The following is a 115,343-nucleotide window of genomic DNA, read 5'->3' as shown; positions in this document are numbered from 1 at the left end:
TGCAGAGCGGACGCGCGCACGGTAGTTTTACGGTATTGCAGCGCAACATATCCCACGCTATAGTGGAACCGTCTCCTCCAAGCGTTCTCCGAACAATTGGACCTCGCCCGCAGCCTCTGGCCCGCGGGCATTTTTTTTGCCCGCGCCGTAATCCTTGGCATTTTTTTGCCCGCGCCGTACATTCGGCATTTTTTTGCCCGCGCCGTAACCTCGGCATTTTTTGCCCGCGCCGTGTGTTTGTCATTTTTTCCACTGCCACGTAAACAAGCCCACCCCAAGTGCAAGTTCCGGGGTCAGACCCGGCGGGTCTGACCCCAGCAGTTCGCCTTTGGGGTAATTGCAGCGCTACCAACAGGCTAGCGCTCCCAAACAAGCGGCATTACGGTCTTCCCCCGCAATCTGGGAAATGTTTCCTGAAACCGGGGTCTGACCCCGGTTGTGGGAAACATTCGGGGCTCAGCGCAGCCAGCGCCCGAAGAAGTCGCGCAGCCGGCGCCGTACAGCGTCTTCCAGCGCGGCCGGGTCCTTGCTGCAATACAGTTGCGGGTCGGGCTGGATCGGGGTGGCGGGGTTCCGGGCGTTGTAGATGTTCGCCAGCCGGTGCGCGTCGCTGAAATCGCCGTGGCAGGAACCGGCCATCACTTCCAGCTCGCCATGACCCTGGCGGTTCTGCCACAGCGGTTTCATGGTGGGCTCCTCGACGGGTACGCCATTGATCGCGTGCACGCTCTGCAGGATCATGAACGGCTCCGTCCACGGCTGGTCGAGATCGCCGTAAACGGTGCCGTCCAGGTTGACCGCCGCCTTCACCCGCTCGTCCGTGCGCTGCACCTGCAACGCCGTGGCGCCGCCGAACGAGTGCCCGAACGCGCCGATCCGGCCCATGTCCAGCCGGCCGTCCAGCAAGGCGCCGCGCGTGGCGTTCTGCCGCGCCAGCCAGTCCAGCACGCTCTTCTCGTCCGCCATGGTGACGGCGAGCCGCGCATTGGACCGGACCCAGTGCGCCGCCTCGGCCGCTTCCTCGTCTTCCCATTCTTCCGCCACTTCCTCGTAGCGGACGATGCGGCCGTCCGGCAATGGCGTGGGGCCGGAAACAAACGGATGGTTGATCGTCACCACCACGTAGCCATGGCTGGCCAGGTCTTCCGTCAAGCCGGCATACGCTTGCGCGTTGGCGCCCAGCCCCGGCGAAAACAGGAGCACCGGTGCCGCCCGCTCGATGGCCGGCGCCGCCTCGCGCCATGCGTGCCCCTGCGGCCTCAGCGTGGCGGGCCACCAGTCGATACCCGCGTACACTGCTTCGTCCGCGTAGGGCATCCGCACTCCCCCCGACATGCCGGGCGAAACCCGCGCCGATGCCGGATACAGCACGCGCACCTGCAGCGCGCGCCGGTCGCCGGGCGTTTCCGTCATGGGCTCGTCGCGCGCGTCATCGGTCACCAGGTACTCGGCCGCGCCCACGCAATGCGGTCCGGTCGGCGCGGTGCTGCGATACGGTTCGGCGGCACTGTCGGGCAAGCCGCAGCGGCTCGCGTAGGTGACGGGGACAGCGGGCGCGGGCGGGTCGCCCCCGCCGCATGCGGCCAGCAGGCACGCCAGCAAAGCAGGCGGCGTCAAGGCAAGGCTACGGATCGTGTGCACGGCATTCTCCAGGTCATGGGTCATGGCCGCGAGTCTAGGCAGGCAAGGTGAAGATTGGCTAAAGAGCAACAACTCACGCTGTCAAATAAATTAGTTAAACGAATGACCTACTTATATCAATCGTTTTAAATCTGTGATCTAATCGGCAGATGTCAGAAAAACACATCCGCAAACCCCGGTCGGACGGCGAGCAGTCGCGCGAGCGCCTGCTGGGCGCGGCCATGCAGCTGTTCGCCGCGCAAGGTTTCAACGCCACCTCCACGCGAGAGATCGCCCTGGCTGCCGGCGCCAACGTGGCCGCCATCGCCTACTACTTCGGCGACAAGGCCGGCCTGTACCGCGCCGCGCTGACGGACTTCATGCCGCCGCCGGAAAAGAACATCGCCCACTTCGACCAGCCCGGCTTCACGCTGCGCGAGGCGCTGCACGGCTATTACACGCAATTGCTGGCGCCGATGATGGAAGGCGATGCGGCCCAGCTACGGCTGCGCATGTGGCTGCGCGAAGTGCTGGAACCCACCGGCATCTGGCAAAACGAGATCGACAACGGCATCCGCCCCGAGTTCGACGCGCTGGCCGCCGTGCTGGCGCGCCACCTGGAGGTACCGGTGGACGACGAAGTGCGCCGGCTGGTGCATGCCGTTGCCGCGCTGGGCGCGCACCTGATGATCTCGCAGGACATCGTGGCCGCCGTCACGCCGCAGCTGCTGTCGGCCCCGGACGCGCTGCAGGACTGGATTCCCAGGCTGGTCGATTACGCCGAGGCGATCGTCACGGCCGAACGAACGACAAGACAGAAAGGAGCAGCATGAAGCCAGCAGTACCGATCATGAAGTTGACGATGGCGCTCGCGGTCGCGCTGGCACTGGGCGGCTGCGCGCTGTCCGGCCCGCCACCCGCCGTCGATGCGCAAGCCCCCGTCCAGTGGCAGGCGCCGCTGCCGCACGGCGGCACGGTGGACCAGCTGTCCAGCTGGTGGCGCAGCCAGGGCGACCCGCTGCTGGCCAGCCTGGTCGAGGCGGCGCAGGCGGCGAGCCCCACGGTGGCCGCGGCGCGCAGCCGGCTGGCCCAGGCACGCGAGGCGCGCGTGGCCACTGGCGCGGCGCTGGCGCCCACGGTCGACGCGACGCTGACATCGACGCGGGCCAGCCAGCAGAGCGCGGCCCTGCCCAGCAACACCACGTCGCAGGGCTACCTGCAGGTGTCGTGGGAGCTCGATATCTTCGGCGCCAACCGCGCGGCGCGCGACGCGGCACAGGCCCGCTATGAAGGTGCGCAGGCCGGCTGGCACGACGCCCGCGTGTCCGTGGCGGCCGATACCGCGAACACCTATTACCAGTTCCGCGCGTGCGAACGGCTGCTGGACGTGGCGCGGCAGGACGCCGCCTCGCGCGCCGATACCGCGCGGCTGACGGAGCTGAGCGCGCAGGCGGGCTTCGAGGCGCCGGCCAACCTGGCGCTGGCGCGCGCCAGCGCGGCCGACGCGGCCAACCGCGAGATCGCCCAGCGGGCCCAGTGCGAAGTGGACGTGAAGACGCTGGTCGCGCTGTCCGCCATCCCCGAGCCCGAGCTGCGCAGCCGCCTCGCCGGCGGCGCGGCCGAACTGTCGCCGGCGCGCGGCATCGCCATCGATTCGCTGCCGGCGCAAACGCTGGCCCAGCGCCCGGACGTGTTCAATGCCGAGCGCGAAGTGGCCGCCGCCAGCTTCGAAGTGAGCGGTGCCCGCGCCCAGCGCTATCCGCGGCTGAGCATCGCGGGAAGCATCGGCCGCGGCCAGATCCACGCGGCCGGCGACAGCGTGACCGCGGGCACGTGGACCATCGGTCCGGTGCAGATGACGCTGCCGGTATTCGATGCCGGCCGGCGCCGCGCCTCGGTCGAGGCGGCGCAGGAACGCTACGAAGCCGCGGTCACGACCTACCGCGGCAGCGTGCGGCAAGCCGTCAGCGAAGTCGAACAGGCGCTCGTCAACCTGCAGGGCACCGACCTGCGCGCCGTGCAGGCGCAGGCCGCGCTGGATGGCTACCGGGCGTCATTCACGGCGGCCGAAGACCTGTACCGGAACGGCATGGGCAGCCTGCTGCAGCTGGAAGATGCGCGCCGCACCCGCCTCGCCGCCGAGAACGCGATGATCGCCGTGCAGCGCGAACGCAGCGCCGCCTGGATCGCGCTGTACCGCGCCGCCGGCGGCGGCTGGAACCGCGACAACCCGAATACCTCCGTGATATCCACCGCGAGCAACCCATGAAGACAACGAACGACAAGCTGAACGACAAGCTCAAAGGCAAGCTGAAAGACAAGCTGAAGGACCAGCTGAAAACGAAACCGCTCGCGCTGGCCCTGCTGGCCGCCATGATCGTGGGCAGCGGCGGCGTGATGCTGTACAGCCCCTCCTCCAGCGCCGCCGATGAAAAGAAACCGGCGGCCACTCCCGCGCTGACCGTCTCCACCACGCGGCCGGAATCGGCCACGCTGCCGCTGCGGCTCACCGCGAACGGCAACGTGGCGGCGTGGCAGGAAGCCTCGCTGGGCAGCGAATCGAATGGCCTGCGGCTGACCGAGGTGCGCGTCAACGTGGGCGATGTCGTCAAGAAGGGCCAGGTGCTGGCCGTGTTCTCCGCCGACACCGTGAATGCCGACGTGGCGCAGGCGAAGGCCGCGCTGGCCGAGGCGCGCGCCAACGCCGCCGAGGCGCAGGCCAATGCAAAGCGGGCGCGCGCCGTGCAGGCTTCCGGCGCGCTGTCCGAACAGCAGGTCTCGCAGTACCTGACGGCCGAGCAGACCGCCAATGCGCGCATCGAATCGGCGCGCGCCACGCTGGCGGCCCAGCAGCTGCGCCTGAAATACACGCAGGTGGTGGCACCGGACAGCGGCGTGATCTCGGCGCGCACCGCCACGGTGGGCTCGGTGGTGGGCACCGGTACCGAATTGTTCCGGATGATCCGCCAGGGCCGCCTCGAATGGCGCGCCGAGGTGACGGCGGCCGAGCTGAAGAACATCCGCGTGGGCTCCACGGCCACCGTGAAGGCAGCCAACGGCAGCGAACTGCAAGGCAAGGTGCGCATGATCGCGCCCACCATCGACCCGCAGACCCGCTCGGCGCTGGTGTATGTCGACCTGCCGCCGGACACGCGCAGCAATGCGCCGTTCAAGGCCGGCATGTTCGCCAGCGGCCACTTCGACCTGGGCACCTCGGCGGCGCTGACGCTGCCGCAGCCGGCCGTGGTGGTGCGCGACGGCTTCCCGTATGTATTCCGGCTGAACGCCGATTCGCGCGTCAGCCAGCTGAAGGTGCAGACCGGGCGGCGCGTGGGCGAGCGGATCGAGATCCTGTCCGGCGTGAAGGCCGACATGCCGGTGGTGCTGAGCGGCGCCGGCTTCCTGAACGACGGCGATCTGGTGCGCGTGGCCAATGCGGGCCAGGCAACGGCGGCAGCCGCGGCACAGCGCGCCGCGAAGTGAGGCGAAGTCAAATGAAGGACATGCGATGAATTTTTCCGCCCTGTCGATCCGGAATCCGATTCCGGCGATCATGCTGTTCGTGCTGCTCACGCTGGCCGGCCTGATGGCCTACAAGGCCAACCCGGTGCAGGACTTCCCCGATATCGAGCTGCCCATCGTGACCGTCAGCGCCTCGCTGCCCGGCGCCGCGCCGGCCCAGCTGGAAACCGAGGTCGCGCGCAAGATCGAGGATTCGGTCGCCACGCTGCAAGGCGTGAAGAACATCTACACCAAGGTGCTCGATGGCGTGGCCACCATCACCGTCGAGTTCATCCTCGAGAAGAACATCTCGGATGGCGTCAACGAAGTGCGCGACGCGGTCTCGCAGGTGCGTGCCGACATGCCCGCCGAACTGCGCGAGCCGGTGGTCAGCAAGGTCTCCACCGCCGGCCGGGTGATCACGACGTATATCGCGGTGAACAAACCCGGCACCACGCCGGTCGACAATGCCGACCTGTCGTGGTTCGTCGATAACACGGTGGCCAAGCGCCTGCTGACGGTACCCGGTGTCGGTGCCGTCAACCGCGTGGGTGGCGTGGACCGCGAGATCCGCGTGGAGCTGGACGATGCCCAGATGGCCGCCTTGCGCGTCTCCGCGCTGGATGTGTCGCGCCAGCTGCGGCTGGTGCAGCGCGAGGCGCCGGGCGGCCGCGGCGACGTGTCGGGCGCCGAGCAGTCGGTGCGCACCATCGGCACCGTGCAGTCGGCCCAGGAACTGGCGCGCATGGACATCCCGCTCGGCGATGGCCGCCACATCCGCCTCGACCAGATAGCCAAGGTGACCGACACGATCGCCGAACCGCGCGCCATCGCCACGCAGGATGGCAAGCCGGTGGTGGCCTTCGAGGTGTTCCGCACCAAGGGCGCCAGCGAAACGGCGGTGGCCGACGGCGTGAAGGAAGCAGTCGAGCAATTGCGCAAGGATCATCCGAACCTGGAATTGCGCCAGGTGATCGACAATGCCTTCCCCGTCGAGGAAAACTTCGAAGGCTCGATGGAGCTGCTGTACGAAGGCGCGATCCTGGCCGTGATCGTGGTGTTCTGGTTCCTGCGCGACTGGCGCGCCACGCTGGTGGCGGCGGCCGCGCTGCCGCTGTCGGTGCTGCCCGCCTTCCTCGGCATCTACTGGTTCGGCTACACGCTGAACACGGTGACGCTGCTGTCGCTGGCGCTGGTGGTCGGCGTGCTGGTGGACGATGCGATCGTGGAGATCGAGAACATCGAGCGCCACCTTCAGATGGGCAAGACGCCGATGCAGGCCGCGCTGGAGGCGGCCGATGAAATCGGCATGGCGGTGATCGCCACCACGTTCGCGCTGGTGGCGGTGTTCCTGCCCACCGCGTTCATGGGCGGCATCCCCGGCAAGTTCTTCAAGCAGTTCGGCTGGACCGCCGTGCTGGCCGTACTGGCCTCGCTGGTGGTGGCGCGGCTGCTGACGCCGATGATGGCGGCCTACCTGCTCAAGCCGCACAAGCCGAAGCATCCGGGCCACGTCGAGGAAGACGGCCCGATCATGTCGCGCTACATGCGCACCATGAAGTGGTGCCTGAAGCACCGCATGTTCACGGCGCTGGCCTCGGCGATCTTCTTCGTGTGCTCGATCATGCTGGTGGGCCTGCTGCCGACCGGCTTCGTGCCGCCGGCCGACCGCGCGCAGACGCAGGTCAACGCCGAACTGCCGCCCGGATCCACGCTGGCGCAAACGCGCGAAGTGGCCGAGCAGGCACGCCAGGCGGCGATGCGGGTACCTGGCGTAACAGGCGTGTTCAGCTCGATCGGCGGCGGTTCTTCCGGCGATGCGTTCGCGCCCGGCGCCGCCGCCGAAGCGCGCCGCGCGGTGCTGACGATTACCACGGTGCACCGCACGGACCGCGATGAAACGATGCCGGAGATCGATTCACTGCTGCGCCGCCAGCTGGCCGGCATCGCCGGTGCTCGCTTCACCGTGGGCCCGCCCGATACCGGCGTGAAGATGCAGCTGGTGCTGCAGTCGGAAGACCCGGATGCGCTGATCGCCGCCGCCCGCCGCGCCGAGCGCGAACTGCGCACCCTGTCCGGCATCGGCAACGTCACGTCGTCGGCATCGCTGGTGCGGCCGGAGATCATCGTGCGGCCCGACTTCGCCCGCGCCGCCGAACTGGGCGTGACGGCCGCGTCGATCGGCGAAACGGTGCGCGTGGCCACCGCCGGCGACTACGACTTCGACCTGACGAAGATGAACCTGCCGGAGCGGCAGGTGCCGATCCGCGTCAAGCTGCCGGACTATGTGCGCGCCGACCTCGACGCCATCGGCCGCCTGACGGTGCCGGGCCGTAACGGCCCCGTGCTGCTGGCCAGCGTGGCGGCGATCACGATGGAATCCGGCCCGGCCCAGATCGACCGCCTGAACCGCAGCCGCAACGTGACGCTGGACGTGGAACTGGGCAGCCGTTCGCTGGGCGAACTGAACGCCGAGGCGCGCAAGCTGCCGGCGCTGGCCAACCTGCCGCCGAACGTGCGGATCGCCGAACTGGGCGACGCACAGGAAATGGCCGCGCTGTTCGCCAGCTTCGGCATCGCGATGGCGATCGGCGTGCTGTGCATCTATGGCGTGCTGGTGCTGCTGTTCAAGGACTTCATGCAGCCGGTGACGATCCTGGCGGCGCTGCCGCTGTCGATCGGCGGCGCCATCGTGCTGCTGCTCATCACCGGCAACGCGCTGTCGATGCCGTCGATGATCGGCCTGATCATGCTGATGGGGATCGTGACGAAGAACTCGATCCTGCTGGTCGACTACGCGATCCTGGCGCGCCAGGCCGGCATGAGCCGCACCGAGGCGCTGGTGGACGCCTGCCACAAGCGGAGCCGCCCGATCCTGATGACGACCATTGCGATGGGTGCCGGCATGATGCCGCTGGCGCTGGGCCTGGGCGCGGACCCGAGCTTCCGCGCGCCGATGGCGATCACGGTGATCGGCGGTCTGATCACGTCCACGCTACTGAGCCTGCTGGTGGTGCCGGCCGTGTTCACGTATGTGGACGATATCGAGCACTGGATCGCGAAGGTAGCGCGCAAGCTGCGGCACAAGGACCATCCGCACGGCGACCATCCGCATGGCGAAGCCGCCAACCTGCCGCAAGCTGCGGAGCCGGGCAAGGCCGGCGGGCACTGAGCCAGAATCGGTGTGTTAAGCGTTACCCGCACATTGAAGGGGCATGAATTCACCCCAAAAGCGAAGGGCTGGGGTCAGACCCGCCGGGTCTGACCCCGGAGTTTGCACTTGGTTGGGCTCAACTCAACGGCATTAGTGCCTGTCACCGTTTTTCGTATGACCGTTTTGCCAGCTGGCGGCCTGCCGGCAAGCGGCACTGGCCCTGGCTCAGCCCTTCGCCATCTCTTCCGATGCGATATCGGCCAGGTCGATCAGCGCCTGCAATTCCGCGCCGCGCAGCTTGCGCGGTTCACGGTCGATCACGCACAGCGTGCCCAGTGCCAGGCCGGCGGAGTCGCGCAGCGGCACCCCGGCATAGAAGCGGATCTTCGGATCGCCCTGCACCAGCGGATTGTCGCGAAAACGCGGGTCGGCCGCGGCATCTTCCACCACGAACGGTTCGCCGGCCAGCACCGCGTGCGAGCAGAACGCCCACTCGCGCGGCGTTTCCTGCGCCTCGATCCCCACGCGCGCCTTGAACCATTGCCGGGTGGATGTCAGCAACGACACCAGCGCGATGGGTGAACCCGTCACTTGCGCGGCGAGACGCACGATGCGGTCGAAACGCGCTTCGGCCGCCGTGTCGACCAGCCGCGACGTTTCCAGCGCAGCCAGGCGCGCCGCCTCGCCCCGGTCCACGGGATAGCCGGGCGCCTGGTGCGGCTGGAATTCGGCCGGCGAGACAGGCGACAGGGCCGCCTCCACGGCCTGGCCGACAGTGGCGGCCGAGCCGCCGGGCGTGCGTTCGAGCAGCCTGTCGATCGCGGAAAGCCGGGTGCGCCGGTGCCCGCCCGGTGTCTTCCAGGAGGCGATCGCGCCGCTTTCCATCCACATCTGGACGGTACTGGTGGCAACGCCGAGCAGGCGCGCCGCGGCGGTGGTGGTCAGGATGGGATCGTCGGTATCGCTCATGTTCAAAAAAACCTCTGCATGGGCAACAGTATACCGGGTTCGACGGGAATTTAACGAATTTGACGAAAACGCGTCACAATCCATCAAATTCGTCAAATATTGTTGAGTTACGGAAATTAATACCGCATAATCTCGCTCAGTTTCATCAAATCGATTTCCCAACCACTCTTTTATCGGCCCCTGTCATGCACGCCTTCCGTCACGCAAGCATCGCTACCAAGCTGTACTCGGCCTTTGCCCTGGTCCTGCTGTTTACCGTCATCCTTGCCGTCTTCTCGATTGCACGCGTGAACCAGATCGATGCGGCGCTCGACAGCGCCAACGCATTGCGCCGCACCCAGCTCGACCCGCTGCTGGACGCCCGCGAGGCGCTGGCGCAGACCGGCATCGCGGCGCGCAACGCCTTCATCTTCCACGACGCCGCGGCAGCCGCGCGCGAACTGGATATCGTCGATCGGCAAAAGGCGCTGTACCTGGCCGAACTGGACAAGCTGGAGCCGCTGCTGCGCGACCAGGCGCAATTCGCCAAGGTCCGTGAAGGCATGCTGCAGATGGCGCGCGAGCTGGAGCGGCCACGCAAGTACCGCGCGGCGAACGAGATGGAAGCGTACGGGGTGTTCCTCGTCGAGGAATGCAGCCCGCTGCGCCGGCGCATCGTGGCCGACATCGAAGTGCTGATGAGCGAACTGGAACAGCGCAACGAAGTCGCCACCGCTGCCGCCAGCGAACAGGCGGCGTCGGCGCGCTGGTGGATCGGCGCGCTGGCCATCGTCTGCGCCCTGCTGTGCGTGGCCATCGGTACCGCCATCGTGCGCGGCCTGCTGCGCCAGCTGGGCGGTGAACCCGGCTACGCCACCAGCGTGGCGCGCGCCATTGCCCGCGGCGAACTGCACCGCCCGGTGGATACCGGCCGCGCCCACGAGAAAAGCCTGCTGCACGCCATGGGCTCGATGCGCGATGGCCTGGCCGGCATCGTTACCGAGGTGCGCGGCGGAACGGTGGCGATCGCCTCGGCCTCCGCCGAAATCGCTTCGGGCAACGCCGACCTGTCGGCCCGCACCGAAGCACAGGCACAGGCGCTGGTGCGGGTGACGGCGTCGATGGAGCAGCTGGTCGATTCCGTCCGCACCAATGCCGGCTACGCGGAAGAAGCCAGCACCCTGTCGCGCCAGGCCTCGGATGTGTCGCGCCAGGGCGGCGAGGCGGTGGACAGCATCGTCGCCACGATGAACCTGATCGGCGCATCGTCGAAGAAGATCGTCGACATCATCGCCGTGATCGATGGCATCGCCTTCCAGACCAATATCCTGGCCCTGAATGCGGCCGTGGAAGCGGCCCGCGCCGGCGAACAGGGGCGCGGCTTCGCCGTCGTCGCCAGCGAGGTGCGCAACCTGGCGCACCGCTCCGCCGCCGCCGCGAAGGAAGTCAAGCAGCTGATCGAGGATTCGGTCGCCAAGGTCGATACCGGCACGGTGCTGGTCGGCGCCGCGGGCACCACCATGAAGGACGTGGTCGAGGGCATCGCCCGCGTGTCGGCGATCATGGAAAACATCTCGGCCGTGACGCGCACGCAAAGCAGCGACATCGAATCGGTCGGCCAGGCCATCGGCCAGCTGGATGCGATGACGCTGCAGAATGCCGCGCTGGTCGAGCAGGCATCCTCGGCGGCGCAAGCGCTGCGCCTGCAAGCCGACCAGCTGGCCGGCGTGGTCGACACGTTCCAGCTCGAGCCCGCCAATGCGGGCTCCCCCAGGCTGGCGCTGGGCGGCGCCTGAATCCAGGAACCGGTGGCTTTCGTACACCTTGCAAAGTAAATGGTGACTGTCACCGTTTTTGAACCGGTGCTTTCGGACACCTTGCAAATAAATGGTGACTGTCACCGTTTTTGCCCCCGCGGCTTTCGGACACCTTGCAAGATAAATGGTGACTGTCACCATTTTTGAACCAGTGCTTTCGGACACCTTGCAAAAAAATGGTGACTGTCACCGTTTTTAGCCGGTCATCGGTTCTTGCCTGTCACCGGTCCTGTCTGGCGTTCGCTTCCCACTCGCGCCGTAGCAGGCCGTACAGCAACGAATCGCAGACCTCGCCGCCGACGATCCACCGTTCGCGCAGCAAGCCCTCGCGCTGGAAGCCCAGGCGCTCCAGCGCGCCGGTGGACCCGGTGTTGCGCGGGTCGACGTCGGCCTCGAGCCGGTGCATGTCCAGCTCGACGAACGCGAATTCCAGCAGCGCCCGCAGCGCTTCGTTGATATAACCCTTGCCCCAGTGCGCACGGCCCAGCGCGTAGCCCACCTCGCAGCGGCGGTTCGGCCAGTGCGGCCGGACCAGGCCGCAATTGCCGATCTGCCGGCCGGTCTCGTTGAGAACGATGGCGAAGCGGAAGTGTTCGCGTGCCGCGAAGGCTGCGGCATCGCTGGCGATCTGCTGCGCGGGACGTGCGGGATCGGTCCATGCACGCTCGCTGAAGTAGCGCATCACCTCGGGATCGCCATGGATCGCCATCAGGTCGTCTTCATCGCCGGGGCGTGGCGGGCGCAGGGTCAGGCGCGGGGTAGTCAGGGTAATGTGGTAGTCCATGGCTGGGATTTGATTGACGGCCTGACATGTTATCCTACCGGCGATGAAGCCGGTGACGGTATCATCGCACAGTCAGTTCCGGGGTAGTTCAGTGGAAGAATGCCTGGCTTTTACCGGGTGGGCGCCGGTTCGATTCCGGCCCCCGGACCCACATGGAGAGCACATGTCCACTACCCCGCCCGACGAGCCGTCCCGGGCCGCCATCGGTTCCGCGTATCCCGCATTCAAGCTTGCGCAGGCGCTCATCGCCAACGCGCGATCGACGGGTTCTTCCTCCAAGGTTCGTCAATGGATTGCGGTGCTGGAGAATATCTTCGCGGGTACCGTCGATCATGGCTCCCGAACGCCCGTCGACGGCGTGCCGGCATGGGTCACGCTCGAAGTCGTCACAGGTGGATTCGCCACTGGCGCCCTGGCCGCCGGCGGCCTGCTGCAGCCGCATGAACAAGAGCTGCTGGCCACGCTTCCAGAGGCCGCGCCCGACAGCGGACGACTGGCTTTGAATACGCATTTCCTGACCGATGCGGGCTTCGAGACGCTGAACGGCTGGCTCGATGATGGCTGCTACCGGATCTCGGTGCCCGAAGAGTCGGCACTGCTGACCGTCGCCTGGCTGGCACGCCATGACCGCCTCGATGAGGCACTCACCCTGACCGCGCAACTGGCACCGCACTTTTCGCGATTGCGGTTCTATCCGGCGCCTTCCAGCCACCCTCCGCATCCGTCAGGATCGGTCCATCTCCAGACCGCTGGCGAAGCCCTCGCCAGGATCGCTGCCATCGAACCCGATCGCCGCGTCCTGGCGCAGCGTGCCGCCGTCGACATCTGGGCGCCGATCCATGACCGCGTGGTCGGGATGTTCCTCGAGATAATCGAGGATGGCTGGCCAGGACGGCCCTGTCCCGAGGGCTGGCGCGACCGGGCTGCCCGATTGATCGACGAGATGCATGCCACGGCCGCCGCGCATGGATGCCGTGGCAAGGCGGCAAGGCCGAACGGGCATCAGGCACAGTTACGCCACCTGCTGGAAACCTGCGTCGCGGCGCCACATGCGTTGACCGCGCATGACATCGCCCGCGTCCGGCACATCGTGCAATGCTGCGTCGCCAAGCGCGGCGCACCTGGCTCGGCCGCGTGCATGGAAGCCCGCGCCCGGGCTCGGGCCGACGTATGCGGGCCGCTGCATGCGGACATTGCAGCGCTGGTGGCGCAACGCCTGCGGGCATATCCGGCCGACGCGGGAATCGAAGATCCCGAGCCGCTGGGACAACCAGTCAGCGGATCCGAGGCCACGGCGAGCGTGCCGGCAGCCACGCCGATTCCGTCATCGATACGGCGCAAGGCGCGGCGCTGCCGGAGCGACACGCCGGAGCGCCTGATTGCTGCTGGCCTGATCACCTCCGGCGACAAGCTTGCCGAAGTACTGCCACAGCTGACGGCCACGCTGCACTCGGCTTATTTCACCGAACCCGCGCTGGGCATGCTGTACGCGGAGACCTATCGCGCATTCCGGCGGCGGCGCTCGCTGCTTCTGCTGAACATGCAGAAACAGGTACAGTTCCATGAACTGCCGTGGGTCGCCGCGATGGAAGGCATGCGTGCGCCCGCCTCCTCGACAGTGGCAACCTCCCGCCAGCATCTGGTCGATATTGCCAGCCTCGCGCTGAGGTCCTTTCCACAAGCGCTGATCCCCAACAAGCTGCTGCAGGAGCTTCGCGCTCTCGCAGCGGACGCACAGCCCGGCATGCCGCTCGTCGAAGAACTGGCCGCCGATATCTTCGCTGGCGCATTCTCCGAAAAATTCGTCGCCGCCGCACAGCGCGCGGCCGGGTTTCTGGACGGCTCCCTGTACGCCCGTTACTACAGGATCGACTACAGCGAGATTGCCGGCCTTGCCGCGGTGCCCGCGTCGAAGGATATTCGCCAGCGGAATGCCCTGTCGACAAGCGCCGAGGCATTTGCCGCCATCTGCAGCAGGCGTGCCAATGCGACCGGAAAATTCAGTTCAGTCGCAAGCAATGGCATGCTCATCGAGCAGCAGCAGATCCTGACAACCCAGAACCTGGCCGTCTTGTGGCACGACCTGGAGCTCCATCGCACACTGTCGGCCGATCTCGCGAACATGTGCAGGCATTGCTTCCGATGGATGTGCGGTCGGCTGGCCGGTGCGGCGCCCGACCGGCACGCCGACCTCATTCGCGTGAAGAACAGCGCATATGCCTGGCGACAGATGGTCTTCTTCCTGACGATGATGGACCGCCCCGGCGTGGACGCCTTCCTGGCGTGGGCCGGAGAGCACCTTGGCCGGCATGCGGCAGTGCTGCCGGCGGGCCTGCCGCATGTGCTGCAAGGACTGATCGCGACGGCACATGGAACAGCACGTGAAAACCGGCGCGCCATCGATCCATTTACCGGGTGGACCGAGTACGAGCATCCACTGGCCGGGCGGCATACAGCCTACTGACCAGGCGCGGTCCACCCTCCCCCCATCGCCCGGTACAGGTCCACCGACGCGGCCAGCAGCCGCGCGCGCAGTTGCAGGCGCGCCACGTCCGCCGCATACAGGCTGCGCTGCGCATCGAGTTCCTCCAGGTAGGCCGCATAGCCGTTGGCGTAGCGGTTGTGGGCAATGCGCAGCGTTTCGGCGGCGGTGGCGCGGCGCGCGTCGTTCTGCACCACCTGCTCGCGCAGCCGCGTGATGGCATCGAGGCCGTTTTCCGTCTCGGCGAACGCCTGCCGCACCGTATTCTCGTAAGCGATGAGCGCCTGGTTGCGCTGCACGGCGGCGGAATCGGTGGCGGCCTGCACCCGGCCCCCGTCGTACAGCGGCGCCACCAGCGTGCCGGCGAGGCGCCACAGGCGGGTGGGCCCGTGCAGCAGGTCGGACAGATCGGTGGACTGGATGCCGCCGGCGGCCGTGAGGCGGAAAGTGGGCAGCAACTGGTCGCGCGTGGCGGCCAGCTGGGCGCTGGCGGCCGCGATGGCCTGTTCGGCGCGCGCGATGTCGGGCCGGCGGCGCAGCAGGTCCGACGGCAAGCCGGCCGGCACCGGCGGCGGCACCAGTTCGGCCAGCGCCTTGCCCCGCGCGATCGGGCCCGGCGAAGCACCCGCCAGCAGCGACAGCGCGTTTTCCTGCTCGAAGATCTGCCGCTGCAGTTGCGGGACCTGTTCGGCCGCCGTGTCGTATTCGGCCTGCGCCTGCAGCCATTCCAGGCGCGAGCTGTAGCCCACCTCGAACTGGCGGCGCGCCAGGTCGCGCGAACGCTCGCGCAGTTGCAGGGTGGCCCGGGCCAGTTCCAGCTGCGCATCGAGCCCGCGCAGGTTCAGGTAGCCGGTGGCCACGTTGGCGGCGATCGACAGCGCCACGGCATCCAGGCTGGCCTGCTCGCCGCGCAGCGTGGCCGCGGCGGCCTCGGTGGCGTTGGCCAGCCGGCCCCACACATCGATCTCGTAGGCGGCCTGGAACTCGGCCTGGAATGCATTGGCCACGTAGGGCCGTCCCGTCGCGGGCGACAGCGCCCGTGCCCGCGCGGGCGAGGTGTCGAACGACAGCGTGGGCTGCTGCGCGGCGGCCGCGGCGCGCACGCGCGCCCGGTAATCCTCGATCCGCTCGCGCGCCAGGCGCAGGTCGCCGTTGTTCGCCAGCGCCGCGGTCACCAGCGCCGCCAGCGCCGGATCGCCGAACCCCTGCCACCATTGCGCATCCACGGGCAACGCCGTGGCACCCTCCGGGATCGGCGCCCGCCACTGCGCCGGCACCTGGAGGCGTGACGCCGGCGGCGCGCCGACCTTCGCGGCACAACCGGCGAGCGCCGCTGCGACCATCCCCGCCACGAGCACCGGCACCACAGTCTTCATTGCCGCGCCTCCGCGTCATTGAGCTCGGCCGACGTATCGATGCTGACGATGACGGACATGCCGGGCCGCAGCCGGTCGGCCAGCTTCTGGCCCGGATCGATGCGGATCCGCACCGGAATGCGCTGGGCGATCTTCACATAGTTGCCGGTAGCGTTATCGGCGGGCAGCACGGAAAACTCCGAGCCGGTGGCCGGCGAAATGCGTTCGACCTGGCCGGTCAGCATCGCGCCATCGAGCGCGTCGACCTTGAACGTGGCGCTCTGGCCGACACGCACGCCATTCATCTGGGTTTCCTTCAGGTTGGCGATCACCCACATCTGGCGCGGCACGAGCCCCATCAGCTGCGCGCCCGAGTTGACGAACGCGCCGCGCCGTACGCCCACCTGGCCCAGCTGGCCATCCGACGGCGCCTGGATGCGGGTGTTGTCCAGGTCTACCTTCGCCGCCTTCAGCGCCGCCGCCGCATTGGCCACCGCCGCCTCCAGCGCGGCGCGGTTGACGGTCACCGATTGCGACTGCTGCCGCGAGATTTCCACGTTGGCCTGCGCCTGCGCGACGGCCGCCTGGGCCTGGGCGTGGGCGGCCCGCTGCGCATCGCGCTCGCGCTGCGACAGCGAACCGTCCTGCACCAGCTCCTCGACACGCGCCAGGTCGGCCTTCGCGCGGGTGGCCTGCGCCCGCGCATTGGCCAGCGCCGCTTCCTGCAGGGCGATGGTGGCGGCGGCGCTGCGGCGCGACTGGCCCCAGTTTTCCAGCGCCGCCCGCTGCGCCGCCAGTTGCGCCTCGGCCTGCTGGTAACGCTGCTCGTAGACGCGGCGGTCGATCTCCACCAGCAGGTCGCCCTGCTTCACATGCTGGAAATCCTGCACGTGCACCTGCGTGACATAGCCGGACAACTGGGTACCGATCACGGTCACCTGCCCGCGCACCAGCGCGTTCTCGGTCGACACGATCGGGCTGGTGAACGGCGGCAGCCGCCACGCGTACAGCACGATCAGCACGCCCACCAGCGCGACCAGCGAAAAGCCGACGATGGCCAGCCACTGGTGCGGCCGGTCGGGCTGGCCCGGCGCCGCGGCCGGCGGCGCGGCAGCCGGTGCGGGTGCGGGTGCGGGTGCAGGTGCGGCGGCTGGAGTTGGGGGTGTCGTATCGTTTGCGCTCATGTCGATCCGGAATTGTCGAGGGAAACCTTGGCCATGCCCGTCTGGGCATTCTGCACCGGCGCGGCGGGACGGCACGCGGTGCACATCTGCCACAGGTAGTGCGCCAGCATCCACGCCAGCGTGGCCACGGCGACGATGCTGATCAGCAGGAAGACATCGTTATAGGCGAGGATGTTGGCCTCGCGGGTGGCCGCCGCGCCGAGCGAGGCGATGCCCTGCGCGCTGCGCAGCGCCGGATCGGCCAGCGTGCCGGCCAGCGCGGCGCCGCTGCCCTGCACGCGGCTGGCCACCAGCGGATCGATCAGGGTCAGGTGCTCGACCAGCTGGCTGGAATGGTATTTCTCGCGCAGCACCTGCACCGTGCCCACCAGCGCGGAACCCAGCAGGCCGCCCAGGTTCTGCGTCATGGAAAACATCAGTGAAAAGCTGATCAGGTTCTTCGGCTGGGCGATGATCGCGCCGAAGCCGGAGACGAACACGGGGCCGATGAAGAACACGCCGGCGAACGCCAGCAAGGCCTGGCTGATGTACATCTGCGCCGGCCGCGTCAGGTTGGTGGCGTGCGCGTCCATCCAGGCGCCCAGCGCCATCAGCAGCAGGGCGAACATCAGCGATGTCTGTACCCGGCTCGGCGCGATCGTCAGCGCGCTGGCCACCATGCCGGCGATGCTGGCGGCCAGCGTGACGAGCCACAGCTCGCGCATCTGGTCGTTCTGCAGGCCCAGCGCCTGCAGGAAGCCGACCGTGCCGGTGGCTTCCGATTGCACGATGCGGATCAGCACCACGGACAGGGCCAGGCGCAGCATGCTGGCGGTGGTCAGCCAGCGGATATTCAACAGCGGATTGGCGCGATTGTGCTCGATCGTCACGGCGGCGGTGACCAGCACGATCGACCCGGCCAGGCACCAGCCCAGCCAGGGCGCCTCGAACCACCACACGGTGCGCCCCAGGCCCAGCACGGCGCACAGCAGCGCCACGCCGGGCGCGAACAGCGCGAAGGTGAGGAAATCGAGTTTCTCGAACGCGCGGATGCGGTCGCCCGGCGGCAGCTTCAGCAGCAGCACGCAGCCCAGCGACAGCAGGCACATGCCCAGCTCGAAGAAATACAGGCCGCGCCATTCGGCGATCTCCAATAGTTCGGTGGAGAAGATCCGCGCGATCGGCAGCGCCAGCTGCGAGAAGCCCACGCCCAGCACCACGCCCTTCAGCCGGTGCTGCGCCGGGAACCCTTGCAGCGTGTAGTACAGGCCCAGCGTGGTGAGCGCGGCACCCGACATGCCGCTGGCCGCGCGCACCAGGATCGCCGAGCCGAGGCCGTGCACGAACAGGTGGGCCAGCGTGGCCAGCGCGTACAGCACCAGGAACAGTTCGGTGAACAGCCGCAGGCCGAACTGCTGGCGGAATTTCACCAGCAGCAGGTTCATCGACACGCTGGCCATCACGTACACGGCGGGCAGCCACTGGATCTCGGCCGAGTAGACGCCCAGCGAACCTTGCGCATAGACGAGGTTGACGGTGACCAGCGCATTGCCCAGGCCGCCCGTCAGCGCGACGATGAAGCCGACCAGCAGGTAGGCCATGCGGCGGGGAGTCGAATGGAGCGGCGACGACGGCGACCCCGGCAACATCGGCCGTTCGTGGGGCTTCCAGGTTTGCGGGGCGTAGACGTCCATGCGGTCTAGAAAAAATGCAAAAAAACGGAAGCAGTACGAAAGGGTTGGATCAAATGATAAAGCCCGGCTGCCGCGCGTGGCGCATGCAACCGGGCCGGGCCTCACCTATGGCAGAGCTGAGGCCCTGGTGGTGGGCAGGCTTACACGGCCGGCGGATCGCTTTCGCGCACCCACACGCGGTGCTGCGCCAGCGCTTCCTTGAACGCGGCCAGCGCGGCGGCGGCATCGACCGGCTGGGCGCCGATGATGCCCGGGTCGGGCGAACCGTCGCGCAGCGCGGCGGGGATGCCGGCCTTGGCCAGCAGCTGCGCGCCGGCATCGACCACCATGATCGGCTTGCAGTGGCGGTACTGCTGCCGCAGGAAGTCGAGCGCGTTCGCATCGGCCGCCAGGGTTTGCGCGCACTGTTCGCCGGCCGGCACCACGACGGCGTCGTAGATCACGGCCGGCCCGGCTTCCAGCGTGATTTCCACGTCCAGCGTGGCGCTGTCGGCACCCGTGACCTGCCCCAGCCGCGAGGACACGACCCGCGGCACCGCGCCATCGGCGAGCAGCGATTCGTAGATGGTGCGCACACCGGCCACGTCCACGCCGTCGGCGACCAGGATCGCGACGCGGCGCGTGTGGATGCCCACCTGCCCCGGCCGCGCCAGCAGCGACAGCCCGGCCGACGTGCGGTAGGCCGGCAGCGGCCGCGTGGTGGCCATCGGCTGTGGATCGGGTACCGGCATGCCGAGGCCGGAGGCGACGGCATTGACCAGCGACGCATCCACGTTGGCCAGCATCGACAGCGTGCGCTTGCGGATCGCCGGCACCGTCACGCGCGTGAGCTCGAAGCGGAATGCGCCGATGATGTGCGAGCGCTCGACCGGTGTCTGGCTCTGCCAGAACAGGCGGGCCTGCGAATAATGGTCGGCGAACAGCTCGGGCTTGCCGCGCACCTTGTCCTCCACGAAGGTCTGCTGCGGGAAGCTCGTGAAGCCCATGCGGCCGCCCTGGAACGGGCAGCCGCCGCCCAGCGAGTTGGGTTCATAGGACACGCGGCCGCGGTTGATCGTCTGGCGGTGCATGCCGTCGCGCTGGTTGTTGTGTACCTGCGTGACCGGCGCGTTGATCGGGATCTCGTGGAAGTTCGGCCCGCCCAGGCGCGACAGCTGCGTATCCACATAGGAGTGGATGCGGCCGTGCAACAGCGGATCGTTGGTGAAGTCGATGCCGGGAATGACATGGGCCGTGCAGAAGGCCACCTGCTCGGTCTCGGCGAAGAAGTTGTCGGGGTTACGGTTCAGCACCATGCGGCCCACCGGCTTCACCGGCACCAGCTCTTCCGGCACCAGCTTGGTGGCATCGAGCACGTCGAACTCGAAGCTGTCGGCCTGTTCCTCGGTGAAGACCTGCAGGCCCAGTTCCCATTCGGGGAATTCGCCCGCCTCGATGGCTTCCCACAGGTCGCGGCGGTGGAAGTCGGGATCGGCGCCGCTGATCTTGACCGCTTCGTCCCACACCAGCGAATGCGTGCCCTGCAGCGGCGTCCAGTGGAACTTGACGAACACCGATTCGCCGGCCGCGTTCACCAGGCGGAAGGTATGCACGCCGAAGCCCTGCATCATGCGGTAGCTGCGCGGGATCGCGCGGTCCGACATGGCCCACATCAGCATGTGCATCGACTCGGGCATCAGCGAAACGAAGTCCCAGAAGGTGTCGTGCGCGCTGGCCGCCTGGGGCATCGCATTGTGCGGCTCGGGCTTCAGCGCATGCACCAGGTCGGGGAACTTCATCGCGTCCTGGATGAAGAACACGGGGATGTTGTTGCCCACCAGGTCCCAGTTACCCTCGTCCGTATAGAACTTGACGGCGAAGCCGCGCACGTCGCGCGCGGTATCGGTGGAGCCCCGTTCGCCGGCCACGGTGGAGAAGCGCACGAAGACCGGGGTCTTCTTGCCGGCCTGGGCGAACGGCGCCGCGCGCGTGATGGCCGACAGGTCCTCGTAGCTTTCGAAATAACCGTGCGCCGCCGAGCCGCGGGCGTGCACGATGCGCTCGGGGATGCGCTCATGGTCGAAGTGCGTGATCTTTTCGCGCAGGATGAAGTCTTCCATCAGCGTGGGGCCGCGCAGGCCCGCCTTCAGCGAATCCTGGTTGTTCGCCACCGGCACGCCCTGGTTGGTGGTCAGCACCTGGCCGCTCGAATCGGCGCGCACGCGGTCCAGCGGCGCATTGGTGTTGTTGACGCCGATCGGCGGCTGGCCACCGCCGGTCTTCGGCGAGGCGATGCCTTCCGCGGCGGTGCTGGCGGTGGCGAGATCGGTCGACGGCTTGGCGGTCTGCCCGGCTTGCGGCGTGCGCGCGGCATCGCCGTACTCGCCGGGCTTGTTGGCGTTATGCGTGGTTTGCGCGGCCAGGTCCATGCCACCGGCCTGCTTTTCCAGCAGCACGTCGCCCTGCGGATTGTTGTTGCCCAGCGATTGCGGCGGCGCCGCGCTGGAAGGACCTGAAACAGTGGAGAGGATGGAGCCGGCACCGTCGACGCCGGAGGACTGCCTGGTGGGAGGGGTGGTCATTGGGTCCTTGAAAATGATCGGAATACAGTGTGTTGCCGTGATCGGCGATGCTTGGGCACAAAGACGCCCGGCCGTGCACGATCACATGCAGGGCCGGGCGTGGCCCTCCGCAAGCCATCACGGAAGGCAAATCAGCTGCGAGCGGCGCGGCCGAAGCCGCACCGTCATGGCGCTCAATGGCGGCGCGAACCCAGCAGCTTCGAGACGGCGTAGCCGGCGGCCAGCGCCACCAGCACGGACGTGCCCGGGCTGTTGCGCACATAGCTGCGGCCCGTTTCGGCCAGGCGGCCGTAAGCGACGTTCAGGTCGGCGGCTTTCTGGCTCAGCTTTTCGGAAACGACGCTGGCCTTGCTGGAGACTTTTTCCACGGTGTCGTGGGCCTTGCCGACCAGGCGGTCGGTGGTCGCCGGCACTTTCTCGGCCAGCTTCTCGACCGTGCTGTGCACTTTCTCGGCGGCGGCGGGCACCTTGTCGGCGATCTTGTCGACGGCGCTGTGCGCGGCGGTAGCGGCCTTGTCGGCGGCGGGCTGCACCTTGTCGGCAGCCTTGTCGATGGTGTTATGCGTGTCGGTACGGTTGGTGGTATTGCCGATCGGCGTCACGGTGCCGGTCGCATTGATGGTCGATTTTTCGTTGTCCATGATCGGTATCCTCTTGGTTGGTGTGTTTGCAGGGTCAACGATAGGCCGTTCAGGGGCGCCGCACAGTGCGGTGCATAACAAAGCGGCAATGCCGTCATGCCCGGTGCGCCGCCCGCGCGGCCTTTGTGGCAAGCTTGGCCCGTTCCAGCAACGGAGGTGCGTCATGTTTCCTGTCTCTGCAGTGACCGAACCGTCCGGCATGGCCACCCTGTTCGGCACGGCCGGCGTGGGTGCCGCCCCCGCGCAGGACGACGTGGCGCCCAGCTCCGACGTCGACGTATCGTCGCTGGGCCAGTTCATGGGCACGCTGGCGCTGGCGCAGAAACGGCTGGGCGAGCTGGCCGCCGCGAGCGGTGGCCGCATCACGGACGCCGAGCTGGAACAGCTGGGCACCGCCGCGGGCGAACTGGTGGAAGCCTTCAACGTGGGCCGCGCCATCGACACGCTGGCGCCGCCATCGGGCGAACCGTTGCCACCCAACGCCCTGGCTGGCCGCCTGGCGCAAGCCTTCGACGAGCAGCGCGCCGGGCTGGCACGGCTGGGCATCGATCTCGCCCCTTCCCTGCTGGGCGACGACGGCGACATGCTGGCCGTCGACGAAGGCCGGCTGCTGGCCGCGTTCCAGGCCGACCGCCAGGGCACGCTGGACGCGCTGGCACGCGCCGCCGGCAGCTTCGACGAGGCGGCCAGCGCGCTGGCGCAGGAGCGCGATGCCATCGGCCCGGACGGCAATTCGCTGCAGCCGCCCGCCACCACCAACCTGCCGCCGAGCGAGATCAGCGACGCCGCGTTCCGCAACGCGCTGCGCGATACCGCCGTGCAGCCCAACCAGCAGAATGCCGCGCCCGACGCGCCCGACGCCTCCAACAAGGCGGAACAAGGCGGACAGGCGCGCCAGCCCGAGGCACCGCAGATCGCCGGTTCCGGGACGCCCGCGGCCATGCTGAACAACCAGGCCGCCGAGCTGACGGCCGCGCAGGCCCGCGACAGCGCCAGCGGTGCGCTTGGCCCGGCCAATGCGCAGGCACCGCAGAGACCGGAGCAGCAGGCGCCTGCGCAGCAAGCCCTGGCACAGCAAGGGCCCACGACACAAGGCCCGGGGCAGCAAGGGCCGACGGAGCAAGGGGCGACGCCCCAGGTAGCCGGGCCGCAGGTACCCACGCAGCAGGTCCCCGTGCAGCAAACCCCGACGCAACAAGCTCCGACGCTGCAAGTCCCCACGCAGCAAGTTCCCAACTATGCGCAACCGGCGGCGGCCATCCCGTTGCCGGCCGCCGCCAACCGCACGCCGACGACCCCGGCCGAGACGGCTGCCGCCCAGCAGGCGGTGCGCGATACCGTGCAGCCGCCGCCCACGCGCGTGACCGGTGCCACCGGCGAGGCGCAAGCCAATCCGGTGCAGACGCCGCCGGCAGCGACGACGTCGCCCGACCAGGCCAACGCCGAAGCCCTGGCCCGGCAACTGGCGGCCGAACGCTTTGCCGCCGAGCGGGCGGCCGTGGCGGAAAATGCGCAAGCGCGGCGCGAGCAGGTACAACGCGACGACGCGGCACGGCTCGAGCGCGACCGCGCCGCACTGGTGCAGCAGGATCGCGCGGCCGCGGACCGTGTTGCCGCCGACCGTCTTGCCGCGAACCGCCTCGCTGCAGCGCGGGCGGGGGCGGACGATGCGGAACTGCGGCGCCAGCAGGCGCAGCGCGACGACACCGCGCGGCTCGACCGCGCCACGCTGACGCAGCAGGAACGCGCGGCTGCAGACCGCCTGGCACTGGCGCGGCAGACGGCGAACGAGGCGCTGGCCGAACAGGAAGGCATCGTCACGCAGGACCAGCGGCTGCAGGAAGTGCGCGCCGCGGCGCTGCGCCAGCTGACGACCACGCGCGATGAGGACGTCGCCGCGCAGCAGCTTGCCGACCGGCTGGATGACGCAGCCCGGCAGGAGGTTCGCCAGGATACGCTGGCGCAGACCGACCGGCTGGCGCAGGACCGCCTGCTGGAGGCACGCCGGGCGGCGGCCGGGCTGGCGCAGGGCACGCGGGAAGATGCGCTGGTCGAACAGCAGCTCGCGCAGGTCCGCCTGGCGGCCACGCGGCAGGCCGAGGATGCGCGCCAGGCTGCCGCACTGACCGATGCCGAGAACGCGCGCCAGCGCGATGCGCTGCGGGTCCTGCAGGAACAGGGGGCGGAACGTGCGCAAAACATTCTCGATCAGGAACGGCTGGCCCTGCGCACCCAGCAGGCCGCCGGCGCGGCTGGCAGGGGAACCGCTGCCGGTGCCACGGCATTGACCGGCATGGCCAACGAGCAGGCCGCGGCCGGCGCCGCTGCGGATGCGCAGATCGCCGCCGATGCGGCAGCCGCGGCGACCGCCGGTGCCGCCGCCACGGCCCAGGCGGCGGCCGACGCGGCGGCTGCGGCGCAGGCTTCGCTAGGCACGCCGGCCAATCCGGCGGAGGGCACCACGGCCGGCGGCACGCCGACGGCAACAGGTGCCCCGGCCGGCACGGTTCCGGGAGGCGCGGGAACGCCGGGCGCGAACGCCGCGGGCACGGCTGCCGCCAACGCGGGGGCCAACAATGCCCCGCGGGCGCCGAACGCGGCCGATCCATCCACGGCCGCGGGGATCGCCGCGCAATACCTCGCCGGCGGCATCGGCGGCGGCCCGAACGCGAATTCCGCACCGCCACCGCGCAACGAGATCAACCCGGCAGTCCGGCCGGTTACCCGTACGGGCACGGTGCCGCCGGTGTGAACGGCGGCCCTGCCGGCGCGTGGCAGGGCATGGGGCATCGGCATGGACATGTGACAAAGCTTGCTCCCGTCGCGAGAACGTGGATAATTCACGCTACTCAAGAATAACGACGGGAGATCCGATGAGACACACGCACTTGGCCGGCGCGCTCGCGCTGGCGGCAATGTCGGCAATGGCGGCCGGCGCCGCCGCGCAGGAAACCGTGGTTCGCATCGGCCATAGCGGGCCGCTGTCAGGCGCGCAGGCTTTCTCCGGCAAGGACAATGAAAACGGCGCGCGGCTGGCGGTCGAGGAGCTGAACGCGAAGCCGGTCACCATCGGCGGCAAGAAGCTTCGCTTCGAGCTGGTCTCCGAGGATGACCAGGGCGATCCGAAGGCCGGCGTCAACGTCGCGCAAAAGCTGGCCGATGGCGGCGTGCGCTACGTGGTCGGCCCCTACAACTCGGGTGTGGCGATCCCCGCATCGCGCGTATATGCGAATGCCGGCGTGGTCGTGGCCAGCGTCGCCTCGAATCCGAAACTCACGCAGCAAGGCTACAAGAACCTGTTCCGCGTGAACGCCAGCGATACGCAGCTCGGTTCGCGCATGGCGCTGTACGCGGCGAAGGAACTGAAGATCAAGACAGTGGCGGTGATCGACGACCGCACCGCCTTCGGCCAGGGCCTGGCCGAGGAATTCAAGCGCGCCGCCCGCGCCGCCGGCATGACGGTGGCCGGCCATGAATACACCACCGACAAGGCGGTCGATTTCACTTCCATCCTGACCAAGCTGCGGCCGAAGAACGTGGAAGCGATCTTCTTCGGCGGCTATGCGCCACAGGGCGGCCCGATGGCGCGCCAGATCCGGCAGCTGGGCATCAAGGCGAAGCTGCTGGGGGGCGACACGATCTGCACCGCCGAGATGGGCAAGCTGGGCGGCGATGCCGTGGGTGCCAACGTGCTGTGCTCGCAGGGCGGCGCCCTGCTCGACAAGGCCGCCAGCGGCCCCGGTTTCAAGGCGAAATTCAAGAAGCGCTTCAATGCCGAGCCGGACGTGTACGCCGCCTCGTACTACGACGCCGTCCACCTGTTCGCCCAGGCCATGCAGCAGACGAGTTCCGTCGAACCCGCGAAGGTGGGCGCCGCGATTTCCGCCGGTTCCTACCAGGGCGTGGCGGGCACCTACGCCTTCGACGCAAAGGGCGACATGAAGGCCTCGCCGGTAACCATCTACACCTTCAAGGGCGGGCAGCCAAGCGCGTTGACCAGCTACTGATCCTCACGGCCGAGCTCGTGTCATGGGGGCATTGCAGGTGTTTCAAGGAGCACCGCTCCTTGCCTGCAATGCGGCGATGCCTTGCAAGGCATCGCTCCCTCCGGGCACGCTGACACGAACTCAGCCGTGAACTATTGCTCAGGCCGTGTCAGGGGGTCAGGCACGCTGACACGAACTCAGCCGTGAACTATTGCTCAGGCCGTGTCAAGGGGTCAGGCACGCTGACACGAACTCAGCCGTGAACTATTGCTCAGGCCGTGTCAAGGGGTCAGGCACGCTGACACGAACTCAGCCGTGAACTATTGCTCAGGCCGTGTCAGGGGGTCAGGCACGCTGACACGGGCTCAGCCGTGAACTATTGCTCAGGCCGTAAGCGCTTGCTCAGGTCCTGTCATGGGGCATTGCAGGGGGAGGCGCAGGGGTTTCGCAGAGCACTGTTCTGCGCCTGCGGAACGGCGCAGCCATGGAAGGCTGCACCTTCGAGGAGCACCGCTCTTGCCTGCAATGCGGCGATGCCTTGCAAGGCACAGCTCCTCCCAGGCACGCTGACACGCACTCAGCGCACTGGAGCAATGACGTCATCAACACGCTGTCGTGCGCGTCATCCTGCTGACAGTTCTCGTGGAAATGCCGAAATACCGAGCGATCTGGTCGCGGGAATAGCCGCCGCATGCCCATGCGGCGGCTACCGCCATGCTCCTGTCCAGATGCAAGCGCGCGAACTGTTCAAGCGTCGGAATCGAGGGTATTTCGTGAATCCGTTCGATCACTTCCGGCCGGGCGTAATATCGCCGCTTACTCAACGGAATGCGGGCATCGACGAACACGCGATATGCCAGCTTTTTCGCCAACATGGTTGCGCCTGAAAACTGATCGAGTGCCCAGTCCACGTTCAGCCATGGAGGCGCCTCGTGAAATCCGCTCAGATAAACGTGGGAGCTCCACGGCCATTCGTCCGGATGCTCGACCAGTGCGGCACGAACGGGGTTGAGCACGATGTAACGCAGCAGTTCGAGCAGATGTTCCTGCCGAACGACATGGGTGTCACCGAATCGTCCCTGGAACAGGTGGCCGGTAAGCCCATGCCGCCAGTTGAACTTGTGCGCATATTTACCGTTCAGGTATTGCATCGCCGAGGAGAGATTCGCATCCGGCGTTTCAAAAAGCAGATGAAAATGGTTGGGCATCAGGCACACGCCATATACCACCAGTTGGAAGCGGCTCGCGGTTTCGCAAAGTATGCGGTACCAGATCTGCTTGTCGATATCGTCGGCAAATATGTGTGCCCGACGATTGCCACGCGTAGTGATGTGGTAAATCGCCCCAGCGAATTGATGTCGTGTCGGTCGGCCCATCTACCTACGTTAGCATCGCACCGATCGCCAGCGATGAGGTCGGTCAGCCAGCAGGATGCAACTTTCACCAAGCACCTATGGGCTAGGGCCGTGACAGGGGGGCAGGCACCATGACACGAGCTGATGCATGGATCAATGACGAGCCCGTGTCACGGGGTCAGGCACCATGACACAAGCTGATGCATGGATCAATGACGAGCCCGTGTCAGGGGGCCAGGCACCATGACACGAGCTGATGCATGGATAAATGACGAGCCCGTGTCACGGGGTCAGGCACCATGACACGGGCTGATGCAGGGGTGAATAGGCTTCAGCCGACCGCCCGGCTGGCCACGTGCAGGCCGGGCCGGCCGTAGAATTCCAGCGCCTTGACGGTGTTGCGGCCGTCGCGCTTGGCGGCGTACAGCAGCTGGTCGGCCAGCTCGATCACGGCTTCCTGCGGGAAGCGGGCGGCGACGTTGGCGAAGTTGACCGACGTGACACCGAAGCTGGCCGTCACGCCGACCGACTTGCCGGGCGTGGTCTCGGTGGTCATGGTGGACAGCGCGGCGCGCATCCGCTCGGCCAGGTGCACCGCGCCGGCCAGGTCGGTTTCGGGCAGCACCAGCAGGAATTCCTCGCCGCCGAAGCGGATCAGGTTATCCACGTTCTCCCGGATCATCCCGCGCAGCAGCGTGGCGAATGCCACCAGTACCCGGTCGCCCGCCGCGTGGCCATAGGTGTCGTTGACGGACTTGAAGTAGTCGATGTCGCAGGCGATCACGGCGACGCTGAGGCGGAAGCGGCGCGCCCGCGACAGCTCCATGTTCAGCAGCTCCTGCTGCAGGTAGCGCCGGTTGTGGCAGCCCGTCAGCGGATCGCGCTCGGACAGGTTCTTAAGCACCGACTGCACGCGGAACTCCTCGCGCCGGATGATGTTGTAGCGGCGCGCGGCGATGAAGCCGAAGCAGTTCGCCAGCGACAGCAGCATGACCATCGTCAGCTGTTCCTGCCCGGTCAGGCGGCCCGTGACCAGCGCGACGGCGATGAACACGAGCGTGGAGATCACGCCGATGGCCAGCGCGTACAGCAGCCGGTTCGGAATGTACAGGTACACCACGAGCACCATCAGCCCCATCGACATCGCGTGCCAGGATAGCTCGGCCGGCCTTGCCAGCACGATCGGCGCGAAGGCCAGCATGCCGACGATCTCGGTGACGCTTGCCGTCAGGTAGACCCGGCCGACCGAATGCGGATGCAGGTGATTGGTGACGCAACTGGCGACCGCCACCACGGCGACCGCGGCACGGCAGCCGAACAGCATCAGCGACAGCGGCGAAAGTCCCAGCGCCAGCACGTCGGTGATTGCAAAGACAAGGTAAACGGCGGCACAGAACAGCAGCGTGGTGCGCAGCTGTTCCTTGGTCTGCGGCAGCAGGTGATGGCTGAAATGCGCTTCGATCGTCCTGTCGGTGAATTCTGCCGAGAGGCGGGAGATCGCGAACGCCGCGTCATGAACCGGGGGTGACACGTCTCCTCCTGATACTGATGAGCCCGCCAAGCGGGTAAACGGGGGATATTGTAAACGTATCCCTACAGACATTTCTCACTAATAGTCACCCACGGCAGATATTTGTAATGAAATTACGACAGCTTCGACGACGCCGGGCAGGAATGGGCAAAGGTAATCTCACCAATTTGCATTTTAGCAAAAATCATGCCGCAAGAGAAATTTATTATTTTGATAACGATACAATAATAGTTGCAAAATTGCACTACTTCCCCTGGCGTATTGCCGGGCGGCGCACAAACCCGTACCAGGAATGGATGTGACAGCGTTCGGGAAGGGAACTTTGCGCGGACCGCGCCCAAAAAAAATGACCGCGGCTGCGGGGCCGCGGTCGAAGATTGACTGCAATGGGGCGCCGGCGCCGCCGCAGGTTCAGCGCCTGCGGTCGTCCCGGTCTACGCCGATGCCGGCACCAGCCGCGCCGCCATGTCGGCGATACCGCTCCGGGCGGACCTGCGGCGCATGCTCGACATGGCGAACTGTCAGTACCTGATGGCGCGGCGTGCCCCTGCACAGGCAGCGGCGTAGCTCACTTCTGCATCCGCGCAACAGGCGCGACCGGTTCCAGCACCGGTACCGGCTGCTCCTCGCCGAATGCCGCGCCGCGATCGAGAACGGCCCTGGCCTGCCGCATGTCGATGGCCTTCTCCCAGCGCGCCACCACCACCGTGGCGACGCCGTTGCCCACCAGGTTCGTCACCGCGCGGGCTTCGTTCAGGAACCGGTCGACACCGAGCAGCAGCACCAGCCCTTCGACCGGAATCTTGTGCATCGAGGCCAGCGTGGCCGCCAGTGCGACGAAGCCGGCACCGGCGACACCGGCCGAGCCTTTCGAGGTGAACAGCAGCACGCCGAGCAGCACCAGCTGGTCCCACAGCGTCAGGTCGATGTTCATGGCCTGGGCGATGAAGATCGATGCCATCGTCAGGTAGATCGCCGTGCCATCGGCATTGAAGGCATAGCCGGTCGGCAGTACCAGCCCCACGACCGGCTTGGGAATGCCCAGCTTTTCCAGCTTGACGAGCATTTGCGGCAGCACCGCTTCGGTCGACGCGGTGCCGAGCGTGACCAGCAGCTCGTCCTTGATGTAGCGCATGAACTTGAACAGCGACAGGCCGCACGCACGCATGACGATGCCCAGCCCCACCACGATGAAGACGGCGGAGGTCAGGTACAGGCACAGGATCAGCTGGCCGAAGGACGCCAGCGTGCCGATACCGTATTTGCCCACGGTGAAGGCCATGCCGCCGAAGGCCCCCAGCGGCGCGACAACCATGGCGATGCGCACGACGCCGAACATCCCCTGCAGGAACTGGTCGAGCATGTCGACGAACGGTTCGACCGGCTTGCCGGCGCGGGCCAGCGCGATGGCGAACAGCAGCGAGAAGAAGATGATCGGCAGCATTTCGCCGGCGGCGAACGCCCCCACCACGCTATTCGGCACCATGTTCAGGATGAAATCGAATGCGCCGCCCTGCTGTTCCGCCCGCTTGGCGTAGGTCTCGACCGATGAACCGTCGATGTGCGCGGGGTCGATATTCATCCCGACACCGGGCTGGAAGACGTTGACGACGACCAGCCCGATGGCCAGCGCGAGCGTGGAGGCAACCTCGAAATACAGTACCGCCTTGATGCCGACGCGGCCCGCTTCGTGCACATTGTTCATGCGGGCGATGCCGACCACGATGGAGGCGAAGATGATCGGCGCCAGCAGCATCTTGATCAGCTTGATGAAGAGGTCGCCCAGGGGTTTCAGCTGGGCCCCGAGGTCGGGCATGAAGTGGCCCAGCGCGATGCCGGCCACGATGGCAATCAGGACCTGGACGTAGAGCTTGGAAAGGGACTTTCCGATGAAGGTGGATCGCATGGCTGTCTCCTGTTGCGAATTGTCGTACTGCCTTCCGGACTACCAATGGACGAGCGGGACCGCCGCAGGCGCGCATTGGCGGCTGCGATGGTCACTGTCCTGGATTCATTGCTGGCGGACCGCGCCTCTCTGCGGAGGCGTTGCCGGTCGCCTGGCGCGCGGGAACCTACGCCGACAGCTTCCGCATTTCGGCGAACAGGTCCGCCTTGCCTTCGAAGCCGATGCCAGGCAGGTCCGGCATGGTGATGTAGCCGTTGTCGACCGCCACGCCGTCGGGGAAGCCGCCGAACGGCTGGAACAGGTCCGGGTAGGATTCGTTGCCGCCCAGGCCCAGGCCGGCCGCGATGTTCAGCGACATCTGGTGGCCGCCGTGCGGGATGCAGCGGCTCGGCGACCAGCCGTGCTCGCGCAGCATGTCGAGCGTGCGCAGGTATTCCACCAGGCCGTACGACAGCGCGCAATCGAACTGCAGCCAGTCGCGGTCGGCGCGCATGCCGCCGTAGCGGATCAGGTTGCGCGCATCCTGCATCGAGAACAGGTCTTCGCCGGTGGCCATCGGGTTCTTGTAGTAGTTGCGCAGGGTGGCCTGCAGCTCGAAGTCCAGCGGGTCGCCCGGCTCCTCGTACCAGAACAGGTCGTATTGCGACAGCGCCTTGGCATACTGGATGGCCGTATCGAGGTCGAAGCGGCCGTTGGCGTCCACCGCCAGTTTCTGGCCATCGCCCAGCACGGACAGGATCGAATCGATGCGGCGCAGGTCTTCGTCCAGCGAGGCGCCGCCGATCTTTTTCTTGACCACCGTGTAGCCGCGGTCGATGTAGCTGCGCATCTCGTCCTTCAGCTTCTGGTGGTCCTGGCCCGGGTAGTAATAGCCGCCAGCCGCGTACACGAAGATCTTGCGGTCCGGCTTGCCGTTGCCGTAGCGGTCGGCCAGCAGCTGGAACAGCGGCTTGCCTTCGATCTTGGCCACCGCGTCCCACACCGCCATGTCGATGGTACCGATCGCCACCGACCGCTCGCCGTGGCCGCCCGGCTTCTCGTTGGTGAACATGCAGTTCCAGATCTTGTGCGGGTCGAGGTTGGTGCCGGCATCGTCGACCAGCGAAGCCGGGTCGGCTTCCATGATGCGCGGGATGAAGCGCTCGCGCATCAGCTTGCCCTGGCCATAGCGGCCGTTCGAATTGAAGCCGTAGCCGATCACCGGCTTGCCGTCGCGGATCACGTCGGTGATCACGGCGACCAGGCTCAGGGTCATCTTGCTGAAGTCGATGTACGCATTGCGGATCGGCGAGCTGATGGGGAGGGTTTGTTCGCGGATTTCTACGATTCTCATGAAAGTCTCCTGGAAGCGTCGCTTCACTCTGGCTGCGACAGGTATTGGGAAGTCACAGGTTAATGGCGAAAGGACGTCTTATAATTTCCCGGGATTGATTTCAAAAGTGAAAACAAGTGAAGAATGATCCGACCTCGGACATGCAGTTCTTTGTCCTGATCGCCCGGCTCGGCAGCCTGGCGGCCGCGGCCCGGGCCGTGGACCTGACGCCGCCGGCGGCCACCAAGCGCCTGGCGACACTGGAGACCCGGCTGGGCGTGCGGCTGCTGAACCGCACCACGCGCAGCCTCAGCCTGACGAGCGAAGGGGAAACCTACCTGCAGCACGCCACGCGCATCCTGGCCGACGTGAAGGAGATGGAGGATGTCGTCTCGCAGGGGCGCGCGGTGCCGCGCGGCCTGCTGCGGGTCAATGCGACCCTGAATTTCGGCCGCACCACCATTGCGCCGCTGGTGTCCGAATTTGCCAAACGCTATCCGGAAGTGGAGGTACTCGTCGAGGTGACCGACCGGCCGGTGGACCTGGTGGAGAGCGGGTTCGACCTCGCCGTGCGCTTCGGCGACTTGCCCGACAAGCGGCTCAGTGCGCGCCGCATCATGTCCAACCGGCGCTTCCTGTGCGCCTCGCCGGCCTACCTGGAAAGCCACGGCACGCCAGCGGTGCTGGCCGACCTGGCCGCGCACCGGTGCATCATCCACCGGCAGAATGACGATGCCTACGGGATATGGCGCTTCCTGCACCACGACCACAGCGAAGTGGTGAAGGTGCACGGCATGTTGTCCAGCAATGATGGCGATATCGTGCTGGGCTGGGCCCTGGATGGGCACGGCATCCTGATCCGCTCCGAGTGGGACCTGGCCCGGTATCTCGACAGCGGGCGCCTGCGCATCGTGCTGCCGGATTTCAAGCTGCCGTCGGCGGACCTGTATGTCTATTACCCGGAACGCCGCAACCTGCCGGTCCGCGCGCGCGCATTCATCGATTTCCTCGCCGACCATTTCAGGACGGCGCTCGACGGCCGGGGCGGCAGCGTCCAGGGGCATGTCAAACCCGCCAGGCGCTCGCGCAAGGGCCAGCCTTAAAGGCTCTGCAGGCTCTGCAGGCTCTGCTGGCTCTGCTGGCTCTGCTGGCTCTGCTGGCTCTGTTCCCTGCTACGGAAAGCCGGGATCGGACCGGGCACTCATGATGGCCTGCGGCCGCCGCGGCGATACACCAGCACGACGCCAAGTCCCGCCAGCAACATCATCCATGTGCCCGGCTCCGGTATGGCCGCCACGCCGATCGCGTACCCGAAGCCGAACCCGCCGGGCTCGGCCAGGGTGAAGCCGGCCGAGACCAGCAGGTCCTGGTTGCCGGCAGCCAGCATGCCCAGCACGTAGGACCGGTCATCGAAGAACAGCTGCGCTTCCTCGACGCTGGTGAACGTCCGCGAGAACACTTCGGTACCGTGGCTGGAGACGGCCAGTTCCAGTTCCGTGAACCCGGCGGCATCCGAGAGTGAACCGAGCAGGCCGAGAGTCAGGTGCCCCTGCAGGTCGGTGGCAAACACGAAGTTCGCCGCAGTAATGTAGGTATAGCTGTTACCCGGCACCGCGTCGGCGGCATAGCTGCTGGCCATCGTGCCGATGCCGGCCACCCGGCTGCCGGCCAGTGCCGCGGCAACGGCCGGCGCGCCAGCCAGTTCATTGGCGACCGTGCCGGCGCCGGGTGCGGCGACGGCATAGGAAAGCGCCTGGTATCCCGATGCAGGCCCCATCAGTCCGTAACTGTCGCCCCCGACGTTCGAGGACGTGGCCGTGCGCGCCGTGCTGCCCGTGGGTGCGCCCGCCCGGGTCTCGACAAGCACGCCGGCTGGACCGATCGCGCTGCTGGATGACACCGCGGCGCCCGATTCTCCCGTGGCGGTGGCATAGGCATGGTTGCTGGCCGCGCCCTGCCCCCAGGAACGGGCGGTGGCATCGGCCTGCAGGCCAACCGCTTCGGCGCTTGCCAGGCTGCTGCCGCTGGCCGTGGTGGAGCGCGCTTCGGCCAGCGATGAAGCATTGCCCAGCAGCGAACCGGTGCCGCCACGCGCCTGGCTCGTCGCGTGCGCTTCCCCGGCGGCGGTGGCATGGCTGACGGCGTCGGCGCGGCCGCCATCGGCCAGGCCGAGGTAGCCGGCGCCGCCGCCTGCCGAGACCGCGCTGATCGCGCCCATGCTGGACTCGGCGGAACCGCGGGCACGGGCGTCGCCACCCACGCCATGACTGCCGGCGGCACTGTCGCCACCGGCGCCGCCCAGTGCGGTCACATTGCCAACGGCGTCGGATGCTGTCGACAGCAGCGCCAGCATGGCATCGGCCCCGCCACCCGCTCCCGCCGTGGCCGAACCGGAGCCCTGGCCGCCGGCGCCGCCATAGGCGCCCACGATGGCGCTTACGGCGTAGGCCGCGCGATCGTCGGACAGGGTCAGACGGGAACTTGCCAGGCCGCCGGTGGCCGCGAAGCCATCTTCGCTGCCGCCGCCCTGGCCGCCAAAGGCGTTCTGCTCCAGTCTCAGCACGCCGCCGCCGATGCCCCCGACGGCATCGGTCAACACCGCCGCCCCGCCGATACCGCCTGCCGCGCCCTGCTGCCCGAAGCCGCCGGCCCCGCCGGTCGCACTGGCACTGACGAAAACTTCTTCCCCGCCGCTGACGCCCCTGGCAAGCGCGCCGGCGCTGCCGCCCGCCCCGGCCTGGTTGCCGCTGCCGCTGCCGTTGCCGCCGGCACCGCCGCTGGCGATGGCGATACTGGTGATGTAGCCATTGCTGCCGCCGGTACTCGTGGCGGTGCTGCTGGCCTGGCCCTGCCCGCCCCTGGCACCGTTACCCGACAGATGGCTGCCGCCGTTGCCGCCGTATCCCTGTGCCCTCGCACTCATGGAGCGCTCCGTCGAGCCTTGGACCGTCGCCGTGCCCAGCGCTCCCGCGGTGGCCGTGCCGACGCCGGCGGAAGCGCCGCCGCCGCCAGCGTTGCCGCCGGCACCGCCGGTTGCCGTCGCTACCAGTCCCAGGCCTTCACCCGCGCCGCTGGCGTTTGTCAGCGTAACGTCGGCAACACCGGCTTCGCCGGCCATGCCATCGGCGCTGTCGCCGCCGCGGCCACCGCGACCGTTCAGGCGGACCGTCAGGGCGCCACTGGTGCCGCCCCGGGCGTTGTCGAGCAGCGTGACGCCGCGGCCCGCGCCGCCATCCGCGCCACTGCTGCCCGCACCGCCATCACCTCCCACGACCGTGGCGGTCAGCACCATATTGCCGTCTCCGGTGCCACGGACAGTGGTGGTCGCCGCACCGCCGGCACCGCCGCGGTTGCCGCTGCCCGAGCCCGCGGCGCCATTGCCGCCCGTGGCGCTGCCCGACAGTTCCAATGCCCCCGGATAGCTCAGCGATCCCGTGGCGCTGGAGGTCGCCGTGCCGCCATCGGCACCATTACCCCGGCTGAGGCCGGTGCCGGCGTTGCCGCCCTGGGCGACCACCGAGCCATCCAGGCTCTGCATGCCGGAAATCGTCAGCGCGGCATCGGCGTTGCCGCCGGCGCCAGCCCGCCCCGGTACGTCACCGAAGGCGAACTGGCCGCCGCCGATCCCGCCACGGGCAATGCTGGTGCCCCGTACCCCGCTGTTGGACGACAGCACCAGCATCGTGCTGGCGTCGCCGCCCGCGCCTGCCTGGCCACTGCCCGTCGCGCCGCCGTGGCCGCCGGTAGCCTCGATCGTGCTGGTCACATGGATGTCCATCGAGGCCGCGTGCTCGGCCCGTGCATTGCCGCCCGTGCCACCAGTGCCGGCGGAGCTGGTGCCGCCGCCGTTGCCACCGCGGGCGTCGAGCGCCACCTGCACGTCGCTGGCACTGGCTGCGTTGGCAGAGGCCAGCCGTGATAGCGCGGCACCGCCCGCGCCGCCGTTGTAGGAAAACCCGCCTTCGCCGCCGATGGCGGTCTGGCCCAAGTAGAGCTTGCCACTGGTGCTGCCGCTGACCGTATCGATGGCGGTCGAAGCGGCGCCCGCCCCGCCGACGCCCGACAACGATGTGAAACGCATGATGTCGCCGCCGGCCCCACCGCGCTGGGTGACCGTGACGGACAGCAGGCTGTCGCCGGCGCCGGTCGCGCTGCCGGTGGCGCTGGCCACTGCCAGCCCGCCGGCACCACCGCCGCCATGTCCGCCCGCCCCGCCCGCCCCGCCCTTGCCGCCGACCGCCTCGGCCTCGACATTCACCAGGGCCCCGGCACCGCTGCCGGTGGCGGCAGCGCTTGCGGTGCCGCCCTGCGCTCCCGCCACGCCCTTGCCGCCGATGCCACCGAGGGCAAACCCGACGACCGCCAGCGTGCCGCTGTCCGTGGTGCCGTCCACGGATGCCTCGGCGGCGCCGCCGGCGGCCGCCGTACCAGTCAAGCTCGCACCGCCATTGCCACCGACCGCCCGGCTTGCCAGGTCCAGCCGCGCCGCCGTCACGTCGGCCAGCGTGAGTGTGCTGCGCGCCTGCCCCGCGCTGCCGGCCCCGCCACTCTCGCTGTCACCACCGGCGCCGCCGACGGCGCCCTGCGCCAGCGACAGCCTGCCATTGGTGGCACCGCTGACCGCGTTCACCAGCTCGGAGGCGGCGCCGCCGCCGCCGTTCGCGGCGGAATAAGCCAGCCCGCCCGCGCCCCCCGTCTGCACGACGCCGATGAACAGGTCGCCACCGGTAGCGCTTCCGGTGGCGGTCGCGGCCGCGAGGCCACCGGCACCTGCCGTTGCGCCCGCGCCGGCGACGCTACCGCCGGTCCCGCCGGTCGCGGATGCACGCAGGCCGGATTCACCGGTACCGGTCGCATGGCCTTCGATGTGGCCGGTCGCGCTTCCGCCGACTCTACCGGTGCCGCTTCGGCTGTGGCCACCCTGCCCGCCCTGCGCGGATACGTCGCCGGTAACGGCTGCGCCGTCCAGTTTCGCCGAGGCTACCGCAGTGCCGCCCTGTCCACCCGGCTCGGTCGTCTCGGAAAGACCGCCCTCCCCGCCGATCGCACGGGCACCGCCAGTGACCGTGCCTGTGCCGCGCATCGCTGAACTGGCCGTTGCCGCGCCGCCGTGGCCGGCCAGCAAGCCGCTGCCGCCATTGCCTCCCTGGGCGGTCGCGGTGCCCTGCAGCGGGGCGCCGGCTACCGTCGAGACGAGTTGCAGGCTGCTGCCGGCGCCGCCGCCGTGACCGCCCAGCGTGTTGCCTGAACCGGCATTGCCGCCGTAGGCGCTCATGTGCGCATTCAGTGTCCCGGCCATATTGTCGGTCAAGGCCAGGTTGCTGCTGGCGCCCCCTCCTGCGCCGCCACCAACATCCAGACTGGCGCCGCCCGCCCCGCCGAAGGCGTTCTGTCTCAATGTCAGCGCCCCTGCGGTGCTGCCGCTGACCTGGTCCGCCATGTCGCTCGCGGCGCCGGCGGTGTGAAGCCCGCCCCACGCCGCGTTGCCGCTGCCGCCGGTCTGTTCCGCAAGAACGTCGACGGCGCCGATCGCCGAGTGTCCACTGGCCACGGCTGTCGCCGCGCCTGCCAACCCGGCCGCACCGGCGCCCGTCGCGCTACCGCCGTCGCCACCGATGGCCACGGCGTGCGCCAGCACATCGGCACTTCCCTGCCCCTGCGCTTCGGCCAGCGCATTCGCGACGCCGCCGTTGCCACCCGCCGCGCCGGCACCTGCCGCCGCGCCCGGGCCGCCTTCGCCAGGGATGCCGGCGAGGCCACCCATGCCGCCAATGGCCCTGGCACTCGCCGTGGCATTGCCAGAGGCGGGCTGTGCAATAGCGGTCGCGCTCGCGGCACCGCCGGCGCCACCGGCGCCGGCAGCGCCACCATCCTGCCCCGGATTGCCGGCAGCGCCATTGCCGCCCTGGCCACCGAAGCCGCCCCGGGCGTCGGCCCAGTTGATCTGCGTGTTATCGGGGCCGGAGCTCGCCACCGCTGGCTGGCCGGCCCCTCCCGCCGTGCCGGGCGCGCCGGGAACCGCCCCGGGAATGCCGGGCGCGCCCGGCGCACCGGTCGTTTCGACGGCATAGGCCTCGCTGATGGCCAGGGAAAGCAGCAACGGCACCAGCCGCCGTGCGCAAGTCTTGACGGGATGCAGGCAGGAAAACGGGTGCATGGCACTCCCCTTCAGTTGAGCGATACAGTGACATGCCGCATGGGGTGCTGCCGCCGCAGTGCGGCGCCGGGCAGGTCGCGCCGAACTTGCACACCTCCTGTCCATGAGGTGCTGCCACGAGTGCTGCCTCGAGTGCCACCTCGAGTGCCACCGAGGATGCAATGAGAATGGCTTGTGATTGCCGGTGAGGTGGCACGCATTGCCGCTGACATTGGCAGCGGGGATAGGACGACATTGGCAGCGGGGCTCGATGATCGGAGATTATCGGATCGACCGGCCTGAAAGTCCTTTGCAGGGCCTGAAGGTTCACTGAATAAAGTCTGATCGCATGGGCGGGGGGCGGCTCATTGCCGCAAGGCCGCTGCCGCGTCACGCACGTGGCGGCTGCTCCGAACGCCACGTCGGCTGGCTCGCCACCCGTGGCCGACCGTCGCGCGGCGACCTCGCCGACACCGTCTCAATTGCGGGCCCCCTGCCCGCCACTGCTATAATCGGCGGCTGACAAGGACCTCCATCCGTGCGCCACCTGCTCTGTATCCTGCTGATGCTGTGCCTGCCCCTGCAAAGCTTCGCGCTGCAGTGGGAGCACGTGCTCGCCGGCGAAACGACGCTGGCGCACGAGATCGAGCACGATGAACATGTCCCGCATCACCACGAGGACGATGGTTCTGTTCATTACGACAACTCCGACGAATCGGCCAGCCACGTGCAGGACCATACCTGTTCACCACAGCCTGCCGCGATTCCGCCGCCGTCGCAGGCCGTCCTGCCGGCACAACTGATGACCATCGTCCGTCCCGACGGCCCGGCGCCGATGCCGGATCCTTTCCTGGACTGTCCACACCGCCCACCTTCCGCATCCCCCGGCTGAGCCGCCGGGGGAATACCGCACAGCCAGTCAGCGCGACCTCGTCGCGCCCGTGCGCATTCCTTTGGCGATGAGTTAACTCACCCAAGGAATACCGATGCGTCTTACACGCCTGCCCTTTTATCTGGTGGCTGCCGCCTGCCTGCTGCCGCCCCTTTCCATCGCGCAGTCCAGCGCGCAGTCCACGCCCGCGCCGACCCTGCACGAACTGGTCGAGTCCGCATGGCAGCGCGCGCCGCTGGCCCGCACGCTGGCCGCCCGCCAGCAGGAAACCGCCGCCGCGCGCGACATTGCCGGGTCGTGGCTGGCGGCCGCGCCCACGCTCGGCATGGCGGACCGCTCCGACCGGTGGACCGACCAGCGCAACGCCCGCGAGACGGAAGTGTCGCTGTCCGCCCCCATCGTGCTGCCCGGCCAGCACGGCGCGCGCCGCCAGCTGGCGGAACGGGCCGGCGAAGAGCTCGATGCCCAGCTGCGCCAGGCCCGGCTGGCCATTGCCGGGGAGGTCCGCACGCGGCTGTGGGAAGCGGCCGCCGCCCGCGAGGTGCTGGCCGAGAAGCGCGACCACCTGCACCACATGGAAGAGCTGGCGGCCGATGTCGAACGCCGCGTCAAGGCGGGCGACCTGGCCCGCAGCGATGCCCTGCTGGCCCGGCAGGAAGTGCTGGCGGCCACCATGGATGTCGCCCTGGCGCGCGGCCGTGCCGGCGAAGCGCTGGCGCGCTTCCGGCTGGTCACCGGCGCAGCCACCCTGCCCGCGCTGGAACCCGAAACACTGCCGGCTGAAACGGCCGCGACGCATCATGCGCGGCTGCGGGCGGCGCAGGCAGCGGAGACGCGCGCCCGCGCGGCCGTCGAGCTGGCATCGGCCAGCCGGCAGGCCGCGCCGGTCGTTGCGCTGTCCATGCGCCGCGAGCGCGACGGCAACATGCCGGGCGTTGACCGCAGCATCGGCATCGCGCTGCAGATCCCCCTGTCCGGCAAGCTGCGCAACCGCCCGGCCGAAGCACTGGCGGGCACGCAGCTGGCGACCGCCGCCGCCGAGCTGGAGCAGACCCGCGCCACCGTGGACGCCGACCTGGCGCTCGCGCAGGACCAACTGGCCAATGCGCGCGCCGCGCTCGATGCCGCCACGGCACGCGCCGCCGCGCTGCGCGAGCACACCGCGTTGTTCGAGCATGCGTTCCGGCAGGGTGAAAAGCCGCTGGCCGACCTGCTGCGCTCGCGCGCACTGACCCACGAAGCCGAAGTGGCGATCCGCCAGCAGCGCGTCGCGCTGGCCCTCGCCCACGCCCAGATGAACCAAGCTTTTGGAATCCTCCCATGAAACCCCTCATTTCCCTGTTGCTCGCACTGGCCTTCGCCATGCCGGCGCAAGCTTCTCCCGGTGCCCGCGGCCCCAACGGCGAACACCTCGACGGTCCCGCCGCGACCACGGCGTCGGGCAGCGTGCCCCGCGTCGTAACATTCACCGAGCTGTTCGAGCTGGTCGGCCACCTGTCGGGCGGCGAGCTGTCCGTGATGATCGATCGCTACGAGACCAACGAACCCGTGCTCGGCGGTACGCTCGACGTGGAGTACAAGAACCTGAAAGCCCGCGCGAAGTTCCATGCCGACATGGGCGATTACGCGATCGACGACAAAAAATTCCTGCAGGCGCTGTCGGTCCCCGGCAAGCATGCGCTGCTGTTCACCTTCACGGCCGGGGGCGAGAGCGACCTGCTGGAGGGAACGCTCGAGGTGCCCGTCGCCGCGGCCGATGACCATGGGCACGGGCACGAACGCCGCTGGTGGTGGCTGGCCGCCTTGCCGGCGATCGCCATCCCGGCGGCGCTGATGGTGCGTGCACGGCGCCGTGGTGCGAAGGAGGTGCGGCCATGAGCTTCCGTCGCATGAACTTCCTTCGATTCTCGGCGGCGATCGCCTTTGGACTGCTCGGCATCCACCATGTCCATGCATCCCCCGGTGCCCACGGCCCGAACGGGGAACACCTGGACGGGCAAGCGACGACGTCCGCCAGCGGCCTGGCCCGCCTGCCGGACGGCAGCGTGAACGTGCCCAAGCTGGCCCAGCGCCGCATGGTGATCCGTACCGTCAAGGCGGTGGAAGGCGAGCACCCGCAGACGGTCGAACTGAACGGCCGCGTGACCATCGACCCCAACGCGGGCGGCCGCGTGCAGGCGCCGTTCGCCGGCCGCATCGCGCCGGGACCACTAGGCTTGCCGGCCGCTGGCCAGACGGTCCGCAAAGGCCAGGTCCTGGCCCGGCTGGTACCGGTGTCCAGTGCCGTGGAGCGCGGCAACCAGGAAGCCACCCTGGCCGACCTGCGTGCCATGCGCGCGCTGGCCGAGCGCCGGGTCGCCCGGCTCGAATCGCTGGAAGGCACCGTGCCCGCGAAGGAGATCGACGCCGCGCGCGCCGAGCTGACGAGCATTCGCGGCCGCGAAAAGGCGGTCGCGGGCACCGTGCGCGGCAGCGAAGCCATCGTGTCGCCGGCCGACGGCGTGATCGCCAGTGCCCAGGTGCTGGCGGGCCAGATCGTCGAAGCCCGCGACGTGCTGTTCGAGGTCATCGATCCCGCGCGCGCGCTGGTCGAGGCGAGCACCCCGGATGTCACGCTGGCCTCCCGTATCGCCTCGGCGACGCTGCCGGCCGCCCCCGACGCAAAACTGGTCCTGGTCGGTGGCGGGCGCAGCCTGCGCGACGGTGCATTGCCGATCAGCTTCCGCGCCACCGGCAAGGCGTTGCCGCTGGCGGTGGGCCAGCCGGTATCGGTACTGGCGAAGCTGAACACGACCGTCAAGGGCATCGTCCTGCCGGCCGAGGCCCTGGTGCGCAATCCGGCGAACGAGACGGTGGTGTGGATCAAGTCGGGGGCGCTGCGTTTCATCGCGCAGCCTGTGGAAGTGCGCCCGCTCGATGCCCACACGATCGTCGTGACCCGTGGACTCTCCGCGGAGAACCGCGTGGTCGTCTCCGGCTCCTCGCTGATCAACCAGATCCGGTAACGCCATGTTCAATGCAATCGTCCGTTTCAGCCTGCACAACCGGCTGCTGGTCCTGGCCGCCGCCGTGCTGCTGATGGTGTACGGCGCCTTTACGGCCCGGCGCACGCCGATCGACGTGTTCCCGGACCTGAACAAGCCGGTCGTCACCGTGCTGAGCGAGGCCGGCGGCATGGCACCCGAAGAAGTGGAGCAGCTGGTGTCGTTCCCGCTGGAGACCAGCCTGAACGGCATGCCCGGCGTGACCCGCGTGCGTTCCGTGTCCGGTGTCGGCCTGTCGATCGTCTACGCGGAATTCGACTGGGATACCGACGTGTACCGCAACCGCCAGCTCGTCGCAGAACGGCTGTCGCTGGTGCGCGAACAACTGCCTGCCGGCGTGAACCCGGTGATGGGACCGGTGTCGTCGATCATGGGCGAGATCATGCTGATCGCACTGCCCATCGACCTGGCCAAGACCGATCCGATGAAGGCGCGCGAGTACGCCGACTTCGTGTTGCGCCCGCGCCTGCTGTCGATTCCCGGTGTATCGCAAGTGATTCCGATCGGTGGCGACGTACGCCAGTTGCGCATCGAGCCCGACACGGCGCGCATGGCGCAATACGGCATCACGCTGGGCCAGCTGACCAGTGCGCTGCAGGGGTTCGCGTCGAACACCAGCGGCGGCTTCATCGACCTGAACAGCCGTGAGTACCTGATCCGCAACCTGGGGCGCACCACGCGGCTGGAAGATGCACGCGGCCTCCCGGTAGCCTATCGCAATGGCACGCCGGTCCTGCTCGAGCAGGTGGCGCAGGTACGCCATGCGCCCGCGTTCAAGCGCGGCGACGCCGGCATGAACGGCCGGCCGGCCGTGATCGTCAGCGTCCAGAAGCAGCCCGCCGGCGACACGGTGCAGCTCACGCGCCAGATCGAGGCCGCACTGGGCGAGCTGCGCCAGGGCCTGCCCGCCGGGCTCTCGGCGCCCGAAATCCTGTTCCGGCAAGCCGACTTCATCGAATCCTCGATCGGCAACGTGGTCGAGGCACTGCGCGACGGCGCGATCCTGGTCGCTGTCGTGCTGTTCGCATTCCTGCTGAGCGCGCGCAGCACCGTCATTTCCCTTGTCGCGATCCCCCTGTCGCTGGCCGTGACCGCGCTGGCGTTCCACCTGCTGGGGCAGTCGATCAACGTGATGACCCTGGGCGGCCTGGCGATCGCGATCGGCGAACTGGTGGACGATGCCGTGGTCGATGTCGAGAACATCCTGCGCCGCTTGCGGCAGCGGCCGGAAGGCACTTCCGTGCTGGAGACAATCTGGCATGCCTCGGTCGAGGTCCGCTCCGGCATCGTCTATGCGACCGTCATCGTGGTGCTGGTGTTCGTACCGCTGTTCGCCTTGCCCGGCATCGAGGGCCGGCTGTTCGCGCCGCTGGGCATTGCCTACATCACGTCGATCCTGGCCTCCATGCTGGTCTCGATGACGGTCACGCCGGTGCTGTCGATGGTCCTGCTACCCCGCATGAAGCGCTTGCAGCATGCCGACAGCCCGCTGGTGCGCTGGCTCAAGCGGCACGACGAACGGCTGCTGCACTGGTCGCTGCCGCGCGCGCGCGGCGTACTCGCCATTGCCGTGATCGCAGTGGTTGCCGCGGTGGCGTCGGTGCCGTTCTTCCCCCGCGCGTTCCTGCCGGCGTTCAACGAAGGCTCGCTGGTGATGGGCATGACGTTTACGCCCGGCACGTCGCTGGCGGAAGCAAACCGGATGGGCGCGCTGGCCGAGACCTTGATCGGGCAAGTGCCGGAAGTGATCAAGGTGGGCCGCCGCACGGGCCGCGCGGAACTGGATGAACATGCCGAGGGCGTGCACTCTTCCGAGATCGACGTGGACCTGAAACCGTCGGAGCGCTCGCGCGAACAGGTGATGGCGGCGATCCGCTCGCAACTGTCCGTCATCCCGGCATCGGTCGCCATCGGCCAGCCGATTTCGCACCGCCTCGATCACCTGCTCTCCGGCGTGCGCGCGCAGGTCGCGCTGAAGATCTACGGCGACGACATCGACACGCTGCGCGGCCTGGCGGAAACGCTGCGCACGCGCCTGGCCGGCGTGCCGGGACTGGTCGACCTGTCCGTGGAGCGGCAGGTGCTGATCCCGCAGATCAAGATCCGCGTCGACTACCGCAAGGCGGCGCAGGCCGGTCTCCCGGCGGGCCAGGTGCTTGCGGCGATCGAAGCCATGTCCGAGGGCACCAAGGTAACGCAGGTGATCGACGGCGCGCGCCGCTATGACCTGGTGGTGCGGCTGGCCGATGCGCACCGTACCCCGCAGGACCTGGAACGCCTGATGCTGGACACGCCATCCGGCCGGTTGCCGCTGGCATCGATCGCCACCGTCGAGGAAAGCGATGGCCCGAACCAGATCGGCCGGGAAAACGGCCGGCGCCGTATCGTGGTGTATGCGAACACGGACGGCTCCAGCATGTCGCGCATCATTGGCGACGTGCGCGGCGCGGTCGCGGCCACGCCGCTGCCGGGTGGCTATTTCATCAGCATCGAAGGCCAGTTCCAGGCGCAGGAGGCGGCGCAGCGGCTGATCGCCGGCCTGTCGCTCGCTTCACTGGTGCTGATCTTCCTGGTGCTGTACACGCGCTATCGCTCGGGCGTGCTGGCAGCGGTCATCATGGCCAACATCCCCTTCGCGCTGGTCGGCAGCGTGGCGGCGATGTGGCTGGCCGGGGTGTCGCTGTCGGTCGCCTCGATGGTGGGCTTCATCACCCTGGCCGGTATCGCCACGCGCAACGGCATCCTGAAGATCAGCCATTACATCAACCTGTGCAAGTTCGAGGGCGAGTCCTTCGGCTGGCCGATGATCGTGCGCGGTTCCCTGGAACGGCTGACGCCCGTGCTGATGACGGCACTGGTCGCGGCATTCGCCCTGGTGCCGCTGCTGCTGGCGGCCGACGCACCGGGCAAGGAAATCCTGCACCCCGTGGCAGTCGTGATCTTCGGCGGGTTGGTCAGCTCGACGCTGCTCGATTCGTTGCTGACGCCATTGATCTTCTGGCTGGTGGGCAGGAAGCCCCTCGAAGCGGTACTGGCACGCAGCGGCGAGGAAAGCTATTGATTCAAGGGTCCGGCGGCGGGGCCCGAAGCCCGCCGCATCACATCATTCGATGAACGAATATTTGATCAACTTTTACCGGATGAACACTTACCACATGGAGCATGCAATGAAAAAAATCGCAGCAATGATGGCCCTGGGCCTGGCAATGGCGCTCAGCGCACCGGTCATCGCCCACGAAAGCCCGGCCAAGCACGGCGGCATCGTCAAGAGCGCGGGCGACCTGTCGTTCGAGCTGGTCAACAAGGACGGCAAGGTCACGATCCATGTCGACGATCACGGAGAACCCGTGGCGACGGCGGGCGCCACGGGCACGCTGACGGTCCTGAAGGGTACGCAGAAGTCGGAAACGACGCTGTCCGCCGGCGCCGGCAATACGCTGGTGGCGAAGGATGACGTGAAGCTGGAAGCCGGCAACAAAGTCCTGGCGCGGGTGACGCTGCCGGGGAAGCCTGCCGTCAGCGTGCGTTACGCGATCAAATAAGGGGACTCACTGCGGGGACTCACTGCGGGTAATCACGGCGGGTAACCACGACCCGCATGAGCGGTGGGCAAGGCGCCCGCCGCATCGGGAAGCTGCGCGGATAAACGCTACGAAAAAACGCTGCGAAAAAACAAAAGGGCTGCACGAAAACTCGTGCAACCCTTTGTTTTTACTGCCAATCTTGGTGCCGCTGACCGGAATCGAACTGGTGACCTTCGCATTACGAATGCGCTGCTCTACCGACTGAGCTACAGCGGCTAAACCTGGACAACTTGTTTAACCTGTCTTCCGCTGCACATGAAGCGCTGCGAAAGAGGCCACATTATAGCAACGGTTTTTACAGTTGACTAGGGTCTCTTTTCGAAAAGATTACGCGGTACCTTCGTGGTGATAGCCGGTGACCACCGCCACTTCATCGCGCGAGCCCAGGAACACGGGCACGCGCTGGTGCAGCGTGGTCGGCTGGATGTCGAGGATGCGGTGCTTGCCGTCGGTGGCCATGCCGCCGGCCTGCTCGACGATGAAGGCCATCGGGTTCGCTTCGTACATCAGGCGCAGCTTGCCCGGCTTGCTGGGGTCGCGCACGTCCGCCGGGTACATGAAGATGCCGCCGCGGTTGAGGATGCGGTGCACGTCGGCCACCATCGAGGCGATCCAGCGCATGTTGAAGTCGGCGCCGCGCGGGCCCGTGCTGCCGGCCAGCAGTTCGCCGATATAGCGCTGCACCGGCGGCTGCCAGTGGCGCTGGTTCGACATGTTGATGGCGAATTCCCGGGTCGTCGGGGGAATCTGCATGTTGCGCTGCGTGAGCACCCAGGAACCCATTTCACGGTCCAGCGTGAAGCAGTTCACGCCATTCCCGGTGGTCAGCACCAGCATCGTCTGCGGGCCGTACACCGCGTAGCCGGCGGCGACCTGCTTGCTGCCCGGCTGCAGGAAATCCGTTTCGGTCGGCGTCGCCATGCCTTCCGGCGCCTTGATCACCGAGAAGATGGTGCCGATCGACACGTTGACGTCGATGTTCGACGAGCCGTCCAGCGGATCGAACACCAGCATGTATTCGCCCTTCGGATAGCGGTTCGGGATCAGGTGGATGGTCTCCATCTCTTCGGAGGCCATCGCGGCCAGGTGGCCGCCCCACTCGTTCGCTTCGAGCAGGATCTCGTTCGAGATCACGTCGAGCTTCTTCTGCACTTCGCCCTGCACGTTCTCGCTTTCGAGCGCGCCCAGCACGTCACCGAGGGCGCCCTTGCCCACCGAGTGGGCGATGGTCTTGCAGGCACGCGAGACCACTTCGATCAGCAGGCGCAGTTCGGCCGGGATATTGTGGTGCTGGCGCTGTTCCTCGACGAGGTGTTGGGTAAGGCTGATACGTTTCATGGATTCCCTTTTTTTGATTACGATTTTTTACGGACGTATCGGGACCTCGAGAAACCGTAGCGAGCGACGTCAGACCTGGTTGAGAAGCGGAACCGTACTTCAGTACGGTGAGCATCGGAGACCAGCGGCTGGCGTTGCGCAGTAGGTTTATCGAGGTTCCCTCAGTTCGCCAGTGCTTTCGAGACTACTTCCATCACGTCGTTCGACAGCTTCGGCGCGCCGGCCACCCGTTCCAGTGCGCGGCGCATGTGCGCCTGCAGCTCGGGCGCATAGCGGCGCCAGCGGTCCATGCTGCGCGCGAAGCGGGCCGCCACCTGCGGGTTCAGCGCATCGAGCTTGACCACGTGCTCGGCCCAGAATTCATAGCCGCTGCCATCCTTGGCGTGGAATTGCGACGGGTTGTTGTTGGTAAAGCTGAACAGCAGGCTGCGCGCGCGGTTCGGCGTGCGCAGCGTGAAGGCCGGGTGCCCCATCAGCTCGCGCACGCGCGCCACGGTGGTGGTCGGCGCGCTGGCCTGCATGGCGAACCACTTGTCGACCACCAGCGCCTCGCCCTTGAACTGGTCGTAGAACGCCTGCAGCTGCGCTTCGACATCGGCGCCGCTGTGGATCAGCGCCGTCAGCGCCGATGCGCGGTCGGTCATGTTGGTCGCTTCGTTGAACTGGCGGCGCGCCAGGTCGAGCGTGAAGGCGTCCGGCGCGGCCAGCAGGTAGGCAAGCGACAGGTTCTTCAGGCCGCGCTTGCCGGCCGAGACGGCGTCCGGGCTGTAGTCGCCCGGCGTCTGGTTGGCCGCGATGGCGTTCAACAACTCGCTGCGCAGCATGACGGCAATGGTCCTGCGCATGAACTGGCGGGCGTGGTGGATGGCCTGCGGATCGACCACCTCCATCTGGTCCGCAATCACGGATTCGGATGGCAGGATCAGCGCCTGCTCGCGGAATGCCGCTTCCAGCGTGCTGTCGAGCAGCAGCGCGCGCTGCGCCGAGACGAAGGTGTAGTCCAGGTCGAGCACTTCGCCCGCCTGCACGGCGGCGGTCAGCTTGAGCAGGCGCGCCATGGCGAGGCGCTGCCCGGCTTCCCAGCGGTTCACCGGGTCGCTGTCATGGCGGAACAGGTGCAGCAGTTCGTCGTCCGTGTACGGGTATTCGAGGATCACGGGGGCCGAGAAATCGCGCAGCAGCGATGGCGTGGGCGCTTCGGCAATGCCGTCGAAGGTGAATTCCTGCCGTGCTTCGGTCAGTTCCAGCACCACCGTGGTGTCGCCATCCGGGTTCAGCGGCATGTCGCGGCCGCCGCCGTCCAGCAGGCCAACGGCCACGGGAATATGGAACGGCAGCTTTTCCGGCTGGCCGGGGGTCGGCGGGCACCGTTGCGCCAGCGTCAGCACATAGCGGTGCGCGGCGGCATCGTACTCGCCGCTGGCGGTGACGACCGGCGTGCCGGCCTGGCTGTACCAGCGCTCGAACTGCGTGAGGTCGCGGCCGCTGGCGGATGCCATCGCGGCGCGGAAATCGTCGCACGTGACGGCCTGTTCGTCATGGCGCTGGAAGTACAGGTCCATGCCCTTGCGGAAGCCTTCGCGGCCCAGCAGGGTCTGGTACATGCGCACCACTTCGGCACCCTTTTCATACACGGTCACCGTGTAGAAATTGTTAATCTCCACGAAGGAATCCGGGCGCACCGGGTGCGCCATCGGGCCGGCGTCTTCCGGGTACTGGGCCTGGCGCAGCGTGCGCACCTGGTCGATGCGGGTGACGGCGCGGCCGCTGGCCGTGCCGATCATGTCGGCCGAGAATTCCTGGTCGCGGAACACGGTCAGGCCTTCCTTCAGCGACAGCTGGAACCAGTCGCGGCACGTGACCCGGTTGCCGGTCCAGTTGTGGAAGTATTCATGGCCGACCACGGCTTCGATGCCGGCATAGTCGATGTCCGTGGCGGTGGCCGGATTGGCCAGCACGAACTTGGTGTTGAAGATGTTCAGGCCCTTGTTTTCCATCGCGCCCATGTTGAAATCGCCGACGGCGACGATCATGAAGCGGTCCAGGTCGAGCTCGAGGCCCCAGCGCTCCTCGTCCCAGCGGATCGAGTTCTTCAGCGACTGCATGGCGTAGTCGGTCTTGTCGAGATTGCCTTCCTCGACCCATACCTGCAGCAGCGCATCGCGGCCATCGGCCAGCCTGAAGGTTTCTTCCTGGCAGACCAGTTTCGCGGCCACCAGCGCGAACAGGTATGACGGCTTCTTGAACGGGTCTTCCCACTTGGCGTAATGGCGGCCGTCGTCGAGGTCGCCCGCTTCCACCAGGTTGCCGTTCGACAGCAGCACCGGGTATTTTTCCTTGTCGGCGCGTAGCATCACGGTGAACACGGCCATCACGTCCGGCCGGTCGGGGAAATAGGTGATGCGGCGGAAGCCTTCCGCCTCGCATTGCGTGTAGAAGCTGCCGTTCGACACATACAGCCCGGAAAGCGTGGTGTTCTTTTCCGGCGCGCAGGTGGTCTCGATTTCCAGGACAACGTTCAACGGCGCCTTCTTGATGGTCAGCGTGTTCGTCCCCAATATGTACTGGCCTGGGTTCAGTTCGGTACCGTTCAGCCTCAGCGCCACCAGTTCGATGTCCTCGCCGTGCAGGACGATCTCGCGCTCGTTCTTGCCGCCCTTGCTGTCGGGATTGTGGCGGAGCGTGATCCGGTTGGCGACGATCGTGCGGGCGGGGTCGAGATCGAAACCCAGTTCCACCGTTTCAACGAGGTAGCTGGGCGGCGTGTAATCCTTGCGGTAAATCGTCTGCGGGCTGTCGGTTCTCATGGGCCTTCACCTTCGTTGCGGACAAAAGATCATTTTACCAACACCGTGGCTTTCGTACGGCGATTTGCTGCCGAACGTTTCAGCTTTCCGTACTGCCGTAACATTCTGTAATAATCGAGTGGTGCAAGCGGACGGGTCATACACTAACTGTGGGGAAATACCTTTTTCTGGGAGTAGATCATGAAATTCTTCGCCATCCTTGTCGCAGCTGGCAGCTTGCTGCTCGGCGGGTGCGCAACCACCATCCGCAGCGACGTCACGGTGTTCCACGAGTGGCCGGCCCAGCTGCAGGAGAAAACCTACGTGTTCGATACGCCCGCGCCGAGCGAGGACACGCTGGAATACCGCAGCTACCAGGGTCTTGTTGCCAATGAACTGTCGAAGCTGGGCTTCGCCCAGGCCGGCGCGCCCGAGCAGGCCAGGCTGCGTGTCGACATGGCATTCTCGACCATCGACCGGCCGACCCGCGTGCTGCAGGCCTACGATCCGTTCTGGACCGGCGCCGGGCCGTACTGGAGCATGTACGGCGCGTGGCCGTACCGCGGCGGCTTCTATCCGTCGCGCTACCGCTATCGCCACTGGGCGTTCCGGCCGTACTACGATCCATGGATGTTCGGCCCGACCGAGTACCGCGAAGTCATCCGGCACAACTACGAGCGCAAGCTGAATGTCTCGATCGCCGACAATACCGGCAAGAAGCTGTATGACGTGACGGTGCAGAACACCAGCCGGCGGCAATCGACGCCTTCGGTGATGCCGCTCCTCGTGCAGAGCGCGTTTACCGGCTTCCCGGGCGAGAGCGGCAAGGCGAAGCAGATCGATCTCGAGCTGCAGTAGAACGGCGTTCCGCGCCGATAAGGTCCAGGGAAAATGGGACGGACCGGGACGCCGGACCGCCTGTTTCTAAGGAAATTTCCTGGAAACAGGCTCCGTCCCTGTTTATTTTACGTGCGCGCCAGCAGATGCGAGATCGCGCTCGACCACGGCCTGGAACTCGGCGGTAGTCCACTGCAGGGCGGTCACGGCGATGTCCGGGCGGTAGAACTCGCCGTTGCCGCGCGGCCGGTTGACATACAGCTTGACAGGCACGATCACGCGGGCGAGGCCGCCCGGCAACTCCTGCGAGCGCACTTCCATATAGGTCGAATCGGCCGAGCTGGGCGCGCCGATCAGCCTGGTGTTCGGGAACAGCTTGAAGTAATCGATCGCGTCCAGGCACGCACTGGCGCAGTCGCCCGGTACGATCACGTACACCGGCCGCGTGAAGGCCGGCGGGTCGCCCGGCCGGTTCGCCTGCGGGTTCGCCTGTGCCGGCGGCGCATCCTCGTTGGCGATGTAATACGGCTTGCCGGCCGCCAGCGCCGCGCGCATGCCCGCTTCCAGCGCCGCCGCCCAGGCCGCGATCGCCGTTTCCTTTTTGGCGGTGAACGTCTCGACGATGGACCTGAAGTGGGCGATATTGTCCGGCGTCGCCCGGTACCACACACGCTCGCTGGCGGTACGCGCCTCGGCAAGGCGCCGTACCCGGTCGGCGCCCCACAGCGCGGCGGCGAACTGCCCGCTCCACACTGAGTTGCCGCCGCCGTTACGGCGCAGGTCGATCACCACCGCATCCGCGTCCAGCAGGCGTTCGCGCTGCGTTTCCACCTGACGATAGACGGCGTGGTACGAGGCTCGCTCGGCGTCCGATGGATGGAAGGTGGGCATCGCCATCCAGAACAGCTTCGGACGCGGCTCGGTCAGCCCGACCGGCAGCGTATCCGGTGCCAGGTTGTCGTCGCGCCAGGTCAATGCCTGGGCCGTCATCGGCCGCCAGGCCAGCTCGCGCTCGATGCGCCCGCCGCCCCACTCGAACACGCAGCGCGCCGGCCGTGCCAGGAAGGGGTTCTGCGAATCGACGAACAGCCAGGGCGCAAGACTCCACCACTGGCCCTCTTCGTCGATGCGGCCCTCGAAGGCGAACACGTTCTCCGTCATCAGTTGCCGGGCCAGCTTGCCATCGCACGACACGATCCGCTCGCCCTGACGCGCCGCGCCCTCTTCCGCGGCATAGACATACAGGTCGCCGCGCCAGGCCGCCACGAAGCCGGGCCACTGCCGGCGCGCCCGCACGCTGCTGTCGATCCTCGGGCGCACGCCCGCGTGACCGTCGTGGATGCGTGCCGTGAATCCCTGCAGCGCCGCCACGTAGCCGTTGGCGTCGGCCACCCTGGCGGCCAGTGCCAGGCCATGGTCGCGTGCCGCCTCGAGGTTGCCGACGAAGGCCGGGTTATGCGGATCGCGCGCGCCGGCGTGGTTTGCCAGCGTGATGTCGTAGGCGGCCGCGATGTCGCGCGCCGCGGCCGCCTGCCAGCCGGCCGGCGCATCGGGCAGTTCGGGCGCAGGGCCGGCAGCGGCGGCAGCGCCAGCGGCCAGCATCAGGATCGGGAGCAGCCGCTTCATGTCAACAACGCTTCGCTGGCAAAGGTGATCAGCACCACCAGCACCAGCGCCAGCAGCAGCGCGACCAGCAGGCGGCCGAATTTCGGGTTGCCGTCGTCTTCTTCGTTCGGGCTGGCCATGTCAGCGCGGCACCAGGATCGAGGAGCCGGTGGTCTTGCGCGACTCCAGGTCGATGTGCGCCTGCGCCACGTCCGGCAGGTGGTAGCGCTGGTGGATGGCGATCTTCACTTCGCCGCTGGCCACCACGCCGAACAGCGAGCGGGCGGTGGCTTCCAGGTCTTCGCGTTTTGCCGTGTAGTGCATCATCGTGGGGCGCGTGAGGAACAGCGAGCCGCGCGATTGCAGTTCCGATGGCGCGAACGCCGGCACCGGCCCGGAGGCGTTGCCGAAACTGACCATCAGGCCCAGCGGCGCCAGGCAATCGAGCGAGCCGTGGAAGGTATCCTGGCCGATCGAATCGTAGACCACCGACACGCCCTCGCCACCCGTCAGCTCGCGCACCTTGTCGACGAAGTTCTCGCGCCGGTAGTTGATCACGTGCGCCGCGCCGTGTTCGATCGCCAGCGCGGCCTTTTCCTCCGAGCCCACCGTGCCGATCAGGTTCACGCCCAGCACCTTGGCCCACTGGCAGGCGATCAGGCCGACGCCGCCGGCGGCCGCGTGCCACAGGATCGTGTCGCCCGGCTTCAGGTGCGCGGTGCGGTGCAGCAGGTACTGCGCCGTCATGCCCTGCAACATCATGGCCGCCGCCGTGTCGAAAGCGATCTTTTCCGGCAGCACCACCAGCAGGCTGGCCGGCAGGTTGCGCACCTGCGCGTAGGCGCCGTTCGGCCGGCCGGCATAGGCCACGCGGTCGCCCACCTTCACGTGCGTGACGCCCTCGCCCACCGCTTCCACCGTGCCGGCGCCTTCCATGCCGAGGCCGTTCGGCAGCGGCTGCGGATACAGGCCGGTACGGAAATACACGTCGATGAAGTTCAGGCCGATCGCCGCGTGCTGCACGGTGGCTTCGCCGGGGCCCGGCGGACCGACGTCGACATCCACGTACTCCATCACCTCCGGGCCGCCGGTGCGGCTCATCCGTATTGCCTTGCTCATCGTTCCTCCCCGTTCGATGCGGCGCTGGCCGCCTGCAGCTGCGACAGTACCAGGTGCGCCGTCGCCATGTTGGTGGCACAGGCCACGTTGTGCACGTCGCAGGCGCGCACCAGCGCATTGATGTCCGGCTCGTGCGGTTGCGGCGTCATCGGATCGCGCAGGAAGATCACCGCGTCGATACGGTCTTCCACCAGCAGTGCGCCGATCTGCAGGTCGCCGCCCAGCGGGCCGGAATGCTTGCGGTCCACCGTCAGGCCCAGTTCGGCGGCCAGCCGCCCGCCCGTGGTGCCGGTGGCGGTCAGCGTGCAGCGGCGCAGGAACGCCGCATATTCGCCGGCCAGGGCGATCATGTCGTCTTTCTTCTTGTCGTGGGCGATCAGGGCAATCCGGGGAGCTGCGGAGGAAGTCATGTCAATTTCCATTTCTTGGTTTGGCCGCATGGGCATTCGAGAGCAGGTAGATCCCGGCCAGCACCAGCGCGGTGCCGGCCAGTTGCCAGCTCGTGACGGGTTCGGCAAGGATGACAGCGCCGAGGAACAGCGTGGAAACGGGGCCGATCATGCCCGCCTGCAACGCCGCGCCGGCGCCGATGCGCTGCACGGCGGTCATCGTCATGAACACCGGCGCCACGGTGCATAGCAGGCCGTTCGCCAGCGACAGGCCGTACACCGGCAGCGGCTGAAGCAGGCCCGCCGCGGGGCGCAGCAGGAAGTACTGCGCGAGGCAGGCGGCGCTGGACACGCACATCGCGTAGGCCACCAGCCGCAGCGCGCCGAGGCGCTTGACCATCTCGCCGGACAGCAGAAGATAGGCCGCGTAGGCCGCGGCGGACCCCAGCACGAGCGCTGAACCCAGCAGCACGTTGGGGCCGCCGCCCTGCAGGTCGTGCACGAAGACGAGGACGATGCCGGCATACGACACGGCCAGCGCCAGCCATTGCAGGCGGCCGATGTGCTGGCGCAGCCAGGTGGCCGAGATCAGCAGCACGAACGTGGGCGTGAGGAACAGGATCAGCCGTTCCAGGCCCACGGTGATGTACCGCAGGCCGAGGAAATCGAGAAAGCTGGACAGGTAATAGCCGACCAGCCCGAGCCCCACGATGCGCCAGCGGTCGCCGGCCGACAGCGGCGCGGCGCCGCGCATCTTCCACAGCGCCACGGCGGCGAACACGGGCAGCGAAAACAGCATGCGGAAGGCGATCAGCGTGACGGCATCGATGTGATAGCGGTACAGCAGCTTGGCGATGACGGCCTTGGCGGAAAACAGCATGGCCCCGCCGATGGCCAGCGCCAGACCGCCCAGGTAGGACGGGGCTGGAGTCGTGATGGTCTTGTCCATCGGGTCATTGTACGGGCAAAACCGGCTTCCTTGCGGCCCCGGCCTATACACCGGATCGGGTCGCGCCATCGCACGGTTGAAAGTCACCATCGACAACTCAGCAATTTCCTTGTAGTCTTGACAATGCATTTTTGTTATCTTCATTAGACAAGTTCGGCCACGGCGACACGTGGCATCCAGCAATTGAAAATCAGGAATACAAGGAAATCATCATGGCAGACTCACCAACCTTCCAGAGCGGCACCGCCGCCAGCGAGACCCTGACCGGCGGTGCCGGGCAAGACGTCATCTCGGGCCAGGGCGGCGCGGACACGCTGATCGGCGGCGACGGCAACGACGGCCTGTACAGCGGCGAGTTCAACGTTACCACCGGTTCACAGCCCGACCTGGTTGGCGACCGGCTCGACGGCGGTGGCGGCAACGACCAGCTGACGGGCGGCTCCGGCAACGACCTTCTGATCGGCGGTGCCGGCACCAACAACCTGATCGGTGGTGATGGCATCGACACCGCCGTCTACGCGGGCAAACGCGGCGACTACACGCTGGCGTCCAAGGATGGCCTGCCGGGCGCCGTGTTCGCGTCCGAGGGTCCGAGGGACACGCTGACGTCCGTCGAGCGCCTGAACTTCTCGGATGTCTCGATCGCCTACGATATCGACGGCAACGCCGGCAAGATGTACCGCCTGTACCAGGCGGCGCTGAACCGCACGCCCGACAAGGAAGGCCTGGGATTCTGGCTGAAGGTAGCGGACAATGGCGGGAGCCTGGAGGGCCTGGCGGCAGGCTTCACCGGCAGCGCGGAATGGGCGCGCCTGTATGGCCGGGAATCGACCGACGAACTGTTCCTCACCAACCTGTACCTGAATGCGCTGCACCGGGAACCGGACGCGGCGGGCTTCGCCTTCTGGCTCGGCGCAATGGACAGCGGCGCCACCCGCGAGCAACTGCTGATCGGCTTCTCGGAAAGCACGGAAAATCGCGCAGCGGTCATCGGCAGCATCCAGGACGGTATCGAATACATTCCGTTCGCCGGCTAAGGCACAGCTGAGCCTTGGCCGACGGCATCCGGGCGGCGGCTGGGCAGTGGCTCGAGCAGCGGCTCGATCAATGGCTCGACCGGTGGCTCGAGCACTCGCTCCAGCAGTGGCCAGCCAGTGGCTGAATAACCCCGGGCCCGGGCCGCGGCGGTGCGATCGGCAGGGGGCGGTATGCTAGAATACCGCCCTCGATTGCATACCGTCTAAGGAAAAGCGAACATGGCTGGACACAGCAAATGGGCCAATATCAAGCATAAAAAGGCTGCAACGGACGCGAAACGCGGCAAGATCTGGACGCGCCTCATCAAGGAAATCACCGTTGCCGCGCGCATGGGCGGCGGCGACATCTCGACCAATCCGCGCCTGCGCCTGGCGGTGGACAAGGCGGCCGATGCCAATATGCCGAAAGACAACGTGCAACGCGCGATCACGCGCGGCACCGGTGGCGAAGACGGCGCAAACTACGAGGAAGTCCGCTACGAAGGCTACGGCATCGGCGGTGCGGCGGTCATCGTCGACTGCATGACCGACAACCGGGTGCGTACCGTGGCCGAAGTGCGCCACGCGTTCAGCAAATTCGGCGGCAACATGGGCACGGAAAATTCCGTGTCGTTCCTGTTCAAGCACTGCGGCCAGTTCCTGTTCGCCCCCGGCACCGATGAAGCGAAGCTGATGGATGCGGCGCTGGAAGCCGGCGCCGAAGACGTGGTCGCGGACGAGGAAGGCGGCTTCGAAGTGCTGTGCGCGCCGAACGATTTCGCCGCCGTCAAGGATGCGCTGGACAAGGCCGGCTTCAAGGCCGAAGTGGCCGAGATCGTGATGAAGCCTGCCACCGAGACCGTGTTTACCGGCGACGACGCGGTAAAGATGCAGAAACTGCTGGACGCGCTGGAAAACCTGGACGATACCCAGGAAGTCTATACCAACGCCGTGATCGAAGAGCAGTAATCGAAGAGCAGTCATTCCAGCGCAGTGATCGAACAGCAGTGATCGAACACCGTGGGCCGCAGTGATCGAAACGCAGTGATCGAACCGCGGTGATGGAATCGCAGTGATCGGATAATTTGCAGCGGGCAACATGGCGGTACCGGTCTTCAGGCGGCATCCTGCGCCACCCGGTGCGGCAAAAAATTGATCGCATGAAGCAGCAGCGGCCCGCGGGCCGCTGTTTCAGTCTCCGAGGTTCTTTCCCCATGCGCGCGCAGGCGCATGCGGAAACAGCTTCTAAAAAACCAACCGAAGATCCTTATGAAAATTCTGGTAGTCGGCTCCGGCGGCCGCGAGCATGCGCTGGCTTGGAAATTGGCCCAATCGGAACGGGTGCAGATCGTCTACGTCGCCCCCGGCAACGGTGGCACGGCACGCGATCCACGCCTGCAGAACCTGCCGGTCACGGACCTGGGCGCGCTGGCCGAATTCGTCACGCGGGAACATATCGCCCTGACCGTGGTGGGCCCGGAGACGCCGCTGGCCGGCGGCATCGTCAACCTGTTCCGCGCGCGCGGCCTGAAGGTCTTCGGCCCCACGAAGGAAGCGGCGCAGCTGGAATCGTCGAAGGACTTCGCCAAGGCGTTCATGAAGCGGCACGGCATTCCCACCGCCGAGTATGAAACGTTCAGCGATGCGGCGCAGGCGCACGCCTACATCGACGCGAAAGGCGCGCCGATCGTGATCAAGGCCGATGGCCTGGCCGCCGGCAAGGGCGTGGTGGTGGCGATGACGCTCGAGGAAGCGCACCAGGCGGTCGAGCACATGCTGTCCGACAACCGCTTCGGCGACGCCGGCGCGCGCATCGTCATCGAGGAATTCCTGGCCGGCGAGGAAGCATCGTTCATCGTCATGTGCGATGGCAAGAACGTGCTGCCGCTGGCCACCAGCCAGGATCACAAGCGCCTGCTCGACAACGACCAGGGCCCGAACACGGGCGGCATGGGCGCCTACTCGCCCGCGCCGATCGTGACGCCGGCGATGCATGCGCGCGTGATGCGCGAGATCATCAACCCCACGATCGCCGGCATGGCCAAGGATGGCATTCCATTCTCCGGCTTCCTGTACGCGGGCCTGATGATCGACGCGGCCGGCAATCCGAAGACGCTGGAATTCAACTGCCGCATGGGCGATCCGGAAACCCAGCCGATCATGGCGCGCCTGAAGACGGACCTGGTGACCGTGATGGAACATGCCGTGAACGGCACGCTCGACGCCGTGGGCCTGGAATGGGACCGCCGCACCGCGGTCGGCGTGGTGCTGGCCGCGGCCGGCTATCCGGACGATCCCGTGAAGGGCAACGTCATCGAGGGCATCCCGGCCGAAACGCCGGAGTCGGTCACGTTCCACGCCGGCACGGCCGAAGTGGATGGCCAGCTGGTCACTTCCGGCGGCCGCGTGCTGTGCGTGGTCGGCCTGGGCGATTCGGTCAAGCTGGCACAGAAGCAGGCCTATGAAACGGTCGGGGAAATCCGCTTCGACGGCATGCAGTGCCGCCGCGATATCGGCTGGCGTGGGTTGAAGCACTAGGGCTTAAAGCTTAGTTCTTCCAATCATTTACCCCAAGCGCAAATGCCGGGGTCAGACCCGCCGGGTCGGACCCCAGGTTTCTGCCCCTGGGTTTTCTTCAAATTCGTCGACGCTTCAAAAAAAGAACAAGCCAATGACCACCCCCAACCCCGAAGCCGTCAAGGCCTGGCTGATCGACCTGCAGGAACGCATCGTGTCCGCCCTCGAAGAGGCGGACGGCACGCCGTTCCTGCGCGACGCCTGGCAGCGCCCCGAAGGCGGCGGCGGCATCTCGCGTCTCGTCGAGGAAGGCAATGTGCTGGAACGGGGCGGTTGCAATTTCTCGCACGTGACGGGCGCGAAGCTGCCGCCATCGGCCGCGGCGCATCGCCCCGGCATCGGCGGGCGTGCCTGGGAAGCGATGGGCGTGTCGCTGGTGCTCCACCCGCGCAACCCGTACGCGCCCACGGTGCACATGAACGTGCGCTTCTTCTCGACGTCCACCGAGGATGGCACGCCGGTCTGGTGGTTCGGCGGCGGCATGGACCTGACGCCGTATTACGGCAACGAGGCGGACGTGCGCCATTTCCACCGCAGCTGCCGCGAGATGCTGGCGCCGTTCGGCGACGACCTGCACCCGCGCTTCAAGCAGTGGTGCGACGAGTACTTTTACCTGAAGCACCGCCAGGAGGCGCGCGGCGTCGGCGGCATCTTCTTCGACGATTTCAACGAGCGCGATTTCGACACCAGCTTCGCGATGGTGCAGAGCGTGGGCGACGGCTTCCTGGGCGCCTACCTGCCGATCCTGCGCAACCGCATGGACACGCCGTACGGTGAACGGGAGCGCGATTTCCAGGCTTACCGGCGCGGCCGCTACGTGGAATTCAACCTCGTGTTCGACCGCGGCACGCTGTTCGGCCTGCAGTCGGGCGGGCGCACCGAGGCGATCCTGATGTCGATGCCGCCGATCGTCAAGTGGCGCTACGACTGGCACCCGGCGGAGGGCACGCCGGAGGCGGCGCTGTACACCGACTTCCTGCCGCACCGCGACTGGCTGGCGTGACCGCGCAGCACTCCACCGTGCCCCGCTGTGTCCTGCTGCTGGGCGGCAGCTTCGATCCGATCCATAACGGCCATGTGGCGCTCGGCGCCACGTTCGTGCGCCTGCTGGGCGCCGCCGAGCTGCGCGTGATCCCGACCGTGCCGTGGCAGAAAAGCAGCCTGGTGGCGACACCGTCCCAGCGCGCCGACATGGCCGCGCTGGCGTTTGCCGGCCAGCCGTACCGGGTGGTGGTCGACCGGCAGGAGATCGACCGGGGCCGGCCCACCTACACGGTCGAGACGCTGCGCGCGCTGCGTGCGGAACTTGGACCGAAGTACGGCGAAGAGACTGCGCTGTGCTTCCTGATGGGTGCCGACCAGCTGCAGCGGCTCGATACCTGGCGCGACTGGCGGGAGCTGTTCGGCCTGGCGCACCTGTGCGTGGCGGCCCGCCCCGGCTTCTCGCTCGACGGGCCGGACATCCCGGCCGCCGTGGCGGCCGAGTTCCGTGGCCGCCTGGTGGCGCCGGAACAACTGTGCAGCCGGCCGGCCGGAAATACCTGCATCGCGGCCGACCTGGCGGTGGATATCTCCTCGACCCGCATCCGGCAATGGCTGGCGGGCGGAAACTATGAATACGATAGCGGCTCGCCGATTCCGGCGCCGGTGCTAGACTATATCGAACAACATAATCTTTATAAGAAGTAAAACTGAATGGATATCAAAAAACTGCAAGCCCTCGTCGTCGACGCCCTGGAAGACGTCAAGGGCCAGGACATCGTCCTGTTCGACACCACCGGCCTGACCAGCCTGTTCGACCGCATCTGCATCGCCTCCGGTACCTCGAACCGCCAGACCCGCGCGCTGGCCGCTTCGGTGCGTGACAAGGTGAAGGAAGCCGGCGGCGACGTCATCGGCGTGGAAGGCGAGGACACCGGCGAATGGGTGCTGGTGGACCTGGGCGACATGATCGTCCACATCATGCAGGCACCGATCCGCGCCTACTACCGCCTCGAGGAAATCTGGGGCGAGAAGCCGGTGAAGCTGGGCGCCGCCAAGCGCAAGACTTCCGCCGAAGGCAAGGCTGCCGAAGCGCTCGACGCCGCGCCGAAGAAGAAGGCCGGCCACCTGGCCGCCAACAAGGTTGCCAAGGAAGCGGAACCGGTCATCGAGAAGAAAGCCCCGGCCCGCAAGCCCGGCACCGTGAAGGCCGCCGCCGCCGCGGGCGCCGTGGCGAAGAAGGCCGCCGCGAAGAAAGCCGCGCCGAAGGTCGAAGTTCCAGAAGGCAAGAAGGTCAAGGTCGCCGCGCCGAAGGCCGCTGTCGCTTCGGCGAAGGCCGCCAAGGAAGCCAAGGCCAAGGAACCGGCCGCGCCGGCCAAGACCGTCATCAAGCGGATCAAGAAGCCGGCCGCGGAAGAGTGACCTGACCCATGCAGCTGATCATCGCTGCCGTCGGGCACAAGATGCCCGCCTGGATCGAAACCGGCTTTGCCGAATATGTGAAACGCATGCCGCCCGAGTTGCGCATCGTGCTGAAGGAAATCAAGCCCGTCGAGCGCTCCGGCAGCAAGACCGCCGCCACCGCGATGGCGCTCGAGCGCGAGCGTATCGAGGCGGCGCTGCCGAAATCGGTGCGCATCATCGCGCTCGACGAACGCGGCAAGGATCTCACCAGCGTGGGCCTGTCGCAGCAGCTCGAGCTGTGGCAGCAAGATGGCCGCGACACGGCTTTCCTGATCGGCGGCGCCGACGGCCTCGATCCCGGCCTGAAGGCCAGGGCCGAAGGGTTGATCCGCATTTCCAGCATGACGCTGCCGCATGGCGTGGTGCGGGTGATGCTGGCCGAACAGCTCTACCGTGCGTGGACCATTACCCAGAACCATCCCTATCATCGGGTGTGATCCCGGCCCGTGCCGGGGCTCCGCCCAGTGACAAGACGACGATAACAACAACGATGAAACCGGTCGAACGAAAAATCTACCTGGCGTCGAAAAGCCCGCGCCGCCGCGAACTGCTGCGCCAGATCGGCGTCGATTTCGAGTTGCTGCTGCTGCGCAGCGATGGCCCGCGCGGAGCGGACGTGACGGAGGAAGTGCTGCCGGACGAGCCGGCCGACGTCTACGTGCGCCGCGTGGCCAACGAGAAGGCCGACGTCGCGTTCGACCTGTCGCGCCGCCGCCACCTGCGGCCGCGCCCCGTGCTGACGGCCGATACCACGGTGGCCGTCGACGGTGTCATCCTCGGCAAGCCGGCCGGCAAGGACGAGGCGCAGGCGATGCTGCAGCGCCTGTCCGGCCGCACGCACGACGTGCTGACCACCGTGGCGGTGCGCACCCACGATTTCGCGGACAGCTTCACGCAGGTGTCGCAAGTGCGTTTCGCGCAGCTGAAGCCGGCCGACATCGCGGCCTACTGCGCCACCACGGAACCATACGACAAGGCCGGCGGCTACGGCATCCAGGGCCTGGCGGCGATGTTCATCGAGCATATCGAAGGCAGCCATTCCGGCATCATGGGCCTGCCGCTGTTCGAGACGGCGGACCTGCTGCGCCGTGCCGGCCTGAGACTGCCATGAGCGAAGACATCCTCATCAACATCACGCCGCAGGAAACCCGCGTGGCCCTGGTGCTGCAGGGCGCCGTCCAGGAATTGCACATCGAGCGCACGCTCACGCGCGGCCTGGCCGGCAACGTCTATTCGGGCAAGGTAGTGCGCGTGCTGCCCGGCATGCAGTCGGCATTCATCGACATCGGCCTGGAGCGCGCCGCCTTCCTCCACGTGGCGGACATCTGGGAGGCGCGCCCGCACGACGGCACCAACGCCACGCCGACGCCGATCGAAAAGCTGCTGTTCGATGGCCAGGTGCTGACGGTGCAGGTGATCAAGGATCCGATCGGCACCAAGGGCGCACGCCTGTCGACGCAGATCTCGATCGCCGGCCGCATGCTGGTGTACCTGCCGCAGGATTCGCATATCGGCATCTCGCAGAAGATCGAGAAGGAAAGCGAGCGCGAAGCGCTGCGCACGCGCATGCAGGGCCTGTTGCCGAAGGAAGAAAAAGGCGGCTACATCGTGCGCACGCAGGCCGAGGATGCCAGCGACGGCGACCTGGCCGCCGATATCGACTACCTGCGCAAGACCTGGGCCGCGATCACGCACGGCGCGCGCACGCGGCCACCGACTTCCCTGCTGCACCAGGATCTTTCGCTGGCCCAGCGCGTGCTGCGCGACTTCGTGCACGATGAAACGGCCACCATCCAGGTCGACTCGCGCGAGAACTTCGTCAGCCTCACCGAATTCGGCAAGACCTACACGCCCAGCGTGCTGCCGCGCATGCACCATTACACGGGCGAGCGCCCGCTGTTCGACCTGTATGGCGTGGAAGAGGAAATCCAGCGCGCCCTGGGCCGGCGCGTGGACCTGAAATCGGGCGGCTACCTGATCGTCGACCAGACCGAGGCCATGACCACGATCGACGTCAACACGGGCGGCTACGTGGGCGGACGCAATTTCGCCGACACGATCTTCAAGACCAACCTGGAAGCGGCGCATGCCATCGCGCGCCAGCTGCGGCTGCGCAACCTGGGCGGCATCATCATCCTCGATTTCATCGACATGGAAAACGCCGAGCACCGCGGCAACGTGCTGGCCGAACTGAAGAAGGCCCTGGCGCGCGACCGCACCAAGGTGTCCGTCAGCGGCTTCTCTGCCCTGGGTCTCGTCGAAATGACGCGCAAGCGCACCCGCGAGTCGCTGGCCCACATCCTGTGCGAACCCTGCCCCGCCTGCGGCGGCAAGGGTCAGGTGAAAACCTCGCGCACCATCTGCTACGAGATCCTGCGCGAACTGCTGCGCGAAGCCAAGCAGTTCAACCCGCGCGAATTCCGCATCCTCGCCTCGCAGGAAGTGGTCGACCTGTTCCTGGAAGAAGAATCGCAGCATCTCGCCATGCTGGGCGATTTCATCGGCAAGAAGATTTCGCTGCAGGTGGAGACGTCGTACCACCAGGAGCAGTACGACGTGATCTTGATGTAACCGGTTTCGCGGTGGGAGCGCCTGTGCCGGCAATACAGCGGCCAGGTCAGCTCTTGCCGCTGAAAAAAGTATACCGGTGACCGAGCCTGCGGCCGAATTCGGCGATGAACTCTTCCGACAGAGGCCACCAGTTCCAGAATTCAAAGGCCAGCATCACGAAGCCGCCGTCCGGACGGGCCCACTGCCAGATCGGACTGGCCTGGCTGCAATGCGCACAGCCGATCAGGCCGGCCTCCTCTTCCCGCATATACCAGGGACCGCCGACGTTCCAGTAATCACCCATGGACGACACCGTGCCGCAGCGCGGGCAGGTGATCGAGTCTTCGCATCCTTGATCGTTCATGACCAGGCCGCGAGTGGCCACGACCCGCAAGCCATTGGGCGACAAGCTCTCGAACTGCTCCCGGAAGTAGTCGAACTTTTCCGGCTCGACATCCGTGCAGGCTTTCGTGAAGCCGGGTCCCGCCGGGTAGCACTCGCCTTCAGCGCCATTGCACCGGTCGCAGTGCCGGTTTTCGATGATGCGCTCGTCGACCAGCCAGGCGACGATGGCGTCCGCCAGAGCGCGGGCCTGTTCTTCGCTGGCGACTTCGTGGTCGATGAACGCCTGGTTATAGTCGCCCATTGCAACGCTCCGTCGTGGAAAAGCAAATCTTACCGATATACCAATGGCGGCCGGTAGTCGACAGCGGATGCGGGACAAGGGCAGCACCACCGATGGAAGCTCCGCGCGCGTTCTTCGGCGGCCCGATGGCGGTGCGGCGCGCGGTGGCGGGACTGCCCTTGCCGGCTTGCTGTCTTGCTGTTGCAGAGTTCTCTTGCCGACCCCTGCTGTCTTTGTTACTTCGCCAGCGAACGGCGGCGTGCCGCAACGCTCAGCAGGGCCATGCCGCCCAGCAGCATGCCGTAGGTGGCCGGTTCCGGTACCGCCGAGACGGACACCAGGCCGCTGTAGGCACCCGCTGCCTGCGATACCACCGAACCCGTCACCGCCACATAGTAGCCGGCGCCGGAGGCCAGGTTGGACAGGTCCAGGCTCCACTCATCGTACTTGCCGGTTTCGATCTGCGTGCCGGCGCGGACCAGCGAGCCATCGTTGGCGAACAGGCTGAAGCCCGTGATGTCCAGGCCGACACGGGCATTGCCCGCGCTCGAGTACAGGTTGGCCGTGAACGAAGACAGGCCGGCCACGTCGAACGCATACGTGTCGGTGAAGGTGTCGCCCGAGTGGTTGCCGGTGATCAGGCGGCTGAAGGCACCCGCGCCATCGATGATGTCGACGCTGCCGGCAGGCAGGCTGATATCCGCTGCTTGCGCGCCCATTGCCGCACAGGCCAGCGCCAGCGAGGCCGCGATATTCTTCATGTTCGTCATGTTTGCTCCTAAATTGAAATTGATGAGGCCGCCGAAGTGCTGACAAAGTAGCAAATAGTGTCTGTTCGAAAACAGGGGCTGGAGCGGGTTTTACAAATTGTCACTTTTGCCGCAGGTACAAATCCGCGTTGCAAAGAACCAGCGAAATGCCCGTGTAAACAGGTACTTGCACGCATCAGGTGAAAATAGCTCTTGATGATGTAGGATCAGTCCTACTTCAAGACGCGGTCCGGTGACACGTCGCCGATTGGCGACGCTAGCGGCGTGACAGTTGAGCAGCGGGCAGGAAGACATATCGGGACTGCTATCATGCAAGCCTCATCCACCACGCCCTTTCCAAGACATGCCCCTGGAATTCGAAGCCATCGATGCCGAATCGGGCGAATTCGGCTACACGGAAGACAGATACGGCCCACTGCTGGGCCAGTTCAACACCATCCTCGACGGCCATGAAACCGGCCAGCTGAGCGATACGGAATACCTGGCGGCGCTGCAGCAGTTGCTGGCCCAGGCACCGGATTTCATCGATGCCCACACGCAGATCGCCTTTTACTGGTACCGGCAGGGCAAGCCGGAAAAGGCGCTCGACGCCGCACAGGCGGGCCTGGCCATCGCCAACCGGCAAATCCCGCCAAGCTTTGCCGGCCGTATCGCGTGGCACAACGTCGACAATCGCGCCTACCTGCGCATGATGCATGTCGCGGTGCTGGCCCACGTGCGCCTGTGCCGCCACCGGGATGCCACGGCGCTGATCGAGCAGATGCTGCTGCGCAACCCCAGCGACAACCAGGGCGTGCGTTACCTGCTGGGTTCCGAGGCGCTGCGCATCGAGCCGCAGGCCGGCACCGTGCAGGAGCACGACCGCGTGATCGGGGTGCTCGCGGAACATGCCGAGACTTATCCGCCCTACTGGTACGAGCTGGCGCTTGCCCACCTGCAGCAAGGCCGGTGGGCCGCCGCCGCCACGGCCTTGCGGCGCGGTTTCGTCACCAATCCCTACATCGCGGAAATCCTTGGCGGCAATCCCGATCCCAAACCGCACGTGGCCTGGCATCCCGACGACACCACGCTGCCGGACGCGGCACGCGCGTACATCGATGCCTATGGAGCCATGTGGCAGGCGGACACCAGCCATCGGCCGTTCATGCACTGGCTGTTCAACCATCCGGAAGTGATGATCGAGCGCGCCTCGGTCATGGCCTGCCGCGAAGCGCTGCTGTGGGAGACCGATCCCGATAAACGGGGCGACCTCCTGGCCCGCGTGGAAGAGCTGACTGCCCGCATCGACGACAGCCTGTCCGCCGCCATCGTGGTGCAGCGGGAAACGGTGGGCCGGCGCCTGGTCTGGCCCTGGGAACTGCCACTGGCGCTGGTGGAGTAAGCCGCGCCTCAGGCGCTTCGGTGCAGGCGTTTCATCGCCGTTGCTCCGCTCAAGCCGAGGTGGCTGCCGGCAGCATCGGCTGCAGGGTCCGCCAGACGGTGCCGGCGTCGAGCTTGCGCATGCAGTCGTGGTGGCCCAGCGGGCACTCGCGCTGGCGGCACGGGGAACACTCGAGGCGCAGCGACAGTGCCGCCGCCACCGTCGAGAACGGCGGCGCGTGATCCGGATCGGTGGGGCCGTAGATCGCCACCACCGGGCGGTCCAGGCTGGACGCCACGTGCAGCAGGCCGGAATCGTTGCTGACCACGGCGTCGCTGTGGCCGATCAGCGCCACGGCTTCGGCCAGGCTGGTCTGGCCGGCGACATTCAGCACGGCGGACGCGGCCGGCGTGCCGGCCACGGTGGCAATGATCTCGTCGCACACGGGGCGGTCCTTGGGCGAGCCCAGCAGCGCTATCTGCGCGCCCGGCACCCGCTCCACGACGAACTGCGCCAGCGCCGCGAAATGGCCCGGCGGCCAGCGCTTGGCCGACCCGAACTCCGCGCCCGGGGCAAACACCACCAGCGCCCGCTCCGGCGCCAGGCCGGCCTTGGCGCAGGCGGCGGCCACCTGTTCCGGGGTCACCCGCAGCGCCGGTTTCGGCGCGGGCGCCAGCGGCGCCTCCGGCGGGTGGGCCAGCGCCGCATAGAACGGCACCATCGGACGGGGCGGCACGTCGTCATGGTGCATCACGTTGATCAGCCCGTAACGGCTCTCGCCCTTGTAGCCGACCCGGCGCCGGATGCCGGCCAGCCACGGAATCAGCGCATATTTGAGCGTGTTCGGCAGCACATACGCTTCGGCATAGCCGCGCTGCTTGAGCAGGCGCGCGTAGCGCCAGCGCTCGCGCAACTGCAGCGGGCCGTGGCGGAACGGCGTCTGCAGCACCTCGTCGACTTCGCGCATCTGCCGCCACACGGGGGCCACGGCGGGCGGTGCCAGCACATCGATCGGCCAGTCCGGATGCAGGGCGCGCAGCCGCTGCAGCAGCGGCTGCGCCATCACGGCGTCGCCGATCCAGTTCGGCGAGATGACCAGGATGCGTGGCAGGTTGGCGGCCATCACCGTGCTCCCTCGCGGGCATTCAGGCACAGGCCCATCACCACGAACAGCATCAGCACATAGAACATGGCGCCGCGCACGGACCAGAAGATCACCTCCGTCAGCCCAAAGCTGAAATAGCTCAGCACCAGCAGCAGCCCGGCCAGCGCCGGCGCCACCAGCGCGGGCGGCGCCGATTCATGGGCGTTCAGCAGGCGCAGGAAAAACAGGAATGGCAGCAGCAGCGTGCCGAACCAGCACGCCAGGCCCAGCACGCCGCCGAATACGAGCGCCTGCAACGCATCGTTGTGGAAATGTTCGACTTCCAGCACGAACGGCTGCAGGGTGCCGGCGGCCACCAGTTCGCCGAGTTCGGCCTTGACCTGCTCCTGGCTGCTCGGTGCCCAGGGATGGCGCGTGGCCAGCAGCACGGCACCCTTCCACAGTTCCAGGCGCACACCCACGTTGGTGAAGGCGCTGCCGCCCGTGAAATAGGTGCGCACGTCGCTGATGCCCTGCTCCACCCGTTCGCTCATGCCGGTCTGCGGCACGAAGTAGCCGCCGATCATCAGCACCGCCACCAGCGCGACGGCGCCCTTGGCGAACCTGCCGCGCAGGTAATGCCCGTATTTGAGGAACAGCAGCGCGGCGAACGCGATCGCGACCCAGCCGCCGCGCGTGCCGGTGGCCAGCATGCCGATCAGGCCCGCCACCACGCCGACGGCCGGCCAGATCCGTTGCCGGCCGCGGAAATCCAGTACGCCGGCCAGGCACATCAGGCCCATGCACAGCACGATGTCGCCGAACGTGATCGCGTTCATCAGGCCGCCCGGCCGGTCGATGTGCAGGACCCAGCGCTGGTAGCCGGCCACGCAGGCGCCGCCCACGGTACCGCCGATCAGGCCCCACCACAGGGCCATGCGGCTTGGCCGGCAAGCGAGCACGGCAATAAGCGCCGTGACGGCGAGCAGCATGCGGCTGGGCTTTTCCCAGCTGCGCAGGTAGATATCGTCGTGCAGCAGCACGGTCAGGCCGGCAAACAGGCAGGCCGCGGCGAAAGCTGTCAAAACGCCGCGGATGTCGTTAAGATGTCGCCGGAACTCCGGCAAGCCTTGCCTGTGGCACCAGATCGCCGCCAACAGGAAGCCAAAGCTGCACAGGCCCACGCCGGCATTGGTGATCAGGGTCAGGAACGGCAGGAGGAAGACCAGGCAATTGACGGTAACAGCGGCAACGGTGGAAACAGCGGCTACAGGGTTTACGTCGTCGGCTTGCCTGGCAATATTTTTATTCATCAATGTTCTTGTGGTGCGCGCCGACTTCATGCAACCAGCGTCAAAAATCTCTGTCATTGTCACAACCTACAACCGCCCGGATGCGCTGACGGCCGTGATCGAAGCCTGCTTTGCACAGGATGATCCGCATTTCGAACTCATTATCGCTGATGACGGCTCCACGAACAACACACGGGACTGCGTGGAAGCGCTGCGCCGGCGCTCACCGGTGCCGCTGCGGCACGTGTGGCAGCCGGATGAAGGTTTTCGCGCGGCGCGCGTGCGCAACCTGGGCACGCTGGCCGCCAGCGGCGACTACATCGTGTTCCTGGACGGCGACTGCATCCCGGAAAAGAACTTCGTGTCGCAGCACCGCAGGCTGGCGCGGCCCGGCTTCCTGGTATCCGGCAGCCGCGTGCTGCTGTCGGAGCGGTACACCCGCGTGCTGCTGGAAACGCACGTGAACCTGCACCGGCTCCGGGCGATCGACCGCCTGAAGCTCCGGCTGGGCGGCGATTTCAACAAGTTCCTGCAGACCGTGATGGTGTTGCCGGACGCTGGCCGCGAGCGGCGCAAGTTCAGCTGGCGCCGCATCAAGAGCTGCAACCTGGCCGTGTGGCGCAGCGACCTGGATCGGGTGAACGGCTTCGACCAGAGCTTCAAGGGCTGGGGACACGAGGATTCCGACCTGGTGGTGCGGCTGTTCAACGCCGGCGTGCACCGCAAGGATGGCGCCTTCGCCACCGAGGTGTATCACCTGTGGCACCACGAAAACCGGCGCGACCAGGAAACCTCGAACCGGGAGATCGTGCTTCGGCGGGCCGCGGACGGCACCAGGGTGGCCACCGCCGGCCTGCAGGAGCTTGCCGCGGAACTGGCCCCGCACGCCTGAGCCGGCCAGGATGGCAGGATCGGGCCCTCCCATCCGGAACTTGCGGTCGTCCGGCCCCGGAGTACAATCAGTCGGGCATCGGCGGCGTGTGCGGTACCGAACTGATCTTGCATGCTGGTACTGCCAAGCTGGCGACTGAGCAAACCACCAAGGAGGAACCGCAATGCGCCTGGATATTTACCGACGACCCGAACACGATGGCATCTTTTCGTATCTGGCAGTGCCGGAAGGAAAGCCGATCCCCCAGGAAGCAATCAATACCGACTGGGAACCGGAAGCCAAAGCGCTGGAAGTCGACGACGACGCCGACACACTGCCCGAGTTCCACATCGAACACCTGCCCGAGCAAATCGGCACCAAGGGCTACGCCATCACCGGCCTGAAGGACATGTAAGGCGGTGCATGGCATGCGGTCCGCGGCGCCCGGCCGATGCCGGGCAGCGGACAAGCTTCGGCGGGCCGCATGTTTGCCGGCTACTGTCCTGCCGGCTGCTGACCTGCCGGCTACTCCCCTGCCGGCTGCCGTGCTGCCGGCTGCTGTGCTGGCGCAACGCCGGGCTTTGTCGCGTGCCGCCGCGGCGGTCACAGGCGGTTTCAACGGGTTACAATTAACAGATTGGTAACTCCTTGATTCCCAACCGCGACAGGGCCCGCCGTGATCCATTTCTTTCCCACCTATACCAAGGACGGCACGCGTTCGCCGTTCGCCCTCGGCTTGAAGGAACTCGGCGTCGACTACCGGCTGTTCGCCGACGACGTGCGCTTCCGCTACCACTCGCGCCTCAAGCTGCTGTTCGTCGGCTGGCCGAAACTGGCCTGGTTCGCGCTGCGCGCCGGGATCCGCTCGCTGGTCACCAGCCGTACCAATCCCGAGGCGGTGGTGCTGGGTTCGGACATCGAAGTACTGATTTTCGCGCCGCTGCGCGCCCTGTTTTCGCGCCGCACGCAGATCGTGCTGCTGGGTTTCATCCTCACGCCGCGCCAGCATCCGCTGCTCAACCGGCTGCGCCTGCTCTACTTCCGCTTCGTGATGTCGTTCGTCGACAAGGTCATCTGCCACTCGAAAAAAGAGCGCGAGCGCTACAGCGAGCTGTTCGCGAACGGCCGCACCGAAGTGTTCTACATCCCGCACGGCACCCATATCTATGGCCGCGAAGAATTGCCGGAGGCGTCGAACTCGCCGTACATCCTCACCGCCGGGCGCTCCGGCCGCGACTACGGCACGCTGTTCGACGCGGTGGCCGGCCTGCCGATCGAGCTCCACGTGGTGTGCGACAACGACAAGCCGCTGGCCGGCCTGGCGATTCCCCCTAACGTCAAGGTGCTGCGCAACTGCTATGACGGCGACTATGTCGACCAGTTGAAGAACGCCCGCTTCGTGGTGGTGCCGCTGGGGGTGGCCGATATCTCGGCCGGGCAGATGGTGCTGCTGCAGGCGATGGCCTTCAACAAGGCCACCGTCATCACGCGCACGCTGACGGTGGAGGATTATGTCAGCGACGGCAACGAGGCCGTGCTGGTGCCGCAAGGCGACGCTGCCGCGATGCGCGCCGCCATCGTGCGGTTGCTGGACGATGCGCCCTACACCGCGCAGATGGCCGACCGGGCGCTCGATGCGTTCGACAACCGGTTCGACATGAAGGCTTTCGTGCGCAACCTGGTCGCCGCCGTGCGCGCCCCACGCGCAAGCTGAAAATAGGGATAGACCGCAACGCGCCAGAATGTGAAAACGCATGCATTGACCCCAACAGCGAAAGGCTGGGGTCAGACCCGCCGGGTCTGACCCCGGGGTTTGCCCTTGGGGTGGACTGGACTTGATTGCAGCATGGTCCGCCTCCGATTTTCAGTCGAGCTTTACCGTCTTCCCCACCGCGATCAGTACTCCACCGCCACCTCTTTCGCGCCCAGCACCTGTTCCAGCGCCAGCGTGAGTTCATCGGACGGCGCGACCCGCCAGTCGTCGCCCAGCTGCAGCGTGCAGTCGATGCCCTGCGGCTTGATGCGCATCTGCACCGGCAAGCCGTAGTCGTCGCGGTGCGGCGCCAGCACTTCCTGCAGTTTCGCGGGCGCCACGGCGGCCGGCAGCAGCCAGCCCATCTGGCGGCCGAACTGCAGGCGGGCCGACACGATGTCGTACACCTTCTCGGCCGAGATGCGCAGGCCGCCGGTGAAGCGGTCTTCCGACACCTTGCCGGTCACGGCGAGGAATTCGTCTTCCTTGAAGGCCTTCTTGTTGGCCTCGAAGATCTCGTTGTACACGGTCACTTCCACCACGGCGCTCTTGTCGTCCAGGCTGACGATGAGGATCTTGCCGCGCTGCGTCATCTGCGTGCGGATGCCGGTGATCACGCCGCACATCATGCGCGGCTCGCGCGACGGCTCCAGTTCCGACAGCTTGGTGCGGGCGAAGCGCCGCGCTTCCTGCGCATACGAATCGAACATGTGGCCGGACAGGTAGAAGCCCAGCGCGATCTTTTCCTCGGCCAGCTTCTGGCGGTCGGTCCACGGAGTGGCCTGCACGTATTCGGGCGGGGCGACCAGGTCGCTGTCATCGCCGCCGAACAGGCTTACCTGGTTGGCCGCCTTCAGTTCCTGCTCGGCGCATTCCATGGCGAAGCCGACCGAGGCGAACAGCACCGAACGATCGACGCCGAAGCAGTCGAACGCGCCCGAGCGGATCAGCGCCTCGATGGTACGGCGGTTGATCTGGCGCTTGTCGACCCGCTTGCAGAAGTCGAACAGGCTCTTGAACGGGCCGTCGGCTTCGCGCGCGGCGATGATCGCCTCGATCGCGTTCTGGCCGGCGCCCTTCACGCCGCCCAGGCCGTAGCGGATGTTGGTCACCTTCTTGCCGGTCACCGAACGGGGTTCGCCGTCGGGCCGGAAGCGGTATGCCGACAGGTTCACGTCCGGCGGCAGGATCGTCAGGCCGCATACCTCGATCGAATCCTCGACGAGGATCTTGACCTTCTCGGTATCGTCCATCGTCAGCGACATGTTGGCCGCCATGAACGCGGCCGTGTGGTGCTGCTTCAGGTACGCGGTGTGATACGACAGCAGCGCATAGGCGGCGGCGTGCGACTTGTTGAAACCGTAGCCGGCGAACTTCTCCATCAGGTCGAAGATCTCGTCGGCCTTCTCGGTGGTCAGCCCGCGCTCGCCGGCACCCTTGCGGAAGATCTCGCGGTGCTCGGCCATTTCCTCGGCCTTCTTCTTGCCCATCGCGCGGCGCAGCATGTCGGCGCCGCCCAGCGAATAGCCGCCGATGATCTGCGCCATCTGCATCACCTGCTCCTGGTAGACCATGATGCCGTAGGTCTCGGACAGGATGCCCTCGGTGCGCGGGTCCGGATAGTCGAACTTCTCGCCGTGCTTGCGCTTGCAGAAGTCGGGAATCAGGTCCATCGGGCCCGGACGGTACAGCGCCACCAGCGCGATGATGTCCTCGAAGCGGTCGGGGCGCGCATCCTTCAGCATGCCCTGCATGCCGCGCGACTCCAGCTGGAACACGGCCACCGTCTTGGCCTTGGTCAGCAGGTCGTAGGAACCGCGGTCGTCCAGCGGGAGCGATTCCAGGTTGAAGTCCTTGTCGGCCGGGTCCAGTTCGCGGATGTAGTTCACCGCGCGGTCGAGGATCGTCAGCGTGGTCAGGCCCAGGAAGTCGAACTTCACCAGGCCCACGGCCTCCACGTCGTCCTTGTCGTACTGCGAGACCACGCCCGAGTCGCCGGACTGCGTATACAGCGGGCAGAAATCGGTCAGCTTGCCGGGCGCGATCAGCACGCCGCCGGCGTGCATGCCGATGCCGCGGGTGATGCCTTCGACCTGCTGCGCCAGGTCCAGCAGCTGCTTCACTTCTTCCTCGTTCTCGAGGCGTTCCTTGAGCAGCGGTTCTTCCTCGATGGCCTCGGCGATCGACACCGGCTTGCCCGGCTTGAACGGGATCAGCTTCGAGATGCCGTCGCAGAAGTTGTAGCCGAAGTCCAGCACGCGGCCAACGTCGCGGATCGCGCCTTTCGCCGCCATGGTGCCGAAGGTGGCGATCTGCGACACCGCGTCGCGGCCATACAGGTCCTTCACGTGCTGGATCACCAGCTCGCGCTTTTCCTGGCAAAAGTCGATGTCGAAGTCGGGCATCGATACCCGTTCCGGGTTCAGGAAACGCTCGAACAGCAGGTTGTACTTGAGCGGATCGAGGTCGGTGATCTTCAGCGCATAGGCCACCAGCGAGCCCGCGCCCGAGCCGCGGCCCGGGCCGATCGGCACGCCGTTGTTCTTGCCCCACTGGATGAATTCCGCAACGATCAGGAAGTAGCCCGGGAACTTCATGTTGATGATCGTGTTGTTCTCGAACGCCAGCCGCTCCTCGTAGCGGGGACGCATCTTCTCGCGGTATACCGGGTCGGGGAACAGCTGCACCAGGCGCTCTTCCAGGCCCTTCTTCGTTTCGGCGACCAGGAACTCGTCGATCGTCATGCCCGGCGTGGGGAAGTTCGGCAGCTGCGGCTTGCCCAGCGTGAGCGTGACATTGCAGCGCTTGGCGATCTCCACCGAGTTCTGCAAGGCGCCCGGCAGGTCCTCGAACAGGATCGCCATTTCTTCCTGCGTCATGAAGCGCATCTGCTCGTTGAAGCGTTTCGGCCGCTTCGCGTTGGCGATCATTTCGCCTTCGGCGATACAGATACGGGCTTCATGGGCGATGAACTCATGCTCGGACATGAACTGCACCGGGTGCGTGGCCACCACCGGCAGGCGCAGCCTGGCGGCCAGCGCCACCGACTGGCGCACCTGGGCTTCCTGGTTGGGCTGCCCGGCGCGCTGGATCTCGATATAGAAATGGCCCGGGAAAATGGCCGACCATTTTTCGGCGTGCCGTTCGGCCAGCTCCAGGTTGCCGTTGTCGATCGCGCAGCCGATGTCGCCGAACTGCGCGCCGGACAGCGCGATCAGGCCATCGGCGCCGCTTTCGCCGGGCATCACGTCATATGTCTGGTCTTTCAGCGCCGCCAGCCATTCGGTGCGCAGTTCGGCGCGTCCCTTGTACTGGTTGGTCAGCCACGCCATCGACAGCAGTTCGCACAGCTGCAGGTAGCCCACGCGGTTCTTCGCCAGCAGCAGAAGGCGGCATGGCTTGTCGCGGTTGTCGTCGTTGGTGATCCAGACATCGCAGCCGATCACCGGCTTGACGCCCTTGCCGCGCGCGGCCTTGTAGAACTTGACCATGCCGAACAGGTTCGACAGGTCGGTGACGGCCAGTGCCCCCTGCCTGTCCTTGGCCGCGGCCTTCACCAGGTCGTCGATGCGGACCAGGCCATCGACGATCGAGTATTCCGAGTGCACCCGCAGGTGGACGAAATCCGGGCCGGGTGGCGGTGCGGGCTCATCGGGCTGAATGACAGGTTGAATAACGGGCTGAAGAACGGGCTCGATGACGGACAGGTCTGGGACTTCGGTACTCATGGGATCGATTGGGCGGTGAGGCTTCGTGCGGCGAAGGCGCTATTTTACCGCCGTTGAGGTACTGGCGGCCAACGCGCCTGCTCATCCAGCGCTGTCGAGAAACTTTACATTTTCCGGCCGGGTATTTGAGCCAGCTCAACGACAGCGTTGATTTTTCTCAAAATTATCGATCTGGCATCAACCTTGCTTAGCTTGGTGGCACTACGTAACTCAAGTCGCTACACATCATTTACCTTCAGGAGCCATTGTGCGAACCTTCGTAAAAAATATCCTGCTGCAAGGCGCCCTGCTCCTGGGTGTGCAGGCCGCTGCCCAGGCAGCACCGATCCTGCTGGTGTCGAACGGCGTGCTGATGGGTGCTGAAGCCGTCGAAGTAAACGGGGAACAGTATGACGTGCTGTTCTCGGACACCCGCCCGCAAGCCAGCAACCTGCTGTTCGACTCGTTCTCGGAAAGCTATGCCGCCTCCGACGCCCTCGACCGGCTGGTATTCCAGGGCGTGTACGACATGTCGCCCGCCCTCACCAACGGTTGCGGCAACCCGCTCACCTGCTCGATCGTGACGGCGTTCGATGTCGGCCGCATCCTGCTCAGCGGCACGGCATTCACCAACACGGCGACCCGCTACCTGGACGTGAGCGCCATCTACGCCACGACGGGCAATAGCGCCAGCTCGTCGAAGATCACCTATGCGAACTGGTCGGTGCACAACCGGTTGCCGGACCAGCAACAGGCCATCCCCGAGCCGTCCACGCTGCTGCTGGCCGGCGCTGGCCTGGCGGCACTGGCCTGGCGGCGCAAGGCACGCCGCGCCGTGGTTTAAGCAGGCGCTGTTCGCGTTGAGTAGCTTTGCCGTTGAGCACGAAACTTTCTTGCATGCCGAGCGCGACAAAAGAGCTGATCAGCTAGTCTGACGCCACGGCAATGTGCAACCATTGGCGCGGCGTCGTCAGCTCGGCGGCATCGAGCACGCGCTGCCAGCCGGTGTAATTGGCGAGATAGCGGCTGGCAACACCATTGAATCGCCGCAGCCAGGTCTTGAAGCGGCTATGCCATCCGTTGACACCCTGGATATGGAGTGCGCCGCGCACCCGGATGCCGGCACGCACATTGATCGCTTCGTGCGTGATGCCGGCCTGCTTCGCAAATGCCTGGTACGCCTTGGCGGCATCGGTCACCAGCAGCACATCTGGCGCCAGCACTGGTTTCAGGTGTTGCATCAGCTGGCCAGCACTGACCGGGCCGCGGCCCGTGACGAAGTCACAGGTTTGCCGGTTGCGGTCACGGGCAACGAGGATGCAGTCCAGCTCGCTGCTGATGCCGCGCCGGCTGGCCTTGCCGCCGCGTTTGCGGGGCGGGCGATCCAGGTGGCGCGAGCCCTTCTGTGATTCCAGATGGTAGGTTTCATCGGCCTCGACGATGCCAGACAGCTGCGGACGGGGCGCCCCGAGCACGGCGGCGATGAAACGGTGGCGCCATCGAAAGCTGGTCGACTTTGCCACCGCGACGCGGCTGGCCGCCGAGCGCACAGGGGTCGACTCGATCAGGCATTGAAAGTATTGCAGCCACTTGTCGCGCAGGCGCAGACGGGCGAGCGGTGTGCCGGTCAGGGCGTTAAAGCTGCGCCGGCACGCCACGCAGCGATAGCGCTGCAAGCCACTAGCCTGTCCGCAACGGTGAGACTTCTCGCGGCCGCAATGCGGACACGGCGGCTTTCCGGCGGCGTCCTCGATGAGGCGATGACACCGCCCTGGTTGTTCGGCGCAGGCAAGAAAGCCCTGCAGCAATGCGACCTGATCTTCTGAAAGCTGTTGCTGCATCAACGCTTCGATCAGTACTCGAACCTCCGCCGTGCCCATGTCGCCTCCTGATATACATGAAGTATCTCAACAGGAAGTCAGACCGTAATTCCGGCGGGAAGTTCGCTTAATTACCGCTCACAGCGCCTTTAAGCACCGCGGTCACGGCACCGCCAAGGCCCGCCGCTCCGCCGTTCCCGCGCCGGCCACGACATCACCGGAAATCAGGCACACCCGACGTGCCTGATCTCGGGCAATTCCTCCGGGCGCTCATGCGGAAAAGGGAGGGAGCACCGTGTTCTTCCGCCAGCGTCCACGCGCGCACCTGCCGTCACGTTCGACGGCACGCACCGCCACGCCCCCGATCGATCTCGCCGCCTGCGAATCCGTGGCACCGCAGGGCCAGGAAATCGCAATGTGCAACAAGTAGCAAATTTTTAACGCCACCGCATGGACGAGCGATGGCGTGCAACCATACAATCCTGGCGAGGCATTCAACATCATCCACCAATCACGTCTTTCACCCTCCAGGGCAAGCCTTTCATGCGCGTTTCCAGCAAGTTTTTCCTGTCCTCGCTTCTCGCTTCCTGCCTTGCCGCTTGTGGCGGCAGTGACAGCAGCGGGGGCTCCTCGCCCGTGCTCTCGGCAAAAGTCACGCCATATCTCGGCGAGTGGAGTGCCGCCTGCGGTGGGCGAACGGTCGAAAGAATTTCAGTCACGCAGGATCCGGCTGGCGGCGACAGGGCGCTGATGTCGACCAGGACCGATTACTACGCGAACCCGGGCTGCACGGGCGCCATCATTGCCACGAAAAGTGTGAATGTGCCCGGCATGCAGGTGGAGATCACCGGCTCCACCAATGGCGGCGTGGTGTTCAGCGAGGGCGCCGCGGCGGTACCGAGCACTTATGATGCCGTGTCCGCCACCATGCCCGCCCACCGTATTACGGTCACAGGAACGGCCGTGACGTACGCGCTGGTGCATAACCAGTGGATGTGGCACATCGATTTCGGCGGCGATTCGGGAACCCTCATTGTCGATCAGTACATCATTCCAGCCCAGCAACCCGAGAGCAGGGCGTTCATGATCAACGGCGGCAAGCTCTACATCATGTCGCCGGCAGGCAGCGTGCACACGGTGGATCGGGTCTATGCCCGATAGCCGCCCGGTCCCGAGCAAGGCAGGCGACATTCCGCGGAATTTCGCCGGTTTCCTCCGCATCGGGGAAGCGTGGAAATGCACGCCGATGGGCTTATAATGTCGGCTGTTCCGCTATTCCCACTCTGACTCCCTATGCAAGCTAGCACTCTCGGCGCCCCCGTCCAGGCCGGCGCCGTACCGTCACATGCGGCAGTAACTGCCGCCGCCCCCTTCGTCAACATCGCCGCCTACAAGTTCATCACGCTGGAGAATCTCGAGGAGCTCCGGCCGCAATACCAGGAAATCACGCAGCGCCTCGGCCTGAAGGGCACCATCCTGCTGACGCCGGAGGGCATCAACATGTTCCTGTCCGGTACCCGGGAAAACATCGACGAGTACCTGGCCTGGGTGCGCGCCGATCCACGCCTGGCCGACCTGGAAGTGAAGGAAAGCCTGTCGGCCGAGCAGTCGCACAAGCGCATGCTGGTGAAGATCAAGGCCGAGATCATTACGATGCGCATGCCGCTGATCAAGCCGGAAGAAGGCCGCGCGCCGTTCGTGGACGCGAAAACCCTGAAGCGCTGGCTGGACCAGGGCCATGACGACCAGGGCAAGCCGGTGGTGATGGTCGACACCCGCAACGATTTCGAGGTGGACGTGGGCACGTTCGACAATACCGTCGACTACCGCATCCGCAAATTCACCGAATTCCCGCAGGTGATCGAGGAACACAAGGCCGACTTCGACGGCAAGACCGTGGTCACGTTCTGCACCGGCGGCATCCGCTGCGAGAAGGCGGCGATCCACATGCAGAATATCGGCTACGACAACGTGTACCAGCTCGAAGGCGGCATCCTGAAGTATTTCGAGGAAGTGGGCGGCGCCCATTACACGGGCGACTGCTTCGTGTTCGACTACCGTACCGCGCTCAATCCCAGGCTGGAACCCACGGAAACCGTGCAATGCTTCGCCTGCCGCGCCATCGTCACTCCGCGCCAGCAACTGGCGCCGGAATATGTGTACGGCGTTTCTTGCCCACATTGCCACGGCAAGGCGCAGGACCAGTGAATGTGCCAGTGATGTGCCAGTGAATGGGCCAGTGAAGCGTGCCAGTGAAGCATGCCGGGCGCTGCGCCGGATTATGGCGTAGCGCTCGCGGCAAAATTCCTGGAACCGGAAACGGCGCGGCTTTCGATAATAGTCACGGCATATTCGCCGCCATTATCCCCTTCCAATATTCGCCTGACGATACCGCTCGTGCCGGCCCGTGGAATTACCCTTCAAGGGAATTTCTTTTTAGTTAATGGCCTCAACGAAATAACAGTTACCAGGCCTGGCAAGTCGCGGGGAGATTGTTAACTTCAAAATACTGCCGTAGAGTTTATACTTGCAGTTTTCCCAAGCTGCAAAACCGATGAAACTGGATAAACTCTGGCTTGTAGCCGCCGTGGTGCTGCTGGGCCTGGCGGCAAGCCTGCTGCGGTTCAAGACCATCCTGAGCGGCGATTCGCTCTTCATGGAACAGCTGGTGGTCGACCTGGTGCAGGATGGCGGCCGCTGGATCGACTGGAAATTCCCGGTCGCCCCCGCCTTCGTGCCGGACATGCTGCTGTATTTCGCCCTGTATCCGGCCCTGCCCGATGCGGCAACGCGCATCTTCGCCGTTTCCGTTGCCCAGGCAGCGATCCTCACCGGCACCGTGCTGTGGTTCAGCTGGCAGATCTACCCGGCGCTGAGCCGGCGTGCGGCTGCCGTGATGGTGCTGGGCATGGCATTCCTCACGCTGACAGCGGCCCGCTCGTCGATGTGGCTGTACTTCTACAGTACCAACAACCACCTGCCGGCCGTGCTGTTCGGCCTGGCGGGACTGGCCATGGCGATGCGCTACGTGGCCACCGGATCGCGCCGGGCGGCCCTGGCGATCGTGGCGATCACCATTGCCGGCTGCATTTCCACCAGCCTGTTCTACCTCACCGTGGTCATGCCCGCCTTGCTGCTGCTGGCCTGCTCGTGGCTGATGCTGCGCGGGGCTGCCATGGCCCAGGCGCGCCGCCGGGTGCTGCTGCTGGCCGGCTGCATCGTCATCGGGCTGATCGCCGCCGACCTGCTGCTGAAAGTGCTGGTGCACTACAAGCCGCTGGGCGGCATCGACAATATCGCACCCGGTCCGGCGGGCCGCGCGATGACGCTGTTCGTCGCCGCCACGCTCGCCGCCTTCGATCTGGCCAACCCGTACACGTTCAGCCTCGCCGTGCTGCTGGCCGCCTCGCTGCTGTTCGTGCTGTTCCACTTCGCACGCAGCGTCACGGCCGATGCCACCGGGCTGCGCGCCGGTTTCCAGGACAGCCCGCGCATCGCCGTCACGGGCGCCATGCTGGGCGCTTCCCTGCTGCTCACCTTGCTGGGCGCCCTGCTGGCCGGCCGCTTCGGCGACGAGTACGCCTACCGCTATTTCACCTTCCCGCTGCTGCTGGCGGCGGTGCTGGCGATCGTGCTGCTCGACCGGGGCGTGCCGCGCTTCGTCTGGGATGCCGTGCTGCTGGCGGGTGGCGCGCTGACACTGGCCGGCTGCCTGAACACCGCACGCACCGCCACGCCCATCGCCACCACCAACCCGATCGCCGATTGCCTGATGGATGTGGAACGGCAGAACTTCACGCTGCGCGGCGGCATCTCGGACTATTGGACCGGCCCGCAGGTGCGGCAGTTCATGCCGAAGAAGCTGCACATCCTCGACACCTACAACGACCTGGTACCGCACTTCTGGGTGACCACCATCGGTCCCCTGCTGCGGCCCGAGCGTTATCCGCAGATCAAGTACAATTTCGCGTTGCTGCGACCCCGTGGCGATACCTCGGGCTTCAACTACACGGCCGAGACGACCGGCAAGAACCTGCCACAGCCGAGCCGCGTGCATGTCTGCCAGACGGGCAATGAAGTGTGGCTCTACGATGGCAATGAGCTCGACGACGCGGTGCGCAAGGTCGCGGCACGCTACATGCAGGAAAAGGGCATACACCGATGAGCCGTCACGCGCGATGAACCAGTTCCTGCGTTTCCTGGTGCTGTCCGGCCTCGGCTGGCTGTGCGACTTCGCCACTTTTGCCCTGCTGTCGCAGGGCTTCGGGATGTCGCCGTTCGCGGCCAATGTCGTGTCGTCGTACGTCGGCGTCACGTTCGTCTGGTTCACCTCGCTGAAGACGGTGTTCTACCGCAGCGGGTCGCGCCAGGCGCTGGCCATGTACTGGACCTACCAGCTGGTGTCGATCATGGCTTACTCGCAACTGCTCCAGGCGGTGGCGGGCGCACTGGCCGGCATGCTGGCAACGACCGACCTGCCCGTGGCGCTGCGCAGTGCCGGCGGACTGGCCGCCAAGATCCTGGTCACCCCCCTGAACCTGATAACCAACTTCCTTTTCATGAAATTCCTGACGCGCTCGATGCGCCCGCGATGATATGGCCGACCAGCGAATCCTCGTTTTCATTCCCGCCTACCGCTGCGCCAGCCAGGTCACGCGCGTACTGGACCAGTTCGACGACAGCGTACGGCGCTGGGTCGATACCGTGATCGTCGTCGACAACCGTTCGCCGGACAATACCCTCGACGCGGCCATCGGGCACGCCCGCGCGCGGCTGCCGTCGCTGCGCTTCATCGGCTGGCGCAACGACGACAACTACGGCCTGGGCGGTTCGCACAAGGCCGCCTTCCGCTACGCCATCGAGCAGGGCTTCGATTACCTGGTGGTGCTGCATGGCGACGACCAGGCCGATATCCGCGACCTGGTGCCCGAGCTGGAACGGGGCAGCCACCGCGAAGTCGATTGCCTGATGGGCGCGCGCTTCATGCCGGGCAGCCGGCTGATCGGCTATTCCTTCGTGCGCACGCTGGGCAACCGCGTCTACAACCTGCTGTTCTCGGCGGTGGCCGGGCGCCGCATCTACGACCTGGGTTCGGGGCTGAACATGTACCGGCTCGCGGCCTTCCAGGATTTCTATTACAAGACCTTCCCTGACGACCTCACCTTCAACTACGTGATGCTGCTGGGCAGTTACCATGCGGGCCAGCGGGTGCGCTTCTTCCCGATCAGCTGGCGCGAGGAAGACCAGGTATCGAACGTGCGGCTGTTCCGCCAGGCGTTCAAGGTCCTGTCGCTGCTGGGCGGCTTCATGGTGCGCCGCGGCGCGTTCCTGCGTGAACCGCTGCGCGCCAGGCCGTTCGAGCGCTACAGCGGCCAGATCGTCTATCGGCAAGAAGGACAACAGGATCCGGCGCGGCAAGAAGTACAGCAGGACCCAGCGCGGCAATGACACGCGCGGTGCGCATCTACCTGGCGCTGCTGGCCACGCTGGTGGCCGGCTGGCTCCTGCTGCGCGCCGATGCGCTGTCGGAAGCCGTGGCCCGCACCGAGCTGGCGGTGCTGACGGCGGTGACCGCGCTGTACATGGCTTCGCACCTGTTCCGCATGCTGCGGCTGGCCCTGCTGTCGCTGGAAGAACGCGACCAGGCCTTCGAGCTGGCGGCGGCGCACGCGCTGACGGCCTTCCCCAGCAGCTTCCTGCCGTTCAAGGCGGGCGAGCTGCTGCGCCTGGCCGCGCTGGCCTTCGTATACCGCCGCAAGCGCAAGGCGCTGGCGCTGTGGGCGGCCGAACGCTTCGGCGACATCGCCGTGCTCAGCACCGTCATCCTCGGCATGTACCTGTTCGATGTGAACGTGCCCGACACCATGCGCACGGTCTTCGTGCTGTTCCTGGTGGTCGGGTTGGCCGCGCTGTTCGTGCTGTTCGCGGTGGCCAAGACCTTCGTCTACCTGAACCGCCACCTGGTGCTGGTCAGCCACAGCCGCCACGGCTTGCAGCTGCTGCGCATCAGCCACGCGGTGCGGCAGATGGAAATGGATATCTACCGCTGCCTGGATGGCCGCATCACCGCCTTCCTGCTGCTGTCCGCGCTGATCTGGCTGCTGGAGATCGGTGCCCTGGCCCTGTTCATCCGCGTCATCGATGGGATGAACAATGGTGTCGCCTCGGGCGACGAAGCGTTCGGTGCCATCTTCGCCTCCGGCCTGCTGGCCTCCCTGCCGGGCAAGGACTTGAGCGAATTCGGCCTGTACCAGTCGCTGGCGCTGGTGTTGCTGACCGTGATCTTCGCGGGTGCCGTGATCCTCGCCAGCCGCCTGAAATCGATGAAAGGCTGACATGCCCTCCCCTTCCCCGACTTTGCCGCCGAATCTGCTGCCGAATTTACTGATTGTTCTCGATGACCGCGAACTGACCGATGGCGAACTGCTTTCGCTGGTCGGGTGCCGCCACTACGGCGACATCATCGTGCGCCGCCAGCCGCTGGCGGATCACTTCCGTGCCGCCCTGCCCGCGTGGGCGCGCCACGCGCTGGTGCACCTGCGCGACGATGGCGACCTGCCCGCCCTGCGCGCCCGGCTGGAAGCCAGCGACGACGAATGCGCCGTGTGCGTGATCGCCGGCCGGGCCGGCTTTCCCGACCCGGACCGCCTGGCCATGCTGGTCGAACGGCTGCCCTACGCGGAAGAGGATTTCACCGACCGGCCCTACAAGCCGCTGCTGCTGTTCCTGCGCCACGCGCACCAGTTGCTGGAATACTGGCCGGCGTTCGCGGCCGGCCCCGTGCATGGCTGGGAACAGGGCTGGCGCGACGCGCAACGCGTGCAATCGCTGCAGCCGCTGGACATCTCGACCATGCGCGGCTTCCTGTCGCTGACCACCGGCGCGACGGCCGCGCGCCACTTCAACCAGGTCGATATCGACACGTATTTCTATACCAAGAGCTCGACCGACCAGGCCAAGATGAAGGCCGAGTACCTGTTCCATTCGCTGGTGCCGGAAGAGATGCGGCCCTGGTTGATCCAGCCCTTCGGCTACGAGGAAGGCAACGGCCGCGCCTCGTACCGGATGATGCGCTACTACCTGGCCGACGTGGCCCTGCAGTGGGTACATGATGCCTTCGACGCGGAAAGCTTCCAGGCCTTCGTGGAACGGCTGCTGTTCTTCATCGCCAGCCGGCCGCGCCAGCCCTGTTCCGCCGCCGAGTCGGCGCAGGCCGCGCGCAGCCTGTTCGTCGATAAGGTGGAGCAGCGCGCCAGGCAATTCCTCGCCATGCCGGAAGGCCGCCGCATCGACGCGCTGGCCGCCGCGGGCACGCCGGAGCTGGCGCTGGAACGCCAGCTGGAACGCTACCTGCGGCTGTACCGCAAGCATGAGCGCCAGTTCCAGTGCGACCACATGGCCATCGGCCACGGCGACCCGTGCTTCTCCAACGTGCTGTACGACCAGCAGCGCTACCTGATGAAGCTGATCGACCCGAAGGGCGCGCTCAGCGCCGGCGAGTTGTGGACCCACCCGATGTATGACCTGTGCAAGATCTCGCACAGCGTGCTGGGCGACTATGATTTCATCAACAACAGCCAGTACCGGGTCGGCTTCACGGACGACAACGCGTTGCGCCTGCACCTCAACCTGGGCGGCCAGACCGCGCTGAAGCCGCTCTTCACCCGCCACTTGCGCACGCAGGGCTACGACCCGCGCATCGTGCGGCTGGGCGAGGCTTCGCTGTTCCTGTCCATGCTGCCGCTGCATATCGATGTACCGAATAAAGTGCTGGCCTTCCTGCTGAAGGCGCACGCGATCCTGAACGAGGTGGAACATGACGACTGAAATTTCCCACGATGACGCGATGCTGGTGGTCGACATCGACGGCACCCTTTGCGACATCAAGACGGCCGATCAATCCTATGCGGACCTGGTGCCGCGGGCCGACATGCTGGCCAAGCTGCGCGAATACCAGCAACGGGGCTACCGCATCATGCTGTACACGTCGCGCAACATGAAGACGCACAACCATAACCTGGGCCTGATCAACAAGCACACCGCCCCCGTGCTGCTCGACTGGCTGGCCCGCTGGGACGTGCCGTACGACGAAATCCTGTTCGGCAAGCCCTGGCCGCGCACCAAGGGGTTCTACATCGACGACCGGGCCGTCCGTCCCGATGAATTCCTGCGCCTGTCCGAGCAGGAAATCCACCAGTTGCTGGGCCACGAGTGAGGCCGGTACCGATGCAGAACATTGTCATCACGATGGCGGGCCGCGGCTCGCGCTTCTACGACGCCGGCTACACGGTGCCGAAATACGAGATCATGGCGCACGGGCGCAGCCTGTTCGACTGGTCGATGCTGTCGCTCCAGCAGTTCCTGGAACAGCCGGCGCGGCTGATCTTCGTCTGCCTGAAGGAGAACGATTCGGGCGCCTACGTGCGCGAACGCTGCGCGGCCCTGGGCCTGGCGGACGTGCATGTGCTGGAACTCGACGCGGTGACGGATGGCCAGGCCACCAGCGCCTGGCTGTCGCGCGCCCTGTGGCAGGCCGATGCGCCGCTGCTGATCTACAACATCGACACCTATGTGGAACCGCGCGCGCTGGCGCCGGCCGATATCCGCCCGGGATCGGATGGCTGGGTACCCTGCTTCCAGGTGCCGGGCGATCACTGGAGCTTCGTGCGGCTCGGCGAGGATGGCTGGGCCACCGACCTGGCCGAGAAGGAGCGCATCTCGGACTTCGCCTCGATCGGCCTGTACTGGTTCGCCCGCGCGGCCGACTATGCCAGCGCCTACGAGCGCTTCTTTGCCGATCCGGCCAACCTGGTGCGGGGCGAACGCTATGTCGCGCCTCTCTACAAGCAGTTGCTGCGCGACGGCGGGCGCATCTCGATCGCCGACCTCGATCCGGCCACGGTGCACGTGCTGGGCACGCCAGCGGAGCTGCAGGCGTTCCTGGAGCGGTCGCCGGAAGGGCAGTAAGCGGGCAATTCGAGGCGGGTACTGTCCGCCTTTCGAAAAAAATGCCGGCATTGCGCCGGCATTTTGTTTTCAGATCGGGTATTCCCGGCGAGCTTACTGCTGCTTGCGGAAGAACCCCGCCACCTGCTCGATATCGGACCGGCTCAGCACGCCCGCCGCATTGCGCAGGCGCAGCGTGGCCAGCAGGTAGGTGTAGCGCGCCTGGGCCAGGTCGCGCTGCGAGGTGGTCAGCTGCTGCTGGGCGGTCAGCAGGTCGAGGTTGATGCGTTCGCCGCCCTTGATGCTTTGCGTGGTGGCGTTGAGCAGCGCATGCCCCGAGCTGACGGCGTTGTTCAGCGCTTCGATGCGCGTGACGCTGCTGACGACCTGGCTGTGCGCCTTGCGCAGTTCCACCAGCACCTTGTCGGTGCGCACTTCGAGGTCGGCCTTGGCGCGCTCGAAGCCCGCCACCGCCTGGCGGCCCTGCGCGGACACGGCGCCGCCGGAATACAGTGGCACGGTCAGCTGCACGCCGATCGCCTTGTTGTTGGTGTCCTGGTTCAGCGTGTTGATGGTTTCCGAATCGGCCTTGCTGTAGGAAGCCACCAGGTCGAGGCGCGGCAGGTGGCCGGCGCGCGCCTTGTTGATTTCCTGGCGCGATACCTCGGTGGCCAGCTTGCCCGCCTTGACGTCGGCATTGTTCTGCAAGGCGATGGCCTTCCAGTCCTCGTAGGTGGCGGGGCTCAGCGGCAGGAAGCGGAAGTCCGCGTTCAGTTCGTCGAGGTTGCCCACCTCCGTGCCAACGATCTCTTCGAGCGTATTGCGCATGATCGTGACCTGGTCTTCGGCCTCCAGCACGGCGGCCTGCGCCACGTCCAGGCGCGCCTGGGTTTCCAGCATGTCCGTGCGGGTCCCCTGGCCGGCCTGGAACATGCGGCGGTTGACGGTGCTCTGTTCGGCATACATGTCGCGCTGGGCCTTGGCCAGGCGCAGCTGGTCGCGCGCCAGCAGCGCATCGAAATAGGCGCCGGCCACGCGGATCGCCACTTCGCCGGTGCGCACGTCGAAGATCGCCTCGCTCATCTCGGACTGCGCCTTGCCCTGCTTGTAGCGGGCCAGGCCATCCATGTTGATCAGCGGCTGGCGCAGCGAGATCGAATGGGACTTGCTGAGGTAGCGCGGGTTGTCGGTGGTTTCGCGCCCGTTCGGCTGGCGGATCGTGCGGTCCAGCAAGTTGCGGTTCACCGACGAGTTGGCGGACACCGACGGCAGCAGGGCCGAACGGCCCAGCACGCGGTTTTCCTTGCCGGACTCGTTCTCGTAGAAGGCCACCCGGTAAGTGGGATCGTTGCGCAACGCGGCATCGTAGGCATCCTGGAACGACAGCGCATGGGCGCCACCGGCACAGGCCAGCAGCGCGGCGCCGGCCAGCAGTTTCAGGTTCAGTTTCGAATGAAAGATTCGGCTCACGCTCATCATTCCTCGCTCATCGACAACTTGGCACGGTCCGTCAGCGGCTTGAGCAGGTAGCTCATCATCGAGCGCTCGCCCGTCTTCACGAACAGGTCCACCGGCATGCCCGGCTGGACCACCAGCTTTTTCTCGGCGATCAGCTTCTGGCCTTCCGGCGTGACCTTGGCGCGCACCTTGTAGTACGGCTGGCCGGTGTGTTCATCGACGGTGCGGTCAGCCGACACGTTGATCACTTCGCCAGGGAGATGCGGCGTCTTGGTGGTGTTGAACGCGGAGAAGATCAGCTCCACCGGCAGGCCGGCATGCACCTTGTCGACCAGGTTGACCGGCAGCTGCCCTTCCACCACCATGGCGTCGCCGCTCGGCACGATATCCATCATGCGGAAACCCGAGGCCACCACGCCGCCTTCGGTGAACACGGCGAGGTTGACGACGATGCCGCTGACCGGCGCCTTCACCTCGACATTGCGCAGCTCGTAGTCGTTGGCCGCCAGGCGGGCGCCCTGCGCATCGGCTTCGCGCTGGATGTTCGACAGTTCGGTGCGCACTTCCTTCTGGTAGTCCTGGCGGCGCTGGATGGCGCGCAGGCGGTATTCCATGATCTGGCTCTGGTAGCGGCCGATGTTGCCGTCGTCTTCGGAAATCTGGCCGCCGACCTGGATGTACATGCGCTCCAGTTCCAGCAAGCGATTGCGCGCCACGAAGCCTTCCTTGGCCAGGTCGCGCATGCCCACCAGCTGTTCCTGGATCGACGCGAGCTGGGCTTTCTTGCTCTTGCGTGCTTCCTGCAGGCCGTTGACCTGCGCCTGCAGGCCGCGGATGGTTTCCTCGATGGCGCTCAGCTCACTGTTCAGGCTGCCCTGGCGGGAGGTGAACAGCTGCCGCTGCACTTCCATGTTGGTCGCGGCGCGCAGATCGCTGGCGTTGTCGAGCAGGTCTTTCGGGTAGGTGATGGACTTGGCGCCGTCGCGCTCGGCAAGCAGGCGTGCCTCGGCGGCGCGCGCCGCGTAGTACTGCGTACGCGTGGTTTCGGCCTGGGACTTGACCTGCACTTCGTTCATGCGCACCAGCACCTGCCCTTCCTTGACCACGTCGCCGTCCTTGACGAGGATTTCCTGCACGACGCCGCCGGTCAGGTGCTGCACCGCCTTGCGGTTCGATTCCTTGGCGACGTAGCCGGACATCGGCACGCCCCGGTCCAGGGGCGCGAAGATCGCCCACAGCAAAAAGCCGCCGAAGCCGATCAGCACGACCAGCCAGCCGATCCGGCTGAACGAGCGCGCGTCGGTATCCACCTCGAGCGGAGTCACATCATGAGCGACGACGTCGCTCGCGTTCTTGGTAATGAGTTTCATGCTGTTCAAACGGTAGAGGTTGTCGGTTGCGCCGGAGCCGCCGCCAGGCGGTTCTGCGCCGCCTGCTTCTGGTTCGCCTCGTTCAGCGAGGCGATGACCTGGCTGGTCGGGCCGAACGACTGGGCCATGCCGTCGCGCAGCAGCAGCAGCTTGTTCGTCACGCTCAGCACGCTGGTGCGGTGGGTGACCAGCACGATGGTCTTGCCGTGCTGCCGCAGGTCGTTGATGGCCGTCACCAGGGCCGCTTCGCCCACGTCGTCCAGGTTCGAGTTGGGTTCATCGAGCACGATCAGCGACGGGTCGCCATACATCGCACGTGCCAGGCCCAGCCGCTGGCGCTGGCCGCCGGACAAACCGGCGCCGGCTTCGCCCAGCACGGTATCGTAGCCTTTCGGCAGGTGCAGGATCATGTCGTGGACACCGGCGCGCTTGGCCGCTTCCACCACCTTGGCCGGGTCGACTTCGCCGAAGCGGGCGATATTGTCGCTGACGGTGCCGCCGAACAGTTCCACGTCCTGCGGCAGGTAGCCGATATGCGGGCCCAGCTCACCCTTGTTCCAGGTGTAGATGTCGGCGCCATCGAGGCGAACCTTGCCCATGGCGGCAGGCCACACGCCCACCAGCAGGCGCGCCAGGGTCGACTTGCCGGAGCCGCTGGCGCCGATGATGCCCACCACGTCGCCGGCCATGATGGCGAACGACAGGTTCTTGATCACCGCAACCTGCGAACCCGGCGGCGCGGCGGTCACCGCTTCGACCGTCACGCTGCCCGCCGGCTTGGGCAGCGGCATGCCGGCCGGGCGTTCCGGATTGTCTTCCAGCAGCTTCAACAGGCGGGTGTACGCGCTGCGGGTGCTGCTCCAGCTCTTCCACACGCCGATCACCTGCTGCACCGGCGCCAGCGCGCGGCCCACCAGGATCGACGCGGCGATCATCATGCCGGGCGTGATGTGGTTTTCCAGCACGAGCAGCGCGCCCATGCCGAGGATCAGCGACTGCAGCGACGACTGGAAGAACTTGGTGATCGAGCCGATGACGCCGGCCTTCTGGCTGGCGTCGGCCTGCAGCATCAGGAACTTGCCATGCAGCTTGAACCAGCGGTCCATCAGGCTCGGCAGCATGCCCATCGATTCGATGACTTCGGCATTGCGCAGGTTGTTCGAGGCCAGGTTGTTGGCGGCGATCGACGTGGTGCCGGCTTCTTCCAGCGGCTTGCGAGTGACGCGTTCGTTCACGTAGGCCAGCGTGATCAGGATGGCGGTACCGCACAGCGCGAACAGGCCCAGCTGCCAGTCGAACAGGAAGATCACGATCAGGTAGATGGGGAACCACGGCGCGTCGAAGAAGGCAAACAGCGCATTACCGGTGAGGAACTGGCGCAGCGTGGTCAGGTCCATCAGGGCCTGGGAGGGATTGCCGCCCGAGCGGCGCAGGTTCTGTTCGAACGAGGCCGTGTAGACACGCTTGTTCAGCGTCATGTCGAACTTCGCGCCCACGCGGATCAGCACGAAGCTGCGCACGATTTCCAGGCCGGCCACCAGTGCGAACGCACCCAGCATCAGCAAGGTCAGCATCAGCAGCGTGATTTCGTTGCGGCTCGACAGCACGCGGTCGTAGACCTGCAACATGTAGATGGACGGGACCAGCATCAGCAGGTTGCTGATGGCGCTGAAGGTGCCGACGGTGAAGAAGGTGGACTTGAATTGCGCAAGGACCCGTTCGATCTCGTTCTTGGCACTGGGTAGTTTGATTTTCATTGGCGTGGGGACGATGCGACGAAAGACTGGCTTGTAAGCGACAAGCAATATTGCCGCGGTTTTACAGATCGCACATTATCGCTTAAAACATGTAAAAAATGTGACCTGTATCACAAATTTTCGGGGATATCGTCGCTACCGACATGCAAGCCGTTGTTTGTCGGTAAGGAAGAAGGTCATTGGAACCGGCCCCATCGGTGTGGATGCAGTCGGTACCGCGAAGGCGGTACGGGTGGCTGCACGGCGTGGGCTGCACGATGCAGGCTGCACGATGCGGGCTGCACGATGCGGGCCAGGTCACGCGCGGCATTGCTGCCGCTGCGTGCGAAAGGCCGGGTCAGCGCAGGCCGGCAAAGCTGATCGTATCACCCATTTGCGCCGCGGCCTGCTCCGCAGGGGCTTGCGCGGCCGCCGGCTTGCGATCGTTCGACTGCATCAGGGGACCATCCTGCAAGTTGACCATCGACAATAAGTGGGCATACACCAGTCGCATTGCACCTGATTTCACCAGTTCCTGCAAGGTTTCAGGTGCGCATTCCGCCAGCTTTTGCGTATCGACCATCCGCAGGCCTTCCAGCGCGAACGGCTTGCCGTTCTTGGGCTGGCCCTTCAGCGAGCGCTCGACCAGCAGGCCGGCCGCATCGATCTGCTGGACGAGCTTTTCCGTGGCCACCGTGTCGCGCTGCAGCGTCATCAGCAGTTTCTGCACGCCTTGCAGCAGCGCGGTTGGTTCGCCGGCCGGATTGAACAGCGGCGCCCCTGCCAGCCCGGCCAGGTGCGGTGCCGCGCTGTCGAACATCACGGTAAAGGCCCGTTCGCCGCCCTCGCCTCCCGGCGTGGCACTGTCGGACAGCATGAACGGATAGCGGCGCACATGGACGGGGATGTAGCGCGCGGTCCACACGCCGTCGGGCGTGACATAGGCGTTCACGTCCTGCCGTACGCCGAGCAGGGCCATCGGCAAGCCGTTGGCGGACCGGCTGAACACGATCGGGTAATCGCGGGCTACCTGGGCCACTTCGCCAGCCATGATGGGACATACCATCAGGCCGGCGGCAAAATGATAGGGCTGGTCCGGCGCCAGGCGCAGCGCGCGGTGCTGGATACGGTCCAGTGCTTTGAGTTCCTTGAACATGGTGGCTCCTCGAGTTGTTGTCCTGCAAATGAAAAAAGGCTGCGCCCGGGGGCACAGCCTTTGCAGGGAACCGGAGTTCCCTGGTTTTACGCTACAACTTAAGCGAAGCGGAAGTTTTCGTTCGACAGATCGGCTGGAGCCACGGCGTTCAGGATGATCTGGAAGTCCAGATTGTCGTTCGAGGTCACCACGGTGTTGCCGGCGCCGTCATCAGCGATGTTCAGATCGGCCAGGCCTTCCACGCCCAGAGCCGACAGGTCCAGGATCGACAGGGTCTGCAGATCGGTCACGCCGAAGGCGTCGAAGCCGGTGATGATCCAGTCTTCGGTGTCGGCAACTGCGTCGACCGTGAACTTGAACGTCGTGATGTGGCTGTCGGTACCAGCGGTCGTTTCGGTGAAGTCCAGACCGTAGCCGTTGACCGTCACGATGGTGTTGCGGTCCACGCTGTCAGCCAGGGCCACGTCGATGACGTCCAGGGCTGCCGTTACGCGGCCAACGAAGCCACCGAAGTTGATGTCGCTCAGCACGTTGGTCACGGTACCCAGGTCCACGCTGTCAACACCACCGGCATCGCCTGCTGCGCCTTGATCGCCACCGCCGGTGACAACCAGGGAACGAGCGTACACGGAATCGGCTTCGTACGCGCCATCTTCACGCTGACGGCCGTCCTGGTCCAGCAGGTCGAAGTCGAAGGTGTAGGCTTCGTCCACGGTACCAGCGCTGCCCAGGTCCAGCGAGATCGTGCGGTAGTTCTGCACGCGGATTTCGGCGACGCCGAACGCGGTGTCCACGTCGGTGTCGACAGCGGTATCCAGGTCACGGAACTGCAGGTTCAGGCTGTTGGCCGACGATTCGCCTTCAGCGGAGAACGTCAGGTTGTCGCCAGCAACGTCGCCCTGCACGTCGGTGTTGATGCGGATCGGCTCTTGGCCGTTCAGCTCGATCAGTTCCAGATCGCCGGTCGTGCTTTCGATGTCGTACAGCGTGACACCGGAAACATTGGTTGCGTCGAACTCGCCGTCAGCCGTCACGAAACGCACGGTTTCGAATGCCGAGATGCCGGTGTTTTCGCTGGTGTCCAGAGCGCCGCCGGTGAAGGTCACGCGGTCAGCCGTGCCAGCCGTGCCGGTCAGGGTCACGGTTTCGCCGCCGGTCAGGTCAACTGCGGTCACCAGGCCGGAAGCCAGCGACAGGTCCAGGTCGCCGGTCAGGGCGGCACCCGTCACCACCAGGTCACCGATGCTGTTGACGTTCGACGCGTCGAAGTTGGCAGCGTCGGTGATGGCCAGCGTCAGGTTCTGCGTGCCGGTCAGGTTGAACGTGTTGACCAGTTTCGCATCGACGTCGCCGATGAAGTTGGCCGTGTCACGGGCACCGTTCGACACGATGTTCAGCGTGCGGACAGCGCTCAGGTTGTTGGCGGCAGCTGCATCGACCAGCAGGCGGTTGACCGTCAGTTCGCCGGTCGAACGTGCGGTGTTCGACAGGGTCACGGTCAGTGCGGCACCTTCGGCGCCCAGCACGTGCACTTCGCCGAAGGCCTGGTCTGCGTTGCTCTGCAGAGCTTGACGGGTCTGGTTCTTGCCCGAGATTTCCACAGCGGCAGCCGTTTCCAGATCGGTGAAGACCGTGTTGACCACGCCTTCGGTAGCAACGACAGCGCGCGTCACGCCGACCATGCTGGTGAAGTCATGTTCGGTGTTCGTCGTGGCTTCGACTTCGTACGTGGCGAAGTTGGTGAAGCCTTCGAAGGTGTTCTGAGCGTTGGTGCCATGGCTGCGTGCAACAGCGATGGTGTTGCTGCCCGTGCCGCCGTCAACGACGACGTTGCTTGCCGTTTCCACGGAGATGTTCAGGCGGTCGTCGCCGGCGCCCAGCTTGGCATCCAGTGCGAAGTCGGAATCTTCCGACAGGGCATCGTCAACAACGATCGTGTAGTTGTCGGCGCCAGCACCACCTTCGTAGGTGAACTGCACTTCGCCCGAAGCAGCGGCCAGGTAGCGATCGACGCTTTCGCCGGTCAGGACCACGCCGATGTTCAGCTTGCCTTCGAAGCCCTTGTTCAGCACTTGACGCACATCGGTCAGGCCGGCGACGACGCGCTCGTCCAGACGATCCGTGTCGCTACCGACAGCCAGGTTGCCCTTGGCGCCGATGCTGGTCAGGTTGACGGTTTCCAGGTGACGGTCGCCGGCGCCGAAATCTTCGCGCGATTCAGCGGCGGTCAGCCAGCTGCTGCGGTCGACGGACACGTTGAAGGTTGCCACGCCGCCATCAGCCATCGAGCCGATATCCAGCGAGCCACCCTGGGCGGTACGGCCCACGGCATCCAGCACCACGTCGGTTTCGATCGGCAGGTCGGTTTGCACTGCTGCGCCGACTTGCTGGTTCCATGCCAGGTTACCGCCCGAAGGAACAATGTTGTCCACCCAGGTGTAGCCCACGGCTTCGAACGAGCGGCCTTGCGCGTCGGTCAGCGTGATGGTGTTGTTGGCGTTCACTGCGGCGGTCACGCCAGCCAGAGCGGCGTTGGCGGTCAGGGCTGCTTCCAGAGCGGCTTCGAATTCAACGTAGGTCTTGGCGTTGCCGATGGCTTCGGACGTCACCGTGAACTGCACGCCACCCAGCTTGAAGACCACGCCGTTGACCGGGAAGTTGGCCAGTTGAGCGGTCGGGTTGGCGTTGTCCACCAGGGTCAGCGTCAGGGTCGAATCGCCGGCGCTGCTGCGGCCGTCGGCCAGTTGTGCCGGGTCGAAGTACACGTTCAGGCCAGCGGCCGGGTCGGTCTGGCGCATGCCGAAGGTCAGTTCTTCCGGCAGTTGGCGCACGTCTTCGATCTGCAGGCCGGTACGGCTGTTGTCGGACCAGTACTGGGTCACGCCAGCCATCAGTTCAGCGTCGATGTTGGAGCCGTTCACGCCGCCTTCGGTGAAGTACTGCGAACGGAAGTTCACGACTTCAACGCCGTTGGTGATCGCGGAGATTGCCGGAGCCTGGCCAACGCCACCGTCCGTACCTTGCGGGTTGGTCAGCACTGCGTTCAGCGTGTCCACGCCTGCGCCGCCCTGGATCGAGTCGCCGGTTTCCAGCGTGTTGACCAGTTCACCGTTCTGGTTCTGCACGACCGGTGCCGCGAACACGTTGTCTTGTGCGTTGCCGGAGACCTTGTCGATGCCGTCGGTCAGCGTGAACGACGTGTTGCCGCCGTCGGTGCCTTCAACCAGCTGTTCCAGCACGGTGTTGATCTGGGTCTGGGTGTTGGCCGGGGTCGACGCGCCGGTCACCGTTGCCATCAGGTCACGGGCAGCTTCGATCGCTGCGGCGCCCTGGTAGGCTTCGAATTCGTCGGCGGTGTCGATCGAGGTGGTGAAGGCGCCGGCGACAGCGACTTTAGCCTTGATCAGAGCGGCGTCAGCCTTGCCCTGGTCGGTGGTGTTGCTTGCGGTTGCGTCAGCGATGGCCAGCGATGCGTCAGCGCGGCTCAGGCCGCCGCCTTCGATTGCGTTGACCCAGAACTTCAGGCCGTCCGTGTCAGGAGCACGGTTCAGCAGGTTTTCATAGATTGCGCGAACGAACGACAGGGTCGAGCCCGTGCCGTACAGGTCGGCCGACTCTTGCGAGCCGCTGAAGGTGTTGACCAGGGCTTTGATACCTGCGTTGTCACGTGCCGCAACGTTCAGTTCTGCCAGCGTGGTCGGCGCGCCCAGGGCTTCCAGTTGCTTGGAGAAGTTGTCCAGGCCGATCGGGTCAGCAGGACGGCCGAAGTACGATACGTAGAGGGTTTGTACGAGCGGGTAGTAATCGGCAACAGCCATGATTCTTCCTTTTAAAGGTAAACAAAATTTAACCAGGTTTCCTGCGTTCTGAACCGGGACTTGCCCGGGGCCATCAGCGGAACTTGGAGTATATTGCCACAACCTCACCCCGGCGTTGTGACGACCATCACAAAGTTCGAGCTTTTCACAATATTTCTCGATGAAGGTCGAGACTTTGATCAAACTTTTGTTTGCGCATTCGCATCACCACGCTTGAATAAGGAGGCGCGCGAGATTATATGCGAGTTGTTGAATCGTGTTGGGTTTGTGTTACAAAGATTAAATAATTCAACCATGGCGGCTGTGCATTATTAGCGTGACAGCAACACCGACACGGTATGCGGAGCGTCTGGCGGGTGTTTTTTTCATGCCTGCCGTGGTGCGTCGGCCTGGTCATCACTGCTGTCGCCGTAATTTCGCGGCCATGGCGTGGCACATCAGGCTGCATCGTCCAGTACATGGCCAGTTGGCTCACGCCCATGCCCGCAGCCGCACAGCGCCGCCCTATCGCTGCAAGCCATTGCTCGGGAAGCCCGTCGTTCAATTCCTGCGCGCAAAAAAAATGCCCCGCTTGGCGGGGCATTCCGGACGGCTGTAATGCCTTGCCGGCAGGGCCGGCGATGGCCTCAGCGCTTCTTGTTCCAGGTCGTGATGCCTTGCGCACGAACGTCGGCATCATCCGGCGTCTTGAACGAATAAACCGCCTCGTTGGCGTTGGTACCGCCAAGCACTCCGCGCACCGTCATGCCCGGCGACATGAATGAATTGACCATCGTGCCCGTCTTGGTAATGTCGCCATACGAAGAAAGATTCGCTTGCCCCTGGGCATTTACAACGGAAATCGCCGTTGTATATGTCCTTTTTGCAAAGTCGATATTCAAGCTGCCATTCTCGACCTTCGCAGGCTGGAACGTGCCGCCTTTCGCGGCCAGCACGGCTTCGCCGCCGGTCAGCGCGAATCCGGCCGTGCCCTCGCGCGGCAGCACGAAGGCCGAATTGTCCGGCCGGGCAATCAGGTACGGGCCCAGCAGCACCTGCACCTTGGTGCCTTCCGCATTGATCCTGGCCACCTGCTCGCGCGAGATGCCATTGCCGGCCGCCGGCTGCCAGCGCCCCCACATCACTTCCGATTTCACCAGCGGAGCCGGCTCGGGCTCGACCACCACGAGGGGTGGATCCTGGGGGAAACTCGGCAGCGCCGGCACATTGGTTCCGCCACCGGTACCCGGATCGGGCGAAACATTGTTGGTCGACTTCATGTCGGTGATAGGCTTGACGTTGACCGGTTCCAGGTTGATCACTTCCAGCACGGCGGGATTCACCTTGGCCTGGTTGATGGCGACCTTGCCGACAGGTTCGTCGTTACGCGGCGGCGTGCTCAACTCCGGTGCAACGGTTCCTCCCTGCAGCAATTGCGGCACGGACTGGCCGCGCTGGATCTGCAGCATCGTATCGGCACGGCCGCCGAACAGTTCGCGGCTGGTCACGCCTTCGCAGGGGCCGCCGCCTTCCGGACCGCAAGTGCCGCTGAAGCCGCTCATCACCACGCCGCCGGACACCACGGATACCCAGGAAGTCTGCTGGTTGGTATAGACAATGAAATCGGTACCGCGCACGCCGATGGCGGCGACCGGCGTATTGAGGCGGAAATTATTACGGGCCCGCTTGACCCCCTTGCCCGAAATGCTGCGCGCCACGCCCTGCAGCAATTCCAGCTTGACGCGGGTATTGGCCGGATTGGCTTCGTCGATCTGGTAAGCCACCACGCGCGCCTTGCTGTTGGGGCGCAGGATCAGGAAACCCTCGTCGACGGTCTTCACATAGACGTAGCCATCGGCGCCGGTGCTGATCTCGTCGCCTTCTTCCACCGCCTGCTCCACGGTGACGGCCTTGTCGGCCAGCTGCGCCGCGCCGGTGACGAAGACGACCTTGCCCGCCTGGGCGCCGAACGCCAGCGCAGGCAACAGCGAGATGCTCGACAAGCCGACAGTTAACAATAATGCTCGTAACATAGATTTCTCCTCAAGCCGCATTTTCCGCCAGCGGGAGGTAGAATGAGTGTGATATGCATCACATGGTAATACGCTGTTACAAAGTATCCAACTGCCGTGCACCATCGCGGACCGGCCCATGGCCGGCGGGCCAAATTAGTGCATCCAAGAATATTTTGCGATATGATGCCCCACTTTCAATCTCCCCCCAGCGCTCCTGGCGCCCACGCCCGTCAGTGATTTTTGATGAACCAGCATCCGGCGCTGCGCGCACTCTTCTCTTCCGCGACTCTGCTGGGTATTGGCATCCCGGCGTGTGCCGTCCTCCTGACGGTACTGCTGCAGGGAGCGGGCAGCGCGTCGCCGGCCAGCGTTGCCGATGAGCTGCTGCGCGACCGCATAGTCCAGTTGCGCGCCAGCGACAGCCCCGAACAGCGGATGGTGGTGGTCGATATCGACGAAGAGACGCTGGAACGCCATCCCTGGCCGTGGCAGCGCACCCGCATGGCCGAACTGGTCGAACGCCTGTTCGAGCTGGGCGCCAGCGGCGTGGCGCTCGACATCGTGATGCTCAAGCCGGGCGACGCCGAGGGAGACCTGCGCATGGCCATGCTGGCGCAGCACGCGCCGCTCGTACTGGCCCAGCTGTTCGACTACAACGCCGCGCGCGAACCGCTGCGCTCCGGCGTGCTGGCCGGCGGGCGTCCCGGCCCCCGCGTTCCGGGCGCGATCGCGGCCACCGGCTACCTGGCCAACCACGCCGGCCTGGCCGGTGCCCGCCATGCCGGCAATATCGGCGTCACGCCCGATCCCGACGGCGTGCTGCGCCGCGTGCCGATGACCGCCTGGTTCGAAGGGCGCAATTACCCCAGCCTGGCCCTGGCGCTGATGCACTGCTGCGGCGGCGGCGCGCCGGCCACGGAGCCGCTGATGCGGGTGCCGTTCACCCGCACGCCCCAGGCTTACCACCGGGTGGTGGCGGACGACCTGCTGCAGGGCCGCATCGACGAAGCCACGGTGCGCGGCAAACTGGTCCTGGTCGGCTCGTCGGCCCTGTCCGTGGGCGACCGCATCGCCACGCCGATGGGCGCCTCGTTCGCCGGCCTGCTGGTCCACGCCTCCATCCTCACCGGCCTGCTCGACCGCCGCGATGGCCTGGCGCCGGCCACGTGGCCGGGCGCCGTGATCGCCACCCTGTTCTGCATCGCCGTGGCGGTGGCCGGCGCCTATACCTTCCCGCGCCTGGCCGCCGCCTACAATGTGCTGCTGCTGGCGGCGATGGCCGTGCTGTGGCTGGCACTGGCGTATGCGATCGTGCCGCACGACCCCGACTTCGCGCCGGCGGCACCGCTGTTCTCGATCCTGTTCCTGCTGGCCGTTTCGGTGCCGTTCCACTGGCAGCTGGCCCAGCAGAACTCGCGGCGCCTGCTGGGCACCTTGCGCCAGTACGTGGCAACCTCGGTGGTGACGGAGCTGCTCCGCAGCAACCTCAAGGATCCGCTGGCGCCGCGCCAATGCGAAGTCACCACGCTGATCGCCGACATGGAAGGCTATACCAGCCAGGTGGAAAGCCTGCCGGTCGAGGAAGCGGCGCGCCTGACCAGCGATTTCCTCGATTGCCTGACCCGCCCGGTCATCGGCCACCACGGCACGCTGGACAAGTACACCGGCGACGGCCTGGTGGCATTCTGGGGCGCGCCCCTGCCCAACGCGGCGCATGCCGACCTGGCACTCGATGCGGCGCGCGACATCCTGCGTGAAGTGGCGCGGCTGTCCCAGGCCCGCATGAAGCAGGGCCATCCGCCGCTGCGGGTACGCATCGGCATCGAAAGCGGCCCGGCCATGGCGGGCGACTACGGCAGTTCGCTGCGCAGCATCTACACGGCGGTGGGCGACAGCGTGAATACCGCGGCGCGCCTGGAGCAGGCTGCCCGCGACTGGCCGCATGACGTGATCATCGGCGAAGGCACCGTCCAGCGGGCCCGGCGCCACCGTTTCCTGTCGCTGGGCGAAACGCGCTTGCGCGGCAAGGAAAAGGCCGTGCAGCTGTATACCCTGGAGCCGGCCGCATGAGGTTGTACAAACGGTTGCATAAACGGTTCCATAAACGGTTGCGCTGGAACGGACCGGTCCGGCGCCTGCTGGCGGGCATCGTCCTGCTGCTGCTCGCGGCGGGTAGCGCACGTGCCGGCGACAGTGCGACCGACGAGATCGAGGCCCGCTACCTGCGCGCCGTGGAACTGATGACCCAGGGGCGCCACGAAGAGGCTGCCAAGGCCTTCGAGGAACTGATCAAGCTGGAACCGCTGCACGCGGGAGCCTGGCTTGAGCTGGCCATCAACCACTGCACGATGGGGCGCACGGCCGACGCGGAACGGCTGTTCCGCGAGATCGAGGTGCGCTTCATGCCATCGCCCGGCATCCTGGAAATCATCGAGAACCACCGCCGCACCGGCTGCAAGCCGTGGGAAGCGCGCAGCTACCGCAACCTGTCGCTCAGCGCGGGATACGATGACAACGTCAACCAGGGTGCCAGCAACCCGATCCTGGTGATCGGCAGCGGCGAGAACCAGGAAGAGAAGCCACTGACCGACGAGTTCCTGCCCAAGCCCGACAGTTTCGTGCAGGGCACCTTCGGCTATTCCCGCGAACTCGACCGGAGTGGTGCCGTGGCGTTCGCCCATGTGCGCTTCCGCCACCATCGCGATGTCAGCGAGCAGAACACGATGGGCTTGCTGCTGGGCGTGGACAAGGGCTTTCGCATCGGCAACTGGAATGGCGATGCCACGCTCAGCACCAGCTTCCTCAGCCTGGGCGGCTCGCTGTACCAGCGCCAGTTCCAGGTGCAGGGGCGGGTGATACCGCCGCTGCGCCTGCCCTGGCAGACCGAATTCACGCTGACGGGCTCGTTCGGCCGCACCCAGTATGTGACGCGCCGCAATTTCGACGCCAACACGGGCGAACTGGGCGCGCAGCTGGCCTACCGCGGCAAGGCCAACGTGGTGCAGCTGGCCGCCGGCGGCTTGATCGAGCACGGCCGGGCGGACCGGCTCGGCGGCGACCGGCATGGCTGGTATGGCAGCCTGCAATGGCAATACCAGCACAACGACCGGTTCGGCACCGAAGCGGGGCTGACCCGGCAGGACTGGAACAGCGCCCGGGTGTATGCGCCGGACCTGATCGACATCGCGCGCCGGCAGAGCACCCGCCAGGCGCGGCTCGCGCTGGTGTACCGGCTGGACGCGAGGCAGAGCGCGGTGCTGGAACTGCGCCACGTCGACAACAAGGAGAACATTACATTGTTCCAATATGATAGCAATGCCGTGCAACTCTACTGGCGCTGGAACGGATTCTGACGGTGCGCTGGGAGTTAGTGCTTTTCTTGCTTGGCATGATTGCCATTCCACTGGGTTGCCTGTTGCCGTTCGCGTGGCTGCGGGCCTTGCCCAACGATAAACTGTTGCACTTCACGGCATTCGGCAGCATGGCCCTGCTGGGCGGGCGCCTGGTCTCGACGCCGCTGCACATCATCCTGGTACTGCTGGCGGTGCTGGCGGCCAGCTGGGTGATCGAAGTGTTGCAGAACCTGGTGCCGGGGCGGCGTTTCTGCTGGCGCGACATGGCCGCCAACCTGGGCGGCGTGCTGTGCGCGGGCGCCTGCCTTGCGCTGTTGCCGCACGGCTGACCAGATTCTTTATAGTGATTGCCATGAACGAACCAAAGAAAAAACGCATCGTCGAACGGACCAACAAGCCGGACGATCCCGCCGCCGCGGATGAGCCGGATGCCAATGGCCAGTTCAACCTGCAGATCCACCTGCGCCAGATCCCGCTGCTGAAGGACTTGAACGACGAGGAAATGGCGCGCGTGCGCGCCGACCTGCGCATTCGCCAGTACGCGCGGCGCGACGTGGTGCTGCAAAAAGGCGGCGTGGGAGATACCTTGCTGTTCCTGCTGTCGGGCCAGTTGCAGGTCATCGACATCACCGAGGATGGCCGCGCGATCGGGCTGCGGCTGCTGTCGCCCGGCGAGTTCTTCGGCGAGATCGCCGTCATCAACGGTTCCGTACGCTCGGCATCCGTGGTGGCCCTGACGCCCGTGCTGGTAGCCCTGCTGCCGCGCAATACCGCGCTGCACCTGTTCTCCCACTCCCCTTCCGTGGCGATGCAGATGCTCAAGTTCCTGGCCGAGAAAGTCCAGCGCGACTCGCAATTCCGCGCCCTGCTCAGCATCCACAACACGGCCAAGCGGATTTATTCGTTCATCGATCTCATCAAGGAAAAGGAAGGCGAAGACGTCGAGGTGGTGAAGAACATGCCGACCCACCAGGACATCGCCAACATGATCAACACGAGCCGCGAAACCGTCACGCGCACCCTGCTGACGCTGGTCCAGCAGGGCATCATCAAGAAGGGTTCGCACCGGCTGATCATCGTCAAGCCGGAAGCGCTGAAGCAGCTCGCCCAGACTTAGGGAAGCGTGGCGGCACTCCGTCGGACTATCGACACATCTGCGTTCACCCCAAAATCTGACTGCTGGGGTCAGACCCGGCGGGTCTGACCCCGGGTCTTGCACTTGGGGTGGGCTTGTCTGAACCGCATTGGACTTAATCACCCCGCTTCTCTCCGGACAACTGCATTCCGTCAGCATGGAAATCCGGCAATTCTGACAGTTCATTGTTACCAATGGCAACACTTGCGCGTTATCAAATAGCCAGCGTGCCATGCTATACTTCCGCTTTTTTTCGGCACGGAATGAACGATTTTCCCACCACGATGACCCTTCCTGCAGGCAGTGCATGAAGCTGCCTGCCATGTTGAACGGGCTGTGGGCGTACCGCGGCTTCATCCTCGGAAGCGTGAAGCGGGAATTCCAGGCCAAGTACCGCAATTCGCTGCTCGGCGCCGCCTGGACCGTCCTCAATCCGCTGGCCATGATCGTGGTGTACACGGTCATCTTTTCCAATGTGATGGGCAGCCGCCTGCCGGGCAATCCCGGCGGCTTCGCGTACAGCATCTACCTGTGCGCCGGCATCCTGACCTGGGGCCTGTTCGCCGAGATCACCAGCCGCGGCCAGACCGTGTTCCTGGAAAACGCCAACCTGATCAAGAAGCTCAGCTTCCCGCGCATGTGCCTTCCCGTGATCGTGGTGCTGAATGCCCTGGTCAACTTCGCCATCGTGTTCGGGCTGTTCACGCTGTTCCTGGCCGTCACCGGCAACTTCCCGGGCACCATCTACCTCGCCCTGCTGCCCGTGCTGCTGGTGCAGATCCTGTTCGCCGTCGGGCTGGGCATGGTGCTGGGCGTGCTCAACGTGTTCTTCCGCGACGTCGGCCAGTTCTTCTCGATCCTGCTGCAATTCTGGTTCTGGTTCACGCCCATCGTGTACGTGGCCACGGCCCTGCCGGCGGGCATCCAGGACCTGATGGCCTACAACCCGCTGGCCGCGCTGGCCGGCGCCTATCACGCAATCCTGGTACATGCCGAGATGCCCGACTGGCGCTCGCTGCTGCCCGTGACCCTGCTGGGCCTCGGCAGCTGCGTGCTGGGCATGCGCATGTTCCGCAAGCGCTCCGGCGAAATGGTGGATGAACTCTGATGGGCAGCATCGTCGTCAGCCAGCTCGGCAAGGCCTATAAACAGTACCCCACCCGCTGGACCCGGCTGTGGGAATGGCTGCTGCCATTCCGCGGCCCACGGCACAAGCTCAAGTGGGTGATCCGCGACATCAGCTTCCGGCTCGCCCCCGGCGAGGCGGTAGGCATCATCGGCATCAACGGCGCCGGCAAGAGCACGCTGCTCAAGCTGATCACCGGCACCACGCTGCCCACCCACGGCAGCGTTTCGATCACCGGGAGCGTGGCGGCACTGCTGGAGCTGGGCATGGGCTTCCATCCCGATTTCACGGGCCGCCAGAACGCCTACATGGCCGGCCAGCTGCTGGGCATGACCGTGCCCGAGATCAGCGCCCGCATGGCCGAGATCGAGGCGTTCGCCGACATCGGCGACTACATCGACCAGCCGGTGCGGGTGTACTCGTCCGGCATGCAGATGCGCCTGGCCTTCAGCGTGGCCACGGTGCGCCGCCCGGACGTGCTCATCGTCGACGAGGCACTGTCGGTGGGCGACGCGTTCTTCCAGCACAAGAGCTTCGAGCGCATCCGCGAATTCCGCCGCCAGGGCACCACGCTGCTGATCGTCAGCCACGACCGCCAGGCGATCCAGTCGATCTGCGACCGCGCGATCCTGCTCGACAGCGGCCGCCTGGCCCAGGAAGGCACGCCGGAACAGGTGATGGACTACTACAACGCGCTGCTGTCCGAACGGGGTTCGGCCCACGTCGAGCAGGTGGTCACCGAAGCGGGCCGCGTGGCCACCAGCTCCGGCACGGGCGAAGCGACCGTGACCAGCATCGTGCTGGAAAACGCCAGCGGCGACGTGCTGGACACGGTCAATGTCGGCACGCCCGTCACGCTGGCCGTGCGGGTGCGCGTGCTGCGCCCGGTGGCGCGGCTGGTGCTGGGCTACATGATCAAGGACCGGCTCGGCCAGGCGATGTACGGCACCAATACGCAGTTGATGGACATGCCGCTGGCGGATCTCGAAGCCGGCGCGGAGATCGGCTTCCGCTTCAGTTTTCCCCTCAACCTGGGCCCGGGAAGCTATTCGGTGACGACGGCGCTGACCAGCACCGAAACGCACCTGGCCGACAACTATGAGTGGCGCGACCTGGCCCTCCTGTTTACTGTGATGAACCTGAACCGCAAGGAATTCGTCGGCTCCAGCTGGATCGAGCCGCAGGTGGAGATCGTGCGATGAGCGACCTGTTCTACCGGGCGTTCGAAGACCGCTACCGCGGCAGCCGCGAGGTGATCACGGGACGCCTGCGCGCCTACCTGCCCTTCCTGGAACCGCTGGCCGCCCTGCCCACCCGCGCGGCGCTGGACCTCGGCTGCGGCCGCGGCGAATGGCTGGAACTGACCGGCACGCTCGGCTTCAACGCGCGCGGCATCGACCTCGACGACGGCATGCTCAGCGCCTGCCGCGAACGCGGCCTGAATGTCGCCACCGGCGATGCGCTGGCGGTGCTGCGCGCCTGCCCGGACGACAGCGTGGCCCTGGTGTCCGCCTTCCACCTGGTCGAGCACCTGCCATGGGACATGGTGCGCGACATGCTGCGCGAAGCCTTGCGCGTGCTGGTTCCGGGCGGCCTGCTGATCCTGGAAACGCCGAACCCGGAAAACCTGTCGGTGGGCGCCAGCAGCTTCTATCTCGATCCGTCGCACCTGCATCCGATCCCGCCCGCGCTGCTCGATTTCGCCACCGGCTTCACGGGCTTTGCACGCACCGCGGTGGTCCGGCTGCAGGAAAACGAGCGCGCGCGCAGCGGCGAACGGCCGCGCCTCATCGACGTGCTGGAAGGCACCAGTTCGGACTACGCGGTGGTGGCCCAGAAAGGCGCGCCGGCCAGCGTGCAGCAACCGTTCGATGCGGCGTTCAGCCGGCCCTATGGCGTCACGCTGGGCCTCCTGGCCGAGCGCTACGACGACGAGCTGGAACGCGCCCAGGGGCTCGCCCGCCAGAAGACCCACGAGCGCCTCGAGGAAGTGGCATCGGAGGTGCATGGCCACCTCCAGGCGCACGCCCGGTCGCTGGAGGAACTGCATCAGGCCCGCGCCCGGGCCGAGACGGAGCGCGCGGAGCAGCTCGCGGCACTGGAGGCGGCATTGCGCGCCCATGTCGAACAGTCGCTGGCCCATCCGGTACAGAAACTGTCCGAGGTGGACTGGCGCGTCATCGAACTGGAACGGCGCATGGCCGAGGCGGAACAGCGTGCCGGGGCAGCCGAGCAGCGCATCGTGGCGCTGTTGTCGAGCAGTTCGTGGCGCGTCACGGCGCCGCTGCGCTGGACCAGCGGCCAGGTGATCCGGGCCCGCTCGGCGGTGCGCGAAGGGCGCCTCGTGCCCGGCCTGAAGCGGCGTGCGCTGCCGTTCGTGATCGCGGCGATCCGCGGCGTGCTGCAGCGGCCGCGCGTCAAGCATGCGGCGCGCCGGGTGCTGCGCCACTTCCCGTCGCTGCAGGCGCGGCTGTACGGCATCCTGTCGCGCAGCAACACGGTTGCGGCGCAGCAGGATGCGCCGCTCATGCCGCAGCAGCCGGGCGCCCTGTCGCCGCGCGCGCAGCGCATCTATGAACAACTGCAGCTGGAGGTCCAGCAGCAGGCGCACAGGAACGCGCAACCGGTTATGCAGCCGGTTATGCAAGAGAACACGCAAGCCGGTACGCAAAACCAGGCGCCGCAGAATCCGCCAGCAAGGAAGCATTGAATGCGCATCGTGATCGACATGCAGGGAGCCCAGTCGGAAAGCCGCTTTCGCGGCGTCGGGCGGTATTCGCTGGCGCTGGCGCTGGGCATCGCCCGCAACGCCGGCCAGCACGAGATCTGGCTGGCCATGAACGGTGCGCTGGCCGATTCCATCGAGGAGTTGCGCCAGGCATTCAGGGGCCTGGTCCCCGCCGAGCGGATATGCGTGTTCGATATCGCCACGCCGAGCGCGGAACTGGGTGGCGCCAATGGCCCCCGGGCCCGCGCCAATGAACTGATCCGCGAACAGGCGCTCGCCGCGCTGGCGCCCGACGCCGTGCTGGTCACCAGCCTGTTCGAGGGTTTCGTGGACGATGCCGTGACCTCGGTCGGCGCCTTTGCCGGCGCCGCCAACACCGCGGTGGTGCTGTACGACCTGATCCCGATGCTCAATCCGGCCGCCTACCTTGCCGGTCCCGGCCAGCGCGCCTACTACGAACGCAAGATCGCCTCGCTCGAACGTGCCGGGCTGCTGCTGTCGATCTCGGATTACTCGCGCCAGGAAGGCATCGACACGCTGGACCTCGATCCGGCCAGGGTCGTGTCGATTTCCACGGCGGTGGACCAGGAACTGTTCCATCCGGGCTCGCCCGATCCGCAGGCGCTGGCCGCGCTCCATGCCCGGCTGGGCATCAACCGGGCGTTCCTGATGTATGCGCCCGGCGGCTTCGACGCACGCAAGAACATCGATGGCCTGATCACCGCCTTCAGCCAGCTGCCGGCGCCCTTGCGCGCGGCACACCAGCTGGTCATCGCCAGCAAGCTGGGGCAGAACGACCGCGACGACCTGGTGGCCCATGCGCGCCGCGCCGGCCTCGCCGCGGGCGAACTGATCCTGACCGGCTACCTCAGCGACAGCGAGTTAATCGACCTGTACCGCAGTACCGCGCTGTTCGTGTTCCCGTCGCGCCACGAGGGCTTCGGCCTGCCGGCGCTGGAGGCGATGGCCTGCGGCGCGCCCGTGATCGGCGCCGACAACACCAGCATTCCCGAAGTGATCGGCAGCGAAGCGGGCCTGTTCGCCACCGCGTCGACCGAGGCGATGTGCGCCAAGATCGCCGAAGTGCTGGGCGATCCGGCGGCGCGCGAACGGCTGCGGGCGCACGGCGCCGTGCAGGCGGCCAGTTTTTCCTGGGACCGCACGGCGCAGCGCGCATTGCGGGCGCTGGAGCAGCATTTCGGCCAGCCCGCCGCGGTGCCGGACGAGGATGAACCGGTACGCATCGGCGCCAAGCCGCGCCTGGCGCATGTGTGCCCCCTGCCGCCGGAACGCACCGGCATCGCCGACTATGCCGTGATGCTGCTGCCGGACCTGATGCGCTGGTACGACATCGACCTGGTCATCGACCAGCCGGAAGTGGTACTGCCCGAGGAACTGGCGGCGCTGCCGCGCCGCACGCCGGCCTGGTTCGCCGAGCATGCGCGCGAGTACGACCAGATTCTCTACCAGTTCGGCAACAGCCCGTTCCACAGCTTCATGCTGCCGCTGCTGGCGCGCCATCCGGGCGTGGTGGTGATGCACGACTTCTTCATGAGCGGCATGCTGTCGCACGAACAGCTGAGCGGCGCCGCGCCGGGCATCTGGAACGCCGCCCTGCTGCATTCGCACGGCTACGCGGCCCTGCTGGCCAGCCAGGCGCCGGAAGGCGTGGAAGCCGCCAAGGACTGCTACCCCAGCAACCTGGCGATCCTGCAGGGCGCCACCCGCGTGATCGCCCACTCGCGCCACGCGCTCGGCATGGCGCACGAATGGTATGGCCCGGAAGCAGGCCGCAACTGGAGCGTGGCACCGCTGCTGCGCGCGGTGCCGCGCAATCCCGACCGCGCCGCCGCCCGCGCCGCCCTGGGCATTGCCGAGGACACCATCCTGTACTGCAGTTTCGGCTTCATCGCCCCGACCAAGCTGTCGATGGAACTGGTGCAGGCGTGGATGGCCTCGTCCCTGCACGGCGACGCCCGCTGCGAACTGGTGCTGGTCGGCGCCAACCACGGCGGCGACTATGGCCTGCGCCTCTCCGAAGCCATCAAGGCTTCCGGCGCGGGCAAGCGCATCCGCATTGCCGGCTGGAGCGACGACGCCACGTATCACCGCTACCTGGCCGCCGCCGATGTCAGCGTGCAGCTGCGCAGCGTGTCGCGCGGCGAGACCTCCGGCGCGGTCCTCGACAGCATGAGCTACAGCCTGCCCGTCATCATCAACGGCAACGGCGCCATGGCCGAACTGCCGGACGAGGTGGTATGGAAGGTGCCGGATGCCTTCACCATCCCGGAACTGAGCCGTGCGCTGGAAGCCCTGCGCGCCGACGCCGGCCTGCGCCGCGACCTGGGCCAGCGCGCGCTCGAGCGCATCCTCACCGTGCACAGCCCGCGCCATTGCGCCGCCGAATACACGCGCGCCATGGACCTGGCCGCGCGCGAACGCGGCGGCAGCCAGCGTGCCTTGCTGGGCGCCCTGGCGGCGCTGCCGGAATTGCCGGCCGATGAAGCATCGCTGCAGCAGCTGGCCTGGATCATCGCACGCAACCCGGACAAGCTGGCCCCGCGCCAGCTGCTGGTGGACGTCAGCGCGATCGCCCGCCACGACCTGAAGACGGGCATCGAACGGGTGGTGCGCACCCAGCTGCTGGAACTGCTCAAGCTGCACATTCCGGGCTGGCGCGTGGAACCGGTGTACATGACGGACGAAGGCGGCCAGTGGCACCTGCGCTATGCGCGCAACTATGCGTTCAGCCTGCTGGGCATCGCCGGCCAGAGCGCCGACCCGGTGGCCGACGTGGTGGGCGGCGACATCTACTACAGCGCCGACTTCTCGCCCGCGACCGTGCAGCAGGCGGCGGCGGCCGGGGTCTACCGGCGCTGGCGCCGCAGCGGCGTGTCGGTCAACTTCGTGCTGTACGACCTGCTGCCGGTATTGCGGCCGGAATTCTTCCCGCCGTTCGCCGGCCTGCCCCATGCCGCCTGGCTGGAAAACATCGCCGACGAAGCCGACCGCCTGCTGCCCATCTCCGAAGCCGTGGCCCAGGAGATGCTTGCCTGGCTGGCGGAACATCGCCCGGCGGCGCGCCGCGAACTGCGCATCCGCACGCTGCACCTGGGCGCCGACATCAGCAGCGCGCCGCCCGAGCGTCATCCACAGGTATTCCCGGAGCTGGAACGGATCGCCGCGCGCCCGTGCGCACTGATGGTCGGCACGATCGAGCCCCGCAAGGGCCACCTGCAGGCGCTCGCGGCATTCGAGCAGCTGTGGCGCGACGGCGTCGACGCCCATCTCGTCATCGTCGGCAAGGAAGGCTGGGTGCCGCTCGCGGCGGCCGACCGCCGCACCATTCCCGAGATCGTGCGGCGCCTGTCCGGCCATCCCGAACTGGGCAAGCGCCTGTTCTGGCTGCAGGGCATCGACGACGAGCAGCTGCAGCAGGTCTACCTGGCCAGCACCTGCCTGCTGTATCCCAGCGAAGCGGAAGGCTTCGGCCTGCCGCTGATCGAGGCGGCCCGCTACGGCCTGCCGATCATCGTGCGGGACTTGCCGGTGTTCCGCGAAGTGGCCGGCGCGCATGCGTATTATTTCAGCGGACTGGAAGGCGCCGACCTGGCCGGGGCGATCCAGCAATGGCTGGCGCTGCAGCGCGCCGGCCAGGCCCCCGCATCGGCCGGCATGCCGTGGCTGACATGGCAGCAGAATGCCGCCGAGCTGGTCGAGATCCTCAACGGCCGGCGTGACGAACACCTGTGGGCGCCCGGCTCCGCGGCCAACTGACGCGGTCCCATGCACCACTTTACTGATATCGTTTCCGGCACCGCCGTCATGGAGTCAACGCTATGAGCGCATTGCGCGCACTGATCGGCCGGGTCGTTCCGGCCCAGCCCGCCGCCCGGTCGGTCCACCTGACCGATCCCGCGCAGCCCTGGTGGCGCCGTTCCGATGGCGCCGCCGGCCTGGCCTGGGCCGCGCTGATCACGCTGGGCTATGCGTGCTGGCTGTTCTCGGCAACGTTCCTGCGCGGCCACGGCGCCTTCTGGCTGCAGGAAAGCGCCGACCTGACCCAGTACATCGCCGGCTACAACGCCTTCGTGCGCGAGCCCTGGCACTGGCCGATCCTGCGCATCACGTCGCTGAACGCGCCGGAAGGCACGCTGGCCACGTTCCTCGATGCCGTGCCCCTGTATGCGGTGCTGCTGAAACTGGTCCAGCACGGTCCCGATACGCCGATGCGCAACCCGTACGGCATCTGGATCGCGCTGTGCTTCACCCTGCAGGGCGTGGGCGCCTGGTGGATCTGCCGCGAGGCACGCGTGCGCGGCTGGGTGACGCTGTCGGTGCTGGCCATCCTGCTGGCCAGCTTCCCCGCGCTGACGATCCGCATCAATCACCTGAGCCTGATGGCGCAGTGGCTGCTGCTGTTCGGCATCGCCATCTATCTGCGCAGCGGGCGGCTGGGCCGCCTGTCGGCCGGCGCGTGGCTGGCCATGATCCCGATGGCGTTCTACATCAACATCTACCTGTGCGCCATGCTGTCGGCCATTTTCCTGGCCGATGTGCTGCGCCACCTGAACCGCGCCAATGCCGCCCGCATGGCGGTCGTGGTGGTTGCCGTCTACGGCTTGCTGGCACTGTCGCTGGGCATGACCATGCTTCCGCTGGCAAAGGGCGGCAACACCGAATGGGGCTTCGGCTACTATTCGATGAACATCATGGCGCCGTTCACGGGCGGCTCGGTGCTGGCGATTCCCACCAGCCTGCCGCATGACGGCCAGGGTGAAGGCTACAACTACCTGGGGCTCGGCGTGCTCGTGGCGGCCGGCCTCGCATGGCGCATGCGCAGGCAGCGCGATCCCGGCCTGGCACGGCGCCATCGCGCCCTGCTGGTGCTGCTGGCCATGCTGACGGTCTATGCGGTCTCCAATACGGCCTACTTCGGCAAGGTGCATGTCTACGACTTCAGCGTGCTGAACCTGCTCGGCCCACTGAAGGACATGTTCCGTTCCTCCGGCCGCTTCTTCTGGCCAGTGGGCTATGCGATCGTGGTGTTCGGCGTGCTGACGATGCACCGCTACCTGGACCGCCGCCATGCCATCGCGGCACTGCTGCTGCTGGGCGTGATCCAGATGGTGGACTTGCGCGAGCATCACAAGCGGGTGCGGGCGTCGGTGTCCAATGTTCCGGGCCCCGCCATCGATGCCGCCCGCTGGGATGCCTTCCTTGGCGCTGGCGTCAAGGACCTGCTCTACTATCCGCCGTTCCGTTGTGCCACGAAGTCCACGCCGGGCCATTCCCTGCTGCCGACCATGCTGTACGCGGTGCGGCACCATTACACCCTGTCGACCGGGTATATCTCGCGTGCCCACAAGCCGTGCGATAACTATGCGCAGGAAATCGCCGCACGGCTCACGCCGCACACGGCGATCGTGTTCGAGACCGCGGCATTCGAGCCGGGCGAGATCGAGCGGATCCTGGCGGCCGTGCCGCCAACCCGCTGCACCACGATCGACTTCGCCTACCTGTGCCGTCCACAGCCACAATCCAGTGAGATGAAACGATGAAGAAACGGGTTACGCTCGTCGCGCCGTTCTACAACGAGTCCGGCAACGTGCTGGAATTTTTCCAGCGCGTGCGGCAGATTGCCGACACCATGCCCCAGTACGAGTTCGAAGTGGTCGCCGTCAACGATGGCAGCCGCGATGCGACCTGGTCCGAACTGCTGCAGGCGCAAGCCTTGCACAGCGGTGTGCACCTGGTCGACCTGTCGCGCAATTTCGGCAAGGAAGCGGCGCTCACGGCCGGCCTGGACCGCGCCACCGGCGATGCGGTCGTGCCGATCGATTCCGACCTGCAGCATCCGCCGGAACTGCTGCCCGACATGCTGGCGCACTGGGAAAAAGGCGCCGAAGTCGTGCTGGCGCGCCGCGTCGACCGCCAGGGCGACGGCCTGCTGCAAAAGCTGTCCGCCGTGTCGTTCTACCACTTCCACAACAAGATCTCGCAGGTCAAGGTGCCGCTGAACGTGGGCGACTTCCGCCTGATGGACCGCCGCGTGGTCGACGCGCTGCGCCAGCTGCCGGAAAACCACCGTTTCATGAAAGGGCTGTTCGCCTGGGTGGGTTTCCGCACGGTGACCATCCCCTACCAGCCCAACGAACGGGTGGCCGGTGTCTCCAGCTTCAACCTGTGGAAGCTGTGGAACCTGGCACTGGAGGGCATCACCAGTTTCAGCACCGTACCGCTGAAAATCTGGAGCTATGTGGGACTCGTCGTATCGTTGCTGGCCCTGGTCTATGCCTCGGTCATCGTCGTCAAGACGCTGGTGTTCGGCATCGACACGCCAGGCTACGCTTCGCTGATGGCCAGCGTGATGTTCATCGGCGGCGTGCAGCTGATCGGCATCGGCGTGCTGGGTGAATATGTCGGCCGCATCTACCATGAGGTGAAGCGCCGCCCGGTCTACCTGGTGCGCGAAGAGCACACCACCGGGAGCGCGGCAGGCGTGGCGGAGGACCGTGTTGAACGCGCTTAGGCTGGACGCGCTCAAGGCACTGCTGGCGCGGCACAGCGCCTTGCTGGCCTTCGGGATCATTGGCGTGCTCAACACGCTGCTCCACTCCGGCGCGGTGATCGCGCTGGTCGAAACGGGCCTGGCCAACCCGGTGGCCGCCAACGCCGCCGGGTTCGCGCTCGCCAATACGTTTTCCTACTTCGCCAACTGCAGGCTCACATTCCGCCAGAGCCCCAGCTGGGAACGCTATCGCAAGTTCGTTGCCGTCTCGATGCTGAGCCTGGTATTGACGCTGCTGCTGTCCGGCCTGGCCGAATGGATGAAGTGGCATTACCTGGCCGGCCTCGGCATGGTGCTGCTGTGCGGGCCGGTGCTGACCTACGTGCTGCACAAGACGTTTACGTTCCGCGGCAGCGCGGGCTGAGTGTCAGCGCGGCTGCACGCCGCAAAACACGTAGGACAGCACGGCCCGCCCCGCACTCACCCGATAGGGGCGGCAGTCGCCATCCAGCGCCAGGCCGTAGCGTTGCAGCGTGGCGGCGGCACGCTGCAGGTCGGGTTCGCCGCGCAGTGCCGGCAGCATCACATAAGCCGGACCGGGGCGCGACGCGCGGATCGCGGCGGCCCGCCGCAGCCACCCGGGCGATTCCGGAAAGCCCGCCCCCAGCGACACGAACGCCACTTCGGGCGGGAAGAACGGCACCAGCCAGCCGGCTGGCGCTTCCACGATATACACGATGCTGCGCGCCGGCGCGGGCAGCGCGGGCACCTCCACCGACAGGGGCTTGACCCCGATGGCATGGCCCCAGTTCTCCACGGTGACGAAGGAACAGGCACACAGGCCGACGCACCACGCCGCCAGCACGCGCCGGCCCGGCAGCAGCGCAGCGAGCACCAGCCAGCACAGCACCGGTGCCAGCAATTCCAGCGGCGCCAGGTAGCGGTAGATGCTGAACAGGTTCATCCACAGCAGGTAGGCCACCGCGCCGAAGACCATCAGCAGCCGCACTTCGCGGGGAATGGCGGCCAGGCGCCGCCGGCCGGCCGCCAGCGCCGCCAGCAGGGCGATGCCCGCCGTGTACAGCACGGGCCAGGCCAGGTGCCGCAGCGGCAGTTCGCACACGCGCCGCGGGTCCAGCGTGAAGAGGAACGGCCACGCCAGTTTTTCCATCAGGGTGCGCGGCCGCCAGCCGGTATCGCCGACACCGATGGGTGGCGCCAGCGCGCTGCCGAACACGTCGTTAAACTGCGGGAACAAGGGATTGCCGAATTGGTGCCACATGGTCCAGTACCAGTGCCCGGCCGACAGCGCGATGCCGGCCAGTACCGCCACGCCGAACAGGAAGGCGGCCCGCAACCGGCGCGCCGGCGGACCATCCAGCACCAGCAGGGCCACGCACAGTGCCAGAGCGTACACGGCGTTGGTCGGCTTCAAGCCGGTTCCGGCGCCCATCACGAGGCCGGCCAGCAGTATCTGGCCGGTCGCCGGGACGAACAGCGGTGCAGGCAAGGATGCAGGGGAAGGTGCAGGCAAGGGCGCACGCAAGGGCGCACGCAACAGCAGCGCCAGCGCGCCCAGCACGAACAGTGCCGTCAGGTTGTCGCCCATCGTGTTGCCCAGGCCGGACAGGAAGCCCGGCCCGGCGCAGCCGGCGGCGGCCAGCCAGAACGGCAGGTGCGCGCCGCCGCCCTCCGGCAGCAGGCGCCGGACCAGCACCAGCAGCAGGGGGAAATTCAGGCCGTGCAGGGCGCCCATCAGGAAACTGCACAGCCAGCCCGGCAGATACGTGAAGGCCAGGTAATACGGCACGTCGATGGCGGGGTTGAAATAGCTTTGCCATTGTCCCGGCGCCAGGTCGATGCCGAGCCTGCCGGTCAGCCATGCGTGGGGATTGTAGAGGTGGTAATTCTGCAAGTCCCAGTTCAGGTCCTGCCCGGCCAGCATCGACAGCAGGCCGCACAGCAGCGGCACCAGCCAGGGCGACCCTGCCACCAGGGCATGCCAGGCAGCCGTGCCGGGCAGCGTGCCGCCTTGCCCCTGCCCGGCCGTCATGGCGCCGGCGGTGGCACGGCCAGGTAAGCGAAGCGCTTTTGCTCGATGCGCCCCTTGGTGACCGTATCGAGCACGAGGCCGCTGGACAACAGCACGAACGACAGCAAACCGAGGCCGGTGCACAGCAGCGCCGTGGGCAGCCGGTGCACCATGCCCGTTTCCAGCCAGGTCATGAAGAGCGGCTCGGCCAGGAACAACGCGAGCAGCAGCGTTGCCAGGGCGCCGATGCCGAAGAAATGCAGCGGCCGCTCGTTCTTGAACAGCCGGACGATCATGAACAGGATGCGGGCCCCGTCGCGGTAGGTATGCAGCTTGCTGAGCGAGCCTTCCGGACGCGACTTGTACACCGTGGGCAATTCGCCGACCGGCATGCGCAATTGCAGCGCATGCACGGTCAACTCGGTCTCCGTTTCAAAGCCGGAGGAATGCGCGGCGAACGACTTGACGTAACGGCGTGAAAACACGCGATAGCCGGACAGCATGTCGGAGAACCGGTCACCGAACAGGGCCGCCACGAAACTGGTCAGCAGCCGGTTGCCGAAGCGGTGGCCGGCGCGGTAGGCATCCTGTTCGTCCGGACAGCGTTTGCCGACCACCATGTCGAGCCCCTCTTCCAGCAGCTTGCGCACCATCAGCGGCGCCGCGCTTGCGTCGTAGGTGGCGTCGCCATCGACCATCACATACAGGTCGGCATCGACATCGGCGAACATGCGGCGGATGACATTGCCCTTGCCCTGCAGCGCCACGGAGCGCACCGTGGCGCCGGCCGCCCCGGCGATGCGGGCGGTATCGTCCGTGGAATTGTTATCGAATACGTAGATGGTCGCCCCCGGCAGGCAGGCCTGGAAATCACGGACGATGGCAACGATGGTCGCCGCTTCGTTGAAGCAGGGGACGAGCACCGCGATGCGCCGGTTGGCAAGGTCGAACACTGGCGTGCTCCAGGCGAGGCGTGGCAAGAATGGAAGATTGCCGGATTATACCGGTGCCGCGAACGGCCCAGGCAACGGGACCGTTGCCTGGGCCGCGCGATTCATTCCTTGCGCAGGCCGCCGAGCAGCGCGGCCAGCCGGGGCTTCGGTTTCGACGGCGCGGACGACGAAGGCGTGGTGGTGGTCGAGGCGGTGCTCGGGCGGCTCGGCTCGTACGGCTTCAGGAACCACGGGTCGACCTTGTCGCGGCGCGGGCCGGACGGGCGCGGACCGCGGTCGGCGCCGGGGCGGCCATTGCCGGCATAGCCGCCGTTGGCGGAACCGGCATAGCCGCCGCCCTGCGGGCGTTCGCCTTCGGCGCCGCGGCGCGGCGGCCGGCGGTCGCTGCCGCCCCGCTCTTCGCTGGCACGGGCGCCGGGGCGGAAGCCTTCCAGCTCGCCGCGCTTGATGGTCTGCTTGATCAGCTTCTCGATATCGGCCAGCAGGCGCTCGTCCTTGTCCGAATAGATCGAGATCGCATCGCCCGAGGCGCCGGCGCGGCCGGTGCGGCCGATGCGGTGCACGTAGTCTTCCGCGTTGTACGGCAGGTCGTAGTTGATCACGCACGGCAGGTCGGAGATGTCGAGGCCGCGCGCCGCCACGTCGGTGGCCACCAGCACGTCCACTTC

The 115,343-nt window shown here is 66.5% G+C and carries 85 protein-coding genes and 2 tRNA genes (1 of these 87 running past the window's edge); 51 read left to right on the top strand and 36 right to left on the bottom strand.

The genetic code is table 11. From position 1 onward, the window contains the following. Positions 1 to 456: 456 nt before the first annotated feature. A complete protein-coding gene (locus EYF70_RS03410; protein WP_131144146.1) occupies positions 457 to 1,665 on the bottom strand; it encodes an alpha/beta hydrolase family protein in 1,209 nt (402 codons plus the stop codon). A gap of 125 nt (positions 1,666 to 1,790) precedes the next feature. Between EYF70_RS03410 and EYF70_RS03405 the strand changes: the two genes are divergently transcribed. The 4 genes from EYF70_RS03405 to EYF70_RS03390 all read left to right on the top strand — a co-directional run bounded on the left by EYF70_RS03405 (position 1,791) and on the right by EYF70_RS03390 (position 8,293). Beyond that, complete coding sequence (locus EYF70_RS03405) at positions 1,791 to 2,453, top strand: CerR family C-terminal domain-containing protein (RefSeq protein ID WP_131144145.1); 663 nt, start codon at positions 1,791 to 1,793, stop codon at positions 2,451 to 2,453. After that, on the top strand, positions 2,450 to 3,889 hold the full coding sequence (locus tag EYF70_RS03400) for an efflux transporter outer membrane subunit (protein ID WP_229420686.1): 1,440 nt from the start codon (positions 2,450 to 2,452) through the stop codon (positions 3,887 to 3,889). The genes EYF70_RS03405 and EYF70_RS03400 overlap by 4 nt, the downstream gene beginning before the upstream one ends. A gap of 104 nt (positions 3,890 to 3,993) precedes the next feature. Continuing rightward, positions 3,994 to 5,103 carry an efflux RND transporter periplasmic adaptor subunit gene (locus EYF70_RS03395; protein WP_229420981.1) on the top strand — a complete coding sequence of 370 codons (1,110 nt, stop codon included), beginning with the start codon at positions 3,994 to 3,996 and terminating at the stop codon, positions 5,101 to 5,103. 25 nt (positions 5,104 to 5,128) lie between these two features. Beyond that, positions 5,129 to 8,293 carry an efflux RND transporter permease subunit gene (locus EYF70_RS03390; protein ID WP_131144143.1) on the top strand — a complete coding sequence of 1,055 codons (3,165 nt, stop codon included), beginning with the start codon at positions 5,129 to 5,131 and terminating at the stop codon, positions 8,291 to 8,293. Positions 8,294 to 8,500: 207 nt separating this feature from the next. Here the strand turns inward: EYF70_RS03390 and EYF70_RS03385 are convergent, their stop codons facing one another. Beyond that, a complete protein-coding gene (locus EYF70_RS03385; RefSeq protein ID WP_131144142.1) occupies positions 8,501 to 9,244 on the bottom strand; it encodes a GAF domain-containing protein in 744 nt (247 codons plus the stop codon). A gap of 185 nt (positions 9,245 to 9,429) precedes the next feature. Here EYF70_RS03385 and EYF70_RS03380 point away from each other — a divergent pair, with 185 nt between their 5' ends. Next, entirely contained in the window at positions 9,430 to 11,019 is a 1,590-nt protein-coding gene (locus EYF70_RS03380) for a methyl-accepting chemotaxis protein (RefSeq protein WP_131144141.1), read from the top strand. 241 nt (positions 11,020 to 11,260) lie between these two features. Here the strand turns inward: EYF70_RS03380 and EYF70_RS03375 are convergent, their stop codons facing one another. Beyond that, entirely contained in the window at positions 11,261 to 11,824 is a 564-nt protein-coding gene (locus EYF70_RS03375; protein WP_131144140.1) for a GNAT family N-acetyltransferase, read from the bottom strand. A gap of 77 nt (positions 11,825 to 11,901) precedes the next feature. On the opposite strand from EYF70_RS03375, the gene EYF70_RS03370 reads away from it, so the two are divergent. Both EYF70_RS03370 and EYF70_RS03365 read left to right on the top strand, forming a co-directional pair. Then, positions 11,902 to 11,975: transfer RNA gene (locus EYF70_RS03370), tRNA-OTHER, on the top strand. A 12-nt stretch (positions 11,976 to 11,987) separates the two neighbouring features. After that, positions 11,988 to 14,288: a hypothetical protein gene (locus EYF70_RS03365; protein ID WP_131144139.1), complete on the top strand. Its 2,301-nt coding sequence runs from the start codon at positions 11,988 to 11,990 to the stop codon at positions 14,286 to 14,288. Here the strand turns inward: EYF70_RS03365 and EYF70_RS03360 are convergent. From EYF70_RS03360 to EYF70_RS03340, 5 genes are all read right to left on the bottom strand, one after another. Next, complete coding sequence (locus EYF70_RS03360; RefSeq protein WP_131144138.1) at positions 14,282 to 15,682, bottom strand: efflux transporter outer membrane subunit; 1,401 nt, start codon at positions 15,680 to 15,682, stop codon at positions 14,282 to 14,284. The two genes, EYF70_RS03365 and EYF70_RS03360, sit on opposite strands and share 7 nt — an antisense overlap. Then, entirely contained in the window at positions 15,679 to 16,845 is a 1,167-nt protein-coding gene (locus EYF70_RS03355; RefSeq protein ID WP_131144137.1) for an HlyD family secretion protein, read from the bottom strand. Before EYF70_RS03355 ends, EYF70_RS03360 begins: the two co-directional genes overlap by 4 nt. Next, positions 16,842 to 18,518: an MFS transporter gene (locus tag EYF70_RS03350; protein WP_131144136.1), complete on the bottom strand. Its 1,677-nt coding sequence runs from the start codon at positions 18,516 to 18,518 to the stop codon at positions 16,842 to 16,844. The genes EYF70_RS03355 and EYF70_RS03350 overlap by 4 nt, the downstream gene beginning before the upstream one ends. A 140-nt stretch (positions 18,519 to 18,658) precedes the next feature. Beyond that, the gene (locus tag EYF70_RS03345) at positions 18,659 to 21,079 is read right to left on the bottom strand and encodes a catalase (protein WP_131144135.1); all 2,421 of its coding nucleotides are present in this window, start codon (positions 21,077 to 21,079) and stop codon (positions 18,659 to 18,661) included. Positions 21,080 to 21,252: 173 nt separating this feature from the next. After that, positions 21,253 to 21,720: a hypothetical protein gene (locus tag EYF70_RS03340; protein WP_131148869.1), complete on the bottom strand. Its 468-nt coding sequence runs from the start codon at positions 21,718 to 21,720 to the stop codon at positions 21,253 to 21,255. A gap of 163 nt (positions 21,721 to 21,883) precedes the next feature. Between EYF70_RS03340 and EYF70_RS30980 the strand changes: the two genes are divergently transcribed. Together EYF70_RS30980 and EYF70_RS03330 are read left to right on the top strand one after the other, a co-directional pair. Beyond that, a complete protein-coding gene (locus EYF70_RS30980; RefSeq protein WP_165497568.1) occupies positions 21,884 to 24,472 on the top strand; it encodes a YML083C domain-containing protein in 2,589 nt (862 codons plus the stop codon). 121 nt (positions 24,473 to 24,593) lie between these two features. Continuing rightward, a complete protein-coding gene (locus EYF70_RS03330; RefSeq protein WP_131144133.1) occupies positions 24,594 to 25,727 on the top strand; it encodes a branched-chain amino acid ABC transporter substrate-binding protein in 1,134 nt (377 codons plus the stop codon). A gap of 581 nt (positions 25,728 to 26,308) precedes the next feature. On the opposite strand, the gene EYF70_RS03325 is transcribed toward EYF70_RS03330, so the two are convergent. The 4 genes from EYF70_RS03325 to EYF70_RS03310 all read right to left on the bottom strand — a co-directional run bounded on the left by EYF70_RS03325 (position 26,309) and on the right by EYF70_RS03310 (position 31,831). Next, positions 26,309 to 27,082 carry an REP-associated tyrosine transposase gene (locus tag EYF70_RS03325; protein WP_131144132.1) on the bottom strand — a complete coding sequence of 258 codons (774 nt, stop codon included), beginning with the start codon at positions 27,080 to 27,082 and terminating at the stop codon, positions 26,309 to 26,311. A gap of 310 nt (positions 27,083 to 27,392) precedes the next feature. Further along, the gene (locus EYF70_RS03320; protein ID WP_229420685.1) at positions 27,393 to 28,592 is read right to left on the bottom strand and encodes a GGDEF domain-containing protein; all 1,200 of its coding nucleotides are present in this window, start codon (positions 28,590 to 28,592) and stop codon (positions 27,393 to 27,395) included. Positions 28,593 to 29,160: 568 nt separating this feature from the next. Next, the gene (gene dctA, locus EYF70_RS03315; protein ID WP_131144130.1) at positions 29,161 to 30,498 is read right to left on the bottom strand and encodes a C4-dicarboxylate transporter DctA; all 1,338 of its coding nucleotides are present in this window, start codon (positions 30,496 to 30,498) and stop codon (positions 29,161 to 29,163) included. 166 nt (positions 30,499 to 30,664) lie between these two features. Beyond that, entirely contained in the window at positions 30,665 to 31,831 is a 1,167-nt protein-coding gene (locus EYF70_RS03310) for a mandelate racemase/muconate lactonizing enzyme family protein (RefSeq protein WP_131144129.1), read from the bottom strand. A 140-nt stretch (positions 31,832 to 31,971) separates the two neighbouring features. On the opposite strand from EYF70_RS03310, the gene EYF70_RS03305 reads away from it, so the two are divergent. Beyond that, a complete protein-coding gene (locus EYF70_RS03305; RefSeq protein WP_165497837.1) occupies positions 31,972 to 32,913 on the top strand; it encodes a LysR family transcriptional regulator in 942 nt (313 codons plus the stop codon). A 98-nt stretch (positions 32,914 to 33,011) separates the two neighbouring features. Here EYF70_RS03305 and EYF70_RS03300 read toward each other — a convergent pair whose 3' ends face one another. Then, positions 33,012 to 37,967, bottom strand: a complete 4,956-nt coding sequence (locus EYF70_RS03300; RefSeq protein ID WP_131144127.1) for a PEP-CTERM sorting domain-containing protein — start codon at positions 37,965 to 37,967, stop codon at positions 33,012 to 33,014. Positions 37,968 to 38,484: 517 nt separating this feature from the next. Between EYF70_RS03300 and EYF70_RS03295 the strand changes: the two genes are divergently transcribed. The 6 genes from EYF70_RS03295 (at position 38,485) to EYF70_RS03270 (ending at position 45,424) form a co-directional block, all read left to right on the top strand. After that, on the top strand, positions 38,485 to 38,838 hold the full coding sequence (locus EYF70_RS03295) for a hypothetical protein (RefSeq protein WP_131144126.1): 354 nt from the start codon (positions 38,485 to 38,487) through the stop codon (positions 38,836 to 38,838). Between the two features lie 94 nt (positions 38,839 to 38,932). Further along, positions 38,933 to 40,162: a TolC family protein gene (locus tag EYF70_RS03290; protein ID WP_131144125.1), complete on the top strand. Its 1,230-nt coding sequence runs from the start codon at positions 38,933 to 38,935 to the stop codon at positions 40,160 to 40,162. Next, the gene (locus EYF70_RS03285; protein WP_131144124.1) at positions 40,159 to 40,716 is read left to right on the top strand and encodes a hypothetical protein; all 558 of its coding nucleotides are present in this window, start codon (positions 40,159 to 40,161) and stop codon (positions 40,714 to 40,716) included. Before EYF70_RS03290 ends, EYF70_RS03285 begins: the two co-directional genes overlap by 4 nt. Further along, positions 40,713 to 41,843 (top strand): efflux RND transporter periplasmic adaptor subunit, encoded by a 1,131-nt coding sequence (locus EYF70_RS03280; protein ID WP_131144123.1) that lies wholly within the window; start codon positions 40,713 to 40,715, stop codon positions 41,841 to 41,843. Before EYF70_RS03285 ends, EYF70_RS03280 begins: the two co-directional genes overlap by 4 nt. Positions 41,844 to 41,847: 4 nt before the next feature. Continuing rightward, positions 41,848 to 44,943 carry an efflux RND transporter permease subunit gene (locus EYF70_RS03275; RefSeq protein WP_131144122.1) on the top strand — a complete coding sequence of 1,032 codons (3,096 nt, stop codon included), beginning with the start codon at positions 41,848 to 41,850 and terminating at the stop codon, positions 44,941 to 44,943. A 106-nt stretch (positions 44,944 to 45,049) separates the two neighbouring features. After that, a complete protein-coding gene (locus EYF70_RS03270) occupies positions 45,050 to 45,424 on the top strand; it encodes a hypothetical protein (RefSeq protein ID WP_131144121.1) in 375 nt (124 codons plus the stop codon). 182 nt (positions 45,425 to 45,606) lie between these two features. On the opposite strand, the gene EYF70_RS03265 is transcribed toward EYF70_RS03270, so the two are convergent. From EYF70_RS03265 to pepN, 3 genes are all read right to left on the bottom strand, one after another. After that, positions 45,607 to 45,682 (bottom strand) — tRNA-Thr (locus tag EYF70_RS03265). A 111-nt stretch (positions 45,683 to 45,793) separates the two neighbouring features. Beyond that, positions 45,794 to 46,804 carry a class 1 fructose-bisphosphatase gene (locus EYF70_RS03260; protein WP_131144120.1) on the bottom strand — a complete coding sequence of 337 codons (1,011 nt, stop codon included), beginning with the start codon at positions 46,802 to 46,804 and terminating at the stop codon, positions 45,794 to 45,796. A 161-nt stretch (positions 46,805 to 46,965) separates the two neighbouring features. Then, positions 46,966 to 49,611, bottom strand: a complete 2,646-nt coding sequence (gene pepN, locus EYF70_RS03255; RefSeq protein ID WP_131144119.1) for an aminopeptidase N — start codon at positions 49,609 to 49,611, stop codon at positions 46,966 to 46,968. A 180-nt stretch (positions 49,612 to 49,791) separates the two neighbouring features. On the opposite strand from pepN, the gene EYF70_RS03250 reads away from it, so the two are divergent. Further along, positions 49,792 to 50,448, top strand: a complete 657-nt coding sequence (locus tag EYF70_RS03250; RefSeq protein WP_131144118.1) for a DUF4136 domain-containing protein — start codon at positions 49,792 to 49,794, stop codon at positions 50,446 to 50,448. Between the two features lie 102 nt (positions 50,449 to 50,550). Here EYF70_RS03250 and EYF70_RS03245 read toward each other — a convergent pair whose 3' ends face one another. The 5 genes from EYF70_RS03245 to EYF70_RS03230 are packed head-to-tail and all read right to left on the bottom strand — an operon-like array spanning position 50,551 to position 54,489. After that, entirely contained in the window at positions 50,551 to 52,053 is a 1,503-nt protein-coding gene (locus EYF70_RS03245) for a S41 family peptidase (RefSeq protein WP_131144117.1), read from the bottom strand. Next, the gene (locus EYF70_RS31810) at positions 52,050 to 52,172 is read right to left on the bottom strand and encodes a hypothetical protein (RefSeq protein ID WP_259772413.1); all 123 of its coding nucleotides are present in this window, start codon (positions 52,170 to 52,172) and stop codon (positions 52,050 to 52,052) included. Before EYF70_RS31810 ends, EYF70_RS03245 begins: the two co-directional genes overlap by 4 nt. Position 52,173: 1 nt before the next feature. Further along, a complete protein-coding gene (locus EYF70_RS03240) occupies positions 52,174 to 53,151 on the bottom strand; it encodes a quinone oxidoreductase family protein (protein ID WP_131144116.1) in 978 nt (325 codons plus the stop codon). Next, positions 53,148 to 53,561, bottom strand: a complete 414-nt coding sequence (locus EYF70_RS03235) for a methylglyoxal synthase (RefSeq protein ID WP_131144115.1) — start codon at positions 53,559 to 53,561, stop codon at positions 53,148 to 53,150. The genes EYF70_RS03240 and EYF70_RS03235 overlap by 4 nt, the downstream gene beginning before the upstream one ends. 1 nt (position 53,562) lies before the next feature. Beyond that, positions 53,563 to 54,489, bottom strand: coding sequence for a DMT family transporter (locus EYF70_RS03230; protein WP_131144114.1), 927 nt, complete (start codon positions 54,487 to 54,489; stop codon positions 53,563 to 53,565). Between the two features lie 212 nt (positions 54,490 to 54,701). On the opposite strand from EYF70_RS03230, the gene EYF70_RS31895 reads away from it, so the two are divergent. The 9 genes from EYF70_RS31895 (at position 54,702) to rng (ending at position 63,098) form a co-directional block, all read left to right on the top strand. Further along, complete coding sequence (locus EYF70_RS31895; protein ID WP_131144113.1) at positions 54,702 to 55,526, top strand: DUF4214 domain-containing protein; 825 nt, start codon at positions 54,702 to 54,704, stop codon at positions 55,524 to 55,526. Between the two features lie 219 nt (positions 55,527 to 55,745). Then, positions 55,746 to 56,474: a YebC/PmpR family DNA-binding transcriptional regulator gene (locus tag EYF70_RS03220; RefSeq protein WP_131144112.1), complete on the top strand. Its 729-nt coding sequence runs from the start codon at positions 55,746 to 55,748 to the stop codon at positions 56,472 to 56,474. Positions 56,475 to 56,774: 300 nt separating this feature from the next. Further along, the gene (purD, locus tag EYF70_RS03215; RefSeq protein ID WP_131144111.1) at positions 56,775 to 58,043 is read left to right on the top strand and encodes a phosphoribosylamine--glycine ligase; all 1,269 of its coding nucleotides are present in this window, start codon (positions 56,775 to 56,777) and stop codon (positions 58,041 to 58,043) included. Between the two features lie 133 nt (positions 58,044 to 58,176). Next, a complete protein-coding gene (hemF, locus tag EYF70_RS03210; protein ID WP_131144110.1) occupies positions 58,177 to 59,085 on the top strand; it encodes an oxygen-dependent coproporphyrinogen oxidase in 909 nt (302 codons plus the stop codon). 17 nt (positions 59,086 to 59,102) lie between these two features. Then, a complete protein-coding gene (gene nadD, locus EYF70_RS03205) occupies positions 59,103 to 59,771 on the top strand; it encodes a nicotinate (nicotinamide) nucleotide adenylyltransferase (RefSeq protein ID WP_131144109.1) in 669 nt (222 codons plus the stop codon). A gap of 6 nt (positions 59,772 to 59,777) precedes the next feature. Continuing rightward, entirely contained in the window at positions 59,778 to 60,485 is a 708-nt protein-coding gene (gene rsfS / locus EYF70_RS03200; protein WP_131144108.1) for a ribosome silencing factor, read from the top strand. 8 nt (positions 60,486 to 60,493) lie between these two features. Further along, positions 60,494 to 60,964 carry a 23S rRNA (pseudouridine(1915)-N(3))-methyltransferase RlmH gene (gene rlmH, locus EYF70_RS03195; RefSeq protein WP_131144107.1) on the top strand — a complete coding sequence of 157 codons (471 nt, stop codon included), beginning with the start codon at positions 60,494 to 60,496 and terminating at the stop codon, positions 60,962 to 60,964. Between the two features lie 53 nt (positions 60,965 to 61,017). Next, the gene (locus EYF70_RS03190; RefSeq protein ID WP_131144106.1) at positions 61,018 to 61,638 is read left to right on the top strand and encodes a Maf family protein; all 621 of its coding nucleotides are present in this window, start codon (positions 61,018 to 61,020) and stop codon (positions 61,636 to 61,638) included. After that, positions 61,635 to 63,098, top strand: coding sequence for a ribonuclease G (gene rng, locus EYF70_RS03185; protein WP_131144105.1), 1,464 nt, complete (start codon positions 61,635 to 61,637; stop codon positions 63,096 to 63,098). The genes EYF70_RS03190 and rng overlap by 4 nt, the downstream gene beginning before the upstream one ends. A gap of 46 nt (positions 63,099 to 63,144) precedes the next feature. Here rng and EYF70_RS03180 read toward each other — a convergent pair whose 3' ends face one another. Together EYF70_RS03180 and EYF70_RS03175 are read right to left on the bottom strand one after the other, a co-directional pair. Further along, positions 63,145 to 63,723: a hypothetical protein gene (locus EYF70_RS03180; RefSeq protein WP_131144104.1), complete on the bottom strand. Its 579-nt coding sequence runs from the start codon at positions 63,721 to 63,723 to the stop codon at positions 63,145 to 63,147. Between the two features lie 215 nt (positions 63,724 to 63,938). Continuing rightward, the gene (locus EYF70_RS03175; protein WP_131144103.1) at positions 63,939 to 64,472 is read right to left on the bottom strand and encodes an FxDxF family PEP-CTERM protein; all 534 of its coding nucleotides are present in this window, start codon (positions 64,470 to 64,472) and stop codon (positions 63,939 to 63,941) included. 343 nt (positions 64,473 to 64,815) lie between these two features. Here EYF70_RS03175 and EYF70_RS03170 point away from each other — a divergent pair, with 343 nt between their 5' ends. Next, on the top strand, positions 64,816 to 65,853 hold the full coding sequence (locus EYF70_RS03170) for a tetratricopeptide repeat protein (protein ID WP_131144102.1): 1,038 nt from the start codon (positions 64,816 to 64,818) through the stop codon (positions 65,851 to 65,853). A gap of 49 nt (positions 65,854 to 65,902) precedes the next feature. On the opposite strand, the gene waaF is transcribed toward EYF70_RS03170, so the two are convergent. Both waaF and EYF70_RS03160 read right to left on the bottom strand, forming a co-directional pair. Next, complete coding sequence (gene waaF, locus EYF70_RS03165; RefSeq protein WP_229420684.1) at positions 65,903 to 66,955, bottom strand: lipopolysaccharide heptosyltransferase II; 1,053 nt, start codon at positions 66,953 to 66,955, stop codon at positions 65,903 to 65,905. Further along, the gene (locus EYF70_RS03160) at positions 66,955 to 68,229 is read right to left on the bottom strand and encodes an O-antigen ligase family protein (RefSeq protein ID WP_131144101.1); all 1,275 of its coding nucleotides are present in this window, start codon (positions 68,227 to 68,229) and stop codon (positions 66,955 to 66,957) included. The genes waaF and EYF70_RS03160 overlap by 1 nt, the downstream gene beginning before the upstream one ends. Positions 68,230 to 68,257: 28 nt before the next feature. Between EYF70_RS03160 and EYF70_RS03155 the strand changes: the two genes are divergently transcribed. From EYF70_RS03155 to EYF70_RS03145, 3 genes are all read left to right on the top strand, one after another. Beyond that, positions 68,258 to 69,100, top strand: a complete 843-nt coding sequence (locus EYF70_RS03155; RefSeq protein ID WP_131144100.1) for a glycosyltransferase family 2 protein — start codon at positions 68,258 to 68,260, stop codon at positions 69,098 to 69,100. Positions 69,101 to 69,263: 163 nt separating this feature from the next. Continuing rightward, the gene (locus EYF70_RS03150; protein WP_130187740.1) at positions 69,264 to 69,494 is read left to right on the top strand and encodes a DUF6139 family protein; all 231 of its coding nucleotides are present in this window, start codon (positions 69,264 to 69,266) and stop codon (positions 69,492 to 69,494) included. Positions 69,495 to 69,755: 261 nt separating this feature from the next. Beyond that, positions 69,756 to 70,793 carry a glycosyltransferase family 4 protein gene (locus EYF70_RS03145; protein WP_131144099.1) on the top strand — a complete coding sequence of 346 codons (1,038 nt, stop codon included), beginning with the start codon at positions 69,756 to 69,758 and terminating at the stop codon, positions 70,791 to 70,793. 182 nt (positions 70,794 to 70,975) lie between these two features. On the opposite strand, the gene dnaE is transcribed toward EYF70_RS03145, so the two are convergent. Further along, positions 70,976 to 74,560, bottom strand: coding sequence for a DNA polymerase III subunit alpha (dnaE, locus tag EYF70_RS03140; protein WP_131144098.1), 3,585 nt, complete (start codon positions 74,558 to 74,560; stop codon positions 70,976 to 70,978). A gap of 247 nt (positions 74,561 to 74,807) precedes the next feature. On the opposite strand from dnaE, the gene EYF70_RS03135 reads away from it, so the two are divergent. After that, entirely contained in the window at positions 74,808 to 75,383 is a 576-nt protein-coding gene (locus EYF70_RS03135) for a PEP-CTERM sorting domain-containing protein (protein WP_131144097.1), read from the top strand. A gap of 82 nt (positions 75,384 to 75,465) precedes the next feature. Here EYF70_RS03135 and EYF70_RS03130 read toward each other — a convergent pair whose 3' ends face one another. Beyond that, positions 75,466 to 76,419: an IS1595 family transposase gene (locus tag EYF70_RS03130; protein WP_229420683.1), complete on the bottom strand. Its 954-nt coding sequence runs from the start codon at positions 76,417 to 76,419 to the stop codon at positions 75,466 to 75,468. 483 nt (positions 76,420 to 76,902) lie between these two features. Between EYF70_RS03130 and EYF70_RS03125 the strand changes: the two genes are divergently transcribed. The 9 genes from EYF70_RS03125 to EYF70_RS03085 all read left to right on the top strand — a co-directional run bounded on the left by EYF70_RS03125 (position 76,903) and on the right by EYF70_RS03085 (position 85,326). Next, on the top strand, positions 76,903 to 77,520 hold the full coding sequence (locus EYF70_RS03125) for a hypothetical protein (protein WP_131144096.1): 618 nt from the start codon (positions 76,903 to 76,905) through the stop codon (positions 77,518 to 77,520). A gap of 132 nt (positions 77,521 to 77,652) precedes the next feature. Beyond that, positions 77,653 to 78,567 carry a sulfurtransferase gene (locus EYF70_RS03120; protein ID WP_131144095.1) on the top strand — a complete coding sequence of 305 codons (915 nt, stop codon included), beginning with the start codon at positions 77,653 to 77,655 and terminating at the stop codon, positions 78,565 to 78,567. Positions 78,568 to 78,913: 346 nt separating this feature from the next. Next, positions 78,914 to 80,524 (top strand): TgpA N-terminal domain-containing protein, encoded by a 1,611-nt coding sequence (locus EYF70_RS03115; RefSeq protein ID WP_131144094.1) that lies wholly within the window; start codon positions 78,914 to 78,916, stop codon positions 80,522 to 80,524. 13 nt (positions 80,525 to 80,537) lie between these two features. Continuing rightward, complete coding sequence (locus EYF70_RS03110) at positions 80,538 to 80,954, top strand: GtrA family protein (RefSeq protein WP_165497567.1); 417 nt, start codon at positions 80,538 to 80,540, stop codon at positions 80,952 to 80,954. A gap of 1 nt (position 80,955) precedes the next feature. Beyond that, positions 80,956 to 81,807: a glycosyltransferase family 2 protein gene (locus EYF70_RS03105; protein ID WP_131144092.1), complete on the top strand. Its 852-nt coding sequence runs from the start codon at positions 80,956 to 80,958 to the stop codon at positions 81,805 to 81,807. Next, positions 81,804 to 82,694 (top strand): lysylphosphatidylglycerol synthase domain-containing protein, encoded by an 891-nt coding sequence (locus EYF70_RS03100; RefSeq protein WP_131144091.1) that lies wholly within the window; start codon positions 81,804 to 81,806, stop codon positions 82,692 to 82,694. Before EYF70_RS03105 ends, EYF70_RS03100 begins: the two co-directional genes overlap by 4 nt. A 1-nt stretch (position 82,695) precedes the next feature. Then, positions 82,696 to 84,186, top strand: a complete 1,491-nt coding sequence (locus EYF70_RS03095) for a hypothetical protein (protein WP_131144090.1) — start codon at positions 82,696 to 82,698, stop codon at positions 84,184 to 84,186. Further along, entirely contained in the window at positions 84,176 to 84,574 is a 399-nt protein-coding gene (locus tag EYF70_RS03090) for an HAD family hydrolase (RefSeq protein WP_218943751.1), read from the top strand. The genes EYF70_RS03095 and EYF70_RS03090 overlap by 11 nt, the downstream gene beginning before the upstream one ends. A gap of 11 nt (positions 84,575 to 84,585) precedes the next feature. After that, positions 84,586 to 85,326, top strand: coding sequence for a glycosyltransferase family 2 protein (locus EYF70_RS03085; protein ID WP_131144089.1), 741 nt, complete (start codon positions 84,586 to 84,588; stop codon positions 85,324 to 85,326). A 93-nt stretch (positions 85,327 to 85,419) separates the two neighbouring features. On the opposite strand, the gene EYF70_RS03080 is transcribed toward EYF70_RS03085, so the two are convergent. The 6 genes from EYF70_RS03080 to EYF70_RS03055 form a co-directional block, all read right to left on the bottom strand. Beyond that, on the bottom strand, positions 85,420 to 86,775 hold the full coding sequence (locus tag EYF70_RS03080) for a TolC family outer membrane protein (RefSeq protein WP_229420682.1): 1,356 nt from the start codon (positions 86,773 to 86,775) through the stop codon (positions 85,420 to 85,422). Positions 86,776 to 86,780: 5 nt separating this feature from the next. Beyond that, positions 86,781 to 88,133, bottom strand: coding sequence for an HlyD family type I secretion periplasmic adaptor subunit (locus tag EYF70_RS03075; RefSeq protein ID WP_131144088.1), 1,353 nt, complete (start codon positions 88,131 to 88,133; stop codon positions 86,781 to 86,783). Positions 88,134 to 88,138: 5 nt separating this feature from the next. Beyond that, the gene (locus EYF70_RS03070; RefSeq protein ID WP_131144087.1) at positions 88,139 to 89,890 is read right to left on the bottom strand and encodes a type I secretion system permease/ATPase; all 1,752 of its coding nucleotides are present in this window, start codon (positions 89,888 to 89,890) and stop codon (positions 88,139 to 88,141) included. A gap of 337 nt (positions 89,891 to 90,227) precedes the next feature. Next, positions 90,228 to 91,025: a SapC family protein gene (locus EYF70_RS03065; RefSeq protein ID WP_131144086.1), complete on the bottom strand. Its 798-nt coding sequence runs from the start codon at positions 91,023 to 91,025 to the stop codon at positions 90,228 to 90,230. A 98-nt stretch (positions 91,026 to 91,123) separates the two neighbouring features. Next, positions 91,124 to 94,843, bottom strand: coding sequence for a beta strand repeat-containing protein (locus EYF70_RS03060; protein WP_131144085.1), 3,720 nt, complete (start codon positions 94,841 to 94,843; stop codon positions 91,124 to 91,126). 626 nt (positions 94,844 to 95,469) lie between these two features. Next, positions 95,470 to 96,855, bottom strand: coding sequence for a FecR family protein (locus EYF70_RS03055; protein ID WP_165497566.1), 1,386 nt, complete (start codon positions 96,853 to 96,855; stop codon positions 95,470 to 95,472). A 225-nt stretch (positions 96,856 to 97,080) separates the two neighbouring features. Between EYF70_RS03055 and EYF70_RS31890 the strand changes: the two genes are divergently transcribed. The 11 genes from EYF70_RS31890 (at position 97,081) to EYF70_RS03000 (ending at position 112,114) form a co-directional block, all read left to right on the top strand. Further along, positions 97,081 to 98,907: a CHASE2 domain-containing protein gene (locus EYF70_RS31890; protein ID WP_131144083.1), complete on the top strand. Its 1,827-nt coding sequence runs from the start codon at positions 97,081 to 97,083 to the stop codon at positions 98,905 to 98,907. Continuing rightward, complete coding sequence (locus tag EYF70_RS03045) at positions 98,904 to 100,190, top strand: tetratricopeptide repeat protein (RefSeq protein WP_131144082.1); 1,287 nt, start codon at positions 98,904 to 98,906, stop codon at positions 100,188 to 100,190. Before EYF70_RS31890 ends, EYF70_RS03045 begins: the two co-directional genes overlap by 4 nt. 35 nt (positions 100,191 to 100,225) lie before the next feature. Beyond that, entirely contained in the window at positions 100,226 to 100,519 is a 294-nt protein-coding gene (locus tag EYF70_RS03040; protein ID WP_131144081.1) for a VanZ family protein, read from the top strand. Positions 100,520 to 100,542: 23 nt separating this feature from the next. Continuing rightward, complete coding sequence (locus EYF70_RS03035; protein WP_131144080.1) at positions 100,543 to 101,307, top strand: Crp/Fnr family transcriptional regulator; 765 nt, start codon at positions 100,543 to 100,545, stop codon at positions 101,305 to 101,307. A gap of 325 nt (positions 101,308 to 101,632) precedes the next feature. Beyond that, a complete protein-coding gene (locus tag EYF70_RS03030) occupies positions 101,633 to 102,433 on the top strand; it encodes an ABC transporter permease (RefSeq protein ID WP_131144079.1) in 801 nt (266 codons plus the stop codon). Beyond that, on the top strand, positions 102,433 to 103,653 hold the full coding sequence (locus EYF70_RS03025; RefSeq protein ID WP_131144078.1) for an ABC transporter ATP-binding protein: 1,221 nt from the start codon (positions 102,433 to 102,435) through the stop codon (positions 103,651 to 103,653). The genes EYF70_RS03030 and EYF70_RS03025 overlap by 1 nt, the downstream gene beginning before the upstream one ends. Further along, the gene (locus EYF70_RS03020) at positions 103,650 to 105,161 is read left to right on the top strand and encodes a class I SAM-dependent methyltransferase (RefSeq protein ID WP_131144077.1); all 1,512 of its coding nucleotides are present in this window, start codon (positions 103,650 to 103,652) and stop codon (positions 105,159 to 105,161) included. The genes EYF70_RS03025 and EYF70_RS03020 overlap by 4 nt, the downstream gene beginning before the upstream one ends. Continuing rightward, positions 105,162 to 108,956: a glycosyltransferase gene (locus EYF70_RS03015; protein ID WP_131144076.1), complete on the top strand. Its 3,795-nt coding sequence runs from the start codon at positions 105,162 to 105,164 to the stop codon at positions 108,954 to 108,956. A gap of 62 nt (positions 108,957 to 109,018) precedes the next feature. Then, positions 109,019 to 110,740, top strand: a complete 1,722-nt coding sequence (locus tag EYF70_RS03010) for a DUF6311 domain-containing protein (protein ID WP_131144075.1) — start codon at positions 109,019 to 109,021, stop codon at positions 110,738 to 110,740. Further along, positions 110,737 to 111,711 (top strand): glycosyltransferase family 2 protein, encoded by a 975-nt coding sequence (locus EYF70_RS03005; protein ID WP_131144074.1) that lies wholly within the window; start codon positions 110,737 to 110,739, stop codon positions 111,709 to 111,711. The genes EYF70_RS03010 and EYF70_RS03005 overlap by 4 nt, the downstream gene beginning before the upstream one ends. After that, on the top strand, positions 111,698 to 112,114 hold the full coding sequence (locus EYF70_RS03000; RefSeq protein ID WP_165497565.1) for a GtrA family protein: 417 nt from the start codon (positions 111,698 to 111,700) through the stop codon (positions 112,112 to 112,114). Before EYF70_RS03005 ends, EYF70_RS03000 begins: the two co-directional genes overlap by 14 nt. A gap of 3 nt (positions 112,115 to 112,117) precedes the next feature. Here EYF70_RS03000 and EYF70_RS02995 read toward each other — a convergent pair whose 3' ends face one another. The 3 genes from EYF70_RS02995 to EYF70_RS02985 form a co-directional block, all read right to left on the bottom strand. After that, positions 112,118 to 113,743, bottom strand: coding sequence for a glycosyltransferase 87 family protein (locus tag EYF70_RS02995; protein ID WP_131144072.1), 1,626 nt, complete (start codon positions 113,741 to 113,743; stop codon positions 112,118 to 112,120). After that, positions 113,740 to 114,675, bottom strand: a complete 936-nt coding sequence (locus EYF70_RS02990) for a glycosyltransferase family 2 protein (RefSeq protein ID WP_229420681.1) — start codon at positions 114,673 to 114,675, stop codon at positions 113,740 to 113,742. Before EYF70_RS02990 ends, EYF70_RS02995 begins: the two co-directional genes overlap by 4 nt. A 101-nt stretch (positions 114,676 to 114,776) precedes the next feature. Continuing rightward, positions 114,777 to 115,343, bottom strand: partial view of a DEAD/DEAH box helicase gene (locus tag EYF70_RS02985; protein ID WP_131144070.1) — the final stretch only. 933 nt of this gene lie beyond the right edge of the window; only the last 567 of its 1,500 coding nucleotides appear in the window; its start codon lies beyond the right edge, outside the window; the stop codon is at positions 114,777 to 114,779.

Source organism: Pseudoduganella albidiflava (genome assembly GCF_004322755.1).
Classification (GTDB): Bacteria; Pseudomonadota; Gammaproteobacteria; order Burkholderiales; family Burkholderiaceae_D; genus Rugamonas; species Rugamonas albidiflava.
The sequence above is the reverse complement of the archived record's forward strand: the minus strand, read 5'-3'. Positions and strand labels throughout refer to the sequence as shown.

Bases quoted from the DNA above. Each gene is read 5' to 3' on its own strand.
- EYF70_RS03410 (WP_131144146.1), bottom strand. From the start codon at position 1,665: ATGACCCATGACCTGGAGAATGCCGTGCACACGATCCGTAGCCTTGCC.
- EYF70_RS03405 (WP_131144145.1), top strand. From the start codon at position 1,791: ATGTCAGAAAAACACATCCGCAAACCCCGGTCGGACGGCGAGCAGTCG.
- EYF70_RS03400 (WP_229420686.1), top strand. From the start codon at position 2,450: ATGAAGCCAGCAGTACCGATCATGAAGTTGACGATGGCGCTCGCGGTC.
- EYF70_RS03395 (WP_229420981.1), top strand. From the start codon at position 3,994: ATGATCGTGGGCAGCGGCGGCGTGATGCTGTACAGCCCCTCCTCCAGC.
- EYF70_RS03390 (WP_131144143.1), top strand. From the start codon at position 5,129: ATGAATTTTTCCGCCCTGTCGATCCGGAATCCGATTCCGGCGATCATG.
- EYF70_RS03385 (WP_131144142.1), bottom strand. From the start codon at position 9,244: ATGAGCGATACCGACGATCCCATCCTGACCACCACCGCCGCGGCGCGC.
- EYF70_RS03380 (WP_131144141.1), top strand. From the start codon at position 9,430: ATGCACGCCTTCCGTCACGCAAGCATCGCTACCAAGCTGTACTCGGCC.
- EYF70_RS03375 (WP_131144140.1), bottom strand. From the start codon at position 11,824: ATGGACTACCACATTACCCTGACTACCCCGCGCCTGACCCTGCGCCCG.
- EYF70_RS03365 (WP_131144139.1), top strand. From the start codon at position 11,988: ATGTCCACTACCCCGCCCGACGAGCCGTCCCGGGCCGCCATCGGTTCC.
- EYF70_RS03360 (WP_131144138.1), bottom strand. From the start codon at position 15,682: ATGAAGACTGTGGTGCCGGTGCTCGTGGCGGGGATGGTCGCAGCGGCG.
- EYF70_RS03355 (WP_131144137.1), bottom strand. From the start codon at position 16,845: ATGAGCGCAAACGATACGACACCCCCAACTCCAGCCGCCGCACCTGCA.
- EYF70_RS03350 (WP_131144136.1), bottom strand. From the start codon at position 18,518: ATGGACGTCTACGCCCCGCAAACCTGGAAGCCCCACGAACGGCCGATG.
- EYF70_RS03345 (WP_131144135.1), bottom strand. From the start codon at position 21,079: ATGACCACCCCTCCCACCAGGCAGTCCTCCGGCGTCGACGGTGCCGGC.
- EYF70_RS03340 (WP_131148869.1), bottom strand. From the start codon at position 21,720: ATGGACAACGAAAAATCGACCATCAATGCGACCGGCACCGTGACGCCG.
- EYF70_RS30980 (WP_165497568.1), top strand. From the start codon at position 21,884: ATGTTTCCTGTCTCTGCAGTGACCGAACCGTCCGGCATGGCCACCCTG.
- EYF70_RS03330 (WP_131144133.1), top strand. From the start codon at position 24,594: ATGAGACACACGCACTTGGCCGGCGCGCTCGCGCTGGCGGCAATGTCG.
- EYF70_RS03325 (WP_131144132.1), bottom strand. From the start codon at position 27,082: ATGGGCCGACCGACACGACATCAATTCGCTGGGGCGATTTACCACATC.
- dctA (WP_131144130.1), bottom strand. From the start codon at position 30,498: ATGCGATCCACCTTCATCGGAAAGTCCCTTTCCAAGCTCTACGTCCAG.
- EYF70_RS03310 (WP_131144129.1), bottom strand. From the start codon at position 31,831: ATGAGAATCGTAGAAATCCGCGAACAAACCCTCCCCATCAGCTCGCCG.
- EYF70_RS03305 (WP_165497837.1), top strand. From the start codon at position 31,972: ATGCAGTTCTTTGTCCTGATCGCCCGGCTCGGCAGCCTGGCGGCCGCG.
- EYF70_RS03300 (WP_131144127.1), bottom strand. From the start codon at position 37,967: ATGCACCCGTTTTCCTGCCTGCATCCCGTCAAGACTTGCGCACGGCGG.
- EYF70_RS03290 (WP_131144125.1), top strand. From the start codon at position 38,933: ATGCGTCTTACACGCCTGCCCTTTTATCTGGTGGCTGCCGCCTGCCTG.
- EYF70_RS03285 (WP_131144124.1), top strand. From the start codon at position 40,159: ATGAAACCCCTCATTTCCCTGTTGCTCGCACTGGCCTTCGCCATGCCG.
- EYF70_RS03280 (WP_131144123.1), top strand. From the start codon at position 40,713: ATGAGCTTCCGTCGCATGAACTTCCTTCGATTCTCGGCGGCGATCGCC.
- EYF70_RS03275 (WP_131144122.1), top strand. From the start codon at position 41,848: ATGTTCAATGCAATCGTCCGTTTCAGCCTGCACAACCGGCTGCTGGTC.
- EYF70_RS03270 (WP_131144121.1), top strand. From the start codon at position 45,050: ATGAAAAAAATCGCAGCAATGATGGCCCTGGGCCTGGCAATGGCGCTC.
- EYF70_RS03260 (WP_131144120.1), bottom strand. From the start codon at position 46,804: ATGAAACGTATCAGCCTTACCCAACACCTCGTCGAGGAACAGCGCCAG.
- pepN (WP_131144119.1), bottom strand. From the start codon at position 49,611: ATGAGAACCGACAGCCCGCAGACGATTTACCGCAAGGATTACACGCCG.
- EYF70_RS03250 (WP_131144118.1), top strand. From the start codon at position 49,792: ATGAAATTCTTCGCCATCCTTGTCGCAGCTGGCAGCTTGCTGCTCGGC.
- EYF70_RS03245 (WP_131144117.1), bottom strand. From the start codon at position 52,053: ATGAAGCGGCTGCTCCCGATCCTGATGCTGGCCGCTGGCGCTGCCGCC.
- EYF70_RS31810 (WP_259772413.1), bottom strand. From the start codon at position 52,172: ATGGCCAGCCCGAACGAAGAAGACGACGGCAACCCGAAATTCGGCCGC.
- EYF70_RS03240 (WP_131144116.1), bottom strand. From the start codon at position 53,151: ATGAGCAAGGCAATACGGATGAGCCGCACCGGCGGCCCGGAGGTGATG.
- EYF70_RS03235 (WP_131144115.1), bottom strand. From the start codon at position 53,561: ATGACTTCCTCCGCAGCTCCCCGGATTGCCCTGATCGCCCACGACAAG.
- EYF70_RS03230 (WP_131144114.1), bottom strand. From the start codon at position 54,489: ATGGACAAGACCATCACGACTCCAGCCCCGTCCTACCTGGGCGGTCTG.
- EYF70_RS31895 (WP_131144113.1), top strand. From the start codon at position 54,702: ATGGCAGACTCACCAACCTTCCAGAGCGGCACCGCCGCCAGCGAGACC.
- EYF70_RS03220 (WP_131144112.1), top strand. From the start codon at position 55,746: ATGGCTGGACACAGCAAATGGGCCAATATCAAGCATAAAAAGGCTGCA.
- purD (WP_131144111.1), top strand. From the start codon at position 56,775: ATGAAAATTCTGGTAGTCGGCTCCGGCGGCCGCGAGCATGCGCTGGCT.
- hemF (WP_131144110.1), top strand. From the start codon at position 58,177: ATGACCACCCCCAACCCCGAAGCCGTCAAGGCCTGGCTGATCGACCTG.
- rsfS (WP_131144108.1), top strand. From the start codon at position 59,778: ATGGATATCAAAAAACTGCAAGCCCTCGTCGTCGACGCCCTGGAAGAC.
- rlmH (WP_131144107.1), top strand. From the start codon at position 60,494: ATGCAGCTGATCATCGCTGCCGTCGGGCACAAGATGCCCGCCTGGATC.
- EYF70_RS03190 (WP_131144106.1), top strand. From the start codon at position 61,018: ATGAAACCGGTCGAACGAAAAATCTACCTGGCGTCGAAAAGCCCGCGC.
- rng (WP_131144105.1), top strand. From the start codon at position 61,635: ATGAGCGAAGACATCCTCATCAACATCACGCCGCAGGAAACCCGCGTG.
- EYF70_RS03180 (WP_131144104.1), bottom strand. From the start codon at position 63,723: ATGGGCGACTATAACCAGGCGTTCATCGACCACGAAGTCGCCAGCGAA.
- EYF70_RS03175 (WP_131144103.1), bottom strand. From the start codon at position 64,472: ATGACGAACATGAAGAATATCGCGGCCTCGCTGGCGCTGGCCTGTGCG.
- EYF70_RS03170 (WP_131144102.1), top strand. From the start codon at position 64,816: ATGCCCCTGGAATTCGAAGCCATCGATGCCGAATCGGGCGAATTCGGC.
- waaF (WP_229420684.1), bottom strand. From the start codon at position 66,955: ATGGCCGCCAACCTGCCACGCATCCTGGTCATCTCGCCGAACTGGATC.
- EYF70_RS03160 (WP_131144101.1), bottom strand. From the start codon at position 68,229: ATGAATAAAAATATTGCCAGGCAAGCCGACGACGTAAACCCTGTAGCC.
- EYF70_RS03155 (WP_131144100.1), top strand. From the start codon at position 68,258: ATGCAACCAGCGTCAAAAATCTCTGTCATTGTCACAACCTACAACCGC.
- EYF70_RS03150 (WP_130187740.1), top strand. From the start codon at position 69,264: ATGCGCCTGGATATTTACCGACGACCCGAACACGATGGCATCTTTTCG.
- dnaE (WP_131144098.1), bottom strand. From the start codon at position 74,560: ATGAGTACCGAAGTCCCAGACCTGTCCGTCATCGAGCCCGTTCTTCAG.
- EYF70_RS03130 (WP_229420683.1), bottom strand. From the start codon at position 76,419: ATGGGCACGGCGGAGGTTCGAGTACTGATCGAAGCGTTGATGCAGCAA.
- EYF70_RS03125 (WP_131144096.1), top strand. From the start codon at position 76,903: ATGCGCGTTTCCAGCAAGTTTTTCCTGTCCTCGCTTCTCGCTTCCTGC.
- EYF70_RS03120 (WP_131144095.1), top strand. From the start codon at position 77,653: ATGCAAGCTAGCACTCTCGGCGCCCCCGTCCAGGCCGGCGCCGTACCG.
- EYF70_RS03115 (WP_131144094.1), top strand. From the start codon at position 78,914: ATGAAACTGGATAAACTCTGGCTTGTAGCCGCCGTGGTGCTGCTGGGC.
- EYF70_RS03110 (WP_165497567.1), top strand. From the start codon at position 80,538: ATGAACCAGTTCCTGCGTTTCCTGGTGCTGTCCGGCCTCGGCTGGCTG.
- EYF70_RS03105 (WP_131144092.1), top strand. From the start codon at position 80,956: ATGGCCGACCAGCGAATCCTCGTTTTCATTCCCGCCTACCGCTGCGCC.
- EYF70_RS03100 (WP_131144091.1), top strand. From the start codon at position 81,804: ATGACACGCGCGGTGCGCATCTACCTGGCGCTGCTGGCCACGCTGGTG.
- EYF70_RS03095 (WP_131144090.1), top strand. From the start codon at position 82,696: ATGCCCTCCCCTTCCCCGACTTTGCCGCCGAATCTGCTGCCGAATTTA.
- EYF70_RS03090 (WP_218943751.1), top strand. From the start codon at position 84,176: ATGACGACTGAAATTTCCCACGATGACGCGATGCTGGTGGTCGACATC.
- EYF70_RS03085 (WP_131144089.1), top strand. From the start codon at position 84,586: ATGCAGAACATTGTCATCACGATGGCGGGCCGCGGCTCGCGCTTCTAC.
- EYF70_RS03075 (WP_131144088.1), bottom strand. From the start codon at position 88,133: ATGAAACTCATTACCAAGAACGCGAGCGACGTCGTCGCTCATGATGTG.
- EYF70_RS03070 (WP_131144087.1), bottom strand. From the start codon at position 89,890: ATGAAAATCAAACTACCCAGTGCCAAGAACGAGATCGAACGGGTCCTT.
- EYF70_RS03065 (WP_131144086.1), bottom strand. From the start codon at position 91,025: ATGTTCAAGGAACTCAAAGCACTGGACCGTATCCAGCACCGCGCGCTG.
- EYF70_RS03060 (WP_131144085.1), bottom strand. From the start codon at position 94,843: ATGGCTGTTGCCGATTACTACCCGCTCGTACAAACCCTCTACGTATCG.
- EYF70_RS03055 (WP_165497566.1), bottom strand. From the start codon at position 96,855: ATGTTACGAGCATTATTGTTAACTGTCGGCTTGTCGAGCATCTCGCTG.
- EYF70_RS31890 (WP_131144083.1), top strand. From the start codon at position 97,081: ATGAACCAGCATCCGGCGCTGCGCGCACTCTTCTCTTCCGCGACTCTG.
- EYF70_RS03045 (WP_131144082.1), top strand. From the start codon at position 98,904: ATGAGGTTGTACAAACGGTTGCATAAACGGTTCCATAAACGGTTGCGC.
- EYF70_RS03040 (WP_131144081.1), top strand. From the start codon at position 100,226: ATGATTGCCATTCCACTGGGTTGCCTGTTGCCGTTCGCGTGGCTGCGG.
- EYF70_RS03035 (WP_131144080.1), top strand. From the start codon at position 100,543: ATGAACGAACCAAAGAAAAAACGCATCGTCGAACGGACCAACAAGCCG.
- EYF70_RS03030 (WP_131144079.1), top strand. From the start codon at position 101,633: ATGAAGCTGCCTGCCATGTTGAACGGGCTGTGGGCGTACCGCGGCTTC.
- EYF70_RS03025 (WP_131144078.1), top strand. From the start codon at position 102,433: ATGGGCAGCATCGTCGTCAGCCAGCTCGGCAAGGCCTATAAACAGTAC.
- EYF70_RS03020 (WP_131144077.1), top strand. From the start codon at position 103,650: ATGAGCGACCTGTTCTACCGGGCGTTCGAAGACCGCTACCGCGGCAGC.
- EYF70_RS03015 (WP_131144076.1), top strand. From the start codon at position 105,162: ATGCGCATCGTGATCGACATGCAGGGAGCCCAGTCGGAAAGCCGCTTT.
- EYF70_RS03010 (WP_131144075.1), top strand. From the start codon at position 109,019: ATGAGCGCATTGCGCGCACTGATCGGCCGGGTCGTTCCGGCCCAGCCC.
- EYF70_RS03005 (WP_131144074.1), top strand. From the start codon at position 110,737: ATGAAGAAACGGGTTACGCTCGTCGCGCCGTTCTACAACGAGTCCGGC.
- EYF70_RS02995 (WP_131144072.1), bottom strand. From the start codon at position 113,743: ATGACGGCCGGGCAGGGGCAAGGCGGCACGCTGCCCGGCACGGCTGCC.